Source organism: Blastococcus sp. SYSU DS0541, assembly GCF_054050875.1.
The window spans coordinates 1-111,805 of sequence record NZ_JBJHAD010000010.1 but is presented as its reverse complement, the minus strand read 5'-3'; the positions used below and the strand labels follow the sequence as shown (position 1 = coordinate 111,805).

At 74.7% G+C, this 111,805-nt stretch carries 110 protein-coding genes, 1 pseudogene and 2 riboswitches (1 of these 113 cut by a window edge); of the genes and pseudogenes, 52 read left to right on the top strand and 59 right to left on the bottom strand.

The features are described from left to right. The 4 genes in view from ACI794_RS12760 to ACI794_RS12745 are tightly spaced (at most 26 nt apart) and all read left to right on the top strand, a layout consistent with a single transcriptional unit that may run on beyond the window. A protein-coding gene (locus tag ACI794_RS12760; protein WP_456616536.1) for an amino acid adenylation domain-containing protein crosses the window boundary here: on the top strand, positions 1–1,940 show its 3' portion. Its footprint begins 694 nt before the window's first position; only the last 1,940 of its 2,634 coding nucleotides appear in the window; the start codon falls outside the window, past its left edge; it ends in the stop codon at positions 1,938–1,940. 26 nt (positions 1,941–1,966) lie between these two features. Next, a complete protein-coding gene (locus ACI794_RS12755; RefSeq protein ID WP_456616535.1) occupies positions 1,967–2,962 on the top strand; it encodes a TauD/TfdA family dioxygenase in 996 nt (331 codons plus the stop codon). Next, positions 2,959–4,047 (top strand): 2,3-diaminopropionate biosynthesis protein SbnB, encoded by a 1,089-nt coding sequence (sbnB, locus tag ACI794_RS12750; RefSeq protein WP_456603271.1) that lies wholly within the window; start codon positions 2,959–2,961, stop codon positions 4,045–4,047. Before ACI794_RS12755 ends, sbnB begins: the two co-directional genes overlap by 4 nt. Continuing rightward, positions 4,044–4,865 carry a 4'-phosphopantetheinyl transferase family protein gene (locus tag ACI794_RS12745; protein WP_456616534.1) on the top strand — a complete coding sequence of 274 codons (822 nt, stop codon included), beginning with the start codon at positions 4,044–4,046 and terminating at the stop codon, positions 4,863–4,865. The genes sbnB and ACI794_RS12745 overlap by 4 nt, the downstream gene beginning before the upstream one ends. Here ACI794_RS12745 and ACI794_RS12740 read toward each other — a convergent pair. The 10 genes from ACI794_RS12740 to ACI794_RS12695 form a co-directional block, all read right to left on the bottom strand. After that, a complete protein-coding gene (locus ACI794_RS12740; RefSeq protein WP_456616533.1) occupies positions 4,817–5,122 on the bottom strand; it encodes a hypothetical protein in 306 nt (101 codons plus the stop codon). The genes ACI794_RS12745 and ACI794_RS12740 overlap by 49 nt on opposite strands. Before the next feature lie 6 nt (positions 5,123–5,128). Beyond that, the gene (locus ACI794_RS12735) at positions 5,129–6,547 is read right to left on the bottom strand and encodes an FAD-binding oxidoreductase (RefSeq protein ID WP_456603268.1); all 1,419 of its coding nucleotides are present in this window, start codon (positions 6,545–6,547) and stop codon (positions 5,129–5,131) included. Further along, complete coding sequence (gene mqo / locus ACI794_RS12730) at positions 6,544–8,040, bottom strand: malate dehydrogenase (quinone) (protein WP_456603267.1); 1,497 nt, start codon at positions 8,038–8,040, stop codon at positions 6,544–6,546. Before mqo ends, ACI794_RS12735 begins: the two co-directional genes overlap by 4 nt. A gap of 11 nt (positions 8,041–8,051) precedes the next feature. Beyond that, positions 8,052–8,981, bottom strand: a complete 930-nt coding sequence (locus ACI794_RS12725) for an AEC family transporter (protein WP_456582332.1) — start codon at positions 8,979–8,981, stop codon at positions 8,052–8,054. Beyond that, on the bottom strand, positions 8,978–9,841 hold the full coding sequence (locus ACI794_RS12720) for an ATP-grasp domain-containing protein (protein ID WP_456582333.1): 864 nt from the start codon (positions 9,839–9,841) through the stop codon (positions 8,978–8,980). The genes ACI794_RS12725 and ACI794_RS12720 overlap by 4 nt, the downstream gene beginning before the upstream one ends. Then, entirely contained in the window at positions 9,834–11,354 is a 1,521-nt protein-coding gene (locus ACI794_RS12715; RefSeq protein WP_456603266.1) for an aldehyde dehydrogenase (NADP(+)), read from the bottom strand. The genes ACI794_RS12720 and ACI794_RS12715 overlap by 8 nt, the downstream gene beginning before the upstream one ends. Positions 11,355–11,375: 21 nt before the next feature. Beyond that, positions 11,376–12,548 carry an L-talarate/galactarate dehydratase gene (locus tag ACI794_RS12710; RefSeq protein ID WP_456603265.1) on the bottom strand — a complete coding sequence of 391 codons (1,173 nt, stop codon included), beginning with the start codon at positions 12,546–12,548 and terminating at the stop codon, positions 11,376–11,378. A gap of 17 nt (positions 12,549–12,565) precedes the next feature. Then, positions 12,566–13,897, bottom strand: coding sequence for an enolase C-terminal domain-like protein (locus ACI794_RS12705; protein ID WP_456603264.1), 1,332 nt, complete (start codon positions 13,895–13,897; stop codon positions 12,566–12,568). A 28-nt stretch (positions 13,898–13,925) separates the two neighbouring features. Next, entirely contained in the window at positions 13,926–14,840 is a 915-nt protein-coding gene (gene kdgD / locus ACI794_RS12700) for a 5-dehydro-4-deoxyglucarate dehydratase (protein ID WP_456603263.1), read from the bottom strand. Between the two features lie 146 nt (positions 14,841–14,986). Then, complete coding sequence (locus tag ACI794_RS12695; RefSeq protein ID WP_456603262.1) at positions 14,987–15,880, bottom strand: LysR substrate-binding domain-containing protein; 894 nt, start codon at positions 15,878–15,880, stop codon at positions 14,987–14,989. Between the two features lie 131 nt (positions 15,881–16,011). Here ACI794_RS12695 and ACI794_RS12690 point away from each other — a divergent pair, with 131 nt between their 5' ends. The 4 genes from ACI794_RS12690 to ACI794_RS12675 are packed head-to-tail and all read left to right on the top strand — an operon-like array spanning position 16,012 to position 19,532. Then, entirely contained in the window at positions 16,012–17,022 is a 1,011-nt protein-coding gene (locus tag ACI794_RS12690; protein WP_456582339.1) for a tripartite tricarboxylate transporter substrate binding protein, read from the top strand. Next, on the top strand, positions 17,019–17,618 hold the full coding sequence (locus ACI794_RS12685) for a tripartite tricarboxylate transporter TctB family protein (protein ID WP_456603261.1): 600 nt from the start codon (positions 17,019–17,021) through the stop codon (positions 17,616–17,618). The genes ACI794_RS12690 and ACI794_RS12685 overlap by 4 nt, the downstream gene beginning before the upstream one ends. Positions 17,619–17,628: 10 nt before the next feature. Continuing rightward, a complete protein-coding gene (locus tag ACI794_RS12680) occupies positions 17,629–19,146 on the top strand; it encodes a tripartite tricarboxylate transporter permease (RefSeq protein ID WP_456603260.1) in 1,518 nt (505 codons plus the stop codon). Continuing rightward, positions 19,143–19,532, top strand: a complete 390-nt coding sequence (locus ACI794_RS12675) for a universal stress protein (RefSeq protein ID WP_456603259.1) — start codon at positions 19,143–19,145, stop codon at positions 19,530–19,532. The genes ACI794_RS12680 and ACI794_RS12675 overlap by 4 nt, the downstream gene beginning before the upstream one ends. Before the next feature lie 84 nt (positions 19,533–19,616). Here ACI794_RS12675 and ACI794_RS12670 read toward each other — a convergent pair whose 3' ends face one another. From ACI794_RS12670 to ACI794_RS12660, 3 genes are all read right to left on the bottom strand, one after another. Then, a complete protein-coding gene (locus ACI794_RS12670; protein WP_456603258.1) occupies positions 19,617–20,171 on the bottom strand; it encodes a hypothetical protein in 555 nt (184 codons plus the stop codon). Between the two features lie 152 nt (positions 20,172–20,323). After that, positions 20,324–22,003, bottom strand: coding sequence for an alpha-amylase family protein (locus ACI794_RS12665; protein ID WP_456603257.1), 1,680 nt, complete (start codon positions 22,001–22,003; stop codon positions 20,324–20,326). Continuing rightward, complete coding sequence (locus ACI794_RS12660) at positions 22,000–23,043, bottom strand: TIGR03885 family FMN-dependent LLM class oxidoreductase (RefSeq protein WP_456603256.1); 1,044 nt, start codon at positions 23,041–23,043, stop codon at positions 22,000–22,002. Before ACI794_RS12660 ends, ACI794_RS12665 begins: the two co-directional genes overlap by 4 nt. 131 nt (positions 23,044–23,174) lie before the next feature. On the opposite strand from ACI794_RS12660, the gene ACI794_RS12655 reads away from it, so the two are divergent. From ACI794_RS12655 to ACI794_RS12645, 3 genes are read left to right on the top strand one after another with little or no spacing between them, the layout of a single operon-like run. Further along, positions 23,175–23,951 (top strand): sulfite exporter TauE/SafE family protein, encoded by a 777-nt coding sequence (locus tag ACI794_RS12655; protein ID WP_456582346.1) that lies wholly within the window; start codon positions 23,175–23,177, stop codon positions 23,949–23,951. Between the two features lie 37 nt (positions 23,952–23,988). After that, positions 23,989–24,756 (top strand): sulfite exporter TauE/SafE family protein, encoded by a 768-nt coding sequence (locus ACI794_RS12650; RefSeq protein ID WP_456603255.1) that lies wholly within the window; start codon positions 23,989–23,991, stop codon positions 24,754–24,756. A 7-nt stretch (positions 24,757–24,763) separates the two neighbouring features. Continuing rightward, positions 24,764–25,678: an AEC family transporter gene (locus ACI794_RS12645; RefSeq protein WP_456603254.1), complete on the top strand. Its 915-nt coding sequence runs from the start codon at positions 24,764–24,766 to the stop codon at positions 25,676–25,678. 25 nt (positions 25,679–25,703) lie between these two features. On the opposite strand, the gene ACI794_RS12640 is transcribed toward ACI794_RS12645, so the two are convergent. The 4 genes from ACI794_RS12640 to ACI794_RS12625 all read right to left on the bottom strand — a co-directional run bounded on the left by ACI794_RS12640 (position 25,704) and on the right by ACI794_RS12625 (position 29,420). After that, positions 25,704–27,212: a tripartite tricarboxylate transporter permease gene (locus ACI794_RS12640; RefSeq protein ID WP_456603253.1), complete on the bottom strand. Its 1,509-nt coding sequence runs from the start codon at positions 27,210–27,212 to the stop codon at positions 25,704–25,706. A gap of 7 nt (positions 27,213–27,219) precedes the next feature. Then, positions 27,220–27,681, bottom strand: a complete 462-nt coding sequence (locus tag ACI794_RS12635) for a tripartite tricarboxylate transporter TctB family protein (protein WP_456603252.1) — start codon at positions 27,679–27,681, stop codon at positions 27,220–27,222. A gap of 402 nt (positions 27,682–28,083) precedes the next feature. Beyond that, the gene (locus ACI794_RS12630) at positions 28,084–28,818 is read right to left on the bottom strand and encodes a class I SAM-dependent methyltransferase (protein ID WP_456601852.1); all 735 of its coding nucleotides are present in this window, start codon (positions 28,816–28,818) and stop codon (positions 28,084–28,086) included. A 92-nt stretch (positions 28,819–28,910) separates the two neighbouring features. After that, complete coding sequence (locus ACI794_RS12625; RefSeq protein ID WP_456616532.1) at positions 28,911–29,420, bottom strand: VOC family protein; 510 nt, start codon at positions 29,418–29,420, stop codon at positions 28,911–28,913. Between the two features lie 172 nt (positions 29,421–29,592). Between ACI794_RS12625 and ACI794_RS12620 the strand changes: the two genes are divergently transcribed. Continuing rightward, entirely contained in the window at positions 29,593–29,787 is a 195-nt protein-coding gene (locus ACI794_RS12620) for a hypothetical protein (protein WP_456580907.1), read from the top strand. Positions 29,788–29,838: 51 nt separating this feature from the next. Here ACI794_RS12620 and ACI794_RS12615 read toward each other — a convergent pair whose 3' ends face one another. The 4 genes from ACI794_RS12615 to ACI794_RS12600 all read right to left on the bottom strand — a co-directional run bounded on the left by ACI794_RS12615 (position 29,839) and on the right by ACI794_RS12600 (position 36,256). Next, positions 29,839–33,606, bottom strand: coding sequence for a DNA polymerase III subunit alpha (locus ACI794_RS12615; RefSeq protein WP_456616531.1), 3,768 nt, complete (start codon positions 33,604–33,606; stop codon positions 29,839–29,841). After that, positions 33,603–34,100 carry an SAV_6107 family HEPN domain-containing protein gene (locus ACI794_RS12610; protein ID WP_456580909.1) on the bottom strand — a complete coding sequence of 166 codons (498 nt, stop codon included), beginning with the start codon at positions 34,098–34,100 and terminating at the stop codon, positions 33,603–33,605. Before ACI794_RS12610 ends, ACI794_RS12615 begins: the two co-directional genes overlap by 4 nt. Then, entirely contained in the window at positions 34,100–34,423 is a 324-nt protein-coding gene (locus tag ACI794_RS12605; RefSeq protein ID WP_456601848.1) for a DUF6504 family protein, read from the bottom strand. Before ACI794_RS12605 ends, ACI794_RS12610 begins: the two co-directional genes overlap by 1 nt. 324 nt (positions 34,424–34,747) lie before the next feature. After that, positions 34,748–36,256 (bottom strand): HNH endonuclease signature motif containing protein, encoded by a 1,509-nt coding sequence (locus tag ACI794_RS12600; protein ID WP_456616530.1) that lies wholly within the window; start codon positions 36,254–36,256, stop codon positions 34,748–34,750. Positions 36,257–36,399: 143 nt separating this feature from the next. Here ACI794_RS12600 and ACI794_RS12595 point away from each other — a divergent pair, with 143 nt between their 5' ends. From ACI794_RS12595 to ACI794_RS12570, 6 genes are read left to right on the top strand one after another with little or no spacing between them, the layout of a single operon-like run. After that, the gene (locus ACI794_RS12595) at positions 36,400–36,981 is read left to right on the top strand and encodes a YbaK/EbsC family protein (RefSeq protein ID WP_456616529.1); all 582 of its coding nucleotides are present in this window, start codon (positions 36,400–36,402) and stop codon (positions 36,979–36,981) included. Then, the gene (locus ACI794_RS12590; protein ID WP_456601845.1) at positions 36,978–37,571 is read left to right on the top strand and encodes a GNAT family N-acetyltransferase; all 594 of its coding nucleotides are present in this window, start codon (positions 36,978–36,980) and stop codon (positions 37,569–37,571) included. The genes ACI794_RS12595 and ACI794_RS12590 overlap by 4 nt, the downstream gene beginning before the upstream one ends. After that, positions 37,568–39,217 (top strand): phytoene desaturase family protein, encoded by a 1,650-nt coding sequence (locus ACI794_RS12585; protein ID WP_456616528.1) that lies wholly within the window; start codon positions 37,568–37,570, stop codon positions 39,215–39,217. The genes ACI794_RS12590 and ACI794_RS12585 overlap by 4 nt, the downstream gene beginning before the upstream one ends. After that, complete coding sequence (locus tag ACI794_RS12580) at positions 39,214–40,023, top strand: carotenoid biosynthesis protein (RefSeq protein WP_456601843.1); 810 nt, start codon at positions 39,214–39,216, stop codon at positions 40,021–40,023. Before ACI794_RS12585 ends, ACI794_RS12580 begins: the two co-directional genes overlap by 4 nt. Continuing rightward, the gene (locus ACI794_RS12575) at positions 40,020–41,162 is read left to right on the top strand and encodes a glycosyltransferase (RefSeq protein ID WP_456616527.1); all 1,143 of its coding nucleotides are present in this window, start codon (positions 40,020–40,022) and stop codon (positions 41,160–41,162) included. Before ACI794_RS12580 ends, ACI794_RS12575 begins: the two co-directional genes overlap by 4 nt. Further along, a complete protein-coding gene (locus ACI794_RS12570; RefSeq protein ID WP_456580916.1) occupies positions 41,159–41,818 on the top strand; it encodes a flavin reductase family protein in 660 nt (219 codons plus the stop codon). Before ACI794_RS12575 ends, ACI794_RS12570 begins: the two co-directional genes overlap by 4 nt. A 100-nt stretch (positions 41,819–41,918) precedes the next feature. On the opposite strand, the gene ACI794_RS12565 is transcribed toward ACI794_RS12570, so the two are convergent. Continuing rightward, the gene (locus ACI794_RS12565; protein WP_456601841.1) at positions 41,919–42,896 is read right to left on the bottom strand and encodes a carbohydrate kinase family protein; all 978 of its coding nucleotides are present in this window, start codon (positions 42,894–42,896) and stop codon (positions 41,919–41,921) included. Positions 42,897–43,035: 139 nt separating this feature from the next. Next, entirely contained in the window at positions 43,036–43,734 is a 699-nt protein-coding gene (locus ACI794_RS12560) for a CDP-alcohol phosphatidyltransferase family protein (RefSeq protein WP_456616526.1), read from the bottom strand. Positions 43,735–43,800: 66 nt separating this feature from the next. On the opposite strand from ACI794_RS12560, the gene ACI794_RS12555 reads away from it, so the two are divergent. After that, positions 43,801–44,601, top strand: coding sequence for a lipase family alpha/beta hydrolase (locus ACI794_RS12555; protein ID WP_456616525.1), 801 nt, complete (start codon positions 43,801–43,803; stop codon positions 44,599–44,601). On the opposite strand, the gene ACI794_RS12550 is transcribed toward ACI794_RS12555, so the two are convergent. From ACI794_RS12550 to ACI794_RS12535, 4 genes are all read right to left on the bottom strand, one after another. Further along, positions 44,598–45,407, bottom strand: coding sequence for an ABC transporter permease (locus tag ACI794_RS12550; protein ID WP_456601838.1), 810 nt, complete (start codon positions 45,405–45,407; stop codon positions 44,598–44,600). The two genes, ACI794_RS12555 and ACI794_RS12550, sit on opposite strands and share 4 nt — an antisense overlap. Further along, on the bottom strand, positions 45,404–46,324 hold the full coding sequence (locus ACI794_RS12545) for an ABC transporter ATP-binding protein (RefSeq protein WP_456616524.1): 921 nt from the start codon (positions 46,322–46,324) through the stop codon (positions 45,404–45,406). Before ACI794_RS12545 ends, ACI794_RS12550 begins: the two co-directional genes overlap by 4 nt. Then, complete coding sequence (locus tag ACI794_RS12540) at positions 46,321–47,430, bottom strand: transcriptional regulator (protein WP_456616523.1); 1,110 nt, start codon at positions 47,428–47,430, stop codon at positions 46,321–46,323. Before ACI794_RS12540 ends, ACI794_RS12545 begins: the two co-directional genes overlap by 4 nt. 77 nt (positions 47,431–47,507) lie before the next feature. Continuing rightward, positions 47,508–47,885 carry a hypothetical protein gene (locus ACI794_RS12535; RefSeq protein ID WP_456616522.1) on the bottom strand — a complete coding sequence of 126 codons (378 nt, stop codon included), beginning with the start codon at positions 47,883–47,885 and terminating at the stop codon, positions 47,508–47,510. A gap of 80 nt (positions 47,886–47,965) precedes the next feature. Here ACI794_RS12535 and ACI794_RS12530 point away from each other — a divergent pair, with 80 nt between their 5' ends. Beyond that, positions 47,966–48,601 carry a hypothetical protein gene (locus ACI794_RS12530; RefSeq protein ID WP_456601834.1) on the top strand — a complete coding sequence of 212 codons (636 nt, stop codon included), beginning with the start codon at positions 47,966–47,968 and terminating at the stop codon, positions 48,599–48,601. A gap of 22 nt (positions 48,602–48,623) precedes the next feature. Here ACI794_RS12530 and ACI794_RS12525 read toward each other — a convergent pair whose 3' ends face one another. Further along, positions 48,624–49,799, bottom strand: a complete 1,176-nt coding sequence (locus ACI794_RS12525; protein ID WP_456616521.1) for an AI-2E family transporter — start codon at positions 49,797–49,799, stop codon at positions 48,624–48,626. A gap of 42 nt (positions 49,800–49,841) precedes the next feature. Then, entirely contained in the window at positions 49,842–50,747 is a 906-nt protein-coding gene (metF, locus tag ACI794_RS12520) for a methylenetetrahydrofolate reductase [NAD(P)H] (protein ID WP_456616520.1), read from the bottom strand. Between the two features lie 131 nt (positions 50,748–50,878). Between metF and ACI794_RS12515 the strand changes: the two genes are divergently transcribed. The 3 genes from ACI794_RS12515 to ACI794_RS12505 are packed head-to-tail and all read left to right on the top strand — an operon-like array spanning position 50,879 to position 54,518. Continuing rightward, positions 50,879–52,075: a polyprenyl synthetase family protein gene (locus tag ACI794_RS12515; RefSeq protein WP_456601831.1), complete on the top strand. Its 1,197-nt coding sequence runs from the start codon at positions 50,879–50,881 to the stop codon at positions 52,073–52,075. Next, the gene (gene crtI / locus ACI794_RS12510; protein WP_456616519.1) at positions 52,075–53,571 is read left to right on the top strand and encodes a phytoene desaturase family protein; all 1,497 of its coding nucleotides are present in this window, start codon (positions 52,075–52,077) and stop codon (positions 53,569–53,571) included. The genes ACI794_RS12515 and crtI overlap by 1 nt, the downstream gene beginning before the upstream one ends. Beyond that, positions 53,571–54,518, top strand: coding sequence for a phytoene/squalene synthase family protein (locus tag ACI794_RS12505; protein WP_456616518.1), 948 nt, complete (start codon positions 53,571–53,573; stop codon positions 54,516–54,518). The genes crtI and ACI794_RS12505 overlap by 1 nt, the downstream gene beginning before the upstream one ends. Here the strand turns inward: ACI794_RS12505 and ACI794_RS12500 are convergent. From ACI794_RS12500 to ACI794_RS12490, 3 genes and pseudogenes are all read right to left on the bottom strand, one after another. Then, positions 54,515–54,724: pseudogene (locus ACI794_RS12500) on the bottom strand (lycopene cyclase domain-containing protein); the annotation flags it as partial. The gene ACI794_RS12505 and the pseudogene ACI794_RS12500 overlap by 4 nt on opposite strands. After that, entirely contained in the window at positions 54,721–55,068 is a 348-nt protein-coding gene (locus ACI794_RS12495) for a lycopene cyclase domain-containing protein (RefSeq protein WP_456580933.1), read from the bottom strand. The pseudogene ACI794_RS12500 and the gene ACI794_RS12495, both read right to left, overlap by 4 nt. 43 nt (positions 55,069–55,111) lie before the next feature. After that, positions 55,112–55,435, bottom strand: coding sequence for an Rv2175c family DNA-binding protein (locus tag ACI794_RS12490; RefSeq protein WP_456601828.1), 324 nt, complete (start codon positions 55,433–55,435; stop codon positions 55,112–55,114). Between the two features lie 13 nt (positions 55,436–55,448). Here ACI794_RS12490 and ACI794_RS12485 point away from each other — a divergent pair, with 13 nt between their 5' ends. The 4 genes from ACI794_RS12485 to ACI794_RS12470 all read left to right on the top strand — a co-directional run bounded on the left by ACI794_RS12485 (position 55,449) and on the right by ACI794_RS12470 (position 61,213). After that, positions 55,449–56,585 (top strand): alpha-hydroxy acid oxidase, encoded by a 1,137-nt coding sequence (locus ACI794_RS12485; RefSeq protein ID WP_456601827.1) that lies wholly within the window; start codon positions 55,449–55,451, stop codon positions 56,583–56,585. A 4-nt stretch (positions 56,586–56,589) separates the two neighbouring features. Beyond that, a riboswitch (ZMP/ZTP riboswitch) is annotated at positions 56,590–56,674 on the top strand. Between the two features lie 23 nt (positions 56,675–56,697). Next, positions 56,698–58,164 carry a glycine hydroxymethyltransferase gene (locus ACI794_RS12480; protein WP_456601826.1) on the top strand — a complete coding sequence of 489 codons (1,467 nt, stop codon included), beginning with the start codon at positions 56,698–56,700 and terminating at the stop codon, positions 58,162–58,164. A 150-nt stretch (positions 58,165–58,314) separates the two neighbouring features. Then, positions 58,315–60,297, top strand: a complete 1,983-nt coding sequence (pknB, locus tag ACI794_RS12475) for a Stk1 family PASTA domain-containing Ser/Thr kinase (protein ID WP_456580937.1) — start codon at positions 58,315–58,317, stop codon at positions 60,295–60,297. Positions 60,298–60,301: 4 nt separating this feature from the next. Further along, complete coding sequence (locus ACI794_RS12470) at positions 60,302–61,213, top strand: deoxyribonuclease IV (RefSeq protein ID WP_456601825.1); 912 nt, start codon at positions 60,302–60,304, stop codon at positions 61,211–61,213. Positions 61,214–61,287: 74 nt separating this feature from the next. Here ACI794_RS12470 and ACI794_RS12465 read toward each other — a convergent pair whose 3' ends face one another. The 3 genes from ACI794_RS12465 to ACI794_RS12455 all read right to left on the bottom strand — a co-directional run bounded on the left by ACI794_RS12465 (position 61,288) and on the right by ACI794_RS12455 (position 64,777). Continuing rightward, positions 61,288–62,349, bottom strand: a complete 1,062-nt coding sequence (locus ACI794_RS12465) for a threonine aldolase family protein (protein WP_456601824.1) — start codon at positions 62,347–62,349, stop codon at positions 61,288–61,290. After that, the gene (locus tag ACI794_RS12460; RefSeq protein ID WP_456601823.1) at positions 62,342–63,679 is read right to left on the bottom strand and encodes a class II 3-deoxy-7-phosphoheptulonate synthase; all 1,338 of its coding nucleotides are present in this window, start codon (positions 63,677–63,679) and stop codon (positions 62,342–62,344) included. Before ACI794_RS12460 ends, ACI794_RS12465 begins: the two co-directional genes overlap by 8 nt. A gap of 69 nt (positions 63,680–63,748) precedes the next feature. Further along, the gene (locus ACI794_RS12455; protein ID WP_456601822.1) at positions 63,749–64,777 is read right to left on the bottom strand and encodes a 6-phosphofructokinase; all 1,029 of its coding nucleotides are present in this window, start codon (positions 64,775–64,777) and stop codon (positions 63,749–63,751) included. A 253-nt stretch (positions 64,778–65,030) separates the two neighbouring features. On the opposite strand from ACI794_RS12455, the gene ACI794_RS12450 reads away from it, so the two are divergent. Beyond that, positions 65,031–67,181 carry a methyl-accepting chemotaxis protein gene (locus ACI794_RS12450; RefSeq protein ID WP_456601821.1) on the top strand — a complete coding sequence of 717 codons (2,151 nt, stop codon included), beginning with the start codon at positions 65,031–65,033 and terminating at the stop codon, positions 67,179–67,181. A 41-nt stretch (positions 67,182–67,222) separates the two neighbouring features. On the opposite strand, the gene ACI794_RS12445 is transcribed toward ACI794_RS12450, so the two are convergent. From ACI794_RS12445 to ACI794_RS12420, 6 genes are all read right to left on the bottom strand, one after another. Beyond that, the gene (locus ACI794_RS12445) at positions 67,223–67,798 is read right to left on the bottom strand and encodes a hypothetical protein (RefSeq protein ID WP_456601820.1); all 576 of its coding nucleotides are present in this window, start codon (positions 67,796–67,798) and stop codon (positions 67,223–67,225) included. 114 nt (positions 67,799–67,912) lie between these two features. Continuing rightward, positions 67,913–68,203: a GlsB/YeaQ/YmgE family stress response membrane protein gene (locus ACI794_RS12440; RefSeq protein WP_456601819.1), complete on the bottom strand. Its 291-nt coding sequence runs from the start codon at positions 68,201–68,203 to the stop codon at positions 67,913–67,915. Then, complete coding sequence (locus tag ACI794_RS12435; protein WP_456601818.1) at positions 68,203–68,619, bottom strand: STAS domain-containing protein; 417 nt, start codon at positions 68,617–68,619, stop codon at positions 68,203–68,205. The genes ACI794_RS12440 and ACI794_RS12435 overlap by 1 nt, the downstream gene beginning before the upstream one ends. 100 nt (positions 68,620–68,719) lie before the next feature. Beyond that, a complete protein-coding gene (locus tag ACI794_RS12430; protein ID WP_456616517.1) occupies positions 68,720–69,961 on the bottom strand; it encodes a PucR family transcriptional regulator in 1,242 nt (413 codons plus the stop codon). Next, positions 69,931–70,416 (bottom strand): polyadenylate-specific 3'-exoribonuclease AS, encoded by a 486-nt coding sequence (locus tag ACI794_RS12425; protein WP_456580947.1) that lies wholly within the window; start codon positions 70,414–70,416, stop codon positions 69,931–69,933. The genes ACI794_RS12430 and ACI794_RS12425 overlap by 31 nt, the downstream gene beginning before the upstream one ends. A gap of 41 nt (positions 70,417–70,457) precedes the next feature. Next, positions 70,458–71,360 carry an SDR family oxidoreductase gene (locus ACI794_RS12420; RefSeq protein WP_456601816.1) on the bottom strand — a complete coding sequence of 301 codons (903 nt, stop codon included), beginning with the start codon at positions 71,358–71,360 and terminating at the stop codon, positions 70,458–70,460. A gap of 102 nt (positions 71,361–71,462) precedes the next feature. On the opposite strand from ACI794_RS12420, the gene ACI794_RS12415 reads away from it, so the two are divergent. Genes ACI794_RS12415 through ACI794_RS12405 form a run of 3 tightly spaced genes read left to right on the top strand, consistent with a single transcriptional unit; the run spans position 71,463 to position 74,561 of the window. Further along, entirely contained in the window at positions 71,463–72,995 is a 1,533-nt protein-coding gene (locus ACI794_RS12415) for a flavin-containing monooxygenase (RefSeq protein ID WP_456616516.1), read from the top strand. Next, positions 72,992–73,948 (top strand): alpha/beta fold hydrolase, encoded by a 957-nt coding sequence (locus tag ACI794_RS12410; protein WP_456616515.1) that lies wholly within the window; start codon positions 72,992–72,994, stop codon positions 73,946–73,948. The genes ACI794_RS12415 and ACI794_RS12410 overlap by 4 nt, the downstream gene beginning before the upstream one ends. Before the next feature lie 16 nt (positions 73,949–73,964). Further along, positions 73,965–74,561 carry a TetR/AcrR family transcriptional regulator gene (locus ACI794_RS12405; protein WP_456601813.1) on the top strand — a complete coding sequence of 199 codons (597 nt, stop codon included), beginning with the start codon at positions 73,965–73,967 and terminating at the stop codon, positions 74,559–74,561. Here the strand turns inward: ACI794_RS12405 and ACI794_RS12400 are convergent. Next, positions 74,558–75,319, bottom strand: a complete 762-nt coding sequence (locus tag ACI794_RS12400) for a lysophospholipid acyltransferase family protein (RefSeq protein ID WP_456601812.1) — start codon at positions 75,317–75,319, stop codon at positions 74,558–74,560. The two genes, ACI794_RS12405 and ACI794_RS12400, sit on opposite strands and share 4 nt — an antisense overlap. Positions 75,320–75,427: 108 nt before the next feature. On the opposite strand from ACI794_RS12400, the gene ACI794_RS12395 reads away from it, so the two are divergent. The 3 genes from ACI794_RS12395 to ACI794_RS12385 are packed head-to-tail and all read left to right on the top strand — an operon-like array spanning position 75,428 to position 78,166. Beyond that, a complete protein-coding gene (locus ACI794_RS12395) occupies positions 75,428–76,246 on the top strand; it encodes an alpha/beta hydrolase (RefSeq protein ID WP_456601811.1) in 819 nt (272 codons plus the stop codon). Next, a complete protein-coding gene (locus tag ACI794_RS12390; protein ID WP_456601810.1) occupies positions 76,243–76,923 on the top strand; it encodes a hypothetical protein in 681 nt (226 codons plus the stop codon). Before ACI794_RS12395 ends, ACI794_RS12390 begins: the two co-directional genes overlap by 4 nt. Before the next feature lies 1 nt (position 76,924). Beyond that, positions 76,925–78,166: an ornithine cyclodeaminase, nickel-pincer nucleotide-dependent gene (locus tag ACI794_RS12385; protein WP_456601809.1), complete on the top strand. Its 1,242-nt coding sequence runs from the start codon at positions 76,925–76,927 to the stop codon at positions 78,164–78,166. Positions 78,167–78,271: 105 nt separating this feature from the next. On the opposite strand, the gene ACI794_RS12380 is transcribed toward ACI794_RS12385, so the two are convergent. Genes ACI794_RS12380 through ACI794_RS12365 form a run of 4 tightly spaced genes read right to left on the bottom strand, consistent with a single transcriptional unit; the run spans position 78,272 to position 81,164 of the window. Continuing rightward, the gene (locus ACI794_RS12380; protein WP_456601808.1) at positions 78,272–79,261 is read right to left on the bottom strand and encodes an ROK family glucokinase; all 990 of its coding nucleotides are present in this window, start codon (positions 79,259–79,261) and stop codon (positions 78,272–78,274) included. After that, positions 79,258–79,581 (bottom strand): hypothetical protein, encoded by a 324-nt coding sequence (locus ACI794_RS12375; RefSeq protein ID WP_456601807.1) that lies wholly within the window; start codon positions 79,579–79,581, stop codon positions 79,258–79,260. Before ACI794_RS12375 ends, ACI794_RS12380 begins: the two co-directional genes overlap by 4 nt. Further along, positions 79,578–80,726, bottom strand: a complete 1,149-nt coding sequence (locus tag ACI794_RS12370) for an ArsA-related P-loop ATPase (RefSeq protein WP_456616514.1) — start codon at positions 80,724–80,726, stop codon at positions 79,578–79,580. Before ACI794_RS12370 ends, ACI794_RS12375 begins: the two co-directional genes overlap by 4 nt. Positions 80,727–80,732: 6 nt before the next feature. Next, positions 80,733–81,164 (bottom strand): SRPBCC family protein, encoded by a 432-nt coding sequence (locus ACI794_RS12365; protein ID WP_456580959.1) that lies wholly within the window; start codon positions 81,162–81,164, stop codon positions 80,733–80,735. A gap of 158 nt (positions 81,165–81,322) precedes the next feature. Here ACI794_RS12365 and ACI794_RS12360 point away from each other — a divergent pair, with 158 nt between their 5' ends. Beyond that, on the top strand, positions 81,323–83,116 hold the full coding sequence (locus ACI794_RS12360; RefSeq protein WP_456601805.1) for an AMP-dependent synthetase/ligase: 1,794 nt from the start codon (positions 81,323–81,325) through the stop codon (positions 83,114–83,116). A gap of 67 nt (positions 83,117–83,183) precedes the next feature. Here ACI794_RS12360 and ACI794_RS12355 read toward each other — a convergent pair whose 3' ends face one another. The 5 genes from ACI794_RS12355 to ACI794_RS12335 all read right to left on the bottom strand — a co-directional run bounded on the left by ACI794_RS12355 (position 83,184) and on the right by ACI794_RS12335 (position 89,249). Next, positions 83,184–84,305 (bottom strand): glycosyltransferase family 4 protein, encoded by a 1,122-nt coding sequence (locus tag ACI794_RS12355; RefSeq protein ID WP_456603543.1) that lies wholly within the window; start codon positions 84,303–84,305, stop codon positions 83,184–83,186. Beyond that, a complete protein-coding gene (locus ACI794_RS12350; protein ID WP_456616513.1) occupies positions 84,302–85,567 on the bottom strand; it encodes a M48 family metallopeptidase in 1,266 nt (421 codons plus the stop codon). The genes ACI794_RS12355 and ACI794_RS12350 overlap by 4 nt, the downstream gene beginning before the upstream one ends. Positions 85,568–85,640: 73 nt before the next feature. Next, positions 85,641–86,717: an NlpC/P60 family protein gene (locus ACI794_RS12345; RefSeq protein ID WP_456603541.1), complete on the bottom strand. Its 1,077-nt coding sequence runs from the start codon at positions 86,715–86,717 to the stop codon at positions 85,641–85,643. Positions 86,718–86,733: 16 nt separating this feature from the next. Beyond that, a riboswitch (cyclic di-AMP (ydaO/yuaA leader) is annotated at positions 86,734–86,881 on the bottom strand. A gap of 216 nt (positions 86,882–87,097) precedes the next feature. Next, positions 87,098–87,421 carry a hypothetical protein gene (locus tag ACI794_RS12340; protein ID WP_456603540.1) on the bottom strand — a complete coding sequence of 108 codons (324 nt, stop codon included), beginning with the start codon at positions 87,419–87,421 and terminating at the stop codon, positions 87,098–87,100. Positions 87,422–87,503: 82 nt separating this feature from the next. Further along, positions 87,504–89,249 carry a D-alanyl-D-alanine carboxypeptidase family protein gene (locus ACI794_RS12335; RefSeq protein ID WP_456603539.1) on the bottom strand — a complete coding sequence of 582 codons (1,746 nt, stop codon included), beginning with the start codon at positions 89,247–89,249 and terminating at the stop codon, positions 87,504–87,506. A gap of 211 nt (positions 89,250–89,460) precedes the next feature. Between ACI794_RS12335 and ACI794_RS12330 the strand changes: the two genes are divergently transcribed. Together ACI794_RS12330 and ACI794_RS12325 are read left to right on the top strand one after the other, a co-directional pair. Continuing rightward, positions 89,461–91,242 carry a DEDD exonuclease domain-containing protein gene (locus ACI794_RS12330; RefSeq protein WP_456603538.1) on the top strand — a complete coding sequence of 594 codons (1,782 nt, stop codon included), beginning with the start codon at positions 89,461–89,463 and terminating at the stop codon, positions 91,240–91,242. Beyond that, positions 91,239–91,526, top strand: a complete 288-nt coding sequence (locus ACI794_RS12325) for an Lrp/AsnC family transcriptional regulator (RefSeq protein WP_456603537.1) — start codon at positions 91,239–91,241, stop codon at positions 91,524–91,526. The genes ACI794_RS12330 and ACI794_RS12325 overlap by 4 nt, the downstream gene beginning before the upstream one ends. Before the next feature lie 45 nt (positions 91,527–91,571). On the opposite strand, the gene trpD is transcribed toward ACI794_RS12325, so the two are convergent. Continuing rightward, positions 91,572–92,624: an anthranilate phosphoribosyltransferase gene (gene trpD / locus ACI794_RS12320; RefSeq protein WP_456603536.1), complete on the bottom strand. Its 1,053-nt coding sequence runs from the start codon at positions 92,622–92,624 to the stop codon at positions 91,572–91,574. 8 nt (positions 92,625–92,632) lie between these two features. Further along, positions 92,633–93,061, bottom strand: a complete 429-nt coding sequence (locus tag ACI794_RS12315) for a hypothetical protein (RefSeq protein WP_456616512.1) — start codon at positions 93,059–93,061, stop codon at positions 92,633–92,635. Positions 93,062–93,193: 132 nt separating this feature from the next. Here ACI794_RS12315 and ctaE point away from each other — a divergent pair, with 132 nt between their 5' ends. The 4 genes from ctaE to qcrB all read left to right on the top strand — a co-directional run bounded on the left by ctaE (position 93,194) and on the right by qcrB (position 97,547). Beyond that, the gene (gene ctaE, locus ACI794_RS12310; RefSeq protein WP_456603534.1) at positions 93,194–93,808 is read left to right on the top strand and encodes an aa3-type cytochrome oxidase subunit III; all 615 of its coding nucleotides are present in this window, start codon (positions 93,194–93,196) and stop codon (positions 93,806–93,808) included. A 7-nt stretch (positions 93,809–93,815) separates the two neighbouring features. After that, positions 93,816–94,658 carry a cytochrome bc1 complex diheme cytochrome c subunit gene (gene qcrC, locus ACI794_RS12305; protein WP_456580971.1) on the top strand — a complete coding sequence of 281 codons (843 nt, stop codon included), beginning with the start codon at positions 93,816–93,818 and terminating at the stop codon, positions 94,656–94,658. A gap of 73 nt (positions 94,659–94,731) precedes the next feature. Beyond that, entirely contained in the window at positions 94,732–95,844 is a 1,113-nt protein-coding gene (gene qcrA, locus ACI794_RS12300) for a cytochrome bc1 complex Rieske iron-sulfur subunit (RefSeq protein WP_456603533.1), read from the top strand. Further along, a complete protein-coding gene (gene qcrB / locus ACI794_RS12295) occupies positions 95,844–97,547 on the top strand; it encodes a cytochrome bc1 complex cytochrome b subunit (RefSeq protein WP_456603532.1) in 1,704 nt (567 codons plus the stop codon). Before qcrA ends, qcrB begins: the two co-directional genes overlap by 1 nt. A 695-nt stretch (positions 97,548–98,242) precedes the next feature. Here qcrB and ACI794_RS12290 read toward each other — a convergent pair. Further along, positions 98,243–98,647 carry a cytochrome c oxidase subunit 4 gene (locus ACI794_RS12290; RefSeq protein ID WP_456580974.1) on the bottom strand — a complete coding sequence of 135 codons (405 nt, stop codon included), beginning with the start codon at positions 98,645–98,647 and terminating at the stop codon, positions 98,243–98,245. A 51-nt stretch (positions 98,648–98,698) separates the two neighbouring features. Further along, on the bottom strand, positions 98,699–99,598 hold the full coding sequence (gene ctaC, locus ACI794_RS12285; RefSeq protein ID WP_456603531.1) for an aa3-type cytochrome oxidase subunit II: 900 nt from the start codon (positions 99,596–99,598) through the stop codon (positions 98,699–98,701). Positions 99,599–99,889: 291 nt separating this feature from the next. On the opposite strand from ctaC, the gene ACI794_RS12280 reads away from it, so the two are divergent. Genes ACI794_RS12280 through asnB form a run of 3 tightly spaced genes read left to right on the top strand, consistent with a single transcriptional unit; the run spans position 99,890 to position 102,557 of the window. Continuing rightward, on the top strand, positions 99,890–100,255 hold the full coding sequence (locus tag ACI794_RS12280; RefSeq protein WP_456603530.1) for a metalloprotease: 366 nt from the start codon (positions 99,890–99,892) through the stop codon (positions 100,253–100,255). Then, a complete protein-coding gene (locus tag ACI794_RS12275; protein WP_456603529.1) occupies positions 100,245–100,586 on the top strand; it encodes a DUF3817 domain-containing protein in 342 nt (113 codons plus the stop codon). Before ACI794_RS12280 ends, ACI794_RS12275 begins: the two co-directional genes overlap by 11 nt. A gap of 39 nt (positions 100,587–100,625) precedes the next feature. Further along, a complete protein-coding gene (gene asnB / locus ACI794_RS12270; protein ID WP_456603528.1) occupies positions 100,626–102,557 on the top strand; it encodes an asparagine synthase (glutamine-hydrolyzing) in 1,932 nt (643 codons plus the stop codon). A gap of 180 nt (positions 102,558–102,737) precedes the next feature. On the opposite strand, the gene ACI794_RS12265 is transcribed toward asnB, so the two are convergent. Then, a complete protein-coding gene (locus ACI794_RS12265; RefSeq protein ID WP_456616511.1) occupies positions 102,738–103,085 on the bottom strand; it encodes a HesB/IscA family protein in 348 nt (115 codons plus the stop codon). Between the two features lie 150 nt (positions 103,086–103,235). Here ACI794_RS12265 and ACI794_RS12260 point away from each other — a divergent pair, with 150 nt between their 5' ends. The 3 genes from ACI794_RS12260 to ACI794_RS12250 are packed head-to-tail and all read left to right on the top strand — an operon-like array spanning position 103,236 to position 105,686. After that, positions 103,236–103,850 (top strand): DUF3043 domain-containing protein, encoded by a 615-nt coding sequence (locus ACI794_RS12260; protein WP_456603527.1) that lies wholly within the window; start codon positions 103,236–103,238, stop codon positions 103,848–103,850. A 31-nt stretch (positions 103,851–103,881) separates the two neighbouring features. Next, positions 103,882–104,691 carry an MBL fold metallo-hydrolase gene (locus tag ACI794_RS12255; protein ID WP_456616510.1) on the top strand — a complete coding sequence of 270 codons (810 nt, stop codon included), beginning with the start codon at positions 103,882–103,884 and terminating at the stop codon, positions 104,689–104,691. An 11-nt stretch (positions 104,692–104,702) separates the two neighbouring features. Next, on the top strand, positions 104,703–105,686 hold the full coding sequence (locus tag ACI794_RS12250) for an aldo/keto reductase family protein (protein ID WP_456603525.1): 984 nt from the start codon (positions 104,703–104,705) through the stop codon (positions 105,684–105,686). Positions 105,687–105,723: 37 nt separating this feature from the next. On the opposite strand, the gene ACI794_RS12245 is transcribed toward ACI794_RS12250, so the two are convergent. After that, the gene (locus ACI794_RS12245) at positions 105,724–105,936 is read right to left on the bottom strand and encodes a hypothetical protein (protein ID WP_456580982.1); all 213 of its coding nucleotides are present in this window, start codon (positions 105,934–105,936) and stop codon (positions 105,724–105,726) included. Between the two features lie 123 nt (positions 105,937–106,059). On the opposite strand from ACI794_RS12245, the gene ACI794_RS12240 reads away from it, so the two are divergent. The 4 genes from ACI794_RS12240 to ACI794_RS12225 all read left to right on the top strand — a co-directional run bounded on the left by ACI794_RS12240 (position 106,060) and on the right by ACI794_RS12225 (position 108,459). Next, positions 106,060–106,506, top strand: a complete 447-nt coding sequence (locus ACI794_RS12240; RefSeq protein ID WP_456616509.1) for a phage holin family protein — start codon at positions 106,060–106,062, stop codon at positions 106,504–106,506. Continuing rightward, a complete protein-coding gene (locus ACI794_RS12235; RefSeq protein WP_456603524.1) occupies positions 106,503–106,961 on the top strand; it encodes a DUF3618 domain-containing protein in 459 nt (152 codons plus the stop codon). The genes ACI794_RS12240 and ACI794_RS12235 overlap by 4 nt, the downstream gene beginning before the upstream one ends. Beyond that, a complete protein-coding gene (locus ACI794_RS12230) occupies positions 106,958–107,230 on the top strand; it encodes a DUF4235 domain-containing protein (RefSeq protein WP_456580985.1) in 273 nt (90 codons plus the stop codon). Before ACI794_RS12235 ends, ACI794_RS12230 begins: the two co-directional genes overlap by 4 nt. Positions 107,231–107,316: 86 nt before the next feature. Next, positions 107,317–108,459, top strand: coding sequence for a YihY/virulence factor BrkB family protein (locus ACI794_RS12225; protein WP_456616508.1), 1,143 nt, complete (start codon positions 107,317–107,319; stop codon positions 108,457–108,459). Between the two features lie 12 nt (positions 108,460–108,471). Here the strand turns inward: ACI794_RS12225 and gcvT are convergent, their stop codons facing one another. Then, positions 108,472–109,590 (bottom strand): glycine cleavage system aminomethyltransferase GcvT, encoded by a 1,119-nt coding sequence (gcvT, locus tag ACI794_RS12220; RefSeq protein ID WP_456603522.1) that lies wholly within the window; start codon positions 109,588–109,590, stop codon positions 108,472–108,474. Positions 109,591–109,844: 254 nt separating this feature from the next. Here gcvT and ACI794_RS12215 point away from each other — a divergent pair, with 254 nt between their 5' ends. Next, a complete protein-coding gene (locus tag ACI794_RS12215; protein WP_456603521.1) occupies positions 109,845–111,356 on the top strand; it encodes a leucyl aminopeptidase in 1,512 nt (503 codons plus the stop codon). Positions 111,357–111,454: 98 nt separating this feature from the next. On the opposite strand, the gene ACI794_RS12210 is transcribed toward ACI794_RS12215, so the two are convergent. Continuing rightward, the coding region (locus tag ACI794_RS12210) for an integrase core domain-containing protein (RefSeq protein WP_456616507.1) at positions 111,455–111,805 on the bottom strand (351 nt) is incomplete at its 5' end.

Genomic DNA, 111,805 nt, shown 5'->3' with positions numbered 1-111,805 from the left:
CCGGTTACCACCGCGCGGCGCTGACCGCGCTGACCGTCGACCCGGACGCCGATCCCGGTGCGGCGACGCTGCTGTCCGGCGCCGAGCTCGACCACCAGGTGCACGGCCTCGCCGGCGCCCGCCGGCCGCTCCCCGAGGAGCGACCGCACGAGCTGGTCCGCAGGCAGGTGGCCGAGCGGCCGGACGCGGTCGCCCTCGAACGCGGGGACGCACGCTGGACCTACGCCGAGCTCGCCGCCCGCGCCGACCAGGTCACGGCCGCACTGCTCGACGCCGGGCTCGCGGACGAGGACGTGGTCGCGGTCGTCACCGAGCGCTCGATGGAGTGGGCCGCGGCGGTGCTCGGCGTGCTCCAGGCGGGCGGGGCGTACCTGCCCCTCGAGCCGCACTTCCCCCCGGCCCGGATCGCCTCCGCTCTCGGCCGCGCCGGGGTGCGGCTGGTGCTGACCGAGGACGGCAGCCGCGGCTCGCTCGACACGGCCCTCGCCGACCTGCCCGCCGTCCGCACCCTCGACCTGGGGGCCGTCTGCTCCGGCGATCCCGTCGTGGCCCGGCCGGTGGCCGTGCCGGCGACCGGGCTGGCCTACCTCTACTTCACCTCCGGCTCGACCGGGGAACCCAAGGGCGCGATGTGCGAGCACGCGGGCATGCTCAACCACCTGCTCGCGAAGATCTCCGACCTGGGCCTCGACGAGCACAGCGTCGTGGCGCAGACCGCGCCGCAGTGCTTCGACATCTCCCTCTGGCAGCTGCTCGGGGCCTGGCTGGTCGGCGGCCGCACCGTGCTCGTCCCGCAGGACGTCGTCCTCGACGTCGGCCGCTTCGTCGACACCCTCGTCGAGCGCCGGATCAGCGTGCTGCAGATCGTGCCGTCCTACCTGGAGGTCGTGCTGGCGCACCTGCAGCAGCACCCGCGGGACCTGCCGGACCTGCGGGTGGTCTCGGTGACCGGCGAGGCGGTCAAGCCCGAGCTCGTGCAGCGCTGGTTCGACGTGCTGCCCACCGTGCCGCTGGTGAACGCCTACGGATTGACCGAGACGTCCGACGACACCAACCACGAGGTCCTGCACCGCCCCCCGGACGGCGACCGGGTGCCCCTGGGCCGGCCGGTCCAGAACGTGACCGTCTACGTGCTGGACGACCGCTTGCGGCCCGTCCCGCTCGGCGCGCCCGGGGAGATCGCGTTCTCGGGGGTCTGCGTCGGCCGCGGGTACGTCAACGACCCGGAGCGGACCGCCCGGGCCTTCCTGGCCGACCCGCTCCGACCCGGGCACCGGCTGTACCGCAGCGGCGACCAGGGCCGCTGGCGGCCCGACGGCAAGCTCGAGTACCTGGGCAGGCAGGACCACCAGGTCAAGGTGGCCGGGTTCCGCATCGAGCTCGGGGAGGTCGAGAACGCGCTGCTGCGGCTGCCCGGTGTCCGGGACGCCGCCGTGGTGGTCACCGGGAGCGGGCGCGGCGCCCGGCTGGTCGCCTGCTGGACCGGCGATGCGCCCGCCGGCGCCGACCAGGAGTTCGCCGACCTGCTCGCGGCCACCCTCCCGGCCTACATGGTGCCGACGCTCTTCTGCCGCCGCCCCGAGCTGCCGCTCACGGGCAACGGCAAGGTGGACCGGAAGGCCCTCACGGCGCTCGCCGCGGACCTGCGCTCGGCGGCGCATGCCTCGGCGCCGGCCGGCCCGACGGAGCAGCGCCTGGCCGCCCTGTGGTCGACCGTGCTCGGCGTGCCCGTCGAGCGCATCGGCAGGGAGACCTCGTTCGTCGAGGCCGGCGGCACGTCGCTGTCCGTCGTCCGTCTCGCCGCCGCTCTCGACCGGGCCGTGTCGCTGGGCGACATCGCACGCACCCCCGTCCTCGCCGACCTCGCCGCCCTGCTGGACGAACGCGCGGCGTCGGTCGCTGCCTCCGCCCCCCGGGTCCCCGCCGACCCCGCGCGCTGACCCCTCTCTCCGGAAGGAAGTCCGCCATGTCCGCGATCCCCACGGTGTCCCCCGACCTGCGGCCCGCGCCGGGGGCACTGCCGGTCCTCCGCGTCCCGCCCGACGAGCCGGCGCGGTGGGGCAGCCAGAACCGTGACACCGTCCGGGCGCTGGTGGCCGAGCACGGCGTCCTGCTGGTCCGCGGGCTGGGGATCCGGACGGCGGCGGACGTCGCCCTGCTGGCCGGCCGGCTCGGCTCCGGGCCGATGACCGAGCGCGAGGCCTTCGCCGCGCGCGAGGCGGACGCCGAGGGCGCGTACCCGTCGACGCCGTGGCCGGCGAACCAGCCGATGTGCATGCACCACGAGCTGAGCTACACCTCCGCTCCTCCCGGCCTGCTGCTCTTCGGCTGCCTGACCGCGCCGGAGACCGGCGGCGCCACCGCCGTGGCGGACGCCGCTGCCGTGCTGGCCGACCTGCCGCCGGACCTGCGGGCGCGCGCCGAGCGGTACGGCTGGGTGCTCGAGCGCACGTACAACGAGGAGATCGGCGCGTCCTGGGCCGACGCGTTCGGCACCGACGACCCGGCCGGGGTGGACGCCTACTGCCGGTCGGCCGGGATCGAGGCCGACTGGCGCCCCGACGGCACGCTGCGCACGCGGCAGCACCGTCCCGCCGTCGTGACCCACCCGGTCGGCGGCCGGCGCTGCTGGTTCAACCAGATGGCCTTCCTCAGCGAGTGGACGCTGCTGCCGGAGGTGCGCGACTTCCTCGTCGACGAGTACGGTCCCGACGGCCTGCCGTTCACCACCCGGTTCGGGGACGGCAGCCCGGTGGGGCCGGACGAGGTGGCCGCGATCAACGAGGTCTACGACTCGCACACGCGCCGGGAACCGTGGCAGGCGGGTGACCTGCTGCTGGTCGACAACGTGCGCACGGCGCACGGCCGTGAACCCTTCACCGGCCCGCGGGAGGTGGTCGTCGCGCTGACCGACCCGGTCCGCGTCGACGCCGCCGGCACCACCGAGGGCGGTGCGCGATGACCGACGTCCGCAGCGCGCCGTCGCCCCTGCCGTCGTCGGCCGAGCTGCCGGGACCGGGGCCGGCCGCGCCGCCGCCCTTCGCGATCGTGCCCGGCGCCCAGGTCGCCTCCGTGCTGCGCGGCAGGGAGCGGGAGGTGGTCGCGCTGGTCGAGGAGACCTACCGGCTGCACGGGGACGGTGCCACCGTGAACCCGCCGTCGTACTTCCTGCGTTTCCCGGACCGGCCGACGTCACGGATCATCGCCCTGCCCGCGTCCCTCGGGGGCGACGCGCCCGTCGACGGCCTGAAGTGGATCTCCAGCTTCCCCGGGAACGTGGCCTCGGGGCTGCCCCGGGCCTCCGCGGTGCTGATCCTCAACGACCCGGCCACCGGCTACCCGTACGCCTGCATGGAGTCCTCCATCATCAGCGCGGCGCGCACCGCGGCCTCGGCCGCGGCGGCCGCCGAGCGGCTCAGCCGGGGCCGGCCGCGGCCCCTGCGCGCCGGGTTCGTCGGCGCCGGGCTGATCGCCCGCTACGTGCACACCTACCTGGCCGCCACGGGGTGGGCCTTCGAGGAGATTGGGGTCCACGACCTGGACCGGGGCAGCGCTGAGGGGTTCCGCGGCTACCTGGAGCGCTCCGGCTCACCCGGCCACGTCACCGTCCACGACGACCTCGAGTCGGTCGTCCGGGACAGCGACCTGCTCGTGTTCGCCACCGTCGCGGGCGCTCCGTACGTGCACGACCCGGCGTGGTTCGGGCACGCACCGGTGGTGCTCCACGTGTCCCTGCGCGACCTCGCCCCCGCGGTGCTGCTCGAGGCCACCAACGTCGTCGACGACGTCGAGCACTGCCTGAAGGCGCAGACCTCCCCGCACCTGACCGAGCAGCTGACCGGCAGCAGGGACTTCCTCCTCGGGACGCTGGCCGACGTCCTCGAGGAGCGGATCGCGGTGCCCCCCGACCGGACCGTCGTCTTCTCGCCGTTCGGCCTCGGCGTGCTCGACCTGGCGGTCGGCCGGTTCGTCCACGACGCCGTGCGGGACAGCGGCGACCTGCGGGTCGTGGACGACTTCTTCACCGAGCTGAAGAGGCACGGGTGAGCGCAGCGGCGGCACGGACCGCCGTCCGGCCGGCCCTCGGCGCGCTGCCCCCGCTGGCACCGGGGAGCTGCCAGGTGTGGTGGGTCCGCGCCGGCGAGGTCCGCCCCGAGCACGACGAGCTGCTGGACGACGACGACGTCGCCCGGCGCGCGCGGTTGCACCGTCCCGCGGACCGGCAGCGGACGACGGCGGCGTGGGCGGTCGCCCGCCTGGTGCTGGGCGGGCTCGCCGGCCGGTCGCCCGGGTCGCTCCGGGTCGACCGCACCTGCCGCGCGTGCGGAGCCCAGCACGGCAAGCCGCGCCTGCTCGGCGGCACGGGTCTGCACGTGTCGGTGTCCCACGCCGGGGACCGGGCGGTCGTCGCGGTGAGCCGGGACGCCCACGTCGGGGTGGACGTCGAGCAGGTCGGCCCGTGGGCGGAGGCCGACCTGGCCGATGTGGCCCGGTTCGTCCTCGCGCCGGAGGAGCGGGCGGTGCTCGCCCGGCATCGGGCCGGGACCCGCGCCGAGGTGTTCACGGCCTACTGGACCCGCAAGGAGGCCGCGGTCAAGGCGACCGGCGCCGGGCTCTCGTCACCGCTGGAGGACATCGTCGTCTCCTCCCCCGCGTCACCTCCGCGGGTGCTGCGCTGGGGTGCGGCGGACGGGGACGTGCCGGCACCTTCGCTCGCGGCGCTCGCCTCGCCAGCCGGCTTCGTCGGCACCGTGGCGGTCCTCGGCCCCACCGCCCCGCGGGTGGTGGAGCACGACGCCGGGCCGCTGCTGCGCCGCTACAGCGACCGGCGGCCGTCCTCGGTCACCGCCCGCAGGCACCGGTAGCCGTAGCCGTAGCCGTAGCCGTAGCCGTAGCCGTCGAGCGTGAGCTGGGCTCGATCCGCCCGCGGCGTAGGTGTTCGCCGGGGCGACGGAGGGTCGTGCACGTCGAGGTCGACGTGGAGGGCGTCCACGCGCGCGGCCACGGCCTCGGCGACGGCTCCGGGATCCAGGGCCTGCTCGGGCGGGAGCCAGGTGAGCCCGGAGCCGTGCAGGACGGCGCGCTGGGCCTCGTCAGGCCCCGGGCCCCCGACGAGCAGCACGTCCGGTCAGCCGGGCAGCACCTTGCCGGGGTTCATCAGGCCGCCGGGGTCGAGCAGCTGCTTGATGCCCCGCATCAGGTCCAGCTCGAGGGCGTCCTTGTAGTCGGCGATGACGTCGCGCTTGGACTGCCCCAGCCCGTGCTCGGCGCTGATGCTGCCGCCGAAGGCGCTCGTCGAGTCGTAGACGACGCGGGCGAGCTCGTCGGCCCGCCGCCGGAAGGCGTCGTCGTCGGCGTCCACCGGCTTGCTCAGGTTGTAGTGCAGGTTGCCGTCGCCGACGTGCCCGTAGGTGACGATCCGGATCCCCGGCACCGCGGCGCGCAGCGCCCGGTCGGTCCGCTCGACGAACGCCGGGATGCTGCTCACCGGGACCGTCACGTCGTGCTTGAGGCTCGGGCCCTCGAAGTTCTGGGCCTCGGAGATCCCCTCGCGCAGCCCCCACAGCGCGGCGGCCTGCGCCGAACCGGAGGCCACGACCGCGTCCTCCGCGACGTCCCGCTCGAACGCCCCACCGAGGGCGGACTCGAGCAACCCGTCCAGGCCGGCGTCGGGCAGCGTGTCGCCGAGCTCCACGAGCACGTACCAGGGGTGGACGGCCCCGAAGAGGTCGCGCGCGCCCGGGCCGTGCCGCAGCACGAACTCCACGCTCTGGCGGGACATGATCTCGAAGCCGGTGAGCCGGTCGCCGCACAGGGCGCGCACGATGCCGAACAGGTCCACGGCCGCCCGGACCGACCCCACGGCCACCCACGCCGTCGCCCGGCTGCGGACGGCCGGGAAGAGCTTCAGCACCGCCGCCGTCACCAGGCCGAGCGTGCCCTCGGCCCCGATGAACACCTGCTTGAGGTCGTAGCCGGTGTTGTCCTTGCGCAGCCCGCGCAGACCGTTCCAGACCCGGCCGTCGGGCAGGACCACCTCCAGCCCGAGCGTGAGGTCGCGCATCGTCCCGTACCGCAGCACCGCGGTGCCCCCGGCGTTCGTGGACAGGTTGCCGCCGATGGTGCAGCTTCCCTCCGAGCCCAGGGAGAGCGGGAAGAGGCAGCCCACGGCGGCGGCCGCCTCCTGCACCGCCTGCAGCACCACGCCGGCCTCCACGGTGATCGTCTGGTCGACCGGGTCGACGGCGCGCACGCGACGCAGGCGGTCCAGCGAGACCACCACCTGACGGCCGGACGCGTCGGGCACGGCTCCCCCGCACAGCCCGGTGTTGCCGCCCTGGGGGACGACGGCCGCGCCCTCCGCCGCGCAGACCCGCACGACCGCGGCCACCTCCTCGGTGCTCGCCGGCCGGACCACGGCCGCCGCGCGGCCCGAGTACGCGCCGCGCCAGTCGCCGAGGTACCCGGCCAGCTGTCCCGGATCGGTGACCAGCCCGGCGTCCCCCACCGCCGCGCGGAGCCGTTCGAGGAGCGCGGAGGCGGTCATGCGGGGGCCTCCCCCGGCTGGTCGGTGGCCGGGTCGAGGCCGAGGACCCGGCGGGCGGCGGACGCCCGTGCGTGCAGCTCCGCCGGATGCGGGCGGCCCGGGCCGGCCGGGGCGATCTCCTGCAGCCGCGGGGCCCACTGCGCCATGCGGCCCGGGAAGCTCGCCGCCAGCACGTCGACCATCGTCGCGGCCGCCGTCGAGGCCCCCGGGGACGCCCCGAGCAGGGCGGCGAGCGATCCCCCGGCCGAGGTGACGACCTCGGTGCCGAAACCGACCACGGCGCCGCGCCCGCCGGACATCTTCAGCACCTGCACCCGCTGCCCGGCCGGGACCAGCTCCCAGTCCCCGGCCTCGGCGGAGGGGACGAACACCCGCAGGGCGTCGAGCCGGGCACGGGGGGTCTGGGCGAGCTGCCGGACCAGGTAGGCCATGAGCGACCGGTTGTCCCGGGCCGACGCGGCGAGCACCGGGAGGTTGCCCGGCCGGACGGAGCGGAGCAGGTCCGTGCGCCGCCCGGTCCGGAGGAATCGCGGGGAGAACGCCGCGAACGGGCCGAAGAGCAGGTGCTCGGCGCCGTCCACCGTGCGGTGGTCCAGGTGCGGAACGGAGATGGTCGGCGCCCCCGGAGCGGCGTGCCCGTAGACCTTGGCCCGGTGGGCGGTCACCAGGTCCGGGCGCGCGGTGCGCAGGAACAGCCCGCTGATCGGGAAGGCGCCGTAGCGGCGCACCTCCGGGACCCGCGCCCGCTGCAGCAGCGGCAGCGTCCCGCCGCCGGCGCCGACGAAGACGTAGGGCGCCCGGAGCCGGCTCTCCGCCCGGGTGGCCGTCTCCCGCACGCCCACCGACCATGTGCCGCCCGTCCGCTCCAGCGCGGTCACCTCGGTCCCCAGCCGCACCGACGCCCCCCGCGACCGTGCCGCGGCGAGGAGTTGCCGGGTCAGCACGCCGAAGTCGACGTCGGTGCCCTGCGACGAGCGCGTGAGGGCGACGGGCCCGTCGTCGGGCCGGTCGGCGAACACCAGCGGCAGCCAGCGGGCGAGCACGGCGGGGTCGTCGCTGAACAGCGTCCCGGCGAACAGCGGGTGGTCGCGCAACGCCTGCCACCGGCCGCGCAGGTGCGCGACGCCGTCCGCCCCCCGGCCGAAGCCCAGGTGCGGCACCGGGCGGACGAAATCCTTCGCCGGACCGATCCGGCCGCTCGACACCAGGTGCGCCCACAGCACCAGGGAGGCGGCGAACTGCTCGCCGATCTCCACGGCGCGGGAGACGTCGACCGACCCGTCGGCCCGACGGGGGGTGTAGTTGAACTCGCAGAGCCCGGCATGGCCCGTGCCGGCGTTGTTCCAGGCGCTCGAGCTCTCCAGCCCCGCGTCGTCCAACCGCTCGACCACGGCGATCCGCCACCCCGGCTCCAGCTCGCCGAGCAGCGTGGCCAGCGTCGCACTCATGACGCCGCCACCGATGAGCACGGCGTCGAACTCCTCGGTCTCCACGGGAACTCCTTTCATGCCAGCAGCACCGCGATGCCGACGAGGACGGGGACCGACAGCACGGTGCTGAGCAGGATGACGTCCCGCGCCAGCACCGTGCCCCGGTCGTAGGAGGCGGCGTAGACGAAGACGTTCTGCGCGGTGGGCAGCGCGGAGGTGACGGTGACCGCGAGCAGGGCGGTGCCGTCGAGCCCGGCGACCCAGCGGCCGAGCGCGTACGCGACGGCGGGCATCACCAGGTTCTTCAGGACGACGGCCAGCCACACCTGTCCCGCCAGCGCCCCGGCCGCCGGCCGGGGCGCACCGTGCAGGGTCATCCCGTAGGCCAGCAGCGCGGCCGGCACCGCCAGCGCCGCGATGAGCTCGACCGGCTCGAGGACCACCCCGGGCAGGTCCAGCCCGCTGGCCGCCAGCAGCAGGCCGAGCGCGCACCCGATGACGACCGGGGTCCTCAGCGGCGCGAGGACCAACTGCCGCCACGTCGGAGCCTGCTCCCTGCCGGCCCGTGAGCCGGCCAGCACGGCGAGCCCCACGGGCGCCATGACCAGCACCTGGAAGAGCAGGACCGGAGCCACGTAGGAGGCGTTGCCCACGACGTACACCGCCACGGGGATCCCCAGGTTCCCGGCGTTGACGTAGGACGAGGACAGTGCACCGGTGGCGAGGTGCGCCGGAGCGAGGCGCCACCGCCACCACGCCAGGCCGGCGTACAGCAACGCGATCACGACGGCGCTGCCAGCGGTGGCGACCAACGCCAGCGAGGCCACCGTGGCGGTGTCGGCGCGGCCCAGGGTGAGGAAGAGCAACGCCGGCGTGGCGACGAAGAACGACAGCCGGGAGAGGATGCCGGGCGCGTCCGCACCGAGGACGCCGTACCGCCCCACCGCCCAGCCCACGGCGATCACCGCGGCCAGGGCCGCGAAGCCGCCCAGCACCCCGCTCACCGGCTGAGTTCCGCCTCCACCGCGCGCGCGAGGGTCGCGGCGGCCTCCGGCGCCTGGGGCAGGAAGAGGCTCGGCTCGGTGAGCTCCAGCTCCAGGAGCACCGGCCTCCCCGCGTCGTCGGCGACCAGGTCGATCCGGGCGTAGAGCGGCGTCGCCGCGCCGGGCACCAGGTCGCCGATCGCGTCGGACACCGACTGCGCCACCGACCGCTGGGCGGCCGTGGGCGTCACCGGCCGGAGGTCGCCGCGGCTGTCCCGGTCCTGCCGGACGCCCTCGCCGGGCTTCAGCAGGGCGCCCTTGCGCACGGCGTGGGAGAACCGGCCGCCGAGGAACAGCATCGCCGTCTCGCCCCGCTCGTCCACGCTGGGGAGGTAGGGCTGGAGCATCGCCGTGCGCCCGGCCGCGGTCAGCTCGGCGGCGTGCGCCAGCGCCGCCGACCGGTCGCCCCACCGGGCGGTGTCGCGGGACCCCGCGGAGACCGACGGCTTGACCACCCACTCGCGCGCCTCGGGCAGGTCACCGGGACCGGCCGGGTCCCACACCGTCGGCACGACGGGCACCCCGGCCGCCTCCAGGTCGCGCAGGTACACCTTGTCGGTGTTCCAGCGCAGCAGGGCGGCGTCGTTGCGGAGCCGGGGCACCGTGGCCGCCCAGCGCAGGAACTCCTCCCGACGCCAGGCGTAGTCCCAGCACGACCGGACGACGGCGAGGTCGGCGCCGCCCCAGTCCGCGTCGGCGTCGTCCCAGCGGAGGAGGTCCACCTGGTACCCGGCGTCCGCCAACGCCGCGGCGGCGAGCGGCAGGTCCGGGTCCACCCGCAGCCCCCGCTCGGAGGAGACCAGCGCGACCCGTTCAGCCACGGGGCAGCTGCAGCGTCCCGTCGACCCGTCGCGGGATGCGGTCGTAGCCGTCGGTCAGCTCCTCGGGCAGGACCTCCGCCGGGGCCCCCTGCCACGTCACCGGGCGCAGGAAGCGGCGGATCGCCGAGGTCCCCACCGAGGTGTGCTGCGAGTTCGTCGACGGCCACGGCCCACCGTGGTGCTGCGCCCAGGAGACGGCGACCCCGGTCGGGTAGGCGTCGTAGACGATGCGGCCGGCCCGGGTGCGCAACTGCTGGGACACCGCCAGCGGCAGGTCGGTCTCGCCCTCGCCGCGCAGCACCGTGGCCGTGAGCGAGGACGGCAGGGCGTCGAACGCGGCGAAGAGCTCGTCCTCGCCGTCGTAGCGGGCCACCACGCTGACCGGGCCGAAGCACTCCTCGGTGACCTCGGCCGGCAGCTCGCGCGCCGACGTGGTGAGCAGCCGCGGGGTCGCCGCGAACCCCGCACCCGACGGCTGCTCCCCGCGGGCGACCTCCTCGACGCCCGGTGCGGCCGCCAGGCCGTCGGAGATGCGGCCGTAGGAGGCGGCGATGCCCTCGTTGAGCAGCACGGGCGCGGCCGCGGCCCGCACCGCCTCGGCCATCGCCCCGACCACGCGGTCGCCCTCGGGGCCGGAGGGCACGAAGGCCAGGCCCGGCTTGGTGCAGAACTGACCACCGCCCAGGGTCACGGAGCCGACCAGCTCGCGGCCGATCGTCTCGCCGCGCTCACCGGCGGCCTGCGGGGTGACGACCAGCGGGTTGAGGCTGGACAGCTCCCCGAAGAAGGGGACGGGGTCGGGACGCCGCTCGATGATCTCCAGCAGCGCGCGCCCGCCGTTGACCGATCCGGTGAAGCCGACGGCGCGGATCGCGGGGTGGGCGACGAGGTCGGCGCCGGCCTGCAGCCCGTGCACGATGCCGAGGGTGCCGTCGGGGGCACCGGCCTCGGCCGCGGCCTCGGCCAGCACCTCGAACACCAGCTGCGACGTCGCCGGGTGGGAGCCGTGCGCCTTGACCACCACGGGGCAGCCCGCGGCCAGCGCCGACGCGGTGTCGCCGCCGGGCACGGAGAAGGCGAGCGGGAAGTTGCTGGCGCCGAAGACGGCGACCGGGCCGATCGGGACGAGCATCCGTCGCAGGTCCGGCCGCGGGCCCATCGGGCTGTCGCCGGCGTGGTCGATGGCGGCCTCCAGGTAGCTGCCCTCCTCCAGCACCTCCGCGAACAGCCGCAGCTGGTAGCAGGTCCGGGTGAGCTCACCGTTCAGCCGGGTCGTCCCGAGGGCGGTCTCGCGGTCGGCGACGGCGACGACGTCCTCCCGCCGGGCCTCCAGCGCGCCGGCCAGGTCGCGCAGCAGGGCGGCGCGGCCGGCCCGGCCGAGGTCGTCCAGCGCGGGCGCGGCGGCCAGCGCCGCCGCGCAGAGGCGGTCCACCTCGGCCGAGGTGGTCTCCTGCGCGACCACCTCGACGGCCTCGCCGGTGCGGGGGTCGGTGCTGACGACGTCAGCGGGCATGGGTTCCTCCTGAGGGGCAGGTCAGCGGGGCGCGTCGACGACGACGCGCTCGACGGTCCAGGCGCGGGCCTGGTCGGTGAGCGTGATGCCCAGCCCGGGGCGGTCGGAGATGTGCATCCGGCCGTCGCGGATCTCCAGGCGCTCGTGGAACAGCGGGTGCAGCCAGTCGAAGTGCTCGACCCACGGCTCGTGCGGGTAGGCCGCGGCGAGGTGGGCGTGGATCTCCATGGCGAAGTGCGGGGCGATCTGCAGGTTCGCGTCGTCGGCGAGGGCGGCCAGCTTGAGGAACTGGGTGATCCCCCCGATCCGCGGCGCGTCGGGCTGCAGGACGTCGACCGCCCCCTGCCGGATCAGCTCCCGGTGCTCGGCGACGCTGGTGAGCATCTCCCCCGTGGCGATCGCGGTGTCCAGCGAGCGGGCCAGCTGGGCGTGCCCCTCGGCGTCGTAGGCGTCCAGCGGCTCCTCGATCCACACGAGGTCGAACTCCTCGAGGCGCCGGCTCACGCGCATCGCGGTGGGCCGGTCCCACTGCTGGTTGGCGTCGACCATGAACGGCACCCCGTCGCCGAGGTGCTCACGGACGGCGCGGACCCGGCGCAGGTCCTCCGCCGAGTCCGGCAGCCCGACCTTGATCTTGATCCCGCCGACGCCGCTCTCCAGCGTCCGGGTGGCGTTGTCCTTGACCTGCTCGACCGACTCGTGCAGGAAGCCCCCGGAGGTGTTGTAGCAGCGCACCGAGTCCCGGTGGGCGCCCAGCAGCTTGGCCAGCGGCAACCCGGCCCGCTTGGCCTTGAGGTCCCACAGCGCGACGTCGATCGCCGCGATCGCCTGCGTGGAGGCGCCGCTGCGGCCCACCGAGGCGCCCGCCCAGACCAGCTTGGTCCAGAGCCGGGCGATGTCGCTGGGGTCCTCCCCGATCAGGTCGGGGGCGATCTCGCGGGCGTGCGCGAACTGGGCCGGTCCGCCCGCGCGCTTGGAGTAGCTGAACCCGATCCCCTCGAGACCGGCCTCGGTGCGGATCTCCGCGAAGAGGAAGACGACCTCGGTCATCGCGCGCTGCCGGCCGGTGAAGACCTTGGCGTCGCTGATCGCCGTCGCCAGCGGCAGCGTGACCGAGGAGAGCGCGACCGACTCGATGCGGTCGAGGACCGCCGGTGCGCTGCTGGGTCGCAGGACGGGCACGGTGCTGGTCACGGGTTCCTCCGGAGCGGTCAGCGGACGAGGCAGGGGCGCTTGGGGTCGAACGCCCAGCCGGGGACGAGGTACTGCATGGCGACGGCGTCGTCACGGGCCCCGAGCCCGTGCTCGAGGTACAGCTGGTGCGCGGCCTCGAGCGCCTCGCGGTCCAGCTCGACGCCGAGACCCGGGGCGGTGGGCACCTCGATGGCGCCGTCGCGGATCTGCAGCGGCTCGCGGGTGAGCCCCTGCCCGTCCTGCCAGATCCAGTGGGTGTCCAGCGCGGTGATCTCCCCCGGCGCGGCGGCGCCGACGTGGGTGAACATCGCCAGCGAGACGTCGAAGTGGTTGTTGGAGTGGGAGCCCCAGGTCAGCCCGAAGTCGCTGCAGAGCTGCGCGACCCGCACCGAGCCGCGCATCGTCCAGAAGTGCGGGTCGGCCAGCGGGATGTCGACGGCGTTGGTCCGCACGGCGTGCGCCATCTGCCGCCAGTCCGTGGCGATCATGTTGGTCGCCGTGGGCAGCCCCGTGGCGCGGCGGAACTCGGCCATCACCTCGCGACCCGAGAAGCCGCCCTCGGCGCCGCACGGGTCCTCGGCGTAGGCCAGCACGCCGTGCAGGTCGCGGCACAGCCGGACGGCGTCGGCGAGCAGCCAGCCGCCGTTCGGGTCGAGGGTGATGCGGGCGTCGGGGAACCGCTCGGCCAGCGCGCGGACCGCGGCGACCTCCTCCTCCCCCGGGAGCACGCCACCCTTGAGCTTGAAGTCTCCGAACCCGTACCGGGCCTGCGCGGCCTCGGCCAGGGCCACCACCGCCTCGGGGGTGAGCGCCGGCTCACGCCGCAGCTTCGCCCAGTCGTCGGCCGGGTCGACCTCGGCCAGGTACGGCAGGTCGGTCGCGGTGCGGTCACCGACGTAGAAGAGGTAGCCGAGCATCGGGACGGAGTCGCGCTGCTGCCCCTCCCCCAGCAGCTCGGCGACCGGCACCCCGAGGTGCTGGCCCAGCAGGTCCAGGAGCGCCGACTCCAGCGCGGTGACGGCGTGGATCGTCGTCCGCAGGTCGAAGGTCTGCAGGCCCCGGCCACCGGCGTCGCGGTCGGCGAAGGTGGCCGCGACCTCCCGGAGGAGGCGCCCGTAGGTCGCGACCGGCTGCCCCACCAGCAGGGCTGCGGCGTCCTCGATGGTGCGCTGGATCGCCGCACCGCCGGGCACCTCGCCGACGCCCGTCCGGCCCTCGCTGTCGGTGACGATGGCGATGTTGCGGGTGAAGAACGGGCCGTGCGCGCCGCTGAGGTTGAGCAGCATGCTGTCGTGCCCTGCGACGGGGACCACCTCGACGGCGGCCACCGTCGGTGTGCGATCGGTCATCGGTCCTCCTCCTGCCTCGTCCGTGGTCTCAGGAGACCTTGGAGACGAGCGCCGTCAGCTCGGCGAGCTCCGCCTCGGTCAGGTCGGTGAGCGGCGGGCGGACCCGGCCGCCGTCCCGGCCGACCGCGGTCAGCCCGGCCTTGACGATGGAGACCGCGTAGCCCTTCGTGCGGTCGCGGATGTCGATGTAGGGCAGCACGAAGTCGTTCAGCATGGCGTAGACGGCGGCGCGGTCCTGGGCGCGCACGGCGGCGTAGAACTTCAGCGCGAACTCGGGCAGGAAGTTGTACAACGCCGATGAGTACGTGGTCACGCCCAGCTCCAGCAGCGGCAGGGCGAAGGTCTCGGCCGTGGGCAGCCCGCCGACGTAGATCAGCCGGTCGCCCACACGGGCGTAGGTGCGGGTCATCTGCTCGATGTCGCCGATGCCGTCCTTGAGCCCGATCAGGTTGGGGTTGCGCTCGGCCACCTCGGCGACGGTGACGTCGCTGAGCACGGCGTTGGCCCGGCTGTAGACGATCACCCCGAGCTCGGTGGCCCGGCAGACGGCGCTGATGTGCTCGACGAGCCCGCGCTGGCTGGCCTCGGTCAGGTACGGCGGGAAGAGCAGCAGGCCGGAGGCGCCGGCGGCCTCCGCCGCGCGGGCCTGGGCCACCGACACCGCCGTCCCGCCGGTGGCCGGGGCGATGACCGGGACCGCACCGGCGACCTCGTCGACCGCGACGCGCACCACCCGGTCCATCTCCTCGGAGGTCAGCGAGAACCCCTCGCCGGTGCCTCCGGCCGCGAACAGGCCGGCCACGTCGAAACTCGCCTGCCACGCCAGGTGGGCGCGGTACCGCGCCTCGTCGAACTGCAGGTCGGCGTCGAAGTGGGTCACCGGGAAGGAGAGCAGGCCGGACTTCAACCGGTCAGCGAGAGCGTCCGGGGGCAGCAGCGTCACGGGTGGTTCCTCGGGTCCGACGGGTCCGCCCTCGGCGCTCGGAGCGCTGTGCGGCGGTGGTCGACGTCACGGTAGGAACGGATGACGATGCATGTCCAAGAGCGGTTTCGCATCGCTCGATGCCTCCCGTGCATCGACGGTCGCCGTCACCCCCGGACCGTGTGCCGCGTGAGGACGTCGAGGACCCGGCGCAGCGCCGGGTTCTTCGACTGCCGCGCCCAGAGGAGGTGCAGCTCCACCGGCTCGGGCACCGGCGTCTCCAGCCGCACGAAGCCCACCCCGTCGATCGACAACCGCGCCGCCGACGCCGGCACGAAGGCGATGCCGCGCCCGGCGGCGACCAGCCAGAGCATCGTCAGCACCTGGCTCACGACGTGCACGGCGTTCTCCGAGGCCACCGGCACGACGCCGACCACGAGGTCGTAGAAGTACCGGGCCCGCGTGGGCGAGTGCATGACCACCGGCTCCGCGCCGATGTCGGCGGCGGTCACCGGGCGCCCCAGCTCCAGCAGCCGGTGACCGGTGCGGGCGGCCACGAGCATCGGCTCGCGGTGCAGCAGCCGGGAGCCGAAGCTCTCCGCGTCGAAGGGCGGACGGGCCAGCCCCAGGTCGATCTCCTCGTCCAGCAGCCCGGCGACCTGCTCGCGGGTCACCATCTCGGCGAGGTCGACGTCGACGTCGGGCAGCTCGCGCGCCAGGTCGTTGAGGAGCCCGCCGAGGATGCCGTAGGTGGAGGCGGCCGTGAAGCCGATCCGCACGATGCCGCTGGAGCCCGAGGAGACGCGGCGGGCGACCTCGGGCGCCGTGTCGGCCAGCGCCAGCAGCCGCCGCGCCTCGGTCAGGAAGACCTCGCCCGCGGCCGTCAGGGTGACCCGGCGGTTGTCCCGCTCCAGCAGCTGGGCGCCCACGGCCCGCTCCAGCTTCTGGATCTGCCGGCTCAGCGGCGGCTGGGTCATCTTCAGCCTGGCCGCCGCGCGACCGAAGTGCAGCTCGTCGGCGACGGCGACGAAACCGCGGAGCTGCTCCAAGGTGAACGCCATACCGGCAAGGTATCAATCAATGCAGCATCGGTTTTGGACAGGCATGAAAAGCCGCCCATACAGTCGCCGCACCAGTGACCGCCCTCACAGCGTCGGAACCCTCCGACCGGGCTCTCGACGAGGAGACACAGATGACCCAGATGAACCGGGTTCGCCGCCGGACCGCGGCGGGTCTCGGCGTGGCTGCAGCCCTCGCCCTGACCGCCTGCGGCGGCAACCTCGGCGGCGGCGAGACCGCTGACGCGGAGTCCTTCCCCGACGGTCCGATCACGATCCTGGTGGGCCAGGACCCGGGTGGCAGCACCGACCTGATCGGGCGGGCCGTCGCCGAGGGCATGTCCGACGAGCTCGGCGTCGCGGTCACCGTGGAGAACCGCCCCGGCGCCAACGGCGCGCTCGCGGCCCAGCAGCTGGCCGGGGAGGCACCCGACGGCCAGACGCTGATGATCTTCAACGGCAGCCTGGGGTACATCACCCCGCTGGCCGTCCCCGAGGACGAGGCCGTCGACGTCAACGACTACGAGGTCGTCACGGGCATCTCGCTCGACGACTACGTGCTCGTCACCGCGGCGGGCTCGGGCTTCAGCACCGTCGAGGACCTCGCCGCCGCCGGCCGGCCGGTCACCTTCGGCACCACCGGGGTCGGCACCGGCAGCCAGCTGTCGCAGGAGCTGCTGTTCAACCAGGCCGGCATCGAGGCCACCGCCGTCCCGTTCGACGGCGGTTCGCCGACGCTCACCGCCGTCCTGGGCGGGCAGGTCGACGTCGGCTCCATCCAGCTCGGCGAGGCGATCGAGCGGATCGAGGGTGGCGAGCTGACCCCGATCGTGACCTTCGCCGAGGAGCGCCCGTCCTTCCTGCCGGACACCCCGACCGCAATCGAGGCCGGCTACGACGTCCCGGTGCAGCAGTCCCGCGCCCTGGTGGCGCCGGAGGGCACCCCGGACGAGATCATCGAGCAGCTGCGCGAGGCAGCGCGGGCGGCGTTCGAGACCGACTCCTACCAGGAGTTCAACGAGAACAACCTGCTGACGCCGAACGAGATCGACGGCGAGGAGCTGCAGCAGCGGTGGACGGACAACCTGGAGCAGTACCGCAGCGTGGTCGAGGAGTACGACATCGACCTCGGCGGAGAGCAGTGACCTCTGCCCCCGGCGGGGCGCAGCGCCCCACCGGTCCCGGCGGCCACCCGGCCGCCGGGACCGGCCCGGCGGACCTCGTCGAACGGCTGCACGACGACCCGACGATCGCCGACGCCGACGACCTCGCCGCGGAGCTCACCGCCGAGGAGCGCCCGGAGCCGGCCGGTCCGGTGGCGAACGTGGTCATCGCGCTCGTCGTGGTGTGCCTGGGCATCGCCACGGTGGTCGGGTCGTTCGGCCAGGGCGTCGGCAGCGCATCGGCCCCCGCCGGGGGCACCTGGCCCTTCCTCATCGGTGTCGTGCTGACCGGCCTGGGCCTGGCGCTGCTGCCGCTGGCCCGCCGGACGGCCGACGCGGAGAAGTTCACCCGCGCCAGCTGGCTCGTCGTGGCCGGCATCGCCACGATGGTCGGCTTCGTCGCGGCGATCGGCGTCATCGGCTTCGAGATCCCGGCCACCGCGCTGGTGTTCGTCTGGCTGCGCTTCCTCGGTCGCGAGAGCTGGCGGCTGTCGGTCGTGCTGAGCCTGGCCGTGGTCGTCGCCTTCTACCTGATCTTCGTCGTGGCCCTCTCGGTCCCGATCCCGCACCTGTTCTAGGGAGTTCCCGGTGGATCTGGCCCCGGTGCTGGACGGCTTCACCGTCGTCCTCGAGCCCACGAACCTGCTGTACTGCCTCATCGGCGTCGTCATCGGCATGCTGGTCGGTGTCCTCCCCGGGCTCGGGCCCGCGGCGACGATCGCGATCCTCCTGCCGCTGACCATCGGCATCGACACGGTGACGGCGATCATCATGCTGGCCGGCATCTTCTACGGCGCCCAGTACGGCGGGACGATCACGTCGGTGCTCCTGCGCCTGCCCGGCGAGGCGTCGACCGTGGTGACCGTCTTCGACGGCTACGCCCTGGCCAAGCAGGGCAAGGCCGGGACCGCGCTGGGCATCGCCGCCATCGGCTCGTTCGTCGGCGGCACCATCTCGATCGTGGCGCTGTCCTTCGTCGCGCCGCTCGTCGCCGGCTTCGCCCTGGACTTCGGCCCGCCCGAGTACACCGCCCTCGCGCTGCTCGGCATCCTGCTGGTCTCCACCATCAGCAGCGGCGACCGGATCAAGGCGCTGATCGCCGCCGCCGCCGGGCTGCTGCTGGCGACCGTCGGCCGGGACAGCTTCACCGGCGCGGAGCGCTTCACGTTCGACAACCTGAACCTCGCCGACGGGCTGGACTTCGTGCCGATCGCGATGGGCCTGTTCGGGCTCGGCGAGATCCTGTACGCCCTCGAGGAGCGGCACCACGCGGTGCGCGCGCCCTCCACCGTGGCCAACGTGTGGCCCTCCCGCAAGGACCTGCGCCAGTCCTCCGGCGCCATCGGCCGCGGCTCGGTGCTCGGGTTCTTCCTGGGCATCCTCCCCGGCGGCGGGGCGACGCTCTCGTCCCTGGCCGCCTACTCGCTGGAGAAGCGCCGCTCCAAGACCCCCGAGCGCTTCGGCAAGGGCGCGGTGGAGGGCGTCGCCGCCCCGGAGTCGGCCAACAACGCCGCGGCGACGTCGTCCTTCATCCCGCTGCTCACCCTGGGCATCCCGGCGAACGCGACGATGGCGGTCATCTTCGGCGCGCTCCTGATCCAGGGGGTCACCCCCGGGCCGCGGCTGGTCCAGGACGACCCCGAGCTGTTCTGGGGCGTCGTCAACTCGATGTACATCGGCAACATCCTGCTGCTGATCATGAGCATCCCGCTGGTGGGCCTGTTCGTCCGCATCCTGCGGGTCCGCGCGACGGTGCTGGCGCCCATCACGGTGATGATCACGCTGATCGGCGTCTACACGGTGCGCAACAGCGTCTTCGACATCGGCCTGGTCATCGTCTTCGGCGCCCTGGGCTACCTGATGAAGAAGCTGGGCTTCGACCCGGGGCCGCTCGTGCTGGCCTTCGTGCTCGGGTCGCTGCTGGAGAGCAACCTGCGCCGGTCGCTGCTGATCTTCGAGGGCGACCCCACCGGTTTCCTCACCCGGCCGATCTCGGGGACACTGCTGGCGGTATTCGCCCTCGTCGTCATCGGTCCCCTGCTCTCCCGGCTGCTCCGGCGCCGGCGGGCGGAGACCTCCGACCATCGCGCCAAGGAGCCCGTATGACCGTCCTCGTCGGATTCGTCCCCACCCCGGAGGCCCGCGCGGCTCTCGATGCCGGGATCGCCGAGGCGGCGCGCCGCGGCGAGGGGCTCCTCGTGCTCAACTCCTCGCGCGGGGGCGCCCCGGTCAGCGTGGAGGTCGCCGACGAGGACACCGTCCGCGACATCACCGCCCAGGCCGAGAAGGCCGGCGTCGCGGTCGAGGTCCGGCAGGTGACCCGCGAGGGCGAGGTGGCCGACGAGGTGCTGCGGGTGGCCCGGGAGGTCGACGCCTCGGTCATCGTCATCGGGCTCCGCAAGCGCTCCCCCGTCGGCAAGCTGCTCATGGGCAGCAGCGCCCAGCGGATCCTCCTCGACGCCGACCGCCCGGTCCTCGCCGTCAAGCCCTGAGGGCAAGGCCCACCCGGCGCCCACCGGGGCGCCGATCGTGGTCACGGCAGCGCGGTGACCACGATCGGCGCCCGGCCGCTCAGCTCAGCGGGCGACGTAGGCCGACAGGAACAGCACGAAGGCGCTGACCAGCAGCAGCAGGCGGGCCGGGGTCAGCCCGTTCACCAGCCCCGCCGTCGCCTCCACCCACTGCGGGCGCACACCGGCCTCCCGCGAGCGCTGGCGCACGATGCGCACCTCGTCGGCGAGCAGCACTCCGGCGGCCCCCAGCAGGCCGAGCCCCAGGACGGCGAAGGTCAGCGAGAGCCGGTCGTCGAAGGTCTCCGCCGAGCCGGCGAGCAGCAGGACGGCGACCAGGCCGAGGAGCAGCCCGATGAGGCCGCCGGCCACCGGCGCCCAGGGGCCCATCACGGTCATGGGGCCGCGCCGCGGCTTCCGAGGGGCCGGGCGGACGCCCACCGGCGCAGTGGCGTGCCCGGCGGGTGGCGCCTCTCCGGCGGGGACCGGGGTCGGCTCCGGCGGGGGCGGCACCGGCGCGCCGGTCGGCGTCGCCCCGGCCGACGTGCCGCCACCGGTCGGGGCCCCGGAGCCGTCGGGCCCGGTCGCGGGCAGGGACATGGTCTGGTCTCGTTCGCTCATCGCACTCACCTCACCGGCCACGCTAGGCACAGCCGTCCCCCGCGCGGTGCAGGACACCCCGCGCCGGCCACGTGGGCCATCACTCACGCCCCCGGGATGCCGGATCGCAGGTCAGCGGGTAACCGGCCGGCCGCAGCCAGCCACCGCCGCGCTCAGAGCAGCCGCCGGCTGTCCTCCCCGACCACGCGCAGCCAGCGGTAGCCGAAGCCCTCGAGCGCCAGTTCCGCGGCGCCGTCGTCGCCCAGGTCGGTGGTGCAGGACATGAGCAGGTCCTGCAGGCGGTGCCCGCTGCCGCACCCGGGCACGGTGAGCGGCACCGTCCGCGGCTCCGGCCCGAGGTTGTGCAGGGTGACCAGCGCCGCGTCGTCCCAGGTGCACATGAGGGCCAGCACCGCGGCGTGCGGCTGCTCCAGGACGGCGAACTCCCCCCAGCCGAGCTCCGGCGATTCGCGGTAGCGCCGGATCAGCAGCTTCATGAACGACAGCAGCGACTCCGGGTCACGGCGCTGGTCGGCGACGTTGACGAACTCGGGCCCGAAGCCACCGTCGACGACCGGCCGGGTCAGCTGGTCGGCCGGAGCGCGGGAGAACCCGCCGTTGGCGCCGCCGGTCCACTGCATCGGGGTGCGCACCGACAGCCGGCTGCCGGCCGAGAGGTCCTCCCCCATGCCGATCTCCTCGCCGTAGAAGAGCACCGGCGTGCCCGGCAGGGCGAACAGCAAGCTGTAGACCATCCGCACCCGGCGCGGGTCGCCCGACAGCATCGGGGGCAGCCGCCGGATCAGGCCCCGGTCGTAGACCTGCATCTCCGGCTCGGGGCCGAAGGCGGCGAAGACCTCCGCGCGCTCGTCGTCGGAAAGCTTGTCCAGGGTCAGCTCGTCGTGGTTGCGGACGAACGTCCCCCACTGGCTGTCGGAGGAGATCTCCGGGCGGGCAGCCAGCGAGGCGGCGAGCGGCCCCGCGTCGCCGCGGGCCAGCGACAGGTAGGTGCGCTGCATGGTGTTGAAGTCGAACTGCATGGTCAGCTCGTCACCGTCCCCGCCGCCGAAGAAGTCCACCTGCTGCTCGAAAGGCAGGTTGACCTCGCCCAGCAGCACACCGGAACCGGTCCGTCGGCCGAGGAAGGCGCGCAGGGCGCGCAGGTACTCGTGCGGGTCGGGGAACCGCGCCGCCGTCTCCTCGTCCATCCCGGCGGTCTCCAGCAGGAAGGGCACGGCGTCGACCCGGAAGCCCGAGAGCCCCAGCTGCAGCCAGAAACCCATGATCTTCGCGATCTCGTCCCGGACCTTCGGGTTGGCGACGTTCAGGTCGGGCTGCTCGGAGTAGAAGCGGTGCAGGTACCACTCGCCGGTCTCCGGGCTGTGCGTCCAGATGCCGCCCTCGGCGTCGGGGAAGACCACCTGGTCGCTGGTGTCCGGCGGCTCGTCCGCGCGCCAGACGTAGAAGTCGCGGTACGGGGAGTCCTTGCTCTCCTTCGCCGACCGGAACCACGGGTGCTGGTCGGAGGTGTGGTTGACCACGAGGTCGGCGATCACCCTCATCCCGCGGTCGTTCGCCGTCCGGACCACTTCGACGAGGTCGCCGAAGTCGCCCAGCCGCGGGTCCACGCCGTAGTAGTCGGTGATGTCGTAGCCGTCGTCCCGCCCGGCCGTCGGGTAGAAGGGCATCAGCCACAGGCAGGTGACGCCGAGGTCGGCGAGGTGGTCCAGCCGCTGCGCCAGGCCCTGCAGGTCGCCGACGCCGTCGCCGTTCCAGTCCATGAAGGTCTCGACGTCCAGGCAGTAGACGACGGCGTTCTTCCACCAGAGGTCGGACGTGTCGGTGATCCTCACGGCGCGGGCACCGGGGCGACGTGCGGACGGCGGTTCTCGGCCGGGCCGGGCGGGTCGATGGCGGCCACCGGCCGGGGTCGCTCGAGGTCGAACTGCGGGAGCACCCGTTCGCCGAAGGCGTCGAGGAACGGGCGCTGCTCCTGGCCGACGTGGTGCAGGTACACTTGGTCGAAGCCGAGCTCCAGGTACTCGGCGATCCAGGCCGCGTGCTGCCCGAGGTCGGCCGAGATCCGGACCGGGCCGTGCATGTCCTGCGGCGTCACGTGCGCGCTGGCCTGCTCGAAGGCCTCCGGGCTGTCGAGGTCCCAGCACAGCGGCGGCGGGAAGACGTTGCTGCGCCACTGGTCGTGCGCGACCGCCACCGCGCGGTCGGGGTCGGGGTCCCAGGACACGTGCACCTGGAGGGCGAGGGTCCCCTGCCCGCCGGCGTCCCGGTAGGCGGCGACCATCTCGCGCAGCTTCTCGTGCGGCTGGTTGATGGTGACCAGCCCGTCGGCCCAGTCGGCGCCGTTGCGGGCGGTGGCCACGCTGACCGCGGGGCAGATCAGGGCCGGCTGGGGATCGGCCAGCGTGTAGAGCTTCGCGCGGTCCACGGTGACCAGCCCGTCGTGGCTCACCTCCTCCCCCGCGAGCAGGGCGCGGATGACCTCGACGCACTCCCGCAGCCGCGCGTCCCGGACGTCCTTGCGCGGCCACGCGTCGCCGGTGACGTGCTCGTTCATCGCCTCGCCGCTGCCCAGCGCCACCCAGAACCGGCCGGGGAACATCGCGCCCAGGGTGGCGATCGCCTGGGCGACGATCACCGGGTGGTAGCGCTGCCCGGGCGCGTTCACCGCCCCGAACGGCAGCGACGTGGTCGCCATCGCGGCCCCGAGCCACGACCACGCGAACGCCGACTCCCCTTGCCGCGGGTTCCAGGGGGTGAGGTGGTCGGAGCACATGGCGGCGGTGAAGCCGACCTCCTCGGCGTGCCGGACGTCGTCCAGCAGCGCCGCGGGGTGGACCTGCTCGTGCGAGTTGTGGAACCCGAGGACGGTCATGCGTCCTGCCTACCCAGGTTCGGGCCCGACGGCGACCGCAGCGGGGCAGGCCACCGGGTGTGAGCCGTCCGACACAGTCCCGCAGCGGCGGCCCCGGGCGGTGTCGTGCGACCCTTCCCGGCGATGACCAGATGAGCGGGTGGGAGATGCTCGCGGTGGCCGCGGCCGGCTTCGCGGCCGGTGGCATCAACGCCGTCGTCGGCTCCGGCACCCTCGTCAGCTTCCCGGTGCTCCTGGCGGTGGGGCTCCCCCCGGTGCCGGCCACCATCACCAACTCCCTCGGCCTGGTCGCCGGCAACCTCAGCGGATCCATCGGCTACCGCCGCGAGCTCCGCGGCCAGCGACGGCTGCTGCTGAGCCTCCTGCCCGCCTCCGTCCTGGGCGCGCTCACCGGGGCCTTCCTGCTGCTCACCCTGCCGGCCGCGGCGTTCGAGGCGATCGTGCCGGCCCTCATCGGGCTCGCCGTGGTCCTGGTGGTGCTCGGGCCGCGGGTCCAGCGCCGGCTCCCCGCCCGGCCGGAGGACGGCACGGCGCCGCCGGTCAGGGGCGGGCGGCTGGCCGCCTGCTTCGCCGGCGCCTACTTCACCGGCACCTACGGCGGCTACTTCGCCGCCAGCCAGGGCGTGCTGCAGATCGGCATCTTCGGGCTGCTGCTGCGCGAGCCGCTGCAGCGCCTCAACGCCCTCAAGAACGTGCTCACGCTGGCGGTCAACGCCGTCGCCGCCGGCGCCTACGTCGTCGTCGCGCCCGACCGCATCGTCTGGTCGGCCGCCGCGCTGCTGTCCGTGGGGTCGCTGCTCGGCGCCGCGGTCAGCTCCCGCTACGGCCGGCGGCTGCCTTCCGCCGTGCTGCGGACGGCGATCGTCGTGCTGGGGCTGGTGGCGATCGTGGTGGTGGTGACCGGATGAGCGCTGAAGCCTCGGGTTCCCCTGCGGAGCAGCGACGGTGAGCGCCTGGGAGTTCGTGTTCCTGGTGCTCGCCGGCGTCGGGGCGGGGCTCACCGGCAGCATCGCCGGGCTGGCCTCGCTGATCAGCTACCCGGCCCTGCTGGCCGTGGGCCTGCCCCCGGTGACGGCCAACGTCACCAACACCGCCGCCCTGGTCGTGGTGGGCGTGGGCACGGTGAGCGCGTCCCGCCCGGAGCTGGCGGGCCAGGGGCGGCGGCTGGTCCCGCTGATGGTCGCCGGGCTGGTCGGCGGAGCCGTCGGCGCGCTGCTCCTGCTGCTCACCCCGGCGGGCGGCTTCGAGAAGGTCGTGCCGTGGCTCATCGGCGCGGCGTCGATCGCCATCCTGGTCCAGCGCTCCCCGCGGGAGCTCGCGGCCGAGGGCGCCGCGGCGCGCGCCGGCCGCCCCGACCAGTGGTGGCTGCCGGTCGCCGTCCTCGTCATCTCCGTCTACGGCGGCTACTTCGGTGCCGCCGCCGGCGTGCTGATGTTGGCCACCTTCCTGCTCACCACCGGGGAGGGCCTCCCCCGCAGCAACGCCATGCGCAACGTCGTGCTCGGCGTGGCCAACACCGTCGCCGCGATCGGCTTCGCGGTCTTCGCCACGGTCGTCTGGTCGGCCGCCCTGCCGCTGGCCCTCGGGCTGTTCCTCGGCGCGCTCCTCGGCCCGCGCATCGTCCGGGTGGCTCCCCAGACGGCGCTGCGGCGGGTCATCGCCCTCGCCGGTGTAGGGCTGGCGGTCTACCTCGCGTTCGACGCGTACGGGTGACGGCCCGGTGAACGCGGCCGCGCTCGTCCTCCCGGAGTTCGCCCTCCTCCTCATCGGCGTGCTCCTGCGCCGCTACGCCTGGCGGTCACCGGGCTTCTGGGTCGACCTGGAGCGCCTGGTCTACTTCGTGCTCTTCCCGGTGCTGCTCTTCCGCACCACGCTGTCGGCGGACCTGGCCGCGGCCGGCTCCGGCGGAGCGCTGCTCGCCGCGGTGGGCGCCCTGGGGGTGGGTGCCCTGCTCGGGGCGGTGGTCCGGTGGCTCCCGGGCGTCGACCGCATGACGGCGGCCTCGGGGTGGCAGACGGCCTTCCGGTTCAACACCTTCATCGCCCTCGCGCTGGTCGAGGACCTGGGGGTCGCCGCGCTCGCCCTCATGGGCGTGCTCCTCGGCGTCACCGTGCCGCTGGTCAACGTCCTCGCGGTCACGGCCCTGGCCCGCAGCGCCCCCGGGGGCACGACCGGTGGGGTGGTGCGCGTCCTCGCGGCCGTCGGCCGCAACCCGCTGATCCTGGCCACGGTCGCCGGGCTGGGCGGCAACCTCCTGGGGCTCGCGCTCCCCTCGCCGGTGGACGCGACGCTCTCCCGGCTGGCCGCCGCCGCCGTGCCGCTGGGGCTGCTCGCGGTGGGGGCGGCCCTGCGCCTGGGCGGCCTGCCGCGCGGGCAGCGGTTCATGGCCGGCTACCTCGGGGCGGTGAAGCTCCTCGCCGTCCCCGCGGTGGCGCTGGGCCTGTGCGCCCTGCTCGGCGTGGACGGGGACCAGCGCTTCGTCGTCCTCGCGCTCGCCGCCGTCCCCCCGGCCACCGCGTCGTACGTGCTGGCCGCACGCATGGACGGCAACGGCGCGTTCGTCGCCGCCCAGGTGTCGGCGGCGACGACGGCCGCGCTCCTCACCCTGCCGATCTGGCTGGCGCTGACCACCTGAGGGCCGCGCCGGTCGACGCGGTGCGTCAGACCTCCTCCTCCTCGAACACGGCCTCGCGCTTGCGGCGGACCGACGGGAGCACCGCGATGAGCAGGGCCAGCGCCGCCAGGACGAGGAGGGCCAGCGAGATCGGGCGGGTGAGGAAGACGGTCGCGTCGCCCTGGGAGATGGTGAGCGCGCGGCGCAGGAACCGCTCCAGCAGCGGCCCCAGCACGAAGCCCAGCAGCAGCGGCGCCGGCTCGCACCCCAGCTTGATGAGCCCGTAGCCGAGGAGCGCGAAGAAGGCGATGGCGTAGACGTCGTAGGCGTTGAGGCTGATCGCGTAGGTGCCGATGCAGGCGAAGGCGACGATCGCCGGGAACAGCCACCGGTACGGGATCGTGAGCATCTTCACCCACAGCCCGATCAGCGGCAGGTTCAGCAGCACCAGGAACAGGTTGCCGATCCAGAACGAGACGATCAGCCCCCAGAAGAGCGCGGGCTCGTCGACGATGACGTTCGGGCCCGGGACGATGCCCTGGATGATCAGCGCGCCGATCAGCAGCGCCATGATCGAGTTGGCCGGCAGCCCGAAGGTCAGCAGGGGGATGAACGACGTCTGGGCGGCGGCGTTGTTCGCCGACTCCGGCCCGGCGACGCCCTCGATCGCTCCCTTGCCGAACTCCTCGGGCCGCTTCGAGGAGCGCTTCTCCATCGAGTAGGAGACGAACGAGGCGAGGACGTGCCCGGCCCCGGGGAGGACGCCGAGCGCCGAGCCCAGGGCCGTCCCGCGCAGCACCGGCATCCGGATGCGGCGGAAGTCCTCCTTGGAGAGCCAGAGGTTCTCGACCTTCTTGACCATGACGCTGCGCGTCATGTCGCCCTCGAGGTTGCGCAGGATCTCGGCGATGCCGAACAGCCCGACCGCGAGGGAGACGAACTCGAAGCCGCCGAACAGCTCGCGCTGGCCGAAGGTGAAGCGCGGGACGCCGGTGGCGATGTCCTGCCCGACCGTGCCGAGCAGGAGCCCGAGGACGATCATCGCCAGCGCCTTGAGCGTCGAGCCGCTGGCCAGCGTGATGGAGGCGATGAGGCCGAGCACGATGAGCGAGAAGAACTCGGCCGGGCCGAACTCGAGCGCGATGTCGGCGATCGGCGCGGCGAGGAGCGCCACGATGAGCGTGGCCACGCTGCCGGCGAAGAACGAGCCGAGGGCCGCCGTGGCCAGCGCCTTGCCGGCCCGGCCCTGCTTGGCCATGGAGTAGCCGTCGATCGCCGTCACGGCGGCCGACGACTCGCCGGGCAGGTTGATCAGGATGGCGGTGGTGGACCCGCCGTACTGGGCGCCGTAGTAGATGCCCGCCAGCATGATCAGCGCGGTGACCGGCTCGAAGCCGAAGGTGATCGGCAGCAGCAGCGCCATCGTGGCGGTCGGCCCGATGCCGGGCAGGACGCCGACCGCGGTGCCGAGGGCGACGCCGAGGAGGCAGAAGAGCAGGTTGACCGGCGTGAACGCCGTCTCGAAGCCGAGCGCGAGGCTCTCGAGCACCCCCATGGAGGCCTCAGCCCCCCAGCCACGGGCCGAGGAGCGGCAGCCGCAGCTGCAGCGCCACCACGAAGATCAGCACGCAGACCGCGGTGATGCTCACCGCGATCACCAGGGCCGGGATGACCCGGACGCTCCGGCCGGCCAGCACGGCCATCGTGACCGTCACCAGCAGCGTCGGCACCAGGCCCAGCGCGCGCACGAAGTAGCCGAAGAAGAGCAGGGCGGTGACCAGCAGCACCAGCGCCCGCCAGGGGACGGGGCCCGGGTCGCCGCCCTCGCCGGAGAGGTAGCCGGTGACGGCGATCGCGATGCCCAGGACGACGAGCACCCCGCCGAGGACCAGCGGGAAGAAACCCGGTCCCATGCGCAGCGGGCTGCCGATGTCGTACGTGGCCGAGGTGATGGCGAAGGCCAGCCCGAAACCGGTGAAGACCCCGCCCGCGATGAGGTCCTTCCGGGCATCGTGCAGTTTCATGGCTCCTCGGCTGGCTCGGGGTCGGGGGGGACGGTGGTGGGGGGGGGGGGGGGGGGGGGGGGGGGGGGGGGGGGGGCGGGGGGGGGGGGGGGGGGGGGGGGGGGGGGGGGGGGGGGGGGGGGGTGTGGAGTGGGGGTGCGGGGGGGGGCGGGCGTGGGGGGCGGGGGGGCCGGGGCCGGGGCGCCCGCCCCCCCCCCCCCCCCCCCCCCCCCCCCCCCCCCCCCCCCCCCCCCCCCCCCCCCCCCCGGGCCCCGGCCAGGCCCAGGGGGTCGACGGGGAGGTCGCCGCGGGGCACGGGGCTGCCCAGGGCCGCCGCGACGCCGGGCAGCACGTCGGCCAGGGTGGCGACGCCGTAGGCGGGCCGGTGCAGGTCGGGCGGCAGGGCGCCGTCGACCCCGCCGGTCACGCGCGGGTCGCCAGCAGGTGGAGGCCCGCGGCCACCTCGCGGTAGGGCGAGGTGTCGGCGAGCGCGAGCTCGAGGTCCCGGACCGCGGCGGGGTCGGCGCCGGACGCGGTATCCAGCAGGTCGGCGACGACGGAGACCCCGCGCCAGGTACCCGGCGTCAGCCCGGCGCCGGCGACCAGCGCGAGCAGGTCCTCGGGGGTGAACCGGCGGCGGACCGGCCGACCCGGCGCCGCGCCCTGGTCGCGGAGGTGCGTGAGGGCCTCCGCGGGGTGGCCGGCGAGAGCGCGGGCGAGCACGGAGCCGGCCCGGTTGGCGACGGCGAGGCTCACCCACCCCCCGCTGCGCAGGGCGCCGGCGATCTCGGCCAGGGTGACCGCGGGGTCGTCGACGACCTCGAGGACGGAGTGGCAGAGGGCGAGGTCGTACCCGCCGTCGTCCGCGAGGACCTCGTGCAGCAGGTCGCCGTCGCCCTGGACCCCGCGGACCCGGTCGCCCACCCCGGCGGTCTGGGCGCGCCGGCCCAGGGTGGCCAGGGCGTCGGCACTGGGGTCGACGACGGTGACGGTGTGGCCCAGGCGGGCCAGGGGGACGGCGAACATCCCGCTGCCGCCGCCGACGTCCAGCACGCGGAGCGCGTTCCCGGCGCCGACCAGCGGGTCGAGCGCGGCCCACACGGCAGCGGTCCGGACGGGCAGCTGCTCCGCGGTCGGCGAGGCGGGAACGGTCGGCACCCACCGGAGCCTAGCGGCGGACCGCGGCGCCCACCGCTTCCCCGCCGGTGGGCGCCGCGCCGTCGTCCCTGGGCACCGGGCTATGCGTCGACCTATGCGTCGACCTGTGCGTCGACCTGGGCGTCGACCCCGTCGGCGGCCCGGCGGATCTCGGCGAGGTCGATGCGGCGCATCTGCAGCATCGCCTGCGTCGCGCGCTGGGCACGCGCCGGATCGGGGTCGTTGAGCAGGGCCATCAGCTCCTCGGGGACGACCTGCCAGGAGACGCCGAAGCGGTCCTTGAGCCAGCCGCACATGCTCGCCTCGCCGCCGTCGGTGAGCCGGTCCCAGTAGTGGTCGGCCTCCTCCTGGTCAGCGCACATGATCTGGAAGGAGACCGCCTCGGTGAACGGGAACTGCGGGCCGCCGTTGAGGGCGGTGTACTCCTGGCCGTCGAGGGTGAAGGTGACGGTCAGGACGTCGCCCTCCTGCATGGGCGGCGGCATGCCCGGTCCGTACCGGGTCACCTGGCCGATGCGGGAGTTCGGGAAGACCGAGGTGTAGAGCGTCGCCGCCTCCTCGGCCTGGCCGTCGAACCACAGACACGGGATCTGCTTGGGCATGGTCGGTCCTCTCCTGCGCACGCCGGCCGGGTGCCGGTGTCGGTGTCGGTGGTCGGACCTCCGGCGTCGCCCGGACTCATCGGTCGGCGGTCGACCGGCGCCGGTCGTTTACCGGCCGGGAGCCCGGGGGCAGACCTGTCCGGTCAGTACCACCGACGACCGAGGAGTTGCCATGACCCGCGCCACCCGTCCACGTCTGCTCCGCCGGACCGCGGCCGCGTTCGCCATCACCGCCGCCTCCCTCACGACGGTCGCCTGCGGTGACGACGTGGTGGACGACGGCGTCGAGCAGAACATCGAGCAGGGTGTCGACGAGGTCGAGCAGGAGGTCGACGAGGCCACCGAGCCCGAGAGCGGCAACGGCTGAGCCCGGGCGCTGCCCCCGGCCGGCGAGCGGCTGGGGGCAGCGGGGTATTCCTCAGTGGCCCGAGCTGCCCGGGCTGGAGTGCCAGAGCTTCCGCGGCGGTCCGGCCGCGGCGCGGCGGGCCGCGCCCTTCGTCTCCTCGCCGGCCGGCTTGATGTCGGCGTAGGGCGACATGCGGAAGCCGGTCGGGTGGACCAGGACGGGGCGCACGACCACCGGTCGGGAGCCGTGCGATGCGGCCGCCCCGGCGATCGACTGCTCGGTGTACTCCCCCGGCGCAGCCATCAGGTCGCGGACACCGTCGAGCCCGTCGGCCTCCCACGCCTCGTGCAGCGCCGGCAGCTCCCACGCCCCGGTGGCCCGCAGCGACACCCCGCGCGGCCCGGTCCGGCGCAGGACCCCGCGGATGACCAGCAGCCACGAGTGGAAGACCGTCGCGGCGTAGGGACCCTGCGCGTCCTCGAAGAAGGTCGAGTCGGTGCAGCCGGTGCCGTCGTCGAGGGTCACGAACACCACGCGGCGCCCCGACCGGATCGGCGGGGTCTGGGTGGCCACCTTGACACCGGCCACCAGCACCTCGCTGCCGCTGCGGCAGCCGAGGAGCTCCCCGGCCGGCACCGCGCCGACCGCCGACAGGAACGGCCGGTAGAAGTCGACGACGTGCCGGCTGGCGTCCAGCCCGAGCACCTCCAGCTCCGCCCGCACCAGCTCGGCGTCGGTGAACTCGGGCAGCCCGCTGCCCTCGGCCCACTCCGGGCCGGCCGGCTCCCCGGTGGACTCCTCCTCGGGCAGCCCCATCCCCATGAGGTCCAGGCTCAGCTGCCCGTCGGACGTCGCCCGCGCGCCGCTGCGGCTCCACCGGTCGAGCTCGCTGATCTGCAGCAGCAGGTCGCGCCGGGTCACCTGTCGTCGCCGGCGGGTCGGCCGGCCGGCCTCCCGGTCGCGCATCCCGAACCCGTAGAGCGAGTCGAACCCCCCGGCCAGCACCAGCCGCTCCACCACCGGGCGGGACACCGACGCCCGCCCCCAGAAATCCGTCAGTGACCGATAGGGCTGCCCGGCGACCACCCGCGCGACCTCGTCGTCGGAGATGCCCTTCACGTCGGCCAGCGAGAGCCGGATGCCGTACCGCGTGGGGTCGGGCATCGTCGCCGGCATCCACTCCGGGCGATGCCAGCCCTCGACCTCCACCTGAGCTTCGGGGTCGTCGTCGGTGTCATCGCCGGCGGCGAGCCGTTCGACCCGGTAGCTGCCGGTCGAGGCGTTGACGTCGAGCCCGAGCACCCGGATGCCGAAGTTGCGCGCGTCGTCGAGGATCAGCCGCTTCGGGTACATGCCGGGGTCGTGGGTGAGCACGCCGGCCAGGAACGCCGCCGGGTGGTGGGTCTTCAGCCAGGCCGACTGGTAGGTGGGCAGCGCGAACGCCGCCGCGTGCGCCTTGCAGAAGCCGAACGACCCGAAGGCGGCCAGCACCTCCCACACCCGCTCGGCGACCTCCACCGGGTACCCGGCGTCCAGCGCGCGCGGGACGAACCAGGCCCGCACCTCGGGGTGGGCGTCCTTCTCCCCCAGCGCCCGGCGCACCTCGTCGGCCTCGGCCAGCGTGCAACCGGCCATCCGGGCCACCACCTGCAGCACCTGCTCGTGGAAGACCACCACCCCGGCGGTCTCGGCGAGAGCGAACTCCAGGTCGGGGTGGGGGTACTCGGCGTCGCGCCAGCCGTTCCGGGCCATGAGGAACGGGGTGACCATGTCGCTCTTCACCGGCCCGGGCCGGAACAGCGAGATGTCGATGATGATGTCCTCGAACGTCCGGGGGCCGAACTTGCCGACCAGCTCCCGCTGCCCCGGCGACTCGATCTGGAACATGCCGAGCGTGCGGGTGCTGCGGATCAGCTCGAACGTCGTCGGGTCGTCCCGCGGGATCGCGTCGATGTCGACGGTCTCGCCGTCGGTCCGCTCGATCTCGTCGAGGGCGTGCGCGATCGCCGACTGCATCCGGATGCCCAGCAGGTCCAGCTTGAGCAGCCCCAGCTCCTCGACGTCGTCCTTGTCGAACTGGCTCATCGGGTAGCCGAGATAGCTGCTCTCCACCGGCGTGCGGTCCAGCAGCGTGGCGTCGGAGAGCAGCACCCCGCACGGGTGCAACGCGATGTGCCGGGGCAGCCCGTCGAGCCGGGACACCAGGTCGAACAGCAGGTCGAGGTCACCGGTGCCGCCGGCCCGGCGCGAGCCGTACCGGCTGGCCCGCAGCTCGGGCAGGTCCCGCAGCGCGGCGTGCACCTGGTTGGCGCGGATGTGCGGGAACGCCTTGGCCACCGCGTCGACCTCCGCCGGCGGCAGGCCGAGCGCCGCACCGACGTCGCGGATGGCGTGGCGCACCCGGTAGGTGTCCATCATCGAGATGCAGCTGACCCGGTCGGCGCCGAAGCGGTCGATGACCGCGTCGTAGACCTCCATCCGCCGGGCGGACTCCACATCGATGTCGATGTCGGGCAGCTGGTGGCGCAGCGGCGAGAGGAACCGCTCCATCAGCAACCCGTAGCGCAGCGGGTCGACGTCGGAGATGCCCAGCAGGTAGGTGACCAGGCTGCCGGCGCCCGATCCGCGCGCCGCCGCGCGAACCCTCAAGCTCTTGATGAGGTCGACCACGTCCGCGACGGTCAGGAAGTAGGACGGGTAGCCGAGGGAGTCGATGACCCCGAGCTCCTCCTCGAGCCGCTGCCGCACCCGGGTCGTGGGCGCCATGCCCCGCCGCCCCAGCCCCGCCTCGCACCGGGCGCGCAGCACCTGCGCCGGACCCATCCCCCGCTCCGCCGGCGTGGTGACGACGTCGAGCTCGGGGTAGCGGACGCTGCCGATGCCCAGGTCGCCGGCGGGGTCGACGGCGCACTGCTCGGCCAGCCGGGCGGTGCGTTCGAGCAGCCGCAGGGCGGCGTCCCGGTCGGGGCCGGTGAGGTCCTCGGCGACCTCGGCCATCTCCTTGCCCGACTTCAGGTAGCCCTCGGCCGTGGTGCGGTCGACGTGCCGGGCCCCCAGCGGGACCAGCCGCCGGGCGGCGTCCAGGACGTCGGCGGTGGGGGCGTCGAGAGCGTCGACGTACCGGACCGCGTTGCTCAGGACCACCGGCACCTGCTGCTCGGCGGCGAACCGGAGCAGCGCCTGGGCGCGCTGCCGGTCGCCCCGGCCGCGGTGGTGCACCACCTCCAGTGCCAGCCCCGGGCCGAAGACCGCGCGCCAGGCGTCCAGCTGCTCGACGGCCAGGTCGGCCCGCCCCGCGAGCAGGGCCCGGCCGACCGGGGAGCCGGGACCGAGCAGGGGCACCAGCCCGGTGGCGTGCTCGGCGGCGATCGCCAGCGAGCTCACCGGCTCGCCGCGCGTGCCGCGCAGGTGGGTGGCGCTGGTGAGCCGGCACAGCGAGCGCCAGCCGACGCCGTCGCGCGCGAGGAAGGTGACCCGGGGCAGCCGCGGATCGACGCTCACCCCACCGCGGGCCGGGGACCGGCGCGGAGGTGTCGCGGTCCGCGGCCGCGGGGACCGAGCCGCGGCGGGGTCCTCCCCCAGCACGTGCGCGAGCGCCGGCGGCACGCTGGTACCCAGCGCCGGCGCCACCGCCAGGTCGACACCGAAGATCGGCCGCACCCCGGCCGACCGGCAGGCCAGCGCGAACTTGACCGCACCGTAGAGCCCGTCCCGGTCGGTCAGGGCCAGGGCCGGCATGCCGTGCTCGGCGGCCCGTGCCACCAGGTCGGCGGGGTGGTTGGCCCCGTACCGCATGGAGTAACCGGAGGCGACGTGCAGGTGGACGAAGGGGTCGCTCACCGCCGGGGCCCGGCGGACCGGGACGGGGTCCGGCCGACCACGTGCGGCCGCGGGTAGCGGGGCGGCTCGGGCAGCGCGTCGACGCCGAGCCCGGCCTCGACCACGGCGAGGAAGCCCCGTACGTCGCGGACCAGGTCGTCGGCCTCCCGCTCGGTGACCGCCCGGGACAGCCCCGCCTCCGCCGCGGCGCGCTTGGCCGCGCCGGCGGCGAAGAAGGTGGCCCACTCCCCCAGCTCGGGGGCGACCTCGGCAAGCAGCACCCAGGCGCTGCGCGGGCGCCGGCGACCGCCCTCGGGACGGGTGCGCGCGGCCAGCACCGCGGCGGCGGCCCGGAGCGCCGCCAGGTGCGCGGTGGCATACCGCTCCCGCGGATCGGTGGCCGCGGCCGCCTCCGCCAGGCCGCGGTGCGCCTGGTCGAGCAGGCCCGCGGCCGCGGCGGGCAGCGCGGGCGGCAGCGGCAGCTGACCGGCCGGCACGGCTCGTGCGGCGCCCATCAGTCGTGCACCCGGACGAGCCACCAGTGGTTGCCGGCGGCGTCCCACGTCAGGTCGTAGACGCCGGCGAAGCTCATGCGGGACCGCCCGGCCCGCACCGCCTCCACCCGCCAGACCTCGCGGGGGGCGACCAGGTCGTCCGACGCGCCACCCACCTCGGCGTCCCGGAGCCACCACGGCGCGGTCTCCACCCAGGAGTCGAGCAGTTCTCCCACGACGTACCGGGACTGCCCGCGCCAGAACTGCACCGGGCCCAGCGGGCCACGTTCGACCTGCACCTCTTCGCCGGCCCGACCGACGACCTCACCGAGCACCCGGCTCATGACAGCCTCCCCACGCCTCGCCCCGCGCGCACGCCCGCCACCCCACCGGCGGGGAAGAGAGCCGGGAAGGACGGGCCGATCACATCGTTCGAACAGGTGTTCGAACGAGGTCCAGTAGACCGGAGCGCTCCCGCGTCGTCAAGCCGGGCCGCGGCGTGTTGTGGCCAGCTGGCCGCGCTCGTCGAGGTCACTCCGCCCCACCCCCGCCCCCGCCCGCACCACGCGAATCGCCTCCGCCCACGACTCGGGCGAAGCCCCGGACAGTCCCCGTCCGTCCACCTGCAACTCCGGTCCGCCGGGCGACGCGCCGGGCACCGGCTGACCTCACGCGCGGAGCGGATCCGGGGGTGCGAGGTCGTCGAGCCAGGGCGGCTCCGGCTCGGGGTCGTGGTACCAGCCGGGCGGACGGGTGGTCCGGGAGACACCCGCCGGGGTGCGGACGACGAGCCGGCCGTCGGGGAGCAGGGTGAACGACCAGCCGCGGGCGAAGGTCTTGATCCGGTGGTGCCGCCGGCACAGGCAGCACAGGTTCCAGCAGTCGGTGGGGCCGCCGTCGGCGAAGGCCTGACCGTGGTCGATGTCGCAGCGGCCGGCGCGACGGCGGCAGCCGGGCATGCGGCAGTGCCGGTCGCGCACGGTGACGAGCCGTTCCTGGGCAGCGGTGGGCCGGTACCCCAGGGTCGGAGGAGGGGGCCGCAGGCCTGGCCCGTCGGGCTGCCCCGGCGGGTGGGCGCCCCGCGAGGCCTTCCCGCGCCGCACCCGACGGCCCCGGCCGGCGGCGCGACGGAGCTCGGCCCGGCTGGCCACCGCGACGGTCTCACCGGTCGCCGCGTCGTCGATGGCGACGTGCACCGACCCGCCGACCGGCGCCGGTGACAGGCCGAGCACGTCGAGGGAGTCGAGCAGTTCCCGGCACTGGGCGGCGGAGATCAGCTGCCCGTCCAGCTCCGCCGGCGCGGCGCCGGCCGGTGCGTCGTGCCGGAGCGAGGGCAGCGCGGCGTGGACGTGCAGGTGCGCGGTCACCGGCGGGCGGCTGGTGTCCCACGGCCTCAGGATCAGGTCCAGCACCGCCGTCGAGCGCAGCACGCCCATCGGCCGGTCGTCACCGTCGGCGCGCATCCACCGCGCGTACTGGTCGACCGCATCGCGGGCCGCGTGCACCGCCGGCAGCGGGCCCTCGATGACCAGCCGGCCGAGGTCGTCGGCGGTGCGCTGGACGTGCACGTCGGCCTTGCGCTCGGCTTCCCTGCGACGGCGCTCCCTGGCCGCGGCGTCCACCCGGTAGAGGTGGTAGCGGGTCCGGTCGCCCAGCCGGGACGGCGGGCAGTCCGCAGCTCCCGGGAGCACCCGCGCCTGCACCGCGGCGGCGACGGCGTCGGAGGCGTCGCCGAGCAGGTCGAGCAGGATCCGCGCCTTGCGGATCGTCAGCCGCCCGGCGAACAGCTCCGCCCACGTGGCGGCGAGCTTGGTGGTGAGCAGGATCGACTCGGCGGCCAGGCGGCCGGCCTCGACCTCGGAGCAGTTGCGGATCGTCGCCAGCTCGGAGACGAAGTCGTCGGAGACATCGGCCAGCGCAGCCGGGCGCGCCGCCCGGGAGTCCGGCCCCGGCCCGCCGCGAGGGCCGTAGTCGGCATCCCGCTCCGCCGGGCGCCGGCGCGCCAGCTCCGCGATGGCGGCCGCCTGCCGGGCGTACTCCCGGGCCATGTGGGCGTCGGCCGACCAGATGTCGCACACCAGCTCGAACTCCTCCGACGCCGGCGGCACCACCTCACCGGGGAGCAACGGCATCGGCACGCCGTCGCCGGCCGGCTGTGCGCCCCCGTCGTCCTCCATGCCCTGCACGGTAGGCAGGAGGTACGACAGTTCTCGCTGGTCAGGCGCCCGGAGGGCTGCAGGGATCGGCCGGTTCGACGGCTGCACCGCGGCGGGCCGCACCGCCGGGGGCGCGCACCCTCGGGCGGTGGCAGGATCGACGCATGAGCCCACCCCCGCACCCCCGGGTGGCCGCCGTCGCCCGTGCCCTCGCCGCGGCCGGCGCCGAGGGTGAGGTCCGCATCCTCCCCGCGGAGGTCCGCACCGCGGCCGCCGCCGCCCAGGTGCTCGGCGTGCCGGTCGGCGCGATCGTCAACAGCCTGGTCTTCCTCGCCGACGGCTCGCCCCTGCTGGTCCTCACCAGCGGCGCCCACCGCGTCGACGTCATCCAGGTCGCGGGGCTGCTCGGCATCGGCTCCCTGGTGCCCGCCCCCGCCGACGTCGTCCGCGAGCACACCGGCCAGCCCATCGGCGGGGTGGCCCCCGTGGGGCACCCCGCCCCCCTCGGCACCCTGGTCGACGTGGAGCTCGCCCGGTACGACCGACTGTGGGCCGCGGCCGGGCACCCGGCGGCGGTCTTCCCCACCACCTACGACGAACTGCTCCGCATCACCGCAGGCACCGCGGCCGAGGTCGGCGGTGGGCCGCTCGACGGGACCGCCACCAGCCTCGGGGGCACCCCCCTCCCGGACGCCCCCCTCCCGGACGCCCAGCGCCCGGACGCCGAAGGGGCGACCGCCCAGTGACGGGGACGCGCAACGCCACCCGCATCCTCGAGCTCCCGGCCCCGTGGATGCGTGAGCACATGCACGAGGTGCTGGCGATCTACGGCCTGGCCATGGGCTACGACTCGGGCATCGTCGCCGGCCGGTACGGCTACGCCGTCCAGCACACCGAGCGCCCCGGGTTCCGCGCGGTGGGCGCCTTCGCCCGCTCCCCCGAGGGCGAGCGGCTGGTCGGGTTCGGCTACGGCTACCTCATCGCCCCCGGGCAGTGGTGGCACGACCAGGTGCGGGCCGCGCTCGACCGGCGGACGGCGAAGAAGTGGCTGCCCGGCGCCTTCGAGGTGTGCGAGCTGCACGTGCACCCCGACGCGCAGAGCCAGGGGCTCGGCCGGCAGCTGCTGCACGCCCTGGTGGAGGGGCTGCCGCACCCGGTGGCGCTGCTCTCCACGCCGGACGCCGACACCAAGGCGTTCCGGCTCTACCGCGCCGACGGGTTCGTCGACCTCGCCCGCGGTTACCACTTCCCGGGCGACTCGAGGCCCTTCGCGATCCTCGGCGCGCGGCTCCCGCTGCATCCACCCGGCCCCTCCGCGACGAACTCCCGGGCGTGACCGCCTCCCCCGGTGCCGTGGACGTCGTCGTCGTGGGCTCGGGCCACAACGGCCTGGTGGCCGCCTGCTACCTCGCCCGCGGAGGCCTCTCCGTGGAGGTCCTCGAGTCCGACGAGGTCCTCGGCGGGGCGGTCTCCACCGTGGAGCGCTGGCCAGGGGTGCGAGTGGACCGCGGGTCCAGCGCGCACGTGATCGTCCGGCACAGCGGCATCGTCGAGGAGCTCGCGCTGGCCGAGCACGGCCTCCGCTACATCGACTGCGACCCGTGGGGCTTCGCGCCCGCGCCCTCCCCCGGCGACCCGGGCCCGGACGGCCGGCCGCTGGTCCTCTCCGTCGACCTGGACGCCACCTGCGCCTCGATCGAGGCCGCCTGCGGTCCGGACGACGCCGCCGCCTACCGCCGCTTCGTCGAGGTGTGGGGGCCGCGCAGCCGCGCCGTCGTCGCCTCGTTCGGCCGGGCACCGTCGGCCGGCGGCCTGCTCCGCTCGTTCTGGCCGCTGGGCGCGCCGGCGGAGGGGCGTCCGCGCACCCCGGGCGGCGAGCTGGCCGTCGACTTCCTGGGCTCCGGCGACGCGCTGCTGGACAAGTGGTTCACCAGCGAGCGGCTCAAGGCGGCGCTGGCGTGGTTCGGCGCGCAGTCCGGCCCGCCGATGTCCGAGCCCGGCACCGCGGCGATGGTCGGCTGGGTGGCGCTGCTGCACGACGTGCCACCCGGCCACCCGGTGGGCGGCTCCGGCGGGCTGACCCAGGCGCTGCGCCGCCGGCTGGAGTCCGACGGCGGCCGGGTGGTGCTCGGCGACGGCGCCGCGCGGTTGCTCGTGGAGGACGGCCGCGTCGCCGGCGTGGAGACCCGGTCCGGCCGGGTCGTGCGGGCGTCCTCGGTGGTCGCCGCCTGCCACATCGGCGTGACCCGCGAGCTCGCCGGGGACGCCGCGCCCCCGGTGCTCGCCGAGGCCGCGCCGCCGGTCGGCAACGGCTTCGGCCTGGTCGTGCGGGCGCTGACCGACGCCCCGCCGTCCTACCCCGGGGCCGGGCCTGAGGCGCTGCAGGGCCTCCAGCTGCTCTGCACCGACCGCGCCCAGCTGGCCGCGGCGCACGGTGACTGGGGCGCCGGCCGGGTGCCCCGCGAACCGGTGCCGCTGGCGATGTCCTTCTCCGCCAGCGACGCCACGCTGGCCCCGCCCGGGCAGCACGTCGTCACCATCTGGGGCCAGTGGTACCCGTACGCGTTGGCCGGCGGCGCCGACTGGGACGCCCTCGCCGACGCCGAGGCCCGGCGGCTGGTGGACGCCGTCGACCGCTACGCCCCCGGGTTCGCCGGGTCCGTGCGCGCGATGTACGTGCAGACGCCCCTGGCCCTCGAGCGGGAGCTGTCCCTGCCCCGTGGCAACGTCATGCACGTGGAGATGAGCCTGGCCAGCATGTTCGCCCTCCGCCCGACCCCGGGGCTGTCGGGCTACCGGGTGCCGGGTCTGCCCGGGCTCTACCTGGCCGGCGCCTCCACCCACCCCGGGGGCGGCGTCTCCGGCAATTCCGGGCGGACGGCGGCGCGCACGGTGCTCACCGACCGGGGCGCGCTGCCCCGCGCGCGGGCGGTGGCCGGTCGCGCGCTGCGCCGGCTGCGCGGCGGGGTGGGCCGGGCGTGACGACCACCGCACCTGCTCCCGCACCCGCCGCCGTCCGCGTGGTGCCGTGGGCCCTCACCGCGGCGCTGGTCGCCACGGCGATCGCCTACCCGCTCGCCTCGGGCTCGTTCCGGGACACCGTCTCGTGGGGCATCGTGCTGCTGGGGTCGGCGCTGTCGGTCGCGCACGCGGGCCTCAGCCGCGGCACGCGCACCGGCCTGGGCGTGCTGGTGCTGGTGGCACTGGTGTCGATCGCCTTCGAGTCCGTGGGTGTGGCCACCGGCTTCCCCTACGGCACCTACTCCTACAGCGACGTCCTCGGCCCGACGCTGCTCGGCGTGCCGTTCCTCGTGCCGCTGGCCTGGCTGATGATGGCCTGGCCCAGCTGGCTGCTCGGGGAGGTGCTGGCGCGCCCGGTGCGCGCCTCCCGCCGCCGGGCGGCGCGCATCGCCTGGGCGGCGGCGGTCTTCGCCGCGTGGGACGTCGTCCTGGACCCGCAGCTGGTGCAGGCCGGCTACTGGACCTGGGCCCACCCCTCGCCCGGCCTGCCGGGCATCGACACCGTGCCGCTGACCAACCTCGCCGGCTGGCTGCTGGCCGGGCTGGTGCTGATGACGCTGCTGGACCTGCTGGTCGAGCGCACCGCCCCCGCGCCCCGGACCGGCCCCGGCGCCCCGCTGTTCGCGCTGGCCTGGATGACCCTCGGCGGCGCCCTGGCGCACGCGGGCTGGCTGGGGCTGCCCGGCTCCGCGGCCTGGGGCGCAGGGCTGGGGGCGGCGGTCCTGCTCGTCCTCGCGGTCCAGCACCGGCGTGCGGGACGACGGTGAGCGGCAGGCTGCTCCGCTCGCTGGCGGGGATCTCGATGGCCGGTGCCGTGCACGCGGCCGTGAACACCGCGCTGCTGCGCCGTGCCCCCGCCGACCCGCCGCCGGTGGCCCGCCCGGTCACGGTGGTGCTGCCGGTGCGCGACGAGGCCGAGCAGGTCGCCGGCTGCCTGGCGGCGCTGCTCGACCAGCGGGGGGCGGCGCGGCTGCGGGTCGTGGTGGTCGACGACGGGTCCACCGACGGCACCGCCGACGTCGTGCGCGCCGTCGCCGACCCCCGGGTGCGGCTCGTGCCCGCGCCGGCGCTGCCGTCGGGGTGGCTGGGGAAGCCGCACGCCTGCGCCGTCGGGGCCGCCGCTGCCGAGGGCGGGGACGACGAGGTGCTGGTGTTCGTCGACGCCGACGTCCGGCTGTTCCCCGACGCGATCGCCGGCGCCGTCGCGGTGCTCGACACCCACCGCCTGGACCTGGTCTCGCCGTGGCCCCGACCGCTCGCGGTCGGCCCCGCCGAGCGCCTCGTGCAGCCGCTGGCGCCCTGGCTGTGGATCACCTCGCTGCCGCTGCGGCTGGCCGAGCGCTCCCCCCGGCCCTCGCTGGCCGCCGCCAACGGCCAGTTCCTCGTGGTGCGGCGCGACGCCTACGCGCGCGCCGGCGGCCACGCGGCGGTGCGCGGCGAGGTGCTCGAGGACATCGCCCTGCTGCGGGCGGTCAAGCGCGCCGGCGGCCGCGGTGTGCCGATCGACGGCTCCTGCCTCGCGGCCTGCCGGATGTACGAGGGGTGGGCGGCCGTCCGGGACGGCTACGCCAAGTCGCTGTGGGCCTCGGTCGGCGGGACGCCGGCGGGTGGGCTGGCCGCCGCGGCCGCGCTCACCGCCGTCTACGTCGTCCCGCCGCTGGCCGCCCTCGGCGGGTCGCGCGCCGGGCTGGTGGGCTACCTGGCCGGGGTGGCCGGTCGCGTGGCCGCCGCCCGGGCCAGCGGGGGCCGCGCCTGGCCCGACGCCCTCGCCCACCCGCTCTCGGTGCTGGCCCTGGACGCGCTGATGCTGCGGTCGGTGCGGGGCCGGCGGCGCGGCACCCTGCGGTGGCGGGGTCGACCGGTCGACGCGACCCCTTCCCCCACGTCGGCGACGATGGGCCGGTGACCTCCGCCGAGCAGCAGCGCCCGCGCACCTCCTTCGACCCCGCCGCGATGGAGGCCGGAGCGTTCTACCGCGTGCTGAACTCCGTCGTCGTCCCCCGCCCGATCGCGTGGGTGTGCAGCCGCTCGGCGGACGGGGTGCACAACCTGGCGCCGCACTCCTTCTACACGGTGGCCTGCGTCGACCCGCCGATCGTGCAGTTCACCTCCGTGGGCCGGAAGGACTCGCTGCGCAACGTCGAGGCGACCGGCGAGTTCACCGTCAACCTCACGCCGGAGCCGCTGTTCGAGCAGGTCAACGCCACGGCCACCGACTTCCCGCCGCACACCAGCGAGGCCGAGCAGGCCGGCGTGCGGCTGGAGCCGGCCGACACCGTGGCGGCGATGCGGGTCGCCGAGTCGCCGGTCTCGATCGAGTGCGTCCTGCACTCCACGCTGCGCCTGGGTGACAGCACCGTCGTCCTCGGCCGGGTGCAGCACATCAGCGTGTGGTCCGACGCCGTGCGGGACGGGCGGCCGCGGATCGAGCACCTCCGCCCGCTCGCGCGGCTGGGTGGCAACGAGTGGACGACGATCGGCGACGTGCGTGAGATCGCCCGCATCCCCTACCACCGGTGGACCGGGGACCCCTCGATCGGCGAGGCCCTCCGCGGCGAGTAGCCCGCGCTGCGATCAGGGACCCTGATCGCAGCGCGTCCTCCCTCAGCGCAGGAGGTGAGGGAGGACCCTCGATGATCAGGTCACCTGATCCCAGCGGGCCTCACGCGGGGAGGTGGGCGGCGATCTCCTCGGCGGCCTCGGCCCCGAACGCCTCGGCGAACCGCTCGAGGAAGCTCTCCCGCGGCAGGTCGTACTCCTGGGTGCCGATGACCTCCACCGCCGCGGTGGCGACGGCGGAGCCCAGCTGGGTCGACCGCTCCAGCCCCAGGCCCCAGGTCCGCCCGGCGATGAACCCGGCGCGCAGCGCGTCACCACCGCCGGTCGGCTCGACGGGCTTGGTCTCGGGCACCGCGATCACCGACAGCGGCTCCTCGCCCTCCCGCCGCACCAGGACGCCGTCCGCGGCGCGCGTGGTCACCCACGTGCCCACCCGGGCGAGCACCTCGTCGGCCGTCCAGCCGGTCTTCTGCAGCAGCAGCGCCGACTCGTACTCGTTGGTGAAGAGCACCTCCGCCCCGTGCACCAGCTCGCGGATCATCTCGCCGTCGGCCCAGGCCAGCTGCTGGCTGGGGTCGGCGGCGAAGGCGTACCCGCGCTGCCGGCACTCCTGCGTGTGCCGCACCATCGCGGTGGGGTCGTTCGGCCCGACGACGACGAGGTCGGGGCTGCCCACCCGGTCGACGACCGGCGCCAGCTCGATCTGCGCGGCCTCGGACATCGCCCCCGAGTAGAACGACGCGATCTGGTTGTTCGCCTCGTCGGTCGTGCAGACGAAGCGGGCGGTGTGCTTGAGCTCCGACCAGTGCACGCTGCCGGTGTCGACACCGTGGCGCGAGAGCCAGGCCTCGTAGTCGGCGAAGTCGCTCCCGACCGCCCCCACCAGCACCGGCGCCAGGCCGAGCAGGCCCAGCCCGTAGGCCATGTTGGCGCCCGCGCCCCCGCGGTGCTGGACCAGGTCGTCGACGAGGAAGGAGAGGGAGACGTTCTCCATCTGGCCTTCGACGAACTGCTCGGTGAAGCGACCGGGGAAGGTCATCAGGTGGTCGGTGGCGATGGAGCCGGTGACGACGACGGGCACGGGAGGCACTCCTCCGGGTCGGGCTGCCTCGGGCCGCTGCGCCGCGGGGAGCACCGGGCGGGGAACGGGAGACGAACGGCGGGGGTCGGGCACCGCACACCCTAGGGCCCGCACGCCCGACCCGCCGTCCAGACCGGGGTCACCCCTCCGGCGGGGGCTCCCCCTGGCCCGGACCGGCCAGCTCGGCGCCGAGCCACCGGGCCAGCTGCAGGGTGCCGACGGCGCCCAGCAGCACCCCGGCGGCGGCGCCGGCGGTGACCGAGAGCACCGCGGCGTCCACCCCCGCGACCTCCAGGCCGCTGACCACCCCCGCGCCGCAGAGCGTGAGGGCCGCCATCGCGACCCGGGTGGGCCGTTCCCACAGCGAGATCGGGCCGGTCCGGTGCACGCCGGCCTGCCCCGCGCGCGCCCGCAGGTAGTCGGGCAGCCAGCAGAGCGCGCCGAAGGCGACGGCGAGCCAGCCCGGCGCCCCGGCCACCCAGAGCGCCGCGGCGTACGCGACCTCGGTCAGCCGGTCCACCACGGAGTCGAGGACGAAGCCGCGCTGGGATGCCCGCCCCGTGCCGATCGCCAGCGCGCCGTCGAGGCTGTCGAGCAGCCCGGAGAGCCCTACCAGCCCCCCGGCCAGCAGCAGCCAGGCGCCGCCCGCGGCAGCCGGGGGGACCGCCGCGGCCGCGACGACCACCCCGGCGGCGGTGGCGACGACCGGGGGCAGCGCCGCCAGCGGCCGGGCGAGCCCGTGCGCCAGCGACAGCCAGCCCCGCACCAGCGGTGCCTGCGCGTCGGCGCCGCCGTGCCAGCGGGACCAGGCCTCGAGGTACTCCTCCCGGCTCAGCACGCCGCCCCCTCCCGCGACCGGGCGCCGTCCGGTGACGCCGGCGCCTCCACCAGGGACAGTAGGTGAGTGCTCGCCGGTCTCTCCCCCGCCCGCCGCCGTCTCGTCGTCGCGGTGCTCGCCCTCGTCACCGCCGCGATCGTGGCCCTCGGCGTGCTGCTGGCCACCCGCGGCGCGGACGTCCAGGGCCCGGGCCCGACGGCGCGGCCCGGCCCAGTGCTGCTGGTGCCCGGGTACGGCGGGGGCACGGGCGCCCTGCGGACGCTGGCCGACCGGCTGGAGTCCGCGGGCCGTGACGCCACCGTGGTCCCGCTGCCCGGCGACGGCACCGGCGACCTCGGCCAGGCGGCCGCGGCGCTCGACGACGCCGCCCGCGCGGCGCTGGAGCGCACCGGCGAGGAGAGCGTGGACGTCGTCGGCTACTCGGCCGGCGGGGTCATCGCGCGGCTGTGGGTCGCCGACGGCGGCGCGGAGGTGGCCCGCCGGGTGGTGACGATCGGCTCGCCGCACCACGGGACCGGCCTCGCGGACCTGGCCGGCCAGATCGCACCGGCCTCCTGCCCGGAGGGGTGCCGGCAGCTGGCCACCGACAGCCCGGTCCTCGCCCGGCTGAACGCGGGCGACGAGACGCCGGGCGGGGTGGGCTGGGTGTCGGTCTGGACGACGCTCGACCGGACGGTCACCCCGCCTGACTCCGCCCGGCTCGAGGGCGCGCTCAACCTCCCCGTGCAGTCGGTGTGCGCGGACAGCCGGGTCGGGCACGGCCAGCTGCCCGGCGACCCGCTCGTGCAGGGGATCGTCCTCGAGCAGCTGACCGCCGGTGAGCCGGTCCCCCTCGACGCCGCCGACTGCGCCCGCCTCAGCGGCTAGCTCGTGACGTCCTTGGTCGTGAAGTTCGCCCACGCCGCGGCCAGCAGCACGCCCACGTAGACGGCCTGCAGCGCGAGCCCCCGGGTGATGTCGCGCCAGAGGATCGGGTCGCGGAAGAGGTCGACGAACGCCAGCCAGTAGCGCGTCGGCAGGTACGGCGCGATCGGCGAGGCGGCGTCCAGGGTGAACAGCAGCGACGACGTGACGAGCACCGCCAGGGCGCCCATCGTCGCGCCCAGCGGTGAGTCGGTGAGCGTCGAGAAGAACAGCGCGAAGGCGGCGACACCCAGCATCGACACCGCGACGTAGCCGACCGCCATCACCGTGCGGACGGCGAGCTCCTCGACCGTCAGCGACGTCCCGGAGACCGACGTCCCGGCCCCCGGCACGGCCTCGAACAGCGTCGTCCCGACGAGGTAGCCCAGGGCCGCGACCACGACGACGGTGACCAGCACGAAGGCCAGGACGGCGACGAGCTTGGCCACCAGCAGCCGGGTCCGCCCGGCCGGCCGGGCCAGCAGGTAGCGCAGCGTGCCCGCCTGCGCCTCGCCCGCGACCGAGTCGCCGGCGACCACCGCCACCGCGATGGGCAGGAACAGCGGCAGCACGATGGCGAGCGCGGCCAGGGGGTACAGCGCGCCGTTGGTCAGGACGGCGGAGAGGAACGGCGGGCCCTCGCCCGGCCGGGGGGCCAGGTCGGTGAGCACGAGCAGCACCGCGACCAGCACCGGCAGCGCGTTGAGGACGGCGATGATCGCCCAGGTGCGGGGCCGGCGGAACAGCTTGCGCAGCTCGACGGCGATCACGGCGTCCGCTCCACCCGGTCGGCGCTGGTGGCCGCGGCCGCCAGCACCACCTCCTCGAGCGTCGGGCGGTCGGCGGCGAGGCCGGTGACCGGGATCCCGGCGCGCACGAGCAGCGCGTTCACCTCGGCGGGGTCGCCGCCGCGCACCACCACCCGCTCGCCGTCGACGGCGGCGACCCGGCCGTCGAGGACCGCCCGCACCTGCTCGGGGGTGGGCGTGCGCACCACGGTGGCGCCGGTCGGGGCGGTCAGGGTGGCCAGGTCGTCCTGCAGCACCAGGCGGCCGCGGTCCAGCACCCCGACGCGGGTGCACAGCTGCTCGACCTCGGCCAGCAGGTGGCTGGAGAGGAAGACCGTCGTCCCGCCGCGGTGCAGGTCCAGGAGCAGCTCCCGGATCTCGGAGATGCCCTGCGGGTCCAGCCCGTTGGTGGGCTCGTCGAGGACCAGGAGCTCGGGACGGCGCAGCAGCGCCCCGGCCAGGCCCAGGCGCTGCCGCATGCCGAGGGAGTAGGCCTTCACCGGCCGGCGTCCGACGCCGCCCAGCCCGACCTGGTCGAGCACCTCGGCGACGCGCCGGCGGCGGTCGCGGCGCGCCCCGCCGGGGCCCGCGGCGTCCAGCAGCGCGAGGTTCTCCCGGCCGGACAGGTGCCCGTACGCAGCCGGCGCCTCGATGAGCGCGCCCACCCGGGGCAGCACGCGGCGGGCTGCGCGCGGCATCCGCTCGCCGAGCAGGTCGATCTCCCCGCGGGTGGGCAGGACGAGCCCCAGCAGCATGCGGACGGTCGTCGTCTTGCCCGAGCCGTTGGCCCCCAGGAAGCCGTAGACGTCGCCCTCGCGCACGTCCAGGTCGATGCCGTCGACCGCGCGGACCCGCCCGAACTGCTTGGCCAGCCCGCGGGTGGCGATGACCGTGCTCACCGCTGCCGCCCCAGCACCGGGAGCTCCCCGGCGGCCTCCACCAGCGCGTCGAGGGTGACCGTCCCGGTGAGCACGTACGGTTCCGCGTCCTGCGGGTCGACGAGCATGAGCCCGACCGGCCCGGCCGCGATCCGGGTGCTCGTGGCATCGGTGACGGCGTCCGGGCTCTGCGCCAGCGTTCGGCGCAGGCCGTCCGCCAGCCGGCGCGGCACGGGGGCGACGGCGAGCAGGGTGGCCCCGCGCCCGTAGAGCCCGATGCCGGTCGGGGCGCCGTCGAGCGTCCGGCGCGGCAGGCCGGCCAGCGTGGGAGGGAGGCGGAACGGTCCCAGGCGCCGCCCGGCCTCCAGCACGATCTCGGCCTGGTCCGCCGAACGCACGGCGGCGTCGGGTGGAGGGGTGAAGGCGGTCGTGGCGGCGTCCGGGACCCCGAGCTCCAGGTCCAGGAACCGGGTGTCCAGCGCCGGCACCTCCGACGTCTCGCCGAGGACGACCACCTGCACCGGCAGGCCGCTGACCCGGTCCACCCACACGTCCACGTGGCGCACCGCGGAAGCCGGCTCCGCGGGGGTCGCGCGCAGCCCGAGGGCGTCGCGGCCGGCGATCCGCCGGGCGCCGATGCGGGTCAGCTCCCCGTCGGTGGCCTCGGAGAGCAGCCGCCGGCCCAGCGTGGAGGGCAGCAGGTCCGGGGGCGCCGGGAGGGCGAACGGTGTGGCCGCCGCGCGGGTCGCGGAGGCGGCCTCGTACTGCCACGTCCAGGTGCCGCGTGCGTCGCGGTGGACGCCCGTCTCGCCGGCCGCGGTGATCACGTCGACCCGGTGGTCCTCGGGGCCGCGCCACCACACCCGCATCTCGGTGCGGTCGCTGAACAGGTCGGCGACGGAGTCGAGCTGGCGGGTCACCGGCAGGGCCAGCCCGCCGGCGGACTCGGCGTACCCGGAGTAGGTGACGTCGTCGGAGGCGAGGACCGCCGCACGCAGCTCGGCCGCGGGCACCGGCGGGTCGGCCACCGGCAGCGCACCGACGAGCGCCGGGAGCGCGACGAGGACCGCGACGACCACCCCCACGACGGCCCAGCGCGGAGCCGCCGCCCGCGGTCCGGACGCCATGGCGGCCACGGTAGCCCGCGGCTCCCGGCCCCGCGGCACGCCGGGATGCCCCACAGGAGACTCACAGCGAGGCCGGGCTACGCCCGTGCGACGACCAGGCAGCAGGCGGCCAGCACCAGCACCAGCGGGGTCATGACGACGCGCTCCGACCGGCTGCGCGAGATGCCGTTGAGCAGGATGCCGAGCGCGAAGTACCCGGTCAGCACCCGGATGCCGACGTCGCCCACCGCCGCGGGCACCGCCGTCACGAGCCCGGCCGCCTGCAGGATCACGACGGCGAAGAGGGCGTAGAGGACGACGGAGACCGCGCTGCCGACGCGCAGGCCCGTGGGCAGCACCTCGTGCTGCCCGCCCCACGCGAACCGCCCCCAGGGACGCCCCGCGGCGAGGGCCACCTGGAAGGCGGCGAGGCCGGCGAGCAGGGCGCAGGCGAGCACGGTGGCTCCGGTGATCACCGACGCAGGGTAGGGCCGTGACCGGCACCTTCCCGGCAACAGCGCGCGTGGCACCCCTCCCGCCGGGGCATGGCCGCCCCATGGCTGCTCCCATCAGCGACGCCGTGGTCGTCGACGTCCTCCGCCGGCTGGACCGGCTGCTCACCCCCCTGGCGACCCGGCTGGGGCGCCCCCCGGAGCTGCCGCGCGGGCAGCGCGACGAGTGGTGGGCCGACCGCGTGTCCCGGGTCGCGGCCGGGGTCTCGGCGGTGCCCCGCTTCGCGGGCAAGCTCGCCGACCTGCTCCCCCTGCAGAACACGGTCGGTACCGCGGTGCAGTCCCTCGTCGTCCTCGGCGTGGCCGGCGAGCACGGCGTGGAGGCCCCGGCCGAGCGGGTGTCGCTGCTGGCCCGGGTGCTGCTCCGCCGGGAGCTGTCCGCCGAGCAGGTGGAGCCGCTGCTCACCCGGACCAAGGGCACCTACGTGGAGGGCGCGCTCGGCCCGCGGGACGAGCGCCGCGGGGCGAAGGGCGTGGTCCGCACGCTGTGGCGGGCCGCCCGGCTGCTGAGCCGCATCGACGACGCCCTGGACGCCCGGCCGAAGGGGAAGTTCTTCGCCCGCGCGGTGTCCAACCTGCCGGTCGTCGGGGTCGTCGGCGGGTACGCCTCCGAGCGCGAGGGGCTGCGCCGCGCGGCCGCCCGCGCCGCCGACCTGCTCGAGGGCGCTCGGCAGCCGTGACGCTCCCCCGGAACGACCTGGGTCAGCCCTCGTCACCGGTCCGGGCAGCCACCGGCTCCGCACCGTCCCGGGCTCGCTCGTCCTCCTCCCCGACCACCCTGCCCCCGTCCCCCCAGCCCGGGCCGGCGGCGGGGTCCCGACCGCGCAGGTAGTCCACGACGCGGCCCGCGCAGGCGGCGATGGGCACGGCCAGGAAGGCGCCCAGCACGCCGTAGGTCACACCGCCGACGGTGACCGCGAGGATGATCAGGAACGGGTGGAGCCGCAGGACGGGGCTCAGGATCAGCGGCTCGAGCAGGTTGCCCTCGGCCTGCTGCACCACGACGACGAGGGCGAGCACCAGGAGCGCCGTCGTGAGTCCCTGGTCGGCCAGCGCGACGAGGACCGCCAGCAGGCCCGAGACGAACGCCCCCACGATGGGGAAGAAGCCGCCCAGGAAGATCAGCACCGCGAGCGGCAGGGCCAGCGGGACACCGAGGACCACCAGCCCGATGCCGATCGCCACGGCGTCCACGAGGGCGACGACCAGCTGCCCGCGGAAGTAGGCACCGAGGGTCCAGAACAGCTGCCCGGACACGCGGTCGACGTGCACCCGGGTGCGCTCGGGCAGCAGGCTGGTGATCCCCGACCAGATGCGCCCGCCGTCGCGCAGGTAGAAGAACAGGGCCACCAGGAACAGGACGACGGCCGTGGCGACGTCGCCGAGCGTCCGCGCCACCTGCAGTCCGCGGTCGACGACGTCGCCACCACCTCCGCCGAGCGCACCGGCCGCCTGCTGGGCCATGTCGGCGAGGCCACCGTCGCCGACGTCGAAGGGGAGGGAGAAGGGCGTGTCCGCGACCAGCTCCGCCAGGTCGCTGAGGGCGTCCTCGACGCTGTCGGCCAGTGCGGGGATCTCGGCGGCGAAGCGCGGCACCACGAACCAGACGGCCAGCCCCAGCAGCCCGAGCAGCGAGAGGAGGAGAAGGAGGGCGACGACGGTCGAGGGCACCCCCTTCCGCTTCAGCCAGGCCGCGACCGGCCACAGCACGGCCGCCGGGAAGAGGGCGATCGCGAGCGGGGTGGCGACGACGCTGACCTCGCGCAGCAGCAGGTAGCCGAGCGCCACGAGGACCAGGACCCCCAGCGCGGCCCAGGCGCGCCGCCCGGCCCGCACGAGCCACGAGTACGGCTCAGCCTGCTCCTCCTGCGCGACCATGCAGGCTCCATGCCCCGCTGCCCGCCCGGGCAGACGCCGCCGTCAGCGGATCGCGGGTGCGCTCCCGGCCAGGTTGGCGAAGACCTCGCGCGTCGCGGTCGAGCGGTTCATGGTGATGAAGTGGATGCCCGGCACGCCCTCGTCGAGGAGCCGCCGGCACAGGTCGGTCGCCACCTCCACCCCCAGGTCGCGCACCGCGGCCTTGTCCTCGGGGCGGTCGCCGTCCAGCGCCTCGAACCGCTCGGCCAGCTCGGCCGGGAAGGCCTGACCCGACAGCTGGACGATCCGGGTGATCTGCCGGACGTTGGTGACCGGCATGACCCCGGCGATGACCGGCACCTCGCAGCCGCGCGCCACGACGCGGTCGCGCATCCGCAGGTAGTCCTCGGCCCGGAAGAACATCTGGGTGATCGCGAAGTCGGCGCCGGCCCGGCACTTGGCCACGAACATCTCGACGTCGGTGTCGAAGTCCGGCGACCGCGGGTGCCGCTCGGGGAAGGCGGCGACGCCCACCGAGAAGTCGCCCACCGAGCGGATCAGCTCCACCAGCTCGGCGGCGTAGTGCAGGCCCTCGGGGTGGGCGACCCACTCGGCCTGCGGGTCGGCGCCCGGGGGGTCGCCGCGCAGCGCCATGATGTTGCGGACCCCCGCCGCGGCCAGCCGGCTGATCACGTGCCGCAGCTCGGCGATGCTGTGGTCGACGGCGGTCAGGTGCGCCAGCGGCGTCATCGTGGTGTCCGCCGCGATCCGCTCGGTCATCGCCACGGTGCCCTCGCGGGTGGAGCCGCCGGCCCCGTAGGTCACCGACACGAAGGACGGGTGCAGCCGCTCCAGCTCGCGCAGCGCCGTCCAGAGCTGCTCCTCCCCTGCCGGGGTCTTCGGCGGGAAGAACTCGAAGGACCACGTCGGCTGCGCGGTGGCCAGGAGCTCGCGGACGGTGGGTGTCACGGCACCCGAGGGTACGGGCGGCCCGGCGGCGCCCCGGAACCGTCCCGCCGGAAGACGTCCCGCGGCTGCATCCGGAGGGCCCACTCGCGGCGAAGAGGTCCTGTCCCGGACGACCGAGCGACGGAGGAACCATGCAGCCGACCACCTCGGCCGCCCTGCTGGTGGGGCGGCGCCCCACCGGGTCGGGCGATACTGAACCAATGATCGCCGGGGCGCAGCAGCGCGAGTCCGCCCGCCTCGCCCCGCCCCTGTCGGTCGCCGAGCTCGACCGGGTGCGCGCCGCGGTCGCCGAGGCCCTCACCGGCTTCCTCGACCAGCAGCGCGCCACGCTCGCCGCGATGGACGCCAGCCTCGTCCCCGTCGTCGACGAGGTCTGCGCCGTCGCCGCGGGCGGGAAGAAGCTGCGCCCCTCCTTCGCCTACTGGGGCTGGCGCGGGGCCCGCGGCCAGGGCCCGGGCGCCGGCGAGGACGAGGACGCCGTGCTCCGCGCGGTCGCCGCCCTGGAGTTCGTGCACGCCAGCGCGCTGGTGCACGACGACGTCATGGACGCCGCCGGCACCCGGCGCGGGCGCCCCACGACGCACGTCGGGTTCGCCGACCGGCACACCACCCACGGCTTCACCGGCGACCAGGAGCTCTTCGGCGTCGGCGCGGCGATCCTCGTCGGCGACCTCGCGCTGGTCTGGTCCGACGAGCTGCTGCGCTGCTCGGGCATCTCCGAGGCGGCGCTGGGCCGCGCCCGCGCCGTCTGGGACACCATGCGGACCGAGGTCACCGCCGGCCAGTACCTGGACCTGCTGCGCGCCGCCGGCGGGCTGCCGGGCCCCGACGGCGCCCTGACCGTCGCCCGCTACAAGAGCGCGGGGTACACCGTCCAGCGGCCGCTGCAGCTGGGCGTCGCCATCGCCGGTGCGGGGCCGGCCACGGTCGAGGCCTGCAGCGCCATCGGGCTGCCCCTCGGGGAGGCGTTCCAGCTCCGCGACGACCTGCTCGGGGTCTTCGGCGACCCGGAGGTCACCGGGAAGTCCGCCGACGACGACCTGCGCGAGGGCAAGCAGACCCTCCTGGTGGCGCTGGCCGCGGAGGCGGCCGACGACGCCGGGCGCCGGCTGCTCGGCGACCTGCTCGGCAACCCCGATGCCGGGCACGAGGAGTTCGAGACCCTCCGCGAGCTGCTGGTCACCACCGGCGCCCGCGACCGGGTGGAGGAGCGCATCGCCCTCAGCACCGCGCGGGCCCGCGAGGCGATCGCCGAGTCGCCGCTGGCCGAGGACGCCCGCCGGGCCCTGGACGCGCTCGCGGTCGCCGCGACGTCGCGCGCCGCCTGATGGTCCGCACCGTCCCGGGTCGCACCGACCGCGTCGTCGTCGTCGGGGCGGGGCTCGCGGGGCTGGCCACCGCGCTGCGCCTGCGCGGCGCCGGCCGCGAGGTGACCGTCGTCGAGCGCGCCGAGGGCCCCGGCGGGCGCGCCGGCCGCATCGAGCGCGACGGCTACGCGCTGGACACCGGGCCCTCGGTCTTCACCGCGCCCGAGATCGTGGCCGAGACGCTCGCCTCCGTCGGTGAACGGCTGGCGGACCGGCTCGAGCTGCGCCGCCTGGAGACCAGCTACCGGGCGCAGTTCGCCGACGGCACGCATCTGGACGTGCACGCCGACCCGGCCTCGTTCGCCGCCGAGGTCGCCGCCCTGTGCGGGCCGGCGGAGGCCGATGCGCTGCGCCGCTACCTCGCCGACCTCGCCGAGCTCTACCGGTTGCAGCTCCGGACGTTCATCGACCGCAACCTGGACTTGCCGCTGGACCTGCTGGGCCCCGAGCTCGTCACGCTGGCCCGCCGCGGCGGGTTCGGCCGGCTGTCGACGCACGTGGGCAGGTACTTCGCCGACGACCGGCTGCGCCGGCTGTTCAGCTTCCAGGCCCTCTACGCCGGGGTCTCCCCCTTCCGCGCCATCGCCGCCTACGCGGTGATCGCCCAGCTCGACATCGGCGCCGGCGTCTGGCACCCGGTCGGCGGGATCGGCGCGGTGCCGCGGGCCCTCGCCGGGGCAGCGGCCGACGCCGGGGTGTGCTTCCGCTACGGCGCCGGCGTCGAGCAGCTGGAGACCCGCGGCGACCGCGTCAGCGCGGTGGTGCTGGACGGCGGCGAGCGGCTGCCCGCGGATGCCGTCGTCGTCACCACCGACGCACCGCACGCGCTGGTGCCGGGGCTGCGCGGGCCGCGCCGACCGGTCTACTCGCCCTCCTGCGTCGCGCTGCACCTCGGGGTGCGGGCCGAGCTGCCCGACCAGGCGCACCACACGATCAGCTTCGGTCACTCCTGGCGCGGGGTGTTCGACGAGCTCACCCGCGACGGCCGCCCCATGAGCGACCCGAGCCTGCTGATCAGCATGCCGTCGCGCAGCGACCGGTCGCTGGCCCCCGACGGCGGGCAGGTGGTGAGCGTCGTCGCGCCCACCCCCAACCTCGACCCGCGCAGCGGCGGCAACCCGCACCTCGACTGGGACACCCTGGGGCCGCGCTACCGGCGGGAGCTGCTGGCCACGCTGGAGGCCCGCGGCCTCACCGGCGTCTCCGGCGCCATCGAGGTCGAGCACATGGACACCCCGGCCACCTGGGCCGCGCAGGGCATGGCGGCCGGGACGCCGTTCGCGCTGGCGCACACCTTCGGCCAGACCGGCCCCTTCCGTCCGTCCACGCTCCCGCGCCGCGGCCCGGAGAACGTGGTCCTGGCCGGGTCGTCGGTGCAGCCGGGCGTCGGCGTGCCGATGGTGCTCATCAGCGGCCGGCTGGCGGCCGAGCGGATCACCGGGCCGGTGGGGCGCTGATGCTGCAGCCCCCCGGCACCCAGGCCGCCCGGCAGGAGCAGCTGGCCGCGGCCTACCGGCACTGCGCCGCGATCGCCGCCGAGCACGGCAAGAGCTACCACCTGGCGACCCGGCTGCTGACGCCCGAGCGGCGGCCCGCGGTGCACGCCCTCTACGCCGCCGCCCGGGTGGCCGACGACTTCGTCGACCACCCCGGCGCCGACCCGGCCGGCGACCTGATGACCTGGTCCAAGGCGCTGCTCACCGAGCTGGAGACCGGCTGGTCCGACGACCCCGTGCGGCTGGCCCTGGTGCACACCTACCGCCGCTACGCGATCCCCGTCGAGCACCTCGTCGACTTCCTCGCCGCGATGACCAGCGACCTCGACGTCGACTCCTATCCCGACATGGCCGCCCTCGACCGCTACATGTGGGGCTCGGCGTCGGTGATCGGGCTGCAGGTGCTGCCGGTGCTGGGCACCGCGCCCGGCGTGGCCCGCGAGGAGGCGGCGCCGCACGCCATCGCGCTCGGCGAGGCGTTCCAGCTGACCAACTTCCTGCGCGACGTCGCCGAGGACGTCGACCGCGGGCGGGTCTACCTGCCCGAGGACGCCATGGCCGCGCACGGCGTGACCCGGGAGCAGCTGGCCGAGAAGCGGTTCGACGACGGCTTCCGCGAGCTCATGCGGGAGATGGTCGCCGTCGTCCGGCGCCGGTACGACGACGCCGCGCCCGGCACCCCGATGCTCGCGCCGGAGTCCCGCGACTGCGTGCGCGCGGCCACCGCCCTCTACGGCGGGATCCTCACCGAGATCGAGCGCGCCGACTACCGGGTGCTCGACCGCCGGGTGTCGGTGTCCAAGCCGCGCCGCCTGGCGGTGTTCGCCCGCCGGTTGACCGCCGCCCAGGTGGCCAGGGTGAGGGTGACCATGGCGAACCCGAAGAGCAGGTCCTCCACCGGCGCGTAGGCGATGCGCGGCCCCCAGATGGTCTCCGGGTCGTAGGTGACGACGTCCAGCCCGGTGAGCACGCCGTTCATCAGCAGCTGGAAGGTCACGATGATCGCGTAGGCGACCCAGAACACCGGCCGGGTGACCATCCGCGTGCGGTAGACGGCCAGGTCGACGACGAGCACGCCGAGGACGGCGAGCACGGCGAGCGTGGAGTAGCTCATCGCCGGTCCGCCTCCTCGGCGGGATAGCCGGCGTCCCAGCCGGTCACCTTCCGGACCGCCTCCAGGGCGAGCACCGAGCACAGCGGGACGACGAGGAAGAACAGCACCTCCTCGAGCGGGATGCCACCCGGCAGGCGGACGCCGAGGGTGAGCTCGTCGCTGTAGTCCCAGTGCCCCTGCGCGATCGCGTACAGCACCCACACGACGAAGACGGCGAACTCCGGCAGCGCCGCCAGCAGGAACCGGCGCCAGCGGGCGTAGACCCGCACGCCCAGCACCAGCTCCAGCGGCGCGGTCACCACCAGGCAGCCGGCCAGCAGGCCCAGGTACGTCAGCTGCTCCACGGCCCGGGCTTCCGTTCCCGCACCGGCCCCGGATGCACCGGGCTCAGAACGCCAGCGCCTGGGCCCGGCGGGTGACCTCGGTGTGCCGGTCGTCGCGCAGGGCCTGCACCGGCGTACCGGGCAGGGACGGGTCCTCGCGGAAGAGCCAGTCGAAGGCCTCCTCGTCGGTGAAGCCGCCGTCCTTCAGCACGGTGAGCAGGCCGGGCAGGTGCTTGAGGATCACGCCGTCCTGCACGAACGCGGCCGGGATCTTCCCGTTCCCGCTGCCGGGGACGGCCATCAGCTTCCGGTCGCGCAGCAGCTGGCGGACCCGGTTCGGCGAGGTGCCCAGCAGCTGGGCGACCTCCGCGGGGGTGAGCGTGTCCATAGAGTGTCAGCCTATGGCGAGCGGTGGATCAGCGAGCAGCCCGGTACCGGGACCGGCCGGGCAGGACCAGGCGGCGGAGATCGCCGAGGAGCCCGGGCAGGAGGCGCCCTTCGTCGACCTGGTGCGGCTGGAGGCCCGCTCGCGGGAACTCCTCCCCGAGCCGGTCTACGACTACTACGCCGGCGGCGCCGAGACCGAGACGACGATGGGCGAGGCGACGGCGGCCTGGCGCACCTGGCGGCTCCGGCCCCGGGTGCTGCGGGGCACCACCACCGCCTCGCTGGCCACCGAGCTGCTGGGCGCGCCGGTGGGCACCCCCATCGGCGTCGCCCCCTGGGCCTACCAGGCCATGGCCCACCCGGACGGCGAGCTGGCCACCGCCCGCGGCGCCGCCGCCAGCGGTGCCCTGATGACCGTGTCCACCAGCGCGACCACCAGCCTGGAGGAGGTCGCCGCCGTCGACCCCGGCAGCCCGAAGTGGTTCCAGCTGTACCGGCTGCACTCCGAGCGGCACACCGACGACCTCGCCCGCCGCGCCGGGGACGCCGGCTACCGCGCGCTGGTCATGACCGTCGACGTCCCGCTGCTGGGGCGCCGCCGCCGCGACCTGCGGCACGACTTCGTGCACCGCGCGGGCGTGCGGATGGCCAACCGGCCCCCGGAGGGCGAGGAGCCGACCCTGGACGGCCTGGCCACCGGCACCTGGACCTTCGACGAGATCGCCCGGTTCGGCCAGCTCTCCGGGCTGCCGGTGGTGGTCAAGGGCGTGCTCCGGGGCGACGACGCCATCCGCTGCGTGCAGGCCGGCGCCGCCGCGGTGTGGGTCACCACGCACGGGGGCCGGCAGGTCGACCCCGCGGTCAGCAGCGCCCAGGCGCTCCCCGAGGTGGTCGACGCCGTGGGCGAGGACGTGGAGGTCTACGCCGACGGCGGCATCCGTTCGGGGTCGGACGTGCTCACCGCGCTGGCGCTGGGCGCGTCGGCGGTCTTCCTCGGCCGGCCCATCGTCTGGGGGCTCGCCGCCGGCGGCGAGCAGGGCGTGGCGCGGGTCCTCGGGGGCCTCGCCGAGGAGCTCGAGCACACGATGGTCCTCTGCGGGCTGGACGACGTGCGGTCGGTGCCCGCCGATACCGTCGTGGCGGCGCGATAACCTCTCGGAGGGCCGTGACTGGCGCGTCGAGGTGGGCCACCACCGGGGAGCGGCCCGCACCACCGTCGCCGTGCGCCTGGGCACCTATCCGTCGTCCTGCGCAGGAGCCCCCATGACCACCGCCCCCCGCACCACCCACGCCTTCGACGGCACGGCCGCCTCGGCCGCCTACCGCAGCGCCCTCGAGGTGATCGGCGCCGTCGAGCCGCGGGTCGCCGACGCGATCAGCCAGGAGCTGACCGACCAGCGCGGCTCGCTGAAGCTCATCGCCAGCGAGAACTACGCCAGCCCGGCCGTGCTGCTCACCATGGGCAACTGGTTTAGCGACAAGTACGCCGAGGGCACGGTCGGGCACCGGTTCTACGCCGGCTGCCAGAACGTCGACACCGTCGAGGCGCTCGCCGCCGAGCACGCCCGCGAGCTGTTCGGCGCGCCCTACGCCTACGTGCAGCCGCACTCGGGCATCGACGCCAACCTCGTCGCGTTCTGGGCGGTGCTCGCGCAGCGGGTCGAGCTGCCCGCGCTGCAGCAGGCCGGCGCCCGGCACGTCAACGACCTCACGGACGCCGACTGGGCGACGCTGCGCCGCGCGCTGGGCGACCAGCGGATGCTCGGCATGTCGCTGGACGCCGGCGGCCACCTGACCCACGGGTTCCGCCCCAACATCAGCGGCAAGATGTTCGAGCAGTCGTCCTACGGCACCGATCCCGCCACGGGGCTGCTCGACTACGCCGCCGTCCGCGCCCGGGCCCGCGAGTTCCGGCCGCTCGTCCTCGTCGCCGGCTACTCCGCCTACCCGCGGCGGGTGGACTTCGCCGCGATGCGCGAGATCGCCGACGAGGTCGGCGCCACCCTGGTCGTCGACATGGCCCACTTCGCCGGCCTCGTCGCGGGCAAGGTGCTGACCGGTGACTTCGACCCGGTCCCGCACGCGCACATCGTCACCAGCACCAGCCACAAGTCCCTGCGCGGCCCGCGCGGCGGGTTCGTGCTCGCCCAGCCCGAGTTCGCCGACGCCGTCGACCGGGGCTGCCCGATGGTGCTCGGCGGGCCCCTCCCCCACGTCATGGCCGCCAAGGCGGTGGCGTTCGCCGAGGCCCGGCGTCCGGAGTTCGCCGGCTACGCCCAGGTGGTGGCCGACAACGCCCAGTGCCTCGCCGAGGGCCTGACCGCGCGCGGCGCCCGGCTGGTCACCGGCGGCACCGACAACCACCTGGTGCTGGTCGACGTCACCGGCTTCGGGCTCACCGGCCGCCAGGCGGAGTCCGCCCTGCTGGACGCCGGCATCGTCACCAACCGCAACGCCGTCCCGGCCGACCCGAACGGCGCCTGGTACACCTCCGGCATCCGGCTGGGCACCCCGGCGCTCACCAGCCGCGGCTTCGGCGCCGACGAGTTCGACCGGACGGCGGAGCTGATCGTCGACGTGCTCTCGGCCACCACCCCGACCGCGACCCGCGACGGCCGCGCCTCGCAGGCGAAGTACGTGGTCGCCGACGGCGTCGCCGAGCGCACCCGCGCGGCCGCCTCCGAGCTGCTCGCGGCGCACCCGCTCTACCCGGGCCTCGAGCTGGCGTGAGAGAGCCCGTCCTCCTCACCGCCGCCGTGCGGGCGGTGAGGAGGACGGGGTCCCCGACGTGAGGGACTACATGCGTCACAGGCGCCCCGTCGATACCCTTCGCCGCGTCGTGGAGCGACCAGCGCCCTCGGCGCTCCTACACTCGGCCGTGTGGACACCGCCGTGACCGACCCCGTGGTCGGCCTCGTTCTCGAGGGGCGCTACCGCCTCGAGGAGCGGGTGGCACGGGGTGGCATGTCGACCGTCTACGCAGCCACCGACCTCCGGCTGCACAAGACCGTCGCCGTCAAGGTGATGGCCGAGCACCTGGCGCACGACCCGACCTTCGTCGACCGGTTCACCCGCGAGGCGCGGGCCGCGGCGATGCTCAGCCACCCCAACGTCGTGGGCGTCAGCGACCAGGGCAGCGACCAGGGCCTGGTCTTCCTCGTCATGGAGCTGGTGCGCGGCCGGACGCTGCGCGACCTGCTCAGCGCCCGCGGGCGGCTCACCGTCGGCGAGGCGTTCGCCGTCCTCGAGCCCGTGCTCGCCGGGCTCACCGCCGCCCACCGCGCCGGCATCGTGCACCGGGACATCAAGCCCGAGAACGTGCTGATCGGCGTCGACGGCGTGGTCAAGGTGGCCGACTTCGGCCTGGCCCGCGCCGTCGTCGGCACCGGGCAGACCAGCCAGACCGGCGGGGTGCTCATCGGCACCGTCGCCTACCTCTCCCCCGAGCAGCTCGAGCGCGGCCGCGCCGACGCGCGCAGCGACATCTACGCCGCCGGGATCGTGCTCTACGAGATGCTCACCGGGCACCCGCCCTTCGGCGGGGACACCCCGCTCGCGGTGGCCTACCAGCACGTGCACCACGACGTCCCCGCCCCCTCGGCCGAGGTCCCCGGCCTGCCGTGGCAGGTCGACGAGCTGGTCGCCCGCACCACCCGCCGCGACCCCGCCGGCCGCCCGCTGGACGCCGGGGCGTTCCTCGCCGAGCTCACCGACGTCCGCACCGACCTCGGCATCGAGCCGGTCCCGGTGCCCACCGGGCAGAGCGCCGGCCCCGGCACGCTGCGGCCGACCAACCGGTCGACCCGCCCCCGTCCCGGCCACCCGAGCAACCCCGGCACCGCGGTGCTCCCCGACCGCGCGGCCCGGTCGGGGCGCACCAGCATGCTGCCCGGGATGGGCGCCGGGCCCACGACCGACGTGCACGGCCGCCGTCCCGGCCCGGCCCGGCCGCGCCCCGGCGTGCCCGACCACGTCCGCCGGCGCCGCGCCCGGCTGCTGATCGCCGTCGTCCTGCTGATGGCGATCACGGTGGGCGCGGTCGGCTGGTGGCTCGGCTCCGGGCGCTGGACCGACGTCCCCGCGCTGACCGGCAAGCAGGAGAGCGCGGCCATCGACCTGCTGCAGGACGCCGGCCTCGACCCCGACCCGGTGGTGCAGGAGTGGAGCGAGACGGTGCCCGCGGGCGTCGTGATCTCCACCGATCCGGCCTCGGGCGAGGTCATCCGCGGCACCGACGTCCGCGTCGTCGTCTCCAAGGGCCTCGAGCGCTACACCGTGGCGCCCGAGCTCGTCGGCCTGCCCGTCGACGACGTGGAAGCGCGCCTGCAGGCCGACCTGCCCATCCAGCTCACCCGGGGTCAGGCGTTCGACGACCAGGTGCCCGCGGGCCACGTCGTCGCCTTCGACCCGCCGGCCGGCACCGCGCTCAAGCGTGACCAGGTGGTGACGGTCGTGGTGAGCCAGGGCCGGGCGCCGGTCGCCGTCCCGGACGTCACCGGGCAGACCCCGGAGCAGGCGACGTCGAACCTCGAGGCGCTGGGCTTCGTGGTCCAGCGCGGCGAGGACGGGCGCAGCGACCAGGTCGACGAGGGCGAGGTCATGGCGGTCGAGCCGGGCCCTGGCGCCGGCCCGGTCGCCTACGGCAGCACCGTGCGCATCCAGGTCTCGGCCGGTGTCCCGCTGGTCACCGTGCCCGACGTGGTCGGCCGGAGCGGCGACGAGGCCGAGTCGATCCTGCGGCAGGCGGGCCTCGAGGTCGAGGCCACGCGTTTCTTCGGCAACCGGGTGCTGCGGCAGAGCCCCGCGGCCGGCGAGAGCGTCGAGCGCGGCACCCCCGTGACGATCCTGCTCTCCTTCGGATAGGCCCGTGTCGGACGTTCCCCCCGGTGTGCCGCCGATCGGCGCGCACATCCAGATCAAGGGCGGCCTCGCCAAGGGCGGCCTGCCCTACACCGACGCCGTCGGCGCCCGCGCCGTGCAGGTGTTCGTGGGCAACCCGCGCGGCTGGAAGCTGACCGACGGGGACGCGAAGCAGGACGCGCTGTTCACCGCCGGCTGCGCCGAGCGCGGAGTGCCGTCGTTCATCCACACGCCGTTCCTGGTCAACGTCGGCTCCCCGACCGAGGCCACCGTGAGCCAGTCGATCGCGTCGATCGCGCACAACCTCCGGCGCGGGGCGCAGCTGGGCTGCCAGGGCGTCGTGGTGCACGCCGGGTCCGCCGTGGGCGAGGACCGCTACGAGCCGGCGCTGCGCCAGCTGCACGAGCAGCTGCTGCCCGTGCTCGAGGCCGCCGACCCCGACGGGCCGCGGCTGCTGGTCGAGCCGACGGCCGGTGGCGGCAAGGCGCTGGCCGCCACCGTCGAGGACCTGGGCCCGTACTTCGCCGCGCTGGAGCACCACCCGCTCGTCGGCGTGTGCTTCGACACCTGCCACGCCTGGGCGGCCGGGCACGACCTCGCCGTCCCCGGCGGCATGTCGGCGACCCTCGACGCGCTCGAGGCGACCGTCGGCCCCGGCCGGCTCGGCCTGGTGCACGTGAACGACTCGCTGGACACCTGCGGGTCCAAGCGCGACCGGCACACGACCATCGGTGAGGGCCTGATCGGCTCCGGCGCCTACGGCACCGGCCCGTTCGCGGAGCTGGTGCGGCACCGCACGACGGCGGGGGTGCCCATGGTCGTGGAGACCCCGAGCCTGCGGGACGGCGACCCGTGCGGTGGCCACGCCGCGGACATCAAGCTGCTGAACAGCCTGATCGGCGACCCGCTCGCCGCCTGACCTGGCGGGATCTGCGCACGCGGCCCGAGCGGGCGCGACGCCGGCACGGCCCGGGGTGCCGGCGCGGAGGCCCGCTAGCGGTCGAGCAGCTCGGCGAGGACGTCGGCGGCGCGCTCGACGGCGGCCCGGTCGACGTCCAGGTGGGTGACGAGCCGGACCCTGCGGGCGCTGACCTGGCTGACCAGCACGCCCTCGGCCTTCGCCGCCTCGGCGAGCATCGGCGCCTCGACGTCGTCCAGCACCACCATGTTGGTCTCCACCGACGCCGGGTCGACGCCGAGCCGCTTGGCCAGGAGTTGGGCGTGGTCGTGGTCCTCCCGCAGCCGGGGCAGGTGGTGGTCGAGCGCGTAGGTGCAGGCGGCCGCCAGGACGCCGACCTGCCGCATGCCGCCGCCGAGGCGCTTGCGCCAGAGCCGCGCGGTCGCGATCCGCTCCGCCGACGCCACCAGCACCGAGCCGACGGGCGTCCCGAGGCCCTTGGAGAAGCAGACCGACGCGGTGTCGGCCAGCCCGCCGTAGGTGGACAGCGGCACCCCGGACGCCACGTGCGCGTTCCAGATCCGCGCCCCGTCGAGGTGCACCGCCACACCCGCCGACCGCGACCAGTCCCAGAGCTCCTGCAGCTGGTCCAGCGGCTGCACGAGCCCGCCGCCGCGGTTGTGCGTGTTCTCCACGGCGATCGCCGCGGTGGCCGTGAGGTGCCAGTTGTCCTGCGGCCGGACCTGCTCGACGAGCTGCCGGGCGTCCAGTCGCCCGCCGGCCGACACCACGGTGCGCGTGGAGATCCCGAAGATCGCCGCCGCGGCGCCCATCTCGTAGGTGACGACGTGGGCGTCGGCGTCGCAGAGGACCTCCTGCCCGGGCTCGCAGACCAGACGCATCCCGATCTGGTTGCCCATGGTCCCGCTGGGCACGAACAGCGCGGCCTCGTGCCCGAACAGCTCCGCCACCCGCTCCTCGAGCGCGGTGACCGACGGGTCCTCGACGTAGACGTCGTCGCCGACCTCGGCCTCGGCCATCGCCCGCCGCATGCCCGGGGTCGGCCTCGTGACCGTGTCCGACCGGAGGTCTACGGCCCCCTGCAGGGCCCCGCCGCGAGCCTGCGAGCGGTGGGGGGCAGGGAGTTCTTCAGCCACGCAGCATCTCCGCGACCAGGAACGCCAGCTCCAGGGACTGCCCGGTGTTCAGCCGCGGGTCGCACGCCGTCTCGTACCGGCTGTCGAGGTCCTCGTCGCTGATCTCCATCGCGCCGCCCAGGCACTCGGTGACGTCCTCACCGGTGAGCTCGACGTGGATGCCCCCGGGCCAGGTGCCCAGCGCCCGGTGCACGTCGAAGAAGCCGAGCACCTCGTCGACGACGCGGTCGAAGTGGCGGGTCTTGTAGCCGGTCGGCGACTCGTGGGTGTTGCCGTGCATCGGGTCGCACTGCCACACCACCCGGTGGCCGCTCGCGGTCACCTTCTCCACGATGCCCGGGAGGACGTCGCGGATCTTGCCGTTGCCCATGCGGCTGATCAGCGTCAGCTTGCCGGGGATGCCGTCGGGGTCCAGGCGCTCGACGAGTTCGGTGGCCTGCTCGGGCGTCGTCGTCGGGCCGATCTTCACGCCGATCGGGTTGGCCAGCTTGGAGACGAACTCGATGTGCGCGCCGTCCATCTGCCGGGTGCGCTCGCCGACCCAGACGAAGTGCGCGCTCAAGGCGTACGGGCGGCCCTCGTGCATGCGGAGCAGCGCCCGCTCGTAGTCGAGGATCAGGGCCTCGTGCGAGTTGAACAGCTCCACCCCGCGCAGGGCGTCGGAGTCGATGCCGCAGGCGCGCATGAACGCCAGCGCCCGGTCGATCTCGCGGGCGATGACCTCGTACCGCACGCCGGCCGGCGAGTTGGCCACGAAGTCGCGGTTCCAGTCGTGCACGGCGTGCAGATCGGCCAGGCCGCCGCGGGCGTAGGCCCGGATCATGTTCATGGCGGCGGCGGAGTTGGCGTAGGCCCGCACCAGCCGGTTCGGGTCGGGGATCCGCTTCTCGAGGACCGGCTCCAGCGAGTTCACCATGTCGCCGCGGTAGGACGGCAGGCCGAGGGCGTCGGTGTCCGACGAGCGCGGCTTGGCGTACTGGCCGGCCACCCGGCCCACCTTGACGACGGGCACGCTCGCCCCGTAGGTGAGGACGACGGCCATCTGCAGCATCGTGCGCGTGGTGGCCTGCAGGTGCGGCTCGGTGTTGAGGTCGAAGGTCTCCGCGCAGTCGCCGCCCTGGAGCAGGAACGCCTTGCCCTGGGCGACGTCGGCCAGCTGCGCGCGCAGCGTGTCGACCTCGCTCGGGGCGACGATCGGCGGGACGGTGGACAGGGTCTCCAGCACGGCGTCCAGGGCCGCGCGGTCGGGCCACCGCGGCTGCTGGGCGGCGGGCAGCTCCCGCCACCGGTCCAGACCGGGTACCAGCTCGGCAGGTTCGGGGAGGCTCACGCCCCCGAGAGTACGGCGGACACCCGCTGCCACCAGAGGCCGTGTCGCCGGTTCCGCACTTCGGGGGTCTCAGCCGAAGAAGACCTCGGCCTCCGCGTACCGCTCGGCGGGCACCAGCTTGAGCTGCGCGGTCGCCTCGCCCAGCGAGACGCGGACGATGTCCGTGCCCCGCAGGGCCACCATGACCCCGGTCTCCCCCGCGTGCACCGCCGACACCGCGGCCAGGCCGAACCGCGTCGCGAGCACCCGGTCGAACGGCGACGGGGTGCCGCCGCGCTGGACGTGCCCGAGGACGACGGCGCGGGCCTCCCGCCCGGTCCGCTCCTCGAGCAGCGCGGCCAGCGCCGGGCCCACCCCGCCCAGGCGCACGTGGCCGAAGGCGTCCTTCTCCCCCGTGGCGACCACCATGCCGCCGTCCTTGGGCTGCGCCCCCTCCGAGACGACGATGATCGGCGAGTAGCCCGAGTCGAACCGGTGCCGCACGTGGTCGAGGACCGCCTCCACGTCGAAGGGGTGCTCGGGGATGAGGATCACCGTGGCCCCACCGGCCATGCCGGCGTGCAGCGCGATCCACCCGGCGTGCCGGCCCATCACCTCGACGACCAGGGCGCGGTGGTGGCTGTCGCCGGTGGTGTGCAGCCGGTCGATGGCCTCCATCGCGACGCCGACGGCGGTGTCGAACCCGAAGGTGTAGTCGGTGGCGTCGAGGTCGTTGTCGATGGTCTTGGGCACGCCCACCACGCGCACCCGCCCGGTCGCGGCCAGGCGGGCGGCGACGCCGAGGGTGTCCTCCCCGCCGATGGGCACGAGGGCGTCGACCCCGGAGCGCCGCAGCGTGTCCAGCACCCGCTCGGGACCGCCCTCGACGGCGTAGGGGTTGGTGCGGGACGTGCCCAGGATGGTTCCACCCCGCGGCAGCAGGCCGCGGACCGACGCCAGGTCCAGCGGGACGCCGTCGTCCTCCAGCAGGCCGCGCCAGCCGTCCCGGAAGCCGATCACCTCGTCGCCGAGCTCGCCGACGCCCTTGCGCACGACCGCACGGATCACCGCGTTGAGGCCGGGGCAGTCACCGCCGCCGGTCAGGATGCCGATGCGCATGCGTCCCTCCGCGGAACCGGCCGGGCGGCACCCGGGTGTGCCGCCCATGATGCCGCAGGTCACCGCCCCGTCCAGCCTTTCGGGCACCGCCGTCGTCCCCGGCTGCGGCGGGTGGCCGGATCGCGCCCCACCCGGTCACCCGCAGGTCACGATCCGTCCCACCCCGCCCGCTCCGGTACCGGGCCGGCCGTTACCTGCCGAGACAGCTCCTGGCAGCGACACCGGGTCGCTGCCGTGACCCGGAAGGCCGACGATGCGCTGGACCTCCCTCCCCGCCTGGACGACGCCGTCCGGCTGGGGCATCCGCACCAAGGTGGTGGCGCTGGCGGTGGCCAGCGTGGCCGTGACCGGGGTGGCCATGGGTGGCGTGAGCGCCTGGCAGAGCAGCCGCTTCGCCGACGACGCCGCCCGTGACATGGACGCGCTCGTCGAGGAGGACATCAGCCGCGCGGCCCGCGGGACCTACGACGTCGTCGCCACCCAGGGCGCCTCGACCGCCGCCAAGGTCGACTCGGACCTGGCCACCGCCCGATACGTCCTGCAGCAGTCCGGCGGCTTCGCCGTCGACGACTCCGGCCGCGGGCTGGTCGCCTGGGACGCCAAGAACCAGATGAACGGCGAGGTCACCCCCGTCGCCCTGCCCCGCGTGCTGGTCGGGGGGCAATGGCTGGGGAAGAACAGCGACGCCGCCGTCCCCACCCCGGTGGTCGACACCATCAAGGAGATGGTCGGCGCCACCGTCACGATCTTCCAGAAGACGCCCTCCGGCGACTTCCTGCGGGTGGCGACGAACGTCCAGACCGCCACCGGCACGCGCGCCATCGGCACCTACATCCCGGCGGTGAACCCCGACGGCAAGCCCAACCCGGTCGCGGCGGCGGTCAGCGGCGGGCAGACCTACCGCGGCAACGCCTTCGTCGTCGACTCCTGGCTGGTGTCGGCCTACGAGCCGATCCTCGGGCCCGCGGGCGACGTGGTCGGGGTGCTCTACGTCGGGGTGAAGCAGGAGAACCTGCCCGCGCTCCGCGAGGGGCTGCAGGCCACCACCATCGGCGAGAACGGCCACGTCGAGGTCTACGGCGGCACCGGCGACCGCGCCGGCACGGTCCTGATCAGCCCCGACGGCAGCCGCGACGGCGAACAGCTGCTCGACGCCACGGACGCCGACGGCGTCCCCTACGTGCGGCAGATCGTCGACGCCGCGCTGCCGCTCCAGGACGGCGAGCAGGCGACCGTCCGCTACGACGACCCCGAGGCCGGCCCGACCACCGTCCGGGTGTCCTACTACGCCCCCTGGGACTGGGTCATCGCCACCGTCGCGCGCGACGCCGACTTCGCCGGCGCCGAGGAGTCCCTGGAGTCCGGTCGCTCGTCGATGGTGTGGGCCATGGTCGTCGCCGCCCTGGTGATCGCCGTGCTGGGCGGGGTGCTCGCCCGGTGGGTCGGCCACCGGCTGACCCGGCCGCTGACCCACCTGCGCGACCGGATGGCCGAGATCGCCGACGGGGAGGGCGACCTGACCCAGCGGATGGACGACTCCCGCGACGACGAGGTCGGGCAGCTCTCCGGCGCCTTCAACCGCTTCGTCGACAAGGTCGCCGGCACGGTGCGCGACATCCACCGCTGCGCGCAGGAGGTCGCCGCCTCCGCGGCCGGGGTGTCCGCGGTGGCCGACGGCCTGGCCCAGCGGGCCGCCCGCAGCCGCGACCAGGCCCAGGGGGCGCACGGCGTGGCGTCGGAGATCAGCAGCAGCGTCTCCTCCGCCGCGGCCGGCGCCGAGGAGATGGGCGCCTCGATCACCGAGATCGCCCGCAGCGCCGCCGAGGCCGCGGAGGTCGGCCGTCAGGCGGCCGCGCTCGCCGAGCAGACCGAGACGACGATCGCCGCGCTCGGCGCCAGCTCCGCGGAGATCGGTGACGTCGTGAAGGTGATCTCGGGCGTGGCCGAGCAGACCAACCTGCTGGCCCTCAACGCCACCATCGAGGCGGCGCGCGCCGGTGACGCGGGCAAGGGCTTCGCCGTCGTGGCCAACGAGGTCAAGGACCTCGCCCAGGAGGCGGCCAAGGCCAGCGAGGAGATCGCCCAGCGGGTGCAGGGCATCCAGTCCGAGACGACCGAGGCGGTGCGGTCGATCTCGCGGATCGCCGACGTCGTCCGGGCGATCAACGACCACCAGACGACGATCGCCAGCGCGGTCGAGGAGCAGACGGCGACCACCCGGGAGCTCAGCCGCAGCGTCGCCACCGCGGCCGAGGGCGCCGGCGCCGTCACCACCACGCTCACCTCGGTGAGCCGCGACGCCGACGACAGCGCCACCGACGTCGAGCGGGCCCGTTCCGCGGCGCGGGAGCTCGACGGGCTCTCCAAGGAGCTCAACCGGCTGCTCGCGGCCTTCACCGTCTGATCCGGCGCCCGCGCCGCCGAGGCCACCGGGTGGGCCTCCGATCAGCCGGCTCCGTCGCGGTCGGCCCTCAGGTAGGGCCGCGGCGACCGGCCTCCCGCGGCCACCCACGCCGCGACCCCGTCCGGGTCCCTGCGGCTCAGCTCGTCGAGCAGCAGGGCACGCACCTCGACGACCCGGTCGCGGTGCTGCCCGGACCGGAGGATCTCCTCGGTCTCCACCCACCGGTCGGCCAGTTCGGCCGTGGGGAGCACGGGCAGGACGTCCGCGACCCCGGCGGCCGCGCCGACCTCGACCGCGGGGTCCTCGGCCAGCCGGTCGGCCGCCACCAGGGAGCCGACGACGAGCAGCACGAGCACGACCAACCCGCCCAGGGAGCCCAGGACCGGCAGGGCCGCTCCGAACGGCACGAGCAGGATCCCTGCCCCCGCGGCCCGGACGACGAGCCGGCGGGACGCCGCCTCGCGGGGGAAGCCCCCGTCCGCGAGCGCCAACGTCCCGCCGAGGAGCAGCCCCAGGGTCGGGCCGTGCACGAGCGTCACCTGCCAGGGCGCCACCAGGGCGCCGACGAGCGCCGGGCCCAGCAACGACGCGATCACCAGCACCCGGCTCCAGCGCACCGCCCTCCGCCACAGCGCGCGTCGCCAGGCCGTCGACGGGAGGAGCGCGCCTGCGGACGCCGGGGTCGGTGGCGGTTCCGGCGGGAGCGGCGCGGCCGTGCCCATGACCGTGGATCAGGCCGCGCCGCGTGCGTCCGTGCCGGATCCCCGCCGTGCGGAGATCCGGTTGTAGACGACGAGCACGATCACCGCCCCGATGACCGCCCCGATGATCCCCGCCGGGCCGAAGCCCCGGTCGCGGAAGCCACCGAAGAGCAGACCGAGGAGGAGGCCGCCCACGATCGAGCCGGACACCCCGAGCAGCAGGGTGCCGACCAGGCTCATCGAGTCCTTGCCGGGCACGAGCGCACGAGCGAGGAAGCCGGCGACCAGGCCGACGACGAGCAGCCAGAGCAGGGAGAGCATCAGAACTCCGTCCGGTCGGTGGGGTGGCCCATGAGCCGGAGCAGCCGGCGCACCGGCGGTGACGCGGCCACCAGGACCACGTCACCGTCCAGCGCCGGCGACAGCCCGTGCGAGTTGGCGAAGGTGACCCCGGACAGGTCCAGGGCGAGCACGCCGTCGTGGGTGGAGCGGACGTGGGCCAGCACGGCCTCGAGCAGTTCCCGGCCGACGAGGTCCAGCTCCCCGGAGACCGCGACCACCGGCTGCCGCCCGTCGCGCCGCACCTCCAGGAAGAGCTCCCCCAGGTGCCCGCGCGGGACCGGTCGCTCGTGCGGGGGCACGGCCGGACGTCGCCGGCGCGCCACCACCGGCCGCCGGGGTGGCAGTGCGGCGGAAGGGGCGCGGAAGCGGGGAACCGGGTGGGTGCTCCGTGTCATGCGCCGACGCTAGGCGGGGTGCGCGCCGGCGCGTCAGGTCCCGGCCCGGACGACTACCGGGCGCGGTCCTTGCCGGGACCCGGCAACCCGACCCCTCCTGCTAGGCGGTGCCGAGCGGCGTCGTGGGCCAGTCGAGCAACCGGGCCCCGGTCACCGCGACCATGAGCGCGAGCTGGTCCGCCGGAGCCCCGGGGTCGTAGCCGGTCAGTTCCCGCACGCGCTGCAGGCGGTAGGTCACCGCCCGGACGCTCAGGTGCAGGCGGCGGGCGGCCGACGCCGCGTTGCGCCCGTCCGCGAAGTACGCCTCCACCGTCGCCACGAGCGGCCCTGCCCCGCCGCGGGCCCCGGTGAGCGGTCCGAGCACCGTGCCGACCAGGTCGGAGATGGCCTCCTCGTCCCGTAGCAGGACCCGGTAGACGAGCATGTCCCGCGCATGGACGACGCGATCAGGCAGCCCGAGCCGTTCGGCCACCTCCAGGGCGTCCACCGCCTCCCGGTACGAGCGCGGCACACCGCGCGGACCCGGGTGCGAACGCCCCACCCCGACGCGCCACTCCGGTCGCCGGGTCAGCCGGGCCACGGCCGGGCCGGCGGCCTCCGCCAGCTCCCGGCCGTCGGCCTCCGCCGGGCCGTCCGCGGCGCCGGAGGACAGCACGCTGACCAGGCGGCCGTCCTTGGCGGTGACGAGCACGGCGCGGTCGCCGAACCGCAGCCGCGCCTCGTCCTCGAGCCACCTCGTCAGGGGCATCCCCGAATCGGTCGGCCGGTCGGTGGCCGCCACCGTCACGGTGTGGCTGCCGGTGAGGGCCATACCCAGCCGGGCCGCGCGCTCCACCAGGGAGCCGACCTCCGACCGGCCGGTGAGCAGGTCGTCCACGAACTCGCGCCGGAAGGCCTCCTCCCGGCGGACCACCTCGCGCTGGGCCTCGTCGTGCCCGGCCGCCAGCGCGCCGAGGGCGGTGTCGGCGCCCCGCCACACGGACTCACCCACCGCCACCAGGTCCGACGACCGCGGCGACCGGCCGCGGACGTCCCCGATCAGCTGCGGCAGACGCGACCAGAGCCGGCGCGAGGCGCTCATGTAGAGGTCCACCAGCGCCGGCAACCCGACCCCCCGCCGCGCGGCCTCGGCACCCAGGGACCGGCAGTGCGCCTCCTCGTCCCGGCTGAGGGACCTGCCCTGCACGGCGACGTCGACCAGGGTGGCCAAGTACCCGTCCAGCAGGGCGGGGGGAAGCCCGTGCTCGCGCGCGGCGGCGGCACCGACCTCCGCCACCACCTCGGCCGCCCGGTCCTCGCCGGCGTGCGAGGTCATCCCCCGGCCGACTCGATCGCCCGCCACCGCGCCAGGTTGTACCGGGCGTCGACCAGCGCGTCGTGCGTGCCCTGGGGCTTGGGCGGGAGCGGCGGCTGCCCGCGGTCGTCCCAGCGCTGGCGCAGCTCCCGGGTGAGCCGCGGGATCGGCCGCGGCAGGGCCGGCATCGCGCCCCACAGCTGGCACAGCGCCACGTGGTCGTAGGCGGCGAACCAGGCCCAGAGCTCGATCTCCTCCCCCGGCGCGGTGAGGAAGGAGAGCAGGTCCTCGCGGATGCGCTCCCGGCTGCGCCACGCCCTGTCCGCGGGAGGGGGCAGCTGGTCGAGCACGTTGCGACGCACCCACGGGATCGCCTTGCCCGGGTCGAACTCGGTGCTGACGGCGTAGAACTCGCGCCCGGACTCGTCCACGACGCCGATGGAGACGAGGTCGATGGTGGTGCCGTCCTCGATGAACTCGGTGTCGTAGAAGTAGCGGCGCACGGCGTCCACCGTAGGGGGGCGGCCGGATGCCGGCGCCCCGGCTACGCGGCGCCGGTGGGCCGGTCGCCGACGGAGTGGGACCCGAACTCGCGGCCGTCCAGCGCCGCGATGTCCCGCTCGAGCTGCGGCACACGCTTCGCCGAGACCGCCATCGCCAGCTTCTCGGCCAGGACGCCGGTGACGAGCTGGCGCAGGGCGGCCACGGTGCCGACCGAGCGCGGCACGAACACCCTGCGGCGGCGCGTCTCCAGGTTCTCCACGAGCGCCTCGGCGCACGCCTCCACCGAGGTGTAGGCGCCCAGCGGCCCGGGCAGCCCCCGGCGGGTCGCGGCGAAGGTGGGCAGCGCGGCCTCGGTGTCGCGGACCATGTCGGTGTCGATCCACGTCGGGTGCGCGCTGGCCACGGTGACGCCCCGGTGCGCCACCTCCAGCCGGAGCGCGTCGCCGAAGCGCTCCACACCGGCCTTCGACGCGCAGTACGCGCTCATGCCGGGGAGGACGGTGAACGCCGCGGCGGAGCTGATCAGCAGGACGTGGCCGCGGCGCCGCGCGAGCTCCGGCAGGGCCGCGTGCGCGGTCAGCATCGTGCCGATCAGGTTCACCTCGACGGTGCGGGCCAGCGCGTGGGCGGAGCTGGTCATGACCGTGGTGAGCGGCGCGATGCCCGCGTTGGCGACGACGACGTCCAGCCCGCCGAAGGTGTCCACGGTGCGCCGCACGGCCGCGGCCAGCGCGTCGGCGTCGGTGACGTCGGCCTCCACCCACAGGTGCTCGGGACCCAGCTCGTCGGCGACCCGCGCGAGCTCCTCCGGCTCCAGGCCGACGAGGGCGACCCGCGCGCCCCGGGCGGCCGCCTTGCGGGCGAGCGCGGCGCCGATGCCCCGCGCGGCACCGGTGATCAGGACGGACTTCCCGGCCAGCGGGGTGCGGTGTCGGGACGCCATGGGGCTGCTCCTCAGCTCGTCGCGCTCGTGTTGAGCACTGCTCAACGACTGTTGTAGCTTCCTGACCGTTGCTCAGCAAGCCGACGGAAGGAGCCGACCGAGGTGACCAGCACGATGCGGGCACACGCCACGACCGCCCCTGGTGCCGCGCGCGAGGTGCGGGTGGCGGTCATCGGGTCCGGCTTCGCCGGCCTGGCCATGGGCATCACGCTGCGGCAGCGCGGTGAGACCGACTTCGTCCTCCTGGAGCGGGCCGACGACGTCGGTGGCACCTGGCGCGACAACACCTACCCGGGAGCGGCGTGCGACGTGCAGTCGCACCTGTACAGCTACTCCTTCGCGCCGAACCCGGACTGGCCGCGCTCCTACTCCGAGCAGCCCGAGATCCAGGCCTACCTGCAGGCCACCGCGGACCGCTTCGGCGTGCGGGCGCACTGCGTCTTCGGCGCCGAGGTGACCGCCGCCCGGTGGGACGACGACGCCCGCCGGTGGCTGGTCACCACCACCGCCGGCGAGTTCCGCGCCCAGGTCGTCGTCTCGGCCGCCGGGGCGCTCGCCGACCCCACCTACCCCGACATCCCGGGCCTGGAGACCTTCGAGGGCACTGTCATGCACTCGGCCCGCTGGGACTCATCGCACGACGTCAGCGGCGAGAAGGTCGCGGTCATCGGCACCGGCGCCTCGGCGATCCAGATCGTGCCGGCGATCCAGCCGCAGGTGGAGAGCATCGCGGTCTACCAGCGCACGCCGGCGTGGGTCGTCCCCCGCACCGACCACCCGGTCCGGCCGTGGACCCGCCGGCTGTACCGGCTGGTCCCCGGCCTGCAGCGCGCCGTCCGCGGGGTGCTGTACGCCCTGCGCGAGTTCCTCGTCATCGGCATGGCCAAGCGGCGGGCGTTCCTGAAGCCCGTCGGCCGGCTCGCGAAGGCGCACCTCGAGCGGCAGGTCCGGGACCCGAGGCTGCGCGCGGCGCTGACGCCGGACTACACCATCGGCTGCAAGCGGATCCTCATCAGCAACGACTACTTCCCCGCGGTCTGCGCCCCCAACGCCGAGCTGGTGACCGCCGGCATCGCCGAGATCCGGCCGCGCTCGATCGTGACCCGCGACGGGGTCGAGCGCCCCACCGACACCCTCGTGCTGGCCACCGGCTTCCACGTCACCGACCTGCCGATCGCGGAGCGGATCCGCGGCCGCGACGGCCGGTCCCTCGCCGAGGTGTGGGCCGACGGCATGGTGAGCAACCGCAGCACCACCGTCGCCGGCTTCCCCAACCTGTTCCTGCTGGTCGGCCCGAACGTCGGCGTCGGGCACACGTCGATGGTCTACATGATCGAGTCGCAGGTGGCCTACGTCGACGACGCGCTGCGCACCATGGCGGCCGAGGACCTCGCCGTCCTGGAGACCACGCCGCAGGCCCAGGAGGCCTACCGCGACCTCATCGCGCGGAAGTCCCGCGGCACGGTGTGGCTCGGCGGCGGTTGCGCCAGCTGGTACCTGGACCGGCACGGGCACAACACCACGCTCTGGCCCGACTTCACCTTCCGGTTCCGCAGCCTCACCAAGGAGCTGGACCGGGAGAACTACGTCGGCGTACCGGCCGGGGCGCCCGTCCGCGAGGAGGAGGCGGCGTGACCGGCACGCCCACCCGCACCGTCCGCCGGCGCACCGCGGCGGTCGCGACCGACGACGGCGCCCGCCTGCACGCCACCGTCGAGGGCGCCGACGAGGCGCCGGTGACCCTCGTCCTCGCCCACGGCTGGACGCTGTCGCAGGTCGCCTGGGACGACGTCGCCGGGCTGCTGGCCGACCCGGTGGCCGACGGCGCGCTGCGGCTGGTGCGCTACGACCAGCGCGGGCACGGCCGCTCCACGTGGCCGCCGCCCACCCGCCCGACGACGCCCGTCTCCCTCGACCGGCTGGGTGCCGACCTGGCCGAGGTGCTCGACCAGCTGGTGCCCACCGGGCCCGTCGTCCTGGGCGGGCACTCCATGGGCGGCATGACGATCATGTGCCTGGCGGCCGCCCGGCCCGAGCTGTTCGGCGGCCGGGTGCGCGGCGTCGCGCTGGTGTCGACGTCGGCGGGCGACCTCGCCTCCGACCCGCGGTCGGCGGGCGGGCGCATGGCCAAGGTGCGCCCCGGCGTGCTGGCCGCGGCCCTCGCCGGGGCCGGCCTGCTCGAGCGGCTGCGCGACCTCCTGCCGCCGACCCACCCGCGGCACCGGACGATGGTCCGCGACCTGCTCTACGGCGCCGACGCCACCGACGAGATGGTCCTGGAGGGCGCGCGGATCATGCACGCGTCCACGGTGCGGTCCTTCGTCGAGTTCCTGCCCGCCCTGGGCGATCACGACAAGCGGACGGAGCTCGGGGCGCTCGCACGGGTCCCGGTCGAGATCTTCGTCGGCGACAGCGACAAGCTGACGCCCGAGCGGCACAGCGCCCAGCTCGCCGAGGCGCTGCCCGCGGCGCGCCTGCACCGGGCCGCGCGCACCGGGCACATGCTGCCGCAGGAACGGCCCGGCCTCGTCGTCGACGGGCTGTTGCGGCTCGTGGCCGGCGCCGTCGGTGACCGGGACCGGGCGTGACGCGGGGCGCGGCGGCGTGACGGCCACCCCGGAGGGGACGGGGCGGGGCCGCCGGTCGGCGGGCGACCGGCGGGCGCAGCTCGTGCAGATCGGCCTGGAGCTGCTGCCCACCACCCCGGTGCAGGAGCTGACCATCGACGAGGTGGCCCGCCGAGCGGGGATCAGCCGCAGCCTGCTGTTCCACTACTTCCCCAGCAAGCGCGACTACTACGCCGCCGTCACCCGGGCGGCGGCGGAGCTGCTCTGGACGCACCTGCTGCCGCGGCCCGGCTCGGCCGACGAGGGCACCGGCGCGAGCGCCGTCGACGGGATGCTCGACCGCTACGTCGGCTGGGTGGAGACCTTCCGGGAGACCCACCTGGCGTTCGTGCGCGGCGCCGCGGGAGGCGACCCCTGGGTGGCGGAGGTGTACGCGGAGACCCGCGACCGGCTGGTGGAGGTCGGGCTGCGGACCCTCGGGCTGCCGGACGACGCTCGCCGCCGCCAGCTCGTGCTCGCCTTCTTCGCCTTCACCGAGGACCTCGTCGCCCAGTGGGTCGTGGAGCCGACGATGCCCCGCGCCGAGCTCCTGGCGCTGCTGCGCGAGGTCCTCGACCGGCTCCTGCCGCGCTAGCCGGCGAGCGTCGTCGGGGCGCGGTCGGCGACCTCGGTGACCGGCGGCTGCAGGGTGGCGACGACCTCGACGGCGCTGGCCCCCGTGGCGTCCATCGACTTCTTCACCGTGGCGCCGTAGACGTCGACGTACTCCTGGCCCGACAGCGTCATGATCTCGTACATGATCTCGTCGGTGATCGACCGCTCCACGAAGCGGTCACCGGCCAGGCCCTCGTAGCGGCTGAAGTCCAGGGGCTTCCCGATCCGGACCCGCACCTGGGTGAGCTTCTTGCCGAAGGGCAGCCGCCGGCTGCCGTAGACCATCGCCACCGGGACGACGGGCGCCCCCGTCTCCAACGCCATGCGGGCGACGCCGATCTTGCCGCGGTAGAGGCGCCCGTCCGGCGAGCGGGTGCCCTCGGGGTAGATGCCCAGCAGCTTCCCGTCGCGCAGGATGCGGATGCCGGTCCGGATGGCGCCCTCGGCGGCCGAGGCGCTCGACCGGTCGATCGGCACCTGCCCGGCACCGGTGAAGAAGGCCCGCTGGAGGAAGCCCTTCACGCCCGTGCCGGTGAAGTACTCCGCCTTGGCCAGGAACGTGACCCGCCGCTTCAGCTGCAGCGGCATGAAGATCCAGTCGGCCGCGGACAGGTGGTTGCTCGCGAGGATGGCGGCGCCCGTCGCGGGCACGTGCTCGATGCCTTCCACCTTCGGGCGGAAGAGGGCCCGTGCCGGCGGGCCGATGGCGACGAACTTGAGGAACCAGTAGAACAACACGCCTCCCTCGGGGACTGCCAGACTAGGGAGCCTGGGGCCCCGATCACAATCCGGGCCCGCCGTGACCCAGCAGACACCGGCGCGACGCCGGATGCCAGGAGGAGCACCGTGCCCGGACCGACCCCCGCACCCGAGGTCATGCCCGGCGCCGAGCCGTTCGCCTTCCCCGGCGGCGACGGGCCGGAGGGCCGCACCGGGGTGCTCCTCGTCCACGGGTTCACGGGGACGCCGATGAGCATGCGGCCGTGGGGCGAGCACCTGGCGGCCGAGGGCTTCGCCGTCCGGTGCCCGCTGCTGCCCGGCCACGGCACCCGCTGGCAGGACTGCAACGCCAGCACCCACGACCAGTGGACCGCGACGGTCGAGGCGGCCTTCGACGAGCTGGCCGCCGGCTGCGACCGGGTCTTCGTCGCCGGTCTCTCCATGGGGGGCACGCTCGCGACGCGGCTGGCGCAGGTGCGGCCCGACGACGTCGCCGGGCTCCTGCTGGTGAACCCGGCCCTGCTCACCCGGAGATGGGACGCCAAGCTGCTGCCGCTGCTGGCCCGGGTCACCCCCAGCTGGGCGCCGATCGCCAGCGACATCAAGAAGCCCGGGGTGACCGAGCTGGCCTACCCCCGGCTGCCGATCCGGGCCATGATGCAGCTGCGCGGCCTCTGGGCCGCCACCCGCGCCGACCTGGCCCGGGTCACGGCGCCGGTCATCGTCTTCCGCAGCACCGAGGACCACGTCGTGGAACCGGTCAACAGCACCATCCTGCTCGCCGGGGTGGCGAGCGAGGACACCACCGAGGTCGTCCTGGAGGACAGCTACCACGTGGCCACCCTGGACAACGACGCCCCGCTGATCTTCCGCCGGTCGGCGGAGTGGATCCGCGCCCGCGTGCCCGCCGGTGAGCCCGACGCCCCGTCGGGCGGGCGACGGTGACCGACCGCCGCGGCCGGGGACGCCGCGACAACGGCCTGGACGCCGTCCTCTGGAGCCCGCTGCGCGACGTCGACCCGCGGGTGGGCGAGCACCTGCTCGACCTGCTCGAGGCCGCCGGCATCGCCGCCTACCTGGAGCCCGCCGCCGACGTCGGCCCCTACACCCGGTCGGTCGTCCTGCCCAGCCCGCCCTCGGACCGGCTCTTCGTCGACCGGGCGCGGCAGGTCGAGGCGCGCGGTCTGGTCGAGCAGCACGCCGACGACCACCCCGCCGAGCCGCGGGTCCTGCGCCGCCCGGCCGGGCGCGACCTGGACGAGGACGCCGAGTGGCGGCGCATCGTGGCCGCGTTCGAGGCCGAGCACGGCCGCCCCGTCGTCGAGGGCCTCCCGTCGGACGCGCCACCGCCGGCGCCCCACGAGGTGCCCGTGCTCGACCGGCCCGACGAGCACTACGAGCCGCCGGTACCGCCGCCGCTGCCGGTCCCGGCGCCCGCGGCGCTGTACGCCGTGCTGCTGGTCGCCGCGGGCATCCTGCTCATCGGCGTCCCCTCGATCATCGGCCTGTCGGCCGACGCCGGGCTCGTGCTCGGCGTCGGGGTGGTGGCCGGCGGGGTGGCCCTGCTGGTCTCCCGCATGCGCGACCGCTCGGACGACGGCGACGACGGGGCGGTGGTCTGAGATGGCCAGTTCCACCGCCCCGGCCACCGCGACGGTCACCGTGACCGGCCACCTGATGGACACCGGCATCCTCGGCCGCGTGCTGGACGACGTCCTCGAGTACGGCGGGGACTACCGGATAGCCGACCTGGACCTCGGGCGCGAGCACGCCGACGAGTCGACCGCGCTGATCGAGATCCGGGCGGACTCCGCCGAGCGGCTGGACCGCATCCTCATGCGGGTGCAGGTGCACGGCGCCAACCCGGTGGACCCGGGCACCGCCACCACCCGCCCGGCGCCGGCCGACGGGGTCTTCCCCGACGACTTCTACTCCACGACCAACCTGGAGACGCTGGTCCGGCTGGACGGCGAGTGGCTGCGGGTGCGCAACCCCGAGATGGACTGCGGCCTCGTGGTCACCACCGAGGAGGACGGCACCGTGGTCCGCACCGTCCCGGTCAGCGACGTGCGCGCCGGCGACGCCGTCGTCTGCGGTGCCCACGGCGTGCGGGTCGAGCTCCCGGCGCAGGCCGCCCGGGGCACGGAGGACGAGTTCGGCTTCATGTCCTCGGCGGTCTCCAGCGAGAAGCCGCAGGCGCTGCTGGTCCGGCAGATCGCCGAGCGCATGCGCGAGGTCAAGGCCGCCGGCCAGCGGGTGCTCTGGGTGGGCGGCCCGGCGGTGGTGCACACCGGCGCCTCCCCGGCGATGGTGCGGCTGGTCCGGGCCGGCTACGTCGACGTCCTCTTCGCCGGCAACGCCCTGGCCACGCACGACATCGAGTCGGCGCTCTTCGGCACCTCGCTCGGCGTCGACCTCGCCAAGGGCTCGGGGGTGCCGCACGGCCACGAGCACCACATCCGGGCGATCAACACCATCCGGGCGGCCGGCTCGATCCGGGCCGCCGTCGACTCCGGCGTCCTCACCGGCGGCGTCATGCACGCGATGGTGGAGGCCGGCAAGCCGTTCGTGCTGGTCGGCTCGGTGCGTGACGACGGGCCGCTGCCCGACGTGCACACGGACGTCATCGAGGGTCAGCGGGCGATGCGCGCCGAGCTCCAGGACGTCGGGTTCGCGATCATGGTGGCCACGATGCTGCACTCCATCGCGACCGGGAACATCCTGCCGGCGTCGATCCCGCTGGTGTGCGTCGACATCAACCCGGCGACGGTGACGAAGCTGGCCGACCGCGGCAGCGCCCAGGCCATGGGCATCGTCACCGACATCGGCCTGTTCCTCGAGCAGCTGGCCCGCGAGCTGTGTTGATCGTCGGCCTGCCGGCGGACACCGCGGCCACGAGCCGTCCCCACCTGCCCTGAGCCGCTGCGTCGCCCCTGCGCGGACCCCTCCGGGGCCCGCTCGGGGCGACCGTCAGTGCTCCCCCTCGGCGACGGCCTTCCTGACCAGGTCGGCCGCGCCCACGATCCCGGCCTGGGCGCCGAGCGCGGCCGCGACGACGCGCGGGCCCGGCCGGAAGCCGCGGCCGGGCAGCGCGCGCTCCAGCCGCTCGCGGGCCGGGCGCAGCACCATCTCGCCGAGCACGCTGACCCCACCGCCGATCACCACCACCTCGGGGTCGAGCACGGCGGCGAGGTCGGCGATCCCCTGCCCCAGCCAGTGGCCGACCTCGGTGACCAGTTCCAGGGCGAGCGGGTCGCCGTCGTACGCGGCCCGGGCCACGTGCTCGCCGGTGAGGCGGTCGGGTTCGCCGTCGACCCGCTCCAGCAGCACGGCGGCGGCGGCCGGCGAGGTGCGGGCCACCTCGCGCGCCGTCTGGCCCAGCGCCGTCCCGCTGGCGTACTGCTCCCAGCAGCCGCGGTTGCCGCAGGCGCACAGCCGGCCGTCGGGGACGACGCGCATGTGCCCCCACTCCCCCGCGACGCCGTGCGATCCGCGCCGCAGCCGCCCGTCGAGCACGATCCCCCCGCCGATGCCGGTGCCCAGGGTGATCATCAGGGCGAGGTCCGCACCGCGGGCGGCGCCGTAGCGGTACTCGGCCCAGGCCGCGGCGTCGGCGTCGTTGCCCACCCACAGGGGCCGCTGCAGCCGCGCGGCCAGGTCCTTGCGCAGGGTCGAGTTGCGCCAGGCCAGGTGCGGGCTGAACAGCACGGTGTCCCCGGTGCGGTCGAACCACCCGGCGGCGCCCACCCCGACGCCGACGATCGCGCCCGCGTGCCCGTCGGCGAGCTCCTCGACGACGGCGGCGATCGCGTCCTCGGTGTCGCCGACGGAGGCACCCGGCGTCGCCCGGCGGGCGGTGGCCACGATCGCGCCGTCGGGGGCCACCAGGCCACCGGCCACCTTGGTCCCGCCGATGTCGATGCCGAGCGCCGGAAGGGCCGTCACCTGCGGCCCGGTCACGCGATGTCGATCCGCTGGACGACGGGCTCCTCGGCCTGCTCCGCGGGCTGCGGATCCGGGTCCGGGGCGGTGCTCCCGGCGCCCGGCTGCTCCGCGAACGTGCGCAGCGCGGCGGCCGCGGTGGTGAGGACGTCGGCCAGCGCCGCGGTCACCTCGGGGCGCTCACCGCGCAGCACGGCCGCCACCTGGCACACAGGGCACCAGCGGCAGTCGTCGCCGCCGTGCTCGCCCGTGGCGGGGTCGGGGGACCGCTCGGCCCCCGCGCGCACGGCGTCGAGCAGACGGCGGGCCTGGTCGGTCCAGTCGGCACCGGTGGTCATCTGGTCCTCTCCTCGGCCGCCAGGAGGTCGGCCGGCCACTGCTGCGGATCCGGGCGGAAGCTGATCTCGAGCCGCGCGTCGGCGGTGGCGGGGGCGAGCAGCCTCCCGCCGGTCACCTCGCACCGGCGCAGCAACGAGTCCAGGCGCAGCGAACGACGATCCTCCCCCACGGTGACCACGAGGTCATCGCCCCACCGGGTCAACCCCACATCCGGGCGGTCGGCGAAGGGCAGCGGCACGTCCAGCCGCCACCCGCCCTCGCCCCGGCGTGGGGCCGGTCGCACCGGCGCGCGGGTGTGGGCCAACTCCACCCCGGCCAGCAGCCCTTCGGCGTCGGCGACATCCGCCGGCGCCGCGGGGAGCTCGGCCACCTCGTGCACCGGGGCCACCTCCGTCAGCCCGGCCCGCGCTCGGTCCTGCTCGGCGGCGCGCGCGCTCCACCACTCCCCCACGCCCCCCGCCGGGAGCACGCGGGCCAGCACGGCGGCGACCCCGAGCCCGTGCAAGCCGAGGACGGTCGCCGCGTGCCGCGCCACCGGGACGGCGGACCGGTGGGCCCCGGTGGTCAGCCAGACCGCGGTCGCCGTGGGGTCGGCAAGCCGGTCCCGGGCGAGCAGCCGCTCGACGGCCGGCAGCGCGGCCAGCAGAGCATCCAGCGGACCGGGGCGGACGGCGCCGGCCGCCACCGACGCGGTCCGCACGGCGGCCAGCGCGCGCGCCATCGGCGGCAGCGCCTGGTCCAGCCACCAGCGCAGCGACCCCGGCAGGCCGGCGAGCGCCAGGCCGTCCCGCAGGGGTCCGGCGTCCACCACCACCAGGTCGGCGTCGGCCGAGCCGAGCGCCGCCAGCAGCGCGAGCTCCCCCGCGCCGGGGACCGGCACGACCGAGCTCGCCGGCGGCAGGTCCAGGTGCGGGAGCAGCGGGCCGAGCGACCCGGCGTGGGCGCCCCACAGCTCCTCGAGCGCCCGGCGGCCGTCCACCCACCGGGTGCGCAGGCCCGGGACGTCGCCGAGGCCGGTCACCGGCGCCGGCTGGCGGGAGAGCAGGAGGGTGCGCCGGCCCTCACGGGCGGCGCGCACGGCCGCGGCCGCGGCCACCGTCGACGAGCCCGCCCCGCCGGGGCCGGTGACCAGCAGGGTGCGCACGGCGGCTCAGCCCTCGACGCGCTTCTTGAGCTCCTTGAGCGCGGTGTCGAGGATGACCTTCTCGGCCTTCCGCTTGATCATGCCGAGCATCGGGATCGAGAGGTCGATGGTGATCGAGTAGGTGACCTCGGTCCGGCCGTCCTTCTCGACGAGGGTGTACGAGCCCTCCTGCCGCTTCTGCATCTGACCCTTCACCAGGGTCCAGGAGACGCGGCGGTCGTCGTCCCACGTGTACTCGAGGACGTAGTCGTCCTTGACCGCCCCGGCGTCGAGCACGAAGTGCACCCGGCGGGCCCGCCCGTCCTCGCCGGTCTCGAGCACCTCCACCTTCTTGGCGGCGGAGACCCACTGCGGGTACGAGGGGAAGTCGGCGATCACCGCCATGACCTCGGCCGCAGGCGCCTCGACGACGATCGACTGGGTGGACTGGTCGGCCATGGGCAGCAGGCTAGCCGTTCGGGTGCCGGCCGGGCCCGCGCACCACGGCACTCGGCTACTGCCCGGTAGCACCAGCCGCTAGATTGACCCGGACGTCCCCGCACCGGGGCCGCGGGGCGACGGTGCCCGGCGGGCGGTCGGGGAGGAGAGGACCGGGCGTGCGCGAGTTCAGCGTTCCAGCAACGCACGAGGTGGGCCCCGACGAGGCCCTCACCGACATGCTGGCGGCCAACGTCGCCGAGCACGGGGACGAGGTAGGCCTCCGGCGCCGGGTGGACGGTCGCTGGACCGACGTCACGTGGCGGCAGTTCGGCGAGGAGGTCCGCGGCGTCGCCAAGGGGCTGATCGCCGCGGGGGTGGCCGCCGGTGACCGCGTCGCGCTGCAGGCGAAGACGCGCTACGAGTGGACCGTCCTCGACTACGCCATCTGGACCGCCGGCGCCGTCGTCGTGCCGATCTACGAGACCTCCAGCGCCGACCAGGTCGCCTGGATCCTCTCCGACTCCGGAGCCACGGTCGCCGTCGTCGAGCGCGACGAGCACGCCGCCGCCATCGAGTCGGTCCGCGACCAGGCCCCCGAGCTGAAGGCCGTCTTCGTCATCGAGGACGGCGCGGTGGAGCAGCTGACCGCCTCCGGCTCCGACGTGCCCGACAGCGAGCTCGACGCCCGCCGCGCCACGCTCGGCGCCGACAGCCTGGCCACGCTGATCTACACCAGCGGCACCACCGGCCGACCCAAGGGCTGCGAGCTGACGCACGGCAACTTCCTGTTCGAGATCGGCAACGGCATCACGCTGCTCGAGCGGTTCATGAACGTGCAGGGCTCGCTGCTGCTGTTCATCCCGCTGGCCCACGTCCTCGCCCGCGTCCTGCAGGTCGGCGCCGTCAAGAACCGCACCGTCATCGGCCACACGCCCGATGTGAAGAACCTCGTCGAGGACCTCGGCGAGTTCAAGCCCACCTTCGTGCTCGCCGTCCCCCGCGTGTTCGAGAAGGTGTTCAACAGCGCCAAGGCCAAGGCCGAGGGCGACGGCAAGGGCAAGATCTTCGACAAGGCCGCACAGGTGGCCATCGACTGGTCGCGGGCCCAGGACACCGGCGGCCCGGGGCTGGGGCTGCGCGCGCAGCACGCCCTGTTCGACAAGCTCGTCTACGGCAAGCTGCGGGCCGCTCTGGGCGGGCGCTGCCTGGGCGCCATCTCCGGCGGCGCCCCCCTGGGCGAGCGGCTCGGCCACTTCTTCCGCGGCATCGGCGTGACCGTCTTCGAGGGCTACGGCCTCACCGAGACCACCGCGGCGGCCTCGGTGAACCACGACGGGGCGATCCGGATCGGCACCGTCGGCCGCCCGCTGCCGGGCGTCGCCTTCTCGGTGGCCGAGGACGGCGAGCTGCTCATCCGCGGCGGCATCGTCATGCGCGGCTACTGGAGGAACGAGGACGCCACCCGGGAGGCCATCGACCCCGACGGCTGGTTCCGCACCGGCGACCTCGGCGAGATCGACGACCAGGGCTTCGTCCGGATCACCGGCCGCAAGAAGGAGATCCTGGTGACCGCGGGCGGCAAGAACGTCGCCCCCGCCGTGCTCGAGGACCGGCTGCGGGCCCACCGCCTGGTGAGCCAGTGCATCGTCGTGGGCGACCAGCGGCCCTACATCGCCGCCCTGGTGACGCTCGACGAGGAGGCCCTGCCGCAGTGGCTGGAGTCCAAGGGCAAGGACACCGGCCTCACGGCCGCGCAGCTGCGTGAGGACCCCGACGTGCTCGCCGAGCTCGAGGCCGCGGTGGCGGAGGCCAACAAGGCGGTCTCCCAGGCCGAGGCGATCAAGAGGTTCACGGTGCTGGCGACCGACTTCACCGAGGACAACGGGATGCTCACGCCGAGCCTCAAGCTCAAGCGGAACGTCGTCATGAAGGAGTTCGGCTCGGACGTCGAGGCGCTCTACTCCCGGTAAGGACTCCCTCGCCCCCCACCGCTCGCAGGCTCGCGGCGGGCCCCTGCGAGGGGGCCCGCCGCGAGCGTCAGGGATCCAGGAGGTCGGCGAAGGTCGCGGCGATCGACGTCCACGACCAGCGCTGCTCGACCCAGGCGCGGCCGGCCGCGCCCATCGCGCGGGCCCGCGCCGGGTCGTCGAGCAGGCCCGACAGCGCCTCCGCCACCGCCCCGGGCGAGCGGGGGTCCACGACGTGCCCGGTGACGCCGTCCCGCACCGCCTCCGGCGCCCCGCCCGACGTGCCCGCCACGACCGGGCGCCCGCAGGCGGCGGCCTCGAGGAAGACCATGCCCAGGCCCTCGACGTCCAGCCCGCCGCGCCGGGTGCGGCAGGGCATGGCGAAGACGTCGCCGGCGGCGTAGTGCGCGGGCAGCTCCGCGTGGTCCACCGGGCCGGCGAGGACGACGGAGCCCTGCAGCCCGCGGGCCTCGATCGCGCGGCGGAGCTTCCCCTCGTCCGGCCCGCCGCCGACCAGCAGCAGCCGGGCCTCCGGGTGGCGGGCGAGCACCCGCGGCCACCCCGCGACGAGCACGTCCTGCCCCTTGCGGGCGACCAGCCGGGAGACGCAGACCACCACCGGCGCGTCCCCCAGGCCGTGCCGCTCGCGCACCGGCGTCCCGTCCACCTCCGGCGTGAACCGGGCGACGTCCACCCCCGGGGAGAGCTGGGCCAGCCGGGTCCGCCCCCCGAGCGGTGGCGCGAGCCGGTCCCGCGTGTACTCGCTGATGTAGGTGAGGACGTCGAGCCCGGCGGCGATCCGCTGCATCAGCTGCCGGCTCCCCGGCAGGGCCACCCACCCCGTCTCGTGGCCGTGCGTGGCGCCCACCAGGTGCCGGACCCCGGCGGCGCGGAGCGTGGGCGCGAGCAGCCCCAGCGGCGCCGCGGCGCCGAAGAAGGCGGTGTCGCAGCCGTAGCGCCCTACCAGGTCCACGGCGACGCGGGCCGTCGCCCGGGTCGGCAGCAGCATGCCGGTCGGGCGGCGCACCACCGGGTACGGCAGCCCCGCGTCGTGCCCCGCCGAGCCCGGGGCGTCCGACGCGAGCACCACGAGGGAGTCCGGCGGTCGCCGCTCCAGCAGCGCGGCGACGAAGGTCTGGATGCCGCCCTGCCGGGGCGGGAAGTCGTTGGTGACGACGAGCGTGCGGCTCACGAACCCTCCAGGCGGGCCCAGTCCTGAGCCATCGCGATCCGCTCCGCGGTGGTGGGGTGGCTGCCGAAGAACCAGTGCCAGGCCGCCGGAGGATCGGGGTCGCCGAGGTTGGTCGCGGCGAGCCGACGCTGCATGTCGATGAACGCCTCCGGGTCGCGGGTGAGCTCGAGGGCGTGCACGTCGGCGCGCTGCTCGATCTGCCGGGACACCAAGTTCTGCACCGGTGTGCCGAGCAGGCCGCCGACGGCGACGAGGAACAGCAGCAGCGGCACGACCCGCGGGTCACCGGGCCGCTCGGCCCCGGCCCGGCGCAGCAGCGGTGCCCAGGTCAGCAGCCAGCCGAGCAGCGCGGTCGCCGCGCCCGCACCCAGCGCCCCCATGAGCGTGCCGGTCAGGACGTCGTCGGCCGCGACGTGCCCCAGTTCGTGGGCGACGATCGACTCGATCTCCGCGTCGGGCAGCTCCCCGAGGAGCGTGTCGTAGACCACGATGCGCCGGGTGGACCCGAAGCCGGAGACGTAGGCGTTGAGCGCCGTCGTCCGCCGGGACGCGTCGGAGACCAGCACGTCCTGCACCGGGGTGCCGTTCTGCTCCGCGAGCGCCAGGAGGTCGCTGCGCAGCTCCCCCGCCGGCAGGGGATCGAAGGTGCTGAACGCCGGCTCGATGACCACCGGGTACAGGAACGAGCCGGCGACCACCAGGCCGGAGACGGCCGCCCCCGCCCACGCCCACCACGTGCGCGGGGCCCGGCGAACCAGCCAGAGGAACGCCAGCACCACGACCACGGTCAACGCCACGCTGATCGCCAGGGAGACCGCGACGTCGCGCAGCCAGAGCCACCACCCGCGGGTGGAGAGGCCGTAGCGGGTGCGCACCGACTCGGCGTAGGCCGAGAGCGGCAGGGTGGCCAGGCGCCCCAGCAGCAGGAGGACCGGCACCCCCACCAGCACCTGGACGAACCACCGGTCGCCCACCCGCGCCGCGACGGCCTGCATCAATCGGGCGCCCAGCGGGGTCAGGCCGAGCACCGCCGACACCCCCAGGCTCAGCAGCAGGGAGACCAGCGACGCCGGCCGCAGCGCGGCCGCGAACGCCTCGGCGCGCTCGATCCGGGCCGGGTCGAGGCCGGCGGTGGGGTCGGGCTCGGTGTAGCCGCCGGGCGGCTCCGGCAGGACGGTCCACGGGGTGCGGACGGCGATCACGACGACGACGGCGATCCCGAGGAGGGCCGCGGCCACCAGGGCGGCCCGGCGAACGCTCACCCGGCCGATCCTAGTGAGCCGACGCCGTCGTCCTCGCCTCCGGACAGGCCGGCCGACAGAGGTCGGGTGGCGGTCAGCCGGCGATGCGACGGGCTCCGTTGTAGTTGCCCATCGAATCCAGGCTCGCCACCTTCACCGGCTGGCCGGAGGTCGAGGCGTGCACCATCTGCCCGTTGCCGATGTACATGCCGACGTGGCTGACCGGGCTGTAGAAGAACACCAGGTCACCGGGCTGCAGCTCGCTGCGCGAGACGGGCTTGCCCATCTGGCTCTGCGACCGGCTCGAGTGCGGGAGCGTCACGCCCGCCGCGGCGTAGGCGTAGGAGGTCAGGCCGGAGCAGTCGAAGGCGTTGGGCCCGCCGGCGCCCCAGACGTACGGGTCGCCGAGCTGGGCCAGCGCGGCGTTCACCGCGGCCTGGGCCGCCGAGCTCGGCGCGACGACGCCGCTGGGCGCCGGGAGGCCGGCCCCGCCGTGCGCCTGCGCCACCTGCTCCCGCTGCGGCGCGGTGAGCTCCTCGTAGCGGCGCTGGTACTCGGCGATCTTCGCCTCCAGCTCCTCCTGCCGGGCGGCGATCTCCTCCACCGTCCGCTGGGCGTCCGCGGCGGCCTTCTCGGCTGCCTCGCGGGACTCCTCGGCGTCCTCGGCGGCCTGCGACACCTCGGTGAGCACGTCGTTGGTGTGCCCGGCGATCGCGTCGAGGGTGCCCAGCTGGTCGACGAGCTGGTCGGCCGAGTCGCTGGTCAGCAGGACGTCGAGCGGCGACATGCCGCTGCCGGTGTAGGCGCTGCGGGCCAGCCGGCGGATGTGCCCGTCGAGGGAACCGAGCCGGGCCTCCGCCTCGGCGGTGGCCTCGCTCGCGGCCTCCGCGTCGCGCTGGTGGCCGGCGAGGACGACCTTGGCCTCGTTGAGCTCCTCGGAGACGACCTCGAGCTCGTGGCTGGCCCGGGCCACCTGGGCGGCGACCGCGTCGGCCGTGCCGGGGACGGCCGACGCCGTGCCCGGGAGGAAGGTGACGGTCATGGCCGCGGCGGCGGTGACCAGCAATCCGGAGCGGAGGGGCCCGGAGCGACGGGCGCGGGAGGAGCTGCACCGGTCGGCGGTGCCGAGCTGTTCGGGGGCGTGCGTCAGCAGTGCGTGAGGGGTCGCCACGTGCGGCGGCTCTCCGTTCTTCCTCTGCAACCGCCGACCGAGTTAGCTGACGGGTTCGGGCTGGGAAGACTGGCCCTATCCCCCGCGCACCGGCGGGCCGGCTGCGGGAGAACTCACCCCAGAACTGCGGTGGGTCCCCGGTACACCTCCGGCGCCGGTGGTGCGCGCCGTGCGGTGATTAGGCGGTGTCCGGTCGAGGCCATCCATCGACGGATGACGACCACCCGGCCGAACGGCGTGAACCCTAACGATCGTGATACCTGCGTGACAAATGATCACTGGAGGAACCCGGCGTGAGGGAGATCCCCAGGTCAGCGGCGCGCCTCCCCGTCGGAGGCTCCGCTGCGGGGCAGAAGCCCCGGTCGGCGCGGTCCGGGACGTCAGCCCGTGCGCCGTCCGCGGGACCGCTCGCCGTCGTGACCGCCGGCCCCGTTCGGGTGACGCAGCGGGGGCACCAGGCCGCCCTCGGCGAGCGCCCGCACGGCCCGGCGCTCGACCTCGTCGAACTCCACCACCACCCCCGGCGGCGGGACGACGACGTCCTCGGCGGCCACGGCGGGACCACCACGGGCCGCCCGCCCGGTCATGGGCACGACGACCGGGTCGACCCCCTGCCAACCCGGCGGGGCGCCGAGCAGCACGGTGACGACGCAGTCGGCGCAGCCGGTCCCGCGGGCAGTGCAGGTGTCGCAGTCGATCAGCATCGCTTCTTCTCCTCCGTGAGTCGCTGCGCACGCTAGGAGGGGTCACCGACATTTCCGGCCGCGCGACCAGGGAACGGGTGCATCAGGTGCCGGCGTACTCCCAGTGCCAGGGCTCCTCGCGCCCGTTCCCCTGGTCGGCCCAGGTCGGGTGCAGGTAGCCGAACCGGCCGGCGTTGGCCTCCATCCACGCGTACTGCGGCGTCCCGAAGGACTGCACGCCACCGCACAGGTCGACCGCCAGGCCCCAACCGTGGTTGCTCGTGCCCGGCACGGCGGCCAGCGCCGGCTTCTCCCCGTACAGCCGCACCTGTGACGCATAGGTGCGGTACGAGTCGGTGATGCACAGCGGGCGGCCGAAGGCGGCCTCGTAGGCCGTCGCCATGGCCCGGTAGGCCGCGGCCGCGTCGCACCTCAGCGAGTGCCCGCCCACCCCCAGGGGGCACATCGCGCTCGGCGGTATCAGGCCGTTCGGGTAGCCGCCCCAGGCCCGGCCGCCGTCGTAGCTGGGCGGGTAGACGGTGTTGCCGCACTCGCTCCGCAACGCCCCCGCGGCCGGCTCCGGGACGGGGACGCGGGCCCGCTGGCCGAGGACCGGGCGACCGATCCCCATCACCTGGTCGCCCGGCAGCGTCCGCACGACGACGGCGCCGGCCCGGGCGTCCGCGGTGACCATGGTCCGCGTGTCGAGGGCGATGCCCACGTGCCCCAGCCCGCCCTCCGGCGAGCCCAGGAAGACCAGGTCGCCGGGGAGCACGTCGGCGGGGTCCACCGGCACGGTGCGGGCGAACAGGTCGCCCTGCGTCGCGGGCAGGGACAGCCCGGTCCGGCCGTAGGCCACCTGCACCAGGGCGCCGCAGTCCCAGGAGTCGGGCCCTGCCGTCCCGGGCGCGTACGGCTGCCCGAGCGCCTCCATCGCCCCGCCGACCGCCGTCAGCGTCTCCATCGGGAGGACGAGCATCGAGGTCGGGCGACCGGGCAGCTGGGCGACCCCGCGCTGGGCGCCGCCCCCGCTCGCAGCCACCGGCACCAGCCGGTCGGGCAGGGCCAGCTCGGGGTCCTGCAACGCGGCGGCGGGCACCTCCGCCAGCCCGGCCGCGCGGAGCTGGTCGACGTAGGCCTGCCAGCTGGCCGCCGTCTGCTCGTTGACCGTCGTCTGCTCCCGCTGCAGCGCCGCGAGCTGGCCGTCGACGACGGCGAGCACGTCGCCGAGCTCCGCGGTGACCGCCTCGGCGGCCGCCTCCAGATCGGCCACCCGCGCCGCCACCTCGTCGGCCCGCACCTGGGCCCGGTCGAGGGCGGCCTGGGCGTGCTCCCGCCGGTCGAGCGCGCTGCGCCGGTGGCTCTCGGCGACGCCGATGACCTGGGCCGCGTGGGCGTCGACCACCTCGAGGAAGCCCATGCCGGACAGGACCTCTCCGGGGTCCCCGCCGTTGAGGAGCAGGGTGAGAGCCGTGACGGAGCCGCCGTCCCGGTAGACGGCGGCGGCGTAACCGGCCACCTCGCGCTGGTGCCCGGCCAGCACGCCCTGGGCGTCGTCGAGCACCGCCTTCGCCTCGTCCACCGACCGCTGCGCCTCCGCGAGCGCCTCGCGCGCCGCGACGACCTCCGCCTGGCGGGCCCGCAGGTCGTCCTGCACCTCCGCGGCCCGCCGCTGCAGGTGGTCGAGGTCGCGGCTCTCCAGCACGCCCGACGTGCCGCCCGGCTGGTCGCTCGGCGCGGCGGCGACCGGCGCACCCGGCAGCAGCACGAGGGCGCACGCGGCCAGCGTCGCGAGCGCCACCCGCCGGCGGACCGGGCCGGGCGGGCGCGACCAGTAGCGCGCGGGCATCGCCGACCACCTCCGAGGGACGGGCCGGTCGCGCGGGGCGACGGGCGCTGGGAGTGCATGGTGACCCGCCCGGGCGGCGGAACGCCAGGTGATCGGCGGGGTGAGCACCCCCGGCCCCCTGGTCGGGCGGCCTCCGACCCCCCGCCCTTGGGGGGGCCGGGCCCGGCGCGCGTCCCCCGGAGTGTCAGCACCCCGACCTAGCGTCCGCCCCGTGCCACCCTCTCCCGCGCCGCCGCGCTACCAGCAGGTCTCGATCGAGGAGGTCGGGACGCCGCTGGCCCAGGTGACGTTCGTCGTGGTGGACCTGGAGACGACGGGCGGCTCCCCCAAGGACAGCGCCATCACCGAGATCGGGGCGGTGCGCATCCGCGGCGGGCAGGTGCTCGGCGAGTTCCAGACCCTCGTGGACCCCGGCCACGAGATCCCGCCCTACATCAGCGTGCTGACCGGCATCACGTCGACGATGGTCGCCACGGCCCCGCGCATCGGCGCCGTCCTCCCGTCCTTCCTCGAGTTCGCCCGCGGCGCGGTCCTCGTCGCCCACAACGCCCCGTTCGACCTCGGGTTCCTCAAGGCGGCGTGCGCCGAGAACGGGTTGGCGTGGCCGGCGGCGGCGTCCGTCGACACCGCCGTCCTCGCCCGGCGGTTGCTCAACCGCGACGAGGTGCCCAACTGCAAGCTGGCCACCCTGGCCCCCTACTTCTCGGCCACCACCTCGCCGACGCACCGGGCCCTGGACGACGCCCGGGCCACCGTCGACGTGCTGCACGGGCTCTTCGAGCGGCTCGGCCCCCTCGGCGTGACCACCCTGGAGGAGCTCACCACCCTGACCCGGCAGGTCGACCCGGAGCGGCGGCGGAAGCGGCACCTGGCCGACGAGGTGCCGCACGGTCCCGGCGTCTACCTGTTCCGCGGACCCAAGGACGAGCCCCTCTACGTGGGCACCTCCGGCGACCTGCGCAGCCGGGTCCGCAGCTACTTCACCTCCGGCGAGCAGCGCAGCCGGATCACCGAGATGGTGCGCCTGGCCCAGCGGGTGGAGGCGATCCCGTGCGCCCACGCCCTCGAGGCGGCGGTCCGCGAGCTGCGCCTGATCGCGTCGCACAAACCGCGGTACAACCGCCGGTCCCGGTTCCCCGAGCGGGCGCTGTGGGTCCGGCTCACCGAGGAGCCCTTCCCCCGGCTGTCGGTGGTGCGCCGGGTCCGCCCCGACGCCGGCGTCTTCCTCGGGCCGTTCCCCGACCGCCGCGCCGCCGACGCCGCCGTGGCCGCGGTCCACGAGGTGCTCCCCCTGCGGCAGTGCACGGCCCGGCTCTCCCCCCGCACGCCGGTCAGCGCCTGCGCGCTCGCCGACATGGGGCGCTGCGGCGCCCCGTGCACCGGCGCGCAGTCGGTGCCCGAGTACGCCGGTGTCGCCGCGGTGTTCGCCGCGGCCGTGGGTCACGATCCCCGCCCGCTGCTCACCCCGCTGCTGGACCGGGTGGAGCGCCTGGCGACCGAGGAGCGGTACGAGGACGCCGCCGTGCTGCGCGACCGGGTGGCCGTGCTCGTCCGGGCCCTCCGCCGGCGGCAGCGGCTGGCGTCGCTGGCCGCCGTACCCGAGCTCGTGCTCGCCCGGCCTGACGGCGAGGGCGGTTGGGAGCTGTCCGTCGTCCGGTCGGGCCGCCTCGCCGCCGCGGGGAACGCGCCCCGGGGCACCACCGTCCGCAGCGTGCTGCCCGGCCTGCTGGCGACCGCGGAGACCGTCCCAGGCACCGACGCCGAGCAGCCGACGTCGGTCGACGAGACCGAACTGGTCCTGCGCTGGCTGGAGAAGCCCGGCACCCGGCTGGTGCAGCTGACCGGGACCCTGGCCTGCGCCGCGCCCGGCACGGGCTCCTACAGCGACTTCCTGGCGCGCGTGGAATCCGGGCGCGATGCCCGGGACCCCTTCGCCGACGGGCGGTCGCTGGGCACCCGCGCCCGCCCCGAACGGCTAGCATCCCCGGCGTGATCACCGCCATCGTGATGATCGACGCAGCCACCGACTCGATCGGCGAGGTCGCGCAGGCCGTCGCCGAGCTCGAGGGCGTCAGCGAGGTGTACTCCGTCGCGGGTGAGGCCGACCTGATCGCCATCGTCCGCGTCCGCGAGTTCGAGCAGGTCGCCGAGGTGATCGCCGGCCGGATCAACAAGGTGCCCGGGGTCATCGACACGGACACGCACATCGCCTTCCGCGCCTACTCGCGGCACGACCTCGAGGCGGCCTTCTCCATCGGCTTCGACGCCGAGGTCTGAGGTCGGACCCCGTCCTCCTCGCCCCTCGCGAGCCTCCGGACGGGCCTAGCGGCGGACCGCGCGGCTGACCTCGACCCAGCGGTCCAGGAGCGTCGCAGCGCGTCCGTCGTCGACCGCCGCGGCTGCCCGCTCCAGCCCCGCCGCGAGGCCGTCGTGCAGCCGCGTGGGCCGCTCGTCGAACGCCACCAGCGCGGCGGCGGCGTTGAGCAGGACGGCGTCGCGCACGGGCCCCCGCTCGCCGTCGACGAACCGGCGGAACACGTCGGCGTTGACCCGGGCGTCCCCGCCGCGCAAGGCGTCCGGCGGCGGTGCCTCGATGCCGAGCGCCGCGGGGTCGACCCGGTCGGCCTCCACGGCGCCGTCGCGGACCTGCCACACCGCCGAGGTCGTCGCGGTGGTCAGCTCGTCGAGGCCGTCGTCGCCCCGGAAGACCAGCGCCCGCGTCCCCCGGGCGGCGAGCACCTCGGCGAGCACCGGCGCCATGCGCGCGTTCGCGCAGCCGATCGCCGCCGCCACCGGACGCGCCGGGTTGGTGAGCGGGCCGAGGAAGTTGAAGACGGTGCCGATGCCCATCTCCCGGCGCGGGGCGGCCGCGTGCCGCATCCCGGGGTGGAACACCGGCGCGAAGAAGAAGCCGATGCCGGCCTCGCGCACGCAGGCGGCCACGGCGTCTGCGGGCAGGTCGATGACCACCCCCAGCGCCTCCAGGACGTCGGCGGCCCCGGACGACGAGGACGCCGCGCGGTTCCCGTGCTTGGCGACGGGAGCACCCGCGGCAGCCGTCACGACCGCCGCCATCGTGGAGATGTTGACCGTGTGGGCGCCGTCCCCTCCCGTGCCGACGATGTCGACGCAGTCCATGGGCAGCCGCACCGGCGTGGCCTGCGCCAGCATCTCGGTGGCGAGCCCGGCGACCTCCTGCGGGGCCTCCCCCTTGGCCCGCAGCGCGACGGTGAAGCCGGCCACCTGGGCGGGGGTGGCCTCACCGGTCATGACCTCCCGCATCGCCCAGCGGGTGTCCTCGGCCGTGAGGTCCTGCCCGGCGAGCAGCCGGTTGAGCAACCCGGGCCAGGTGGGCGCGGCGGACGTCGGCGGCACCAGCGGCGTCACCGGCGGGCGGCGGGCTGACCCGCGTCGGCGCGCAGGAGGTCGGCCACCACCCGGGGGGCGACCAGCGGGTCGACCGGGAGGGCGAGCGTCGCCTCCGCCCGTGACCAGTGGGCCAGCCAGCGGTCGGGCTGCCGCGCCACGAGCAGGCAGACCGCCGGACGGTCGGCGACCTCCATCTCCAGCTGCCGGGCCAGCGCCATCCCGCCGGTGGGCTGCGCCTCGCCGTCGAGGATGCACAGGTCGATGCCGCCGGCGTCGACCGCGGCCACCACCTCGTCGCCCGTCGAGCACTCCAGCCAGGTCAGGGGCCCCACGTCGGGGGCGGGCTGCCGCCCGACCGCCGCGCGCACCGCGTCGCGGACCTCGGGACGGTGGCTGTAGACCAGCACGGTGGCCGGTGCGGCGGGCTTGTCGGCGGCACTCACGCCGCCGAGCCTAGTGCCCGGGGGCGTCTGCGCAGGCCGGGGCGGCGCGTCGGTATCGAGCTGGTCACATCGCCGCCACGCCGTCACCACCCGCAGTCGTGACCACGCCCCGCCGATGCCATGATGAGCCCCGTGACAACGGCCCCCGTCGCGAGCAGCACCTTCGACACCTCGCGGGTGCACTCCCTGACCCGACCGAACATGGTCAGCGTCGGCACGATCATCTGGCTCTCGAGCGAGCTGATGTTCTTCGCCGGCCTGTTCGCCATGTACTTCACCGCGCGAGCCCGGGCCACCGAGGGGTGGCCGCCGGAGCCGACCGAGCTGAACCTCCCGTACGCCACGGTCTTCACCGTGATCCTGGTGCTGTCCTCGGTGACCTGCCAGTTCGGTGTGTTCGCCGCGGAGAACGGCAACGTCTACGGCCTCCGCCGCTGGTTCACGATCACCTTCGTGATGGGCCTGGTCTTCGTGCTGGCCCAGGCGAACGAGTACCGGGTCCTGGTCATGGACCACGGGACGACCATCTCGTCGTCCACCTACGGCTCGGTCTTCTACATCACGACGGGCTTCCACGCCTTGCACGTCATCGGTGGCCTCATCGCCTTCGTCTACGTGCTCATCCGGTCCACCATGGGCCGTTTCACGCCGGCGCAGGCGACCTCGGCCATCGTGGTCTCCTACTACTGGCACTTCGTCGACGTCGTGTGGGTCGGGCTCTTCGCCACGATCTACCTGATCCGCTAGGGAACCGGTGTCCACCACGAACCCGCAGTCCGACGCCCCGCTCGCCGACGCCGGCACGCCTGTCGACCGGGCACGCGCACGCCGCCGCTCCAAGCACCGCCGGCGCATCGCCAACGTCGCGGCCCTCATGGCCTCGCTCATCCTCACCGGTGCCCTGTACTCGGTGTTCACCCCGGCCCAGGCCGCGGACGAGGCCACGAGCGAATCGGCGGCCGAGGCGGCCGGGCGCGAGCTGTACGAGCGCTCCTGCATCTCCTGCCACGGGGAGAACCTCGAGGGCGTGGCCAACCGCGGCCCGTCGCTGATCGGTGTCGGTGAGGCCTCCGTCTACTTCCAGGTCCACACCGGCCGCATGCCGCTGGTCCGCCAGGAGGCCGACGCCCCCGACAAGCCGGCCGTGTTCTCCGACGAGGAGATCGACCAGCTGATGACCTACGTCCAGGCCAACGGCGGTGGCCCCACGCTGCCGTCGGGCGACCTGCGCGAGGGCGACCTCGCCCTCGGTGGTGAGCTCTTCCGGCTCAACTGCTCCTCCTGCCACAACTTCGTCGGCCAGGGCGGCGCTCTCTCCTCCGGGAAGGCGGCGCCGAGCCTGGAGGGCTCCACCGACCTCGAGATCTACACCGCGATGCTGAGCGGCCCGGAGAACATGCCGGTCTTCGGCGACAACCAGCTCACCCCGGAGGAGAAGCGCTCGATCATCGCCTACGTCCAGACCATCCAGAACATGGCGGACCCGGGTGGTGCCGGCGTGGGCCGCATCGGCCCGGTCGGCGAGGGCCTGGTCATCTGGATCGTGGGCATGAGCGCCCTCCTGTTCGGCATCTTCTGGATGGGGAGCAAGGCGTGAGCACGCCTGCCCGCCCGTCGACCACCACTGCTGCTGCGCGGTCGCTGACCACGGTCGCCGGCGAGGAGGAAGCGTGAGCACCCGCGAGACCCGCCCCGGCTCGGCCGGCGGCGCGGACACCCCCGGCCCCCTGCACGGCGGGCCGGACGACGACTACACCCCCGAGCAGCTCGCGGCGATGCGCCGCGAGGAGCTCGACCTGCTCGGCGCCCGGTACGACGGCGTGGAGATCCTCCACGTCGACCCCGGCCCCGAGCCGGGCTCGGCGCTCGAGCGCCGGGCGGTCCGCCAGGTCGGCTGGACCTTCGCCCTCGCCGGCGTCTTCGCCTTCCTGTTCCTCGTCGTGTACGTCGGCTCGGGCTGGTTCCTGCCCGAGTGGTCGTGGGCCGAGGAGGGGACCACCTGGAGCGCGCTGTTCACCCCGCTCCTGGGCCTCTGCATGGGCCTCTCCCTGACCCTGGTGGGCGCGGGCCTGGTGCTCTACACGAAGAAGCTGCTCCCCCACGAGACGGCGGTGCAGGACAAGCACGACGGCTCGCACTTCGACCGCGTGACCACCGGCGCCACGCTCGTCGGCGGTTACCACAACAGCGGGCTGCCACGCCGCAAGCTCATCACCCGGTCACTGGCGTTCATGGGTGCCGGCGTCGGCGTCATGCTGCTGGCCCCGCTCGGCGGCCTGATCAACAACCCGAGCCGCGGGAACACGCTCGGCCGGACCGCGTGGGCGGAGGGCGTCCGCCTCCTCCGCGACGACGGCAGCCCGGTCCGGCCCGGTGACCAGGAGCCCGGCTCCCTGGAGACGGTCTTCCCGGCCGTGCCAGGTGGCAACCGGCTGACCGATGCCGCGACCATGCTCATCCGGCTCCGGCCGGAGCAGGTGCTGCAGGACGAGCCGCGCGAGGGCCAGGCGGACTTCTCCTACGGCGACTACGTCGCCTACTCGAAGATCTGCACGCACGCCGGCTGCCCGGTGTCGCTGTACGAGCAGGAGACCGGTCGCATCCTGTGCCCGTGCCACCAGTCGCAGTTCCTCGTCACCGCGGGCGCCAAGCCGATCTTCGGGCCGGCGACCCGCTCGCTGCCCCAGCTGCCCATCACCGTCGACGACGAGGGCTTCTTCGTGGCGCGCAGTGACTACATTGAAGCCGTTGGCCCGACCTACTGGAACCGGGAGCGCATCTGATGGCAGCTCGCACCGCCACGGCGCCGGGGGCCCCGACCACGAGACTCGGCAAGGCCGCGCTCGAGATCGACGACCGCCTCGTCGTCGCCGGCCCCGTCCGGCGGACCCTCAACAAGGTCTTCCCCGACCACTGGTCCTTCCTGCTCGGGGAGATCGCGCTCTACTGCTTCGTCATCCTGCTGCTCTCGGGCACGTACCTGACGTTCTTCTACCAGGCGTCGATGACCGAGGTCACCTACGACGGGTCCTACAACCCGCTGCGTGGCGTCGACATGTCGATCGCCTACGCCTCGACGCTGGACATCTCCTTCGACGTCCGCGGCGGCCTGTTCATGCGGCAGCTGCACCACTGGGCCGCCCTGCTGTTCGTCGCGGCCATCGTCGTCCACCTGCTGCGGATCTTCTTCACCGGCGCCTTCCGCCGTCCGCGGGAGAGCAACTGGCTCATCGGCGTGGTGATCCTCATCCTCGCGCTGCTCGAGGGCTTCTCCGGTTACTCCCTGCCCGACGACCTGCTCAGCGGCACGGGCCTGCGGATCATGTCGGCGATCATCCTGGCCATCCCCGTCGTGGGTACCTGGATGCACTGGGCGGTCTTCGGCGGTGACTACATCGGCGAGCTGATCATCGGCCGGCTCTACATCGCCCACGTCCTGCTCATCCCGGCCATCCTGCTGGCGCTCATCGCGGTCCACCTGCTGATCCTGGTCAAGCAGAAGCACACCCAGTTCCCCGGTCCGGGCCGGACCGAGCACAACGTCGTCGGCAATCGCCTCTTCCCCACGTTCGCCGGGAAGGCGACCGGCCTGCTGTTCGTCGTGTTCGGCGTCTGCGCCGCCCTCGGTGGCCTGGTCCAGATCAACCCGGTGTGGCTGTGGGGCCCGTACAACCCGGCCCAGGTCTCGGCCGCGTCGCAGCCCGACTGGTACATCATGTGGCTGGACGGCTCGTCGCGTCTGTTCCCCGCCTGGGACCTGAACCTGCCGGGCGACTACACGATCCCCGCACTGTTCTGGCCGACCGCCGTGCTCCCGGGCATCATCTTCACGCTGATGCTCTTCTACCCGATGATCGAGCGGAAGCTGACCGGGGACACCGCCTCGCACCACCTGCTGCAGCGTCCGCGTGACGTCCCGGTGCGGACCTCGCTGGGCATGATGTCGATCGCCTTCTACGTCGTGCTGCTGATCTCGGGCGGGAACGACGTCGTGGCCGAGAAGTTCGACATCAGCCTCAACGCGATGACCTGGGCCGGGCGCATCGGGATGATCCTGCTGCCCCCGATCGTGTACGTGATCACCTACCGCATCTGCCTCGGTCTGCAGCAGCACGACCGCGAGGTGCTCGAGCACGGCATCGAGACCGGCGTCATCCGCCGCCTGCCGCACGGCGAGTTCATCGAGGTCCACCAGCCGATCGGCCCGGTGGACGCGCACGGTCACGGCCAGCTCGCCTACGGCGGCGCTCCCGTGCCCAAGAAGATGAACCAGGTGGGTGCGGCACGGCGCGCGGTCCGCGGGTTCTTCTCCCCCGTGGAGGAGCCCACGGCCGTCGAGATCGAGCAGCGTGGCGAGGGTCGCGGTCTCGCGGCCGGCGAGTCGGACCGGGAGCTCACGACCTCGGGTCGTCCGTCCGAGGGTGGCCGTCCGTCCGAGGGTGGGCGCCCCTCCGAGGGTGGTCGCCCGCAGGACCCGCGCGACTGATCGACGCCTGACAGAAGGGCCCCGGTGGATCTCCACCGGGGCCCTTCTGCTGTGCTGCCCGGGCGAAGACGTCCCGCAGGCCCGAGCCGGGCTCGTCCGGCGCGATCCACCTCCCCGTTCCAGGCGAGACGGAGACTCAGCCCGCCGCGCCGCCTGGCGCCCTGATCCCCCACGCGCCACCTCCTGGGTGCCGCCCCGGGAGCGCTTCCCCCACCACCTACGGCCGGTCGCGTCACGCCCGCGCCGGCCGCCGGCACGGAGCCCCCGGCATCCGCTGAGGACTGCCCGCGCCTGGCCGGCTGAGCGGCCAGGGGCTCGCGACGCCGCGGCGAGACCCAACGCGCTCGCCCAGTGGGCGGCCGTGCGGCCCCTGAGCGCCTCTGTGCGCGCTCCCCCAGGGACCCTGCGCCCGGGGAGCGAGCCAGGCAGCCGGGTGCCCCGCAGGAGACCCCCGCCCCGCACGGTCCGTCGCACCGGGGAGACCGCTGGCGCGCACGGTCCGTCCGCACCGGGGCGCCGTCCCGGCCGACCGGCTGCGACGTGCCTGCTGTCGACGCACCGTCGGCTCCGGATGCGGACGGGCGGTCTCCCCCCGGGCCGGCGCACCGTCGGAGGAGCCCTCGAGCCCGCGACCGGGGACGACGAAAGGCCCCCTCCGCCTCAGCGGAGAGGGCCTCGTCGGTGGTTCCGGGAGCTCAGCTCTGCTCGGCGTTCTGCCCCACGTAGTACTCGAAGAGCAGCCCACCGACGGCGACCAGGATCCCGACGCTGGCGATCGCGATCAGCCAGAAGTACCAGAAGGCGATACCCAGCCCCATCAGGCCCGCGGTCAGCGCCAGGGTGAACGGCCAGTAGCTGGCCGGGCTGAAGAAGCCCAGCTCGCCCGCGCCGTCGGCGATCTCGGCGTCCTTGCGGTCCTCGGGACGGGCGTCGATCCGGCGCGAGACGAACCAGAAGAAGCCACCGATGAGGATCGTCAGACCGCCCGACAGAGCGAGGGCCGTGGTGCCGATGGGCTCACGGGACCAGAAGCCGTAGACGACAGCGCAGACGAAGCAGAACACCGCGATGAGATTGAAGATCAGCGCCTCGACCTTCACGGTCGTGCCTCCTCGGGCATGTGGGGGGTCCGGTTGTCAGCGGCAGGCATCTCAGCCCCCCGTCTGCTGCAGGTCTTCGACCTTCTCCTGCACCAGGTCGATCGGGGTGGTCGTGCTGGCCTCGCCCGGCTGCCCGATCTCCTCGAGCGCCTCGTAGGTGCCCAGCCCGGACTCACGGGCGGCCAGGTAGGCGTCGTACTCGTCGGGAGAGACCGCGCGGACCTCGAAGTTCATGTAGGCGTGGTACGTGCCGCACAGCTCGGCGCAGCGGCCGACGTAGGCGCCCTCCTCGCGGACGGTGACCTCGAAGACGTTGTCCCGGCCGTTCTCGTTGCCCGGGATGACGTCGAGCTTGAAGAGGAACTCCGGAACCCAGAACGAGTGGATGACGTCCGCCGAGGCGAGCTCGAACCGCAGGCTGCGGTCGGTGGGCACGACGAGGATGGGGATCTCGGTGCTCGTGCCGACCGTGTCGACCGGGTCGCCGTCCGGACCGTTCGTGTTCGGGTAGACGAACTGCCAGTTCCACTTGAAGGCGTTGACGGCGATGACCTCGTCCGGGTCCGGGCTGATCTGCCGGACCTGGTTCTGGGTGTTCACGGTGAAGAAGAAGAGGCCGGCGATGATGAGGAACGGGAGGATCGTGTAGACGATCTCCAGCGGCAGGTTGTACGCCGTCTGCCGCGGCAGCTCGTCACCCTTCTTGCGGTGCGCGATCACCGTGTAGGCGATCAGCGCCCAGACCGCCAGGCCGATGATGAGCGCCGCGAAGGTGGAGCCGACCCACAGCTCCCGCATGGCCTCGGCCTCGTCGGTGACGCCGTCGGGCCACCCCCACCGGACGAAGTTCCGCTCCCACCACTCCGCCTCGCCGAGCTCGCATCCGGTGAGGGTGAGTCCCCCCAGGAGACCGAGCGCGGCCAGCCGCGCGAGCCTGCTGCCTCGAGCCACTGCTCGCTGCCTCCTCGTCCTCCGCCCGGCCTCCGGGCGGTCCTTGCAAACGGATCTCCACCGGTTCTCGGCAGAGTGGATCCACGCCGAACTCAGTGTGGGCCGAGACTAGCCGACCCGCCTCAGGGGCTGACCACCGGAGACGTCCGGGCGGGTCGGACCCCGGCGGCTGCGCGGACGCCGGGTGGGTCGCCCGCCGGTGGCTCCCGGGACGTGGTAGCGGTCCCGTGCGAGGCGGCGCGCCCGGCCGTGCCGGCCGCCGGCACCGCCAGGACGGTTAGAGTCGGTGCCGTGTTCTCCCGGCTGCTGACCCCGAGATGGGTGCTCCTGCACCTGCTCGTGGCGGCCCTGTTCGTCGCCACCTTCTTCCTCGGCTACTGGCAGCTCTCCAAGGCAGAGGCCGGCGGTGGCGCGGTCAACTGGAGCTACGCCATGCAGTGGCCGCTCTACGGCTTCATGGGGCTGTGGTTCTACGTCCGCATGGTGCGGGTCGAGCTGCACCGCCCGCCGGACGAGGACCAGCCGGGCAACGCGGTGGTGCTCTACCAGCGGCCGCGCATCGACACCACCGGCGACCCCGAGCTCGCCGCCTACAACGCCTACCTCGCCGAGCTCAACGAGCGGGCCCTGGGACAACGGAGCAGCAATGGCCGCTGAGACGACGCAGGCGCCCACGCGGGAGATCCCCCCGGCGCTCACCCGCTACCGCGTGATGGCCACCGTCGTCGGCGTCCTGCTCATCGCGTTGTTCTTCGTGGCGATGCCGCTCGAGTACATCTGGGACATCCACGGCGCCACCGCCGTCATCGGGACGCTGCACGGCTGGCTGTACTTCATCTTCTTCCTGAGCGCCGGCGACCTGGCGCTGCGCGCCCGCTGGACGCTCAAGGGCTGGCTGCTCATCACGGTGGCCGGCACCGTCCCGGTGCTCTCCTTCTTCGCCGAGCGCTACGCGACCGCGAAGACCCGCGCCGGCGAGCGCGTCTGACCCCCTGGCCACCCCCCGACCCCCGGAGTCCCGCGCCTCATGTGTGGCCTGCTCGCCTACTTCTCGACCGACGCCCCGCGCGTGACCGACGGCATCGTCTCCGACGTCCGTGAGGCGCTGCACTGCCTGCGCCACCGCGGGCCCGACGAGAACGAGGTATGGCACGACGACCGCGTCGTCTACGGGTTCAACCGCCTGGCGTTCATCGACATCGAGCACAGCCACCAGCCGATGCCGTACGCCGACGGCCGGTACCGGATCGTCTTCAACGGCGAGATCTACAACTACGTCGAACTCCGGGAAGAGCTCGCCGCGGCCGGTGCGACCTTCGCCACCGAGGGCGACACCGAGGCGATCGTCGCCGGCTACCACCTGTGGGGCGAGGAGATCGTCACCCGGTTGCGTGGCATGTTCGCCTTCGTCATCTGGGACAGCGAGACCCGCACCGTCTTCGGCGCCCGCGACCCCTTCGGCATCAAGCCGCTGTTCACCACGCGCCTGGCCGACGGGGCCATCGCCTTCTCGTCCGAGAAGAAGGCGCTGCTGGAGATGCTCGGCGGGAGCACGGCGGCCGGTGGCGTCGACCCCGCGTCGCTGCAGCACTACCTGACGCTGCAGTACGTGCCGGAGCCGGCGACGCTGCACCGGGGCATCCGCCGCATCGAGAGCGGGACCCGCTTCACCGTCGCCGACGGCGAGCTGTCCACGGAGCGCTATTTCCACCCGACCTTCCCGATCCGGCCGGTCGCGAAGGACGAGCAGCAGGCGCTCTACGACCGCATCGCCGAGGTGCTCGACGACTCGGTGCGGGTGCACATGCGCGCCGACGTCACCGTCGGGTCCTTCCTCTCCGGCGGCATCGACTCCACGGCCATCGCGGCGCTGGCGAAGCGCTACAACCCCGAGCTCATGACCTTCACGGTCGGGTTCGAGCGGGCGGGGTTCTCGGAGATCGAGGTCGCCGCGGAGTCCGCGGCCGCCATCGGCGTCGAGCACATCACCAAGGTCGTCACCCCGGAGGAGTTCGCCGGGTCGATCCCGCTGGTCGTCTGGTACCTCGACGACCCGGTCGCCGACCCGGCGCTCGTGCCGCTGTACTTCGTGGCCCGGGAGGCGCGCAAGCACGTGAAGGTGGTGCTCTCCGGCGAGGGCGCCGACGAGCTGTTCGGCGGGTACAACATCTACCGCGAGCCGCTCTCCCTGGCCGCCTTCGACAAGCTGCCCGCCGGCATCCGCCGCGCCCTCGGCACGCTGTCGACCAAGCTGCCCGACGGCATGCGGGGCAAGGACCTCCTGCGTCGCGGCTCCATCCCCCTGGAGCAGCGCTACTACGGCAACGCACGCATCTTCCGGGACGAGGAGCTGACCTTCCTCGAGAAGCGCGACCCGGACCTGTCGCACGTCGCCGTCACCCGGGAGCTCTACGAGCGCACCCGGGCGGCCGGCTACGACGACGTGACGGCGATGCAGTACGTGGACCTGTTCACCTGGCTGCGCGGCGACATCCTGGTCAAGGCCGACAAGATGACGATGGCGAACTCGCTGGAGCTGCGCGTCCCGTTCCTCGACCCCGAGGTCTTCCGCGTCGCCTCCACCATCCCGGTCGACCAGCGGGTCACCCGGGAGACGACGAAGCACGCGCTGCGCCGCGCGCTCGAGCAGATCGTGCCGCCGCACGTGCTGAACCGGCGCAAGCTCGGCTTCCCGGTGCCCACGCGCCACTGGCTGGCGGAGGACCTGCACGACTGGGCGCGGCAGATCATCGAGGACAGCCAGACCGAGGAGTGGCTGGACAAGCAGCAGGTCCTGGCCATGCTCACGGCCCACCGGCAGAACCAGCGGGCCGGCTCACCGGTCGACCACTCCCGCAAGCTGTGGACGCTGCTGGTGTTCATGGTGTGGCACGGCATCTTCGTCGAGCAGCGCATCAAGCCGGAGATCCCGGAAACGGTCTACCCCGTCCGGCTGTGACACCGCGATCCTCCGGATCGCACCGCGGTCAGGTGCCGTTCCCCTGTTCCGCGGAGCCGTTTCGTCACTCCTCGCGGAGACCCTCCGGGCCTCCACTCGTCATGACCGAAGACATGCGGCAATGAGACGACGAGGCCCGGTCCCCCAGGGGGAACCGGGCCTCGGTCGGTCTGCGGGGACTCAGTTGAAGGAGTCACCGCACGCGCAGGAGCCCTGCGCGTTGGGGTTGTCGATCGTGAAGCCCTGCTGCTCGATGCTGTCGACGAAGTCGATCACCGCACCGCCGAGGTAGGGGCCGCTCATCCGGTCGACGATGACCTCGACGCCGCCGAAGTCGTAGGTCTGGTCGCCGTCGAGAAACCGCTCGTCGAAGAAGAGCTGGTACCGCAGACCGGAGCAACCACCGGGCTGGACGGCGATGCGCAGCCGGAGGTCGTCCCGACCCTCCTGGTCCAGCAGAGCCTTGACCTTGGCGGCCGCGGGGTCGCTGAGCACGACGCCGGTGGCCGCGGTGTCCTGCACCGTCATATTCCTGTCCTCTCCCTCCGAGGTGTCCGCGCACACGTGTTCCGTGACGGACGAACGCCGTCGGAACGGCTCCTCTTCCCGTGCACCCACTGTACGGCTCCCCGCGCGACGTCCGGGGCTCCGTTGCTCACACACGTAGACTTCCGGGCCGTGAAGCTCCGCCTGCCCGGCCGCCGTGACCATGCCGAGACGACCGCCACCTCCGGCGAGGACGGCGAGCTGACCGCGCACCTGGTCAAGGCCGGCGGCAAGGGCCGTCCGACGCCCCGGCGCAACGAGGCGCAGGGCCGGCGCCAGGGTCCTCCCCCGCCGCCGCCCACCACGCGCAGGGAGGCCTACAAGCGGATGCGCGAGCAGCAGGCGCTTCGCCGCGCCGAGGCGCGTCAGGGCATCGCCCGGGGTGAGGCCGACTACCTCCCGGCCCGCGACCGCGGCCCGGAGCGCAAGCTCGTCCGCGACCTGGTCGACAGCCGCCGCAACATCGGCAGCTTCTTCCTGGCCATCGCCGCCGTCGCGCTCGTCGGCACCTTCGTCCCGAGCATGGCGGTGAAGAGCTACACGAGCTTCCTGCTCCTCGGCTTCTTCCTGATGCTCATCATGGACTCGGTGGTGCTGGGCCGGAAGATCAAGCGCACCGTCCTGGAGCGCTTCCCCGACGGCAACCACAAGATGAAGGGCCTCGTCTGGTACGGCATCAGCCGCTCCACGATGGTCCGCCGCTGGCGCTTCCCGAAGCCCGAGGTCCCGATCGGCGCCGAGGTCTGAGCGAGGGCGTCCTCCCGCACCGTCGCGGCTGATGCGCGTCACCCTCCTCGGCACCGGCGCGGCCGACGGCTGGCCCAACCCGTGGTGCACCTGCCCGTCGTGCGCCGACTCCCGCCGCCGGGGGGAGCTGCGCCGTCCGACGTCCGCCCTGGTCGACGGTGCGCTGCTCATCGACCTGGCGCCCGCTCCGCCCCCGGACGGCATCTCCCTCGCCGGCGTGCGCACCGTCCTGGTCACCCACGAACACGCCGACCACTGCGCGCCGCTGGCGCTCCTGGCCCGCCAGTGGGTGCGCCGGGCGGAGCCGCTCACCGTCGTCGGCCCGCCCCCCGTCCTGGCGACGCTGCGGCCGTGGCTCGGCCCCGAGGACCCGGTCGAACTGGTGGCGGTCGCGCCGGGCGACGTGCTGGTCCGCGCCGGGTACCGGATCCGCGCGCTGGAGGCCGCGCACGAGGTGCCGACGGTGCTCTACGACGTCACGGGTCCCGACGGCGCGCGCATGCTGCACGCCACCGACACCGGTCCCCTGCCCGCGGGCACGGTCGAGGCCACCCGGGGCGCCGCCTACGACGCCGTGCTGCTGGAGGAGACGTTCGGCGAGGTCTCGGACCACGGCACCGGCCACCTGGACCTCGCGACCTTCCCCGTCCATCTGGACCGGCTGCGCGGGGTCGGCGGCGTCACCGGGAGCACCGACGTCGTCGCCGTCCACCTGGGGCACCACAACCCGCCGGCCGCGGTGCTCGCCGGGCGGCTGGCCGGGATGGGCGCGCGCCTGCCCGCCGACGGCGACACCGTCGAGGCCGGGGCCGGACGGGCGGCGGTCCGACCGGGCGCCTAACGTCGCGGTTCGTGGAATTCAGACGCCTCGGCCGCTCCGGCCTGACCATCTCCGAGATCGCGTACGGCAACTGGCTCACCCACGGCGGCCAGGTCGAGGAGGACGCCGCGCACGCCTGCGTGCGGGCCGCCCTGGACGCCGGCATCACCACCTTCGACACCGCCGACGTCTACGCCGGCACCCGCGCGGAGACGGTCCTCGGCGCCGCGCTCGCGGGGCAGCGCCGGGAGTCGATCGAGCTGTTCACGAAGGTCTACTGGCCCACGGGGCCGGGCCGGAACGACCGCGGGCTGGGCCGCAAGCACGTCATCGAGAGCTGCCACGCCTCGCTGCGGCGGCTGCAGACCGACTACGTCGACCTCTACCAGGCCCACCGCTACGACCCGACCGTTCCGCTCGAGGAGACGATGACCGCTTTCGCGGACCTCGTCCGGTCGGGCAAGGCCCTCTACATCGGCGTCTCGGAGTGGAACGCCGAGCAGATCGCGTCGGGCGCGGCGCTGGCCCGCGAGCTCGGCGTCCAGCTGATCAGCAACCAGCCGCAGTACTCGATGCTCTGGCGGGTCATCGAGGCCGAGGTCGTGCCGACGTCGGAGAGGGAGGGGCTGTCCCAGATCGTCTGGTCGCCCCTGGCGCAGGGGATCCTCACCGGCAAGTACCGCCCGGGCGAGCAGCCGCCGGCCGACAGCCGCGCCGGGCACCCCGAGGCCGGCCGCTCGATGCAGGGCTTCATGACCGACGACATCCTCGGCCGCGTGCAGCAGCTGCGGCCGATCGCCGACGACCTCGGGCTCTCGATGGCCCAGCTGGCCCTGGCCTGGGTGCTGCAGAACGGCAACGTCGCCGCCGCGATCATCGGCGCGACCCGGCCGGAGCAGGTGCACGACAACGTGGCGGCCGCCGGCGTCCGCCTCGAGGAGGACGTGCTGGCGCGGATCGACGGCATCCTCGGCGACGTCGTCGAGCGCGACCCCTCGAAGACCGCTCGCGGATGAAGGCCCGGCCACCTGACCCTCGACCTCCCGTGGAGGGTCAGGTGGCGGCGAGCCCCATGGGCCCGTAGGCCTTCCGGTCGTCCTCGAACAGGGTGACCGTGGCGACGCCGCGGTCGAGCAGCTCCCGCCAGTTCTCGCCCAGCCACGACTCGGCGTCGCCCTGGTTGTCGTGCGCGGGCACCTCCACCCCCACCACCGCGGGGTCGAGGGTGGATCCGGACGGGTCCTCGAGACGCCAGTGCCAGCTCATGCAGGCAGGTTAGCGGCGGAGGGCGTGACCGACGCCACGTTCCCGGGCCGTGACCGCCCCGCCGGTTACGGCCCGACCGCAGGGGGCATGACGGTGCATCGACGCCGTCCACCCGGAGGACCGATGAGCACACCCCGCCCCGACGCCACGGCCGGCGCCACCCGCGCAGCCGTGGACGCCGTCCCCGAGAACGCTTCGACCGGCGAGCTGATCAGCCGGCTCACCGAGCAGATCAGCACCCTCGTGCGGGACGAGGCCCGCCTCGCCCAGGCCGAGATGACCCAGAAGGCCAAGAAGCTCGGCGTCGGCGCCGGCCTGTTCGGTGCCGCGGGCCTGATGGCCTTCTTCGGCGCCGCCACCCTGATCACCACGATCATCCTGGCCCTGGCGCTGGTGATGCCCGCCTGGCTGGCCGCGCTGATCGTCACCGTGGTCCTCTTCGCGATCGCGGGCGTCCTCGCCCTCGTGGGGAAGAAGGACGTCCAGCAGGGGGCACCGCCGGTGCCGATCGAGGCCATGGCCGGTGTCAAGACCGACATCGCCACCGTGAAGGAGAGTGCGCGCCGGTGACCACGCCCAAGGACGACGGCCAGGCGTCGAGCGGTCCGACCGACCCCGACGCCATCCGGGCCGAGATCGAGGAGACCCGCGACCAGCTGGCGCACACCGTCGACGAGCTGAGCCAGCGGCTCGACGTGCCCGCCCGGGCCAAGGAGAGCGCCGCCCGCGCCAAGGACACCGCGGTGGAGACCTACCGCGAGAGCCCCCCGGCGTTCGCCGGGGCCGGGGCCGCGCTGGCGGGTCTCGTCGGCCTGGTGCTCTGGCGGCGCCGCCGCGCGCGGCGCCGGGCCAGCACCGAGGAGCTCATCGTCGGCGCCCGCGTGGGCCGCAAGCGCGAGGCGAAGCGGGCGCGCAAGGAGCTCGCCGCACGCCGGAAGGCCGCCCAGAAGGCCGTGAAGGACGTGCGGAAGAAGACCGAGCGGGCGGAGAAGAAGGCCCGGCGGAGCAGGGGGAGGAAGCGTTGAGCAAGGGAGCCAAGCTCGCCTACCGGCCGTTCGGTCTCGCGGCGGGCCTGCTGGCCGGTGCCGTCTCCGGGGCGGTCTTCAAGCAGGTGTGGAAGCGCATCAGCGGCGAGGACGACGCCCCGGACGCGCTCCAGACCGAGTACCCGATGTGGGAGATCGTCGTCTCCGCGGCCCTCCAGGGCGCGATCTTCGCGGCCACCAAGGCGACCATCGACCGCCTGGGCGCGGAGGGCTTCACCAAGCTGACCGGGACGTGGCCGGGCGACTGACGCCCGCCCGGTGGCCGGGACGACCGTCCCGGCCACCGGCATCCCGCACCGACCCGCAGACGACGGCCCAGCACCAGGGAGACGCAGTGACCGGCACCCGCCCACGCGAGAGCGCCGTCGACCGGATCCGCCAGCGGGTCGAGGAGAAGGCCGCCCGCCGCGCGGCCGCGGCGAAGGCTGCGGCTGAGGGCGGCTCGTCGCGGGATCCGCACCAGCTGCCCCCGGACGCGCCCGCTCCCGAGCAGCTGCCGGGCATCCGGGCCGCCAACCCGCTGCAGATCCCCGCCGGGGGCTGGAAGCAGGTCCTCAAGCGGGCGTGGGCGGAGAACAACGCCGACAACATGCCCATCATCGCCGGCGGCGTGGCCTTCTTCGGCTTCCTGGCGATCTTCCCGGCGCTGCTGGCCCTGATCTCCATCTACGGCCTGGTCGCCTCCCCCGAGCAGGCCGCCGCGCAGGTGGAGGAGTTCACCGCCGGGCTGCCGGAGACGGCGCAGGGCCTGATCGAGGACCAGGTCACCTCCATCACCGACAACGCCGGCGGTGCGCTCACCCTCAGCCTCGTGGCTTCCATCCTGGCGGCGCTGTGGAGCGCCTCCGGCGGGGTCAACAACCTGGTCAAGGCGGTCAACATCGCCTACGACGAGGTCGAGACCCGCAACTTCGTGAAGCTCCGGGCGCTCTCCCTGGCTCTCACGCTCGGCGCCATCGTCTTCGTCGTGCTCACGATCGGCCTGGTCGCCGTGCTGCCGATCGTCATCGACCTCCTGCCACTGGGGTCGGTGGGCACCGTGCTGCTCGAGATCGCACGCTGGGTCGCGCTGCTCCTCGTCGTCGCGGGCTCGCTGGCGGTGCTGTACCGCGTCGCCCCCGACCGCGACGCGCCGAAGTTCCGCTGGGTCAGCCTCGGCTCGGTCGTGGTCACCGCCGTCTGGGCGCTGGTCAGCCTCGGCTTCACCATCTACGTGAACAACTTCGGCAGCTACGACAAGACCTACGGCGCCATCGCCGGGGTGATCGTGCTGATGCTGTGGCTGTACCTCACGTGCTACCTCATCCTGCTGGGCGCCGAGATCAACTCCGAGGCCGAGCACCAGACCGGCCTCGACACCACCGACGGCGACCCCGTGCCGATGGGCGAGCGCGACGCCGTGAAGGCCGACACGCTGCCGGCCAAGGCCGAGCCGGAGAAGGGCGACGACGACCCGACCCGGAAGAACGCTCCTTAGCCGGCGCGCTCCTCAGCGCACGTGGGACGGCACGAACGGCGGCCGCACGACTTCGACGGGTTCGCGGCGGCCGCGGACGTCGAGAGTGAGCGACGCACCCTCGGCCACCCCGGCGGCGGCGTCGAGCAGCGCCAGGCCGATGCCGGTCCGCAGCGTCGGAGAGAACGTCCCGCTGGTCACCTCGCCCACCTGCGCACCGTCGCCGTCCAGGACGACCATGCCCGGCCGCGGGATGCCGCGGCCGGACGCGCGCAGCCCCCAGAGCAACCGCGCCGGGCCGGCCTCCTTCTCGGCCAGGAGGGCGTCACGTCCCCAGAACGCGGGCTTGCGCCAGCCGACGGCCCACCCCGCGCGGGCCTGGACGGGGCTGATCTCCCGGGAGAGCTCGTGGCCGTGCAGCGGGTAGCCCATCTCGGTCCGCAGCGTGTCGCGGGCGCCCAGGCCGCAGGGCCGGATGCCGAGGTCCTGCCCGGCCTCCAGGACGGCGTCCCACATCTCGCCGGCCCGGTCGGCGGCGATCAGCAGCTCGTAGCCGTGCTCACCGGTGTAGCCGGTGCGGCACACCGTCACCTCGGCCCCGGCGCCACCGGTCCCCGTCACGAAGGACATGTAGCCGATCTCGCCGGGCACGCCCAGCAGCTCCAGCACCTGCAGCGAGCGCGGTCCCTGCACGGCGAGGACGGCGACGTCGCTGTGCCGGTCGGTCACCTGCACGCCGGCCGGGGCGGCATCGGCCAGCCGTGCCAGCACCTCGGCGGCGTTCGCCGCGTTCGGCACCAGCAGGACGTCGTCGGGACCGTGCAGGTAGACGATCAGGTCGTCGACCACTCCCCCGGCACCGGGCTCGCCGTCGGGGACGCAGCACATCGTGTACTGCGCCTGGCCCGGCCCGATCCGGGAGAGGTCGTTGGTGAGGCAGGCGTCGACGAACGCGGCAGCACCCGGCCCGCGGACCGTCCCGGTGCCCAGGTGCGACACGTCGAACAGGCCCACGCCCTCGCGGACCGCGGCGTGCTCGGCCAGCACGCCCCCGCCGGCGTACTCGATCGGCATGGACCAGCCGCTGAAGTCGGCGAGCTTGGCGCCGGCCGCGACGTGCCGGTCGTGGAGGGGCGAGGTGCGTGGGGTCACGCGGTCACGCTAACGCCACCCCCGCGTCCGGGACGACGTACTGGAACGGCCCGGTTGCAGGGACCCGCCGCGAGCCGGTGACGGGATGGAACGGCCCGGTTGCAGGGACCCGGCACGAGCCGGTGACGGGATGGAACGGCCCCGTCGCAGGGACCCGGCACGAGCCGGTGACGCGATGGAACGGCCCCGTCGCAGGGACCCGGCACGAGCGGAGCGAGTGCTGGGGGGCGACGGGGTCCTTCTAGGATCGTGCGGTGCCGCCGACGATCACCGCCACCGACCACCCGCTCGAGAAGCTGACCGGCGACGCCGTCGTCGTCGCCGTCGGCAAGGGTCCTGACGGGCCGCTCGCCACCCCCGGCGCCGAGGCCCTGGACCGCCTGCTCGGCGGCCGGCTCCTCCCGGCGCTCACCGACCTGGGCGCCCGCGGCGCTGAGGACGAGGTGACCCGCCTGCCCTCCTTCGGCCAGGGCCCCTTCCCCGTCCTCGCCGTCGTGGGGCTCGGCGCCCCGGAGGCTTCGGGTGGCTACACCCCCGAGAGCCTGCGCCGCGCCGCAGGTGCCGCCAGCCGCGCGCTCCGCGGCCGCCGCTCCGTCGTCAGCCTGCTCGCCGCCGTGGGCGGGACGCCGGACGACGAGCGCCTGCACGCCGTGGGCGAGGGCTCCCTCCTGGGCGCGTACGAGTTCACCGCCTACAAGTCCCACCTGCCCGCCGACCGCCCGGCCCCGCCGAGCGAGTTCACGATCGTCGTCCCCGGGGCGGGTGCGGCCGAGTCGGCGCTGCGCCGGGTGCGCGCGGTCGCCGACGCCGTCGCCCTGGTGCGCGACCTGGTCAACACCCCGCCGAACGACCTCTACCCGGCCGAGCTCGCCGCCCGCGGCGCGGCCGCCGGCGAGAAGCTCGGCCTCACCGCCGAGATCCTCGACGAGGACGACCTCGCCGCCGGTGGCTACGGCGGCATCCTCGCCGTCGGTGGCGGGTCGACCCGCAAGCCGCGGCTGCTGCGCCTGACCTACGCGGGCGCCGGCGCCCGCAAGAAGGTGGCCCTGGTCGGCAAGGGCATCACCTTCGACAGCGGCGGGATCTCGATCAAGCCCGCCGCGAAGATGGAGGACATGAAGAGCGACATGGCCGGCGCCGCCGCCGTGATCGCCACCGTCTGCCTCGTCGCCCAGCTCGGGCTGCCGGTCGAGGTCGTCGCGACCGTGCCCATGGCCGAGAACCTCCCGAGCGGCACCGCCTACCGGCCGGCCGACGTGGTCACGTTCCGCAACGGCAAGAAGGCCGAGATCACCAACACCGACGCCGAGGGCCGCGTCGTGCTGGCGGACGCGATCGCCCGGGCGGCCGAGGACTCCCCCGACGTCCTGCTGGAGACCTCCACGCTCACCGGCGCGCAGATGGTCGCCCTCGGCGCCCGGACCGCCGGCGTCATGGGCAGCGACGACCTGCGCGACGCGGTGATCGCCGCCGCCGGGCGCAGCGGCGAGCTGATGTGGCCGATGCCCCTGCCTCCCGAGCTGCGCAAGGGGATCGACTCGACGGTCGCGGACTTCGTCAACGCCAACACCGACCGGATGGGCGGGATGCTGGTCGGCGGCCACTTCCTCGCCGAGTTCGTGCCGGACGGGCTGCCGTGGGCGCACATCGACATCGCCGGGCCGAGTTACAACACCTCGTCGCCGTGGGGCTACACGCCCAAGGGCGGCACCGGCGTCCCCGTGCGCACCCTGCTGGCGACCATCGAGGCCCTCATCGCCGACTGACCGCGGCGATGACCAGGTCACCTGATCGTCGAGCGTCCTCCCTCACGGCCCGCGGTGAGGGAGGACGCCGCGCGGTGGGGGTGGACGGCTCCTCGCGCCTAGATGTAGTGACCAGGTAGGTCGTTGACGCGGCTGATCGGTGGTTGGCCGTCGAGTGCGGTGTGGCTGCGGTGGTGGTTGTAAGTGTGCAGCCAGCCGGGGAGCACGTCGGCGCGTTCGCGGCTGGAGTGGAAGACCGCGGCGTAGGCCCATTCCTCGAGCAGGGTGCGGTTGAAGCGTTCGACCTTGCCGTTCGTTTGCGGCCGGTAGGGGCGGATGAAGCGGTGCTTGATGCCCTGGGCGGCCAGTCGTTCCCGCCAGGCGCGGCCGTGCCGGTAGGCGAAGGCGTTGTCGGTGAGCACCTCGCTGACCGTGGCGCCGTGGGCGGCGTAGAAGGCCAGGGCCCGGTC

What these genes read in the sequence shown, in the direction of transcription:
- ACI794_RS12755 (WP_456616535.1), top strand. Translation starts at nt 1,967, where the DNA reads ATGTCCGCGATCCCCACGGTGTCCCCCGACCTGCGGCCCGCGCCGGGG.
- sbnB (WP_456603271.1), top strand. Translation starts at nt 2,959, where the DNA reads ATGACCGACGTCCGCAGCGCGCCGTCGCCCCTGCCGTCGTCGGCCGAG.
- ACI794_RS12735 (WP_456603268.1), bottom strand. Translation starts at nt 6,547, where the DNA reads ATGACCGCCTCCGCGCTCCTCGAACGGCTCCGCGCGGCGGTGGGGGAC.
- ACI794_RS12715 (WP_456603266.1), bottom strand. Translation starts at nt 11,354, where the DNA reads ATGCCCGCTGACGTCGTCAGCACCGACCCCCGCACCGGCGAGGCCGTC.
- ACI794_RS12705 (WP_456603264.1), bottom strand. Translation starts at nt 13,897, where the DNA reads ATGACCGATCGCACACCGACGGTGGCCGCCGTCGAGGTGGTCCCCGTC.
- ACI794_RS12695 (WP_456603262.1), bottom strand. Translation starts at nt 15,880, where the DNA reads ATGGCGTTCACCTTGGAGCAGCTCCGCGGTTTCGTCGCCGTCGCCGAC.
- ACI794_RS12690 (WP_456582339.1), top strand. Translation starts at nt 16,012, where the DNA reads ATGACCCAGATGAACCGGGTTCGCCGCCGGACCGCGGCGGGTCTCGGC.
- ACI794_RS12675 (WP_456603259.1), top strand. Translation starts at nt 19,143, where the DNA reads ATGACCGTCCTCGTCGGATTCGTCCCCACCCCGGAGGCCCGCGCGGCT.
- ACI794_RS12670 (WP_456603258.1), bottom strand. Translation starts at nt 20,171, where the DNA reads ATGAGCGAACGAGACCAGACCATGTCCCTGCCCGCGACCGGGCCCGAC.
- ACI794_RS12660 (WP_456603256.1), bottom strand. Translation starts at nt 23,043, where the DNA reads ATGACCGTCCTCGGGTTCCACAACTCGCACGAGCAGGTCCACCCCGCG.
- ACI794_RS12655 (WP_456582346.1), top strand. Translation starts at nt 23,175, where the DNA reads ATGAGCGGGTGGGAGATGCTCGCGGTGGCCGCGGCCGGCTTCGCGGCC.
- ACI794_RS12640 (WP_456603253.1), bottom strand. Translation starts at nt 27,212, where the DNA reads ATGGGGGTGCTCGAGAGCCTCGCGCTCGGCTTCGAGACGGCGTTCACG.
- ACI794_RS12635 (WP_456603252.1), bottom strand. Translation starts at nt 27,681, where the DNA reads ATGAAACTGCACGATGCCCGGAAGGACCTCATCGCGGGCGGGGTCTTC.
- ACI794_RS12625 (WP_456616532.1), bottom strand. Translation starts at nt 29,420, where the DNA reads ATGCCCAAGCAGATCCCGTGTCTGTGGTTCGACGGCCAGGCCGAGGAG.
- ACI794_RS12620 (WP_456580907.1), top strand. Translation starts at nt 29,593, where the DNA reads ATGACCCGCGCCACCCGTCCACGTCTGCTCCGCCGGACCGCGGCCGCG.
- ACI794_RS12610 (WP_456580909.1), bottom strand. Translation starts at nt 34,100, where the DNA reads ATGGGCGCCGCACGAGCCGTGCCGGCCGGTCAGCTGCCGCTGCCGCCC.
- ACI794_RS12605 (WP_456601848.1), bottom strand. Translation starts at nt 34,423, where the DNA reads ATGAGCCGGGTGCTCGGTGAGGTCGTCGGTCGGGCCGGCGAAGAGGTG.
- ACI794_RS12600 (WP_456616530.1), bottom strand. Translation starts at nt 36,256, where the DNA reads ATGGAGGACGACGGGGGCGCACAGCCGGCCGGCGACGGCGTGCCGATG.
- ACI794_RS12595 (WP_456616529.1), top strand. Translation starts at nt 36,400, where the DNA reads ATGAGCCCACCCCCGCACCCCCGGGTGGCCGCCGTCGCCCGTGCCCTC.
- ACI794_RS12540 (WP_456616523.1), bottom strand. Translation starts at nt 47,430, where the DNA reads ATGGCGTCCGGACCGCGGGCGGCGGCTCCGCGCTGGGCCGTCGTGGGG.
- ACI794_RS12530 (WP_456601834.1), top strand. Translation starts at nt 47,966, where the DNA reads ATGGCTGCTCCCATCAGCGACGCCGTGGTCGTCGACGTCCTCCGCCGG.
- ACI794_RS12525 (WP_456616521.1), bottom strand. Translation starts at nt 49,799, where the DNA reads ATGGTCGCGCAGGAGGAGCAGGCTGAGCCGTACTCGTGGCTCGTGCGG.
- ACI794_RS12515 (WP_456601831.1), top strand. Translation starts at nt 50,879, where the DNA reads ATGCAGCCGACCACCTCGGCCGCCCTGCTGGTGGGGCGGCGCCCCACC.
- crtI (WP_456616519.1), top strand. Translation starts at nt 52,075, where the DNA reads ATGGTCCGCACCGTCCCGGGTCGCACCGACCGCGTCGTCGTCGTCGGG.
- ACI794_RS12505 (WP_456616518.1), top strand. Translation starts at nt 53,571, where the DNA reads ATGCTGCAGCCCCCCGGCACCCAGGCCGCCCGGCAGGAGCAGCTGGCC.
- ACI794_RS12490 (WP_456601828.1), bottom strand. Translation starts at nt 55,435, where the DNA reads ATGGACACGCTCACCCCCGCGGAGGTCGCCCAGCTGCTGGGCACCTCG.
- ACI794_RS12485 (WP_456601827.1), top strand. Translation starts at nt 55,449, where the DNA reads ATGGCGAGCGGTGGATCAGCGAGCAGCCCGGTACCGGGACCGGCCGGG.
- ACI794_RS12480 (WP_456601826.1), top strand. Translation starts at nt 56,698, where the DNA reads ATGACCACCGCCCCCCGCACCACCCACGCCTTCGACGGCACGGCCGCC.
- ACI794_RS12455 (WP_456601822.1), bottom strand. Translation starts at nt 64,777, where the DNA reads ATGCGCATCGGCATCCTGACCGGCGGCGGTGACTGCCCCGGCCTCAAC.
- ACI794_RS12450 (WP_456601821.1), top strand. Translation starts at nt 65,031, where the DNA reads ATGCGCTGGACCTCCCTCCCCGCCTGGACGACGCCGTCCGGCTGGGGC.
- ACI794_RS12440 (WP_456601819.1), bottom strand. Translation starts at nt 68,203, where the DNA reads ATGCTCTCCCTGCTCTGGCTGCTCGTCGTCGGCCTGGTCGCCGGCTTC.
- ACI794_RS12435 (WP_456601818.1), bottom strand. Translation starts at nt 68,619, where the DNA reads ATGACACGGAGCACCCACCCGGTTCCCCGCTTCCGCGCCCCTTCCGCC.
- ACI794_RS12420 (WP_456601816.1), bottom strand. Translation starts at nt 71,360, where the DNA reads ATGGCGTCCCGACACCGCACCCCGCTGGCCGGGAAGTCCGTCCTGATC.
- ACI794_RS12385 (WP_456601809.1), top strand. Translation starts at nt 76,925, where the DNA reads ATGGCCAGTTCCACCGCCCCGGCCACCGCGACGGTCACCGTGACCGGC.
- ACI794_RS12375 (WP_456601807.1), bottom strand. Translation starts at nt 79,581, where the DNA reads ATGACCACCGGTGCCGACTGGACCGACCAGGCCCGCCGTCTGCTCGAC.
- ACI794_RS12365 (WP_456580959.1), bottom strand. Translation starts at nt 81,164, where the DNA reads ATGGCCGACCAGTCCACCCAGTCGATCGTCGTCGAGGCGCCTGCGGCC.
- ACI794_RS12340 (WP_456603540.1), bottom strand. Translation starts at nt 87,421, where the DNA reads ATGCTGATCGACTGCGACACCTGCACTGCCCGCGGGACCGGCTGCGCC.
- ACI794_RS12335 (WP_456603539.1), bottom strand. Translation starts at nt 89,249, where the DNA reads ATGCCCGCGCGCTACTGGTCGCGCCCGCCCGGCCCGGTCCGCCGGCGG.
- qcrB (WP_456603532.1), top strand. Translation starts at nt 95,844, where the DNA reads ATGGCAGCTCGCACCGCCACGGCGCCGGGGGCCCCGACCACGAGACTC.
- ACI794_RS12275 (WP_456603529.1), top strand. Translation starts at nt 100,245, where the DNA reads ATGGCCGCTGAGACGACGCAGGCGCCCACGCGGGAGATCCCCCCGGCG.
- asnB (WP_456603528.1), top strand. Translation starts at nt 100,626, where the DNA reads ATGTGTGGCCTGCTCGCCTACTTCTCGACCGACGCCCCGCGCGTGACC.
- ACI794_RS12265 (WP_456616511.1), bottom strand. Translation starts at nt 103,085, where the DNA reads ATGACGGTGCAGGACACCGCGGCCACCGGCGTCGTGCTCAGCGACCCC.
- ACI794_RS12255 (WP_456616510.1), top strand. Translation starts at nt 103,882, where the DNA reads ATGCGCGTCACCCTCCTCGGCACCGGCGCGGCCGACGGCTGGCCCAAC.
- ACI794_RS12245 (WP_456580982.1), bottom strand. Translation starts at nt 105,936, where the DNA reads ATGAGCTGGCACTGGCGTCTCGAGGACCCGTCCGGATCCACCCTCGAC.
- ACI794_RS12240 (WP_456616509.1), top strand. Translation starts at nt 106,060, where the DNA reads ATGAGCACACCCCGCCCCGACGCCACGGCCGGCGCCACCCGCGCAGCC.